General features: G+C 59.7%; 93 protein-coding genes and 5 tRNA genes (2 of these 98 cut by a window edge). 53 read left to right on the forward strand and 45 right to left on the reverse strand.

The window, feature by feature from the left end:
* The 5 genes from rng to KSP9073_RS15590 all read right to left on the reverse strand — a co-directional run.
* A protein-coding gene (gene rng, locus KSP9073_RS15570) for a ribonuclease G (protein WP_108843864.1) crosses the window boundary here: on the reverse strand, window positions 1-299 show its 5' portion. It extends 1,162 nt beyond the left edge of the window; only the first 299 of its 1,461 coding nucleotides appear in the window; its start codon is at window positions 297-299; its stop codon lies off the left edge, out of view.
* Window positions 289-909, reverse strand: coding sequence for a Maf family protein (locus KSP9073_RS15575; RefSeq protein ID WP_108843999.1), 621 nt, complete (start codon window positions 907-909; stop codon window positions 289-291). Before KSP9073_RS15575 ends, rng begins: the two co-directional genes overlap by 11 nt.
* Window positions 910-993: 84 nt before the next feature.
* Window positions 994-1,470, reverse strand: a complete 477-nt coding sequence (gene mreD / locus KSP9073_RS15580) for a rod shape-determining protein MreD (protein ID WP_108843865.1) — start codon at window positions 1,468-1,470, stop codon at window positions 994-996.
* Complete coding sequence (mreC, locus tag KSP9073_RS15585; RefSeq protein WP_341476572.1) at window positions 1,467-2,441, reverse strand: rod shape-determining protein MreC; 975 nt, start codon at window positions 2,439-2,441, stop codon at window positions 1,467-1,469. Before mreC ends, mreD begins: the two co-directional genes overlap by 4 nt.
* Window positions 2,438-3,475: a rod shape-determining protein gene (locus tag KSP9073_RS15590; RefSeq protein ID WP_086623148.1), complete on the reverse strand. Its 1,038-nt coding sequence runs from the start codon at window positions 3,473-3,475 to the stop codon at window positions 2,438-2,440. The genes mreC and KSP9073_RS15590 overlap by 4 nt, the downstream gene beginning before the upstream one ends.
* Window positions 3,476-3,698: 223 nt before the next feature.
* Here KSP9073_RS15590 and gatC point away from each other — a divergent pair, with 223 nt between their 5' ends.
* From gatC to gatB, 3 genes are all read left to right on the forward strand, one after another.
* Complete coding sequence (gene gatC, locus KSP9073_RS15595) at window positions 3,699-3,986, forward strand: Asp-tRNA(Asn)/Glu-tRNA(Gln) amidotransferase subunit GatC (protein ID WP_108843867.1); 288 nt, start codon at window positions 3,699-3,701, stop codon at window positions 3,984-3,986.
* A gap of 86 nt (window positions 3,987-4,072) precedes the next feature.
* Entirely contained in the window at window positions 4,073-5,524 is a 1,452-nt protein-coding gene (gatA, locus tag KSP9073_RS15600; RefSeq protein ID WP_108843868.1) for an Asp-tRNA(Asn)/Glu-tRNA(Gln) amidotransferase subunit GatA, read from the forward strand.
* 4 nt (window positions 5,525-5,528) lie between these two features.
* Window positions 5,529-6,983, forward strand: coding sequence for an Asp-tRNA(Asn)/Glu-tRNA(Gln) amidotransferase subunit GatB (gatB, locus tag KSP9073_RS15605; protein ID WP_108843869.1), 1,455 nt, complete (start codon window positions 5,529-5,531; stop codon window positions 6,981-6,983).
* 138 nt (window positions 6,984-7,121) lie between these two features.
* On the opposite strand, the gene KSP9073_RS15610 is transcribed toward gatB, so the two are convergent.
* Window positions 7,122-7,820 carry an SDR family oxidoreductase gene (locus KSP9073_RS15610; RefSeq protein ID WP_108843870.1) on the reverse strand — a complete coding sequence of 233 codons (699 nt, stop codon included), beginning with the start codon at window positions 7,818-7,820 and terminating at the stop codon, window positions 7,122-7,124.
* Between the two features lie 283 nt (window positions 7,821-8,103).
* Here KSP9073_RS15610 and KSP9073_RS15615 point away from each other — a divergent pair, with 283 nt between their 5' ends.
* The 5 genes from KSP9073_RS15615 (at window position 8,104) to KSP9073_RS15635 (ending at window position 14,039) form a co-directional block, all read left to right on the forward strand.
* Complete coding sequence (locus KSP9073_RS15615; RefSeq protein ID WP_165814278.1) at window positions 8,104-9,024, forward strand: polyprenyl synthetase family protein; 921 nt, start codon at window positions 8,104-8,106, stop codon at window positions 9,022-9,024.
* On the forward strand, window positions 9,021-10,490 hold the full coding sequence (gene crtI / locus KSP9073_RS15620) for a phytoene desaturase family protein (protein ID WP_108843872.1): 1,470 nt from the start codon (window positions 9,021-9,023) through the stop codon (window positions 10,488-10,490). Before KSP9073_RS15615 ends, crtI begins: the two co-directional genes overlap by 4 nt.
* A complete protein-coding gene (locus tag KSP9073_RS15625) occupies window positions 10,487-11,434 on the forward strand; it encodes a phytoene/squalene synthase family protein (protein ID WP_108843873.1) in 948 nt (315 codons plus the stop codon). The genes crtI and KSP9073_RS15625 overlap by 4 nt, the downstream gene beginning before the upstream one ends.
* The gene (locus KSP9073_RS15630; protein ID WP_165814279.1) at window positions 11,421-12,560 is read left to right on the forward strand and encodes a lycopene cyclase family protein; all 1,140 of its coding nucleotides are present in this window, start codon (window positions 11,421-11,423) and stop codon (window positions 12,558-12,560) included. Before KSP9073_RS15625 ends, KSP9073_RS15630 begins: the two co-directional genes overlap by 14 nt.
* A gap of 93 nt (window positions 12,561-12,653) precedes the next feature.
* Window positions 12,654-14,039: a glutamine synthetase family protein gene (locus KSP9073_RS15635; RefSeq protein WP_108843875.1), complete on the forward strand. Its 1,386-nt coding sequence runs from the start codon at window positions 12,654-12,656 to the stop codon at window positions 14,037-14,039.
* A 4-nt stretch (window positions 14,040-14,043) separates the two neighbouring features.
* Here KSP9073_RS15635 and KSP9073_RS15640 read toward each other — a convergent pair whose 3' ends face one another.
* The 16 genes from KSP9073_RS15640 to hemA all read right to left on the reverse strand — a co-directional run bounded on the left by KSP9073_RS15640 (window position 14,044) and on the right by hemA (window position 40,069).
* Window positions 14,044-14,886 carry an EamA family transporter gene (locus tag KSP9073_RS15640; RefSeq protein WP_108843876.1) on the reverse strand — a complete coding sequence of 281 codons (843 nt, stop codon included), beginning with the start codon at window positions 14,884-14,886 and terminating at the stop codon, window positions 14,044-14,046.
* Between the two features lie 34 nt (window positions 14,887-14,920).
* Complete coding sequence (locus KSP9073_RS15645; RefSeq protein WP_108843877.1) at window positions 14,921-16,228, reverse strand: NAD(P)/FAD-dependent oxidoreductase; 1,308 nt, start codon at window positions 16,226-16,228, stop codon at window positions 14,921-14,923.
* 43 nt (window positions 16,229-16,271) lie between these two features.
* A complete protein-coding gene (locus tag KSP9073_RS15650; protein WP_108843878.1) occupies window positions 16,272-17,348 on the reverse strand; it encodes a polyamine ABC transporter substrate-binding protein in 1,077 nt (358 codons plus the stop codon).
* A 63-nt stretch (window positions 17,349-17,411) separates the two neighbouring features.
* On the reverse strand, window positions 17,412-18,779 hold the full coding sequence (locus KSP9073_RS15655) for a glutamine synthetase family protein (protein ID WP_108843879.1): 1,368 nt from the start codon (window positions 18,777-18,779) through the stop codon (window positions 17,412-17,414).
* 76 nt (window positions 18,780-18,855) lie between these two features.
* The gene (locus KSP9073_RS15660; protein WP_108843880.1) at window positions 18,856-19,926 is read right to left on the reverse strand and encodes an ABC transporter substrate-binding protein; all 1,071 of its coding nucleotides are present in this window, start codon (window positions 19,924-19,926) and stop codon (window positions 18,856-18,858) included.
* A gap of 58 nt (window positions 19,927-19,984) precedes the next feature.
* Complete coding sequence (locus KSP9073_RS15665) at window positions 19,985-20,779, reverse strand: ABC transporter permease (protein ID WP_108843881.1); 795 nt, start codon at window positions 20,777-20,779, stop codon at window positions 19,985-19,987.
* A 9-nt stretch (window positions 20,780-20,788) separates the two neighbouring features.
* Entirely contained in the window at window positions 20,789-21,703 is a 915-nt protein-coding gene (locus KSP9073_RS15670; protein ID WP_108843882.1) for an ABC transporter permease, read from the reverse strand.
* Window positions 21,700-22,875: an ABC transporter ATP-binding protein gene (locus KSP9073_RS15675; RefSeq protein ID WP_108843883.1), complete on the reverse strand. Its 1,176-nt coding sequence runs from the start codon at window positions 22,873-22,875 to the stop codon at window positions 21,700-21,702. Before KSP9073_RS15675 ends, KSP9073_RS15670 begins: the two co-directional genes overlap by 4 nt.
* A gap of 79 nt (window positions 22,876-22,954) precedes the next feature.
* Window positions 22,955-24,226, reverse strand: a complete 1,272-nt coding sequence (locus KSP9073_RS15680; RefSeq protein ID WP_108843884.1) for an NAD(P)/FAD-dependent oxidoreductase — start codon at window positions 24,224-24,226, stop codon at window positions 22,955-22,957.
* A 352-nt stretch (window positions 24,227-24,578) separates the two neighbouring features.
* A complete protein-coding gene (locus tag KSP9073_RS15690; RefSeq protein WP_133241039.1) occupies window positions 24,579-25,235 on the reverse strand; it encodes a hypothetical protein in 657 nt (218 codons plus the stop codon).
* Window positions 25,201-34,050, reverse strand: coding sequence for a two-partner secretion domain-containing protein (locus KSP9073_RS15695; RefSeq protein WP_108843887.1), 8,850 nt, complete (start codon window positions 34,048-34,050; stop codon window positions 25,201-25,203). The genes KSP9073_RS15690 and KSP9073_RS15695 overlap by 35 nt, the downstream gene beginning before the upstream one ends.
* A gap of 93 nt (window positions 34,051-34,143) precedes the next feature.
* Complete coding sequence (locus KSP9073_RS15700; protein ID WP_108843888.1) at window positions 34,144-35,865, reverse strand: ShlB/FhaC/HecB family hemolysin secretion/activation protein; 1,722 nt, start codon at window positions 35,863-35,865, stop codon at window positions 34,144-34,146.
* A 189-nt stretch (window positions 35,866-36,054) separates the two neighbouring features.
* Window positions 36,055-36,804, reverse strand: coding sequence for a HesA/MoeB/ThiF family protein (locus KSP9073_RS15705; RefSeq protein ID WP_108843889.1), 750 nt, complete (start codon window positions 36,802-36,804; stop codon window positions 36,055-36,057).
* Window positions 36,801-37,685 (reverse strand): peptide chain release factor N(5)-glutamine methyltransferase, encoded by an 885-nt coding sequence (gene prmC, locus KSP9073_RS15710; protein ID WP_108843890.1) that lies wholly within the window; start codon window positions 37,683-37,685, stop codon window positions 36,801-36,803. Before prmC ends, KSP9073_RS15705 begins: the two co-directional genes overlap by 4 nt.
* A 24-nt stretch (window positions 37,686-37,709) precedes the next feature.
* On the reverse strand, window positions 37,710-38,801 hold the full coding sequence (gene prfA, locus KSP9073_RS15715; RefSeq protein ID WP_108843891.1) for a peptide chain release factor 1: 1,092 nt from the start codon (window positions 38,799-38,801) through the stop codon (window positions 37,710-37,712).
* Complete coding sequence (hemA, locus tag KSP9073_RS15720) at window positions 38,798-40,069, reverse strand: glutamyl-tRNA reductase (protein WP_108843892.1); 1,272 nt, start codon at window positions 40,067-40,069, stop codon at window positions 38,798-38,800. The genes prfA and hemA overlap by 4 nt, the downstream gene beginning before the upstream one ends.
* A 262-nt stretch (window positions 40,070-40,331) precedes the next feature.
* On the opposite strand from hemA, the gene KSP9073_RS15725 reads away from it, so the two are divergent.
* The 10 genes from KSP9073_RS15725 to KSP9073_RS15770 all read left to right on the forward strand — a co-directional run bounded on the left by KSP9073_RS15725 (window position 40,332) and on the right by KSP9073_RS15770 (window position 48,544).
* Window positions 40,332-42,158 carry a tetratricopeptide repeat protein gene (locus KSP9073_RS15725; protein WP_165814280.1) on the forward strand — a complete coding sequence of 609 codons (1,827 nt, stop codon included), beginning with the start codon at window positions 40,332-40,334 and terminating at the stop codon, window positions 42,156-42,158.
* A complete protein-coding gene (lolB, locus tag KSP9073_RS15730; protein ID WP_108843894.1) occupies window positions 42,155-42,787 on the forward strand; it encodes a lipoprotein insertase outer membrane protein LolB in 633 nt (210 codons plus the stop codon). The genes KSP9073_RS15725 and lolB overlap by 4 nt, the downstream gene beginning before the upstream one ends.
* Window positions 42,784-43,689, forward strand: coding sequence for a 4-(cytidine 5'-diphospho)-2-C-methyl-D-erythritol kinase (ispE, locus tag KSP9073_RS15735; protein ID WP_108843895.1), 906 nt, complete (start codon window positions 42,784-42,786; stop codon window positions 43,687-43,689). The genes lolB and ispE overlap by 4 nt, the downstream gene beginning before the upstream one ends.
* Window positions 43,690-43,723: 34 nt before the next feature.
* Window positions 43,724-43,798, forward strand: a tRNA-Gln gene (locus KSP9073_RS15740).
* 73 nt (window positions 43,799-43,871) lie between these two features.
* A complete protein-coding gene (locus KSP9073_RS15745) occupies window positions 43,872-44,813 on the forward strand; it encodes a ribose-phosphate pyrophosphokinase (RefSeq protein ID WP_207771499.1) in 942 nt (313 codons plus the stop codon).
* 106 nt (window positions 44,814-44,919) lie between these two features.
* Entirely contained in the window at window positions 44,920-45,591 is a 672-nt protein-coding gene (locus tag KSP9073_RS15750; RefSeq protein ID WP_108843897.1) for a 50S ribosomal protein L25/general stress protein Ctc, read from the forward strand.
* Window positions 45,592-45,721: 130 nt separating this feature from the next.
* Window positions 45,722-46,309: an aminoacyl-tRNA hydrolase gene (gene pth, locus KSP9073_RS15755; protein ID WP_108843898.1), complete on the forward strand. Its 588-nt coding sequence runs from the start codon at window positions 45,722-45,724 to the stop codon at window positions 46,307-46,309.
* A 32-nt stretch (window positions 46,310-46,341) separates the two neighbouring features.
* Complete coding sequence (locus tag KSP9073_RS15760; RefSeq protein ID WP_108843899.1) at window positions 46,342-47,220, forward strand: DMT family transporter; 879 nt, start codon at window positions 46,342-46,344, stop codon at window positions 47,218-47,220.
* A 94-nt stretch (window positions 47,221-47,314) separates the two neighbouring features.
* Entirely contained in the window at window positions 47,315-48,406 is a 1,092-nt protein-coding gene (gene ychF / locus KSP9073_RS15765; RefSeq protein ID WP_108843900.1) for a redox-regulated ATPase YchF, read from the forward strand.
* A gap of 61 nt (window positions 48,407-48,467) precedes the next feature.
* A tRNA-Met gene (locus KSP9073_RS15770) sits at window positions 48,468-48,544 on the forward strand.
* A 57-nt stretch (window positions 48,545-48,601) separates the two neighbouring features.
* Here the strand turns inward: KSP9073_RS15770 and KSP9073_RS15775 are convergent.
* On the reverse strand, window positions 48,602-49,909 hold the full coding sequence (locus tag KSP9073_RS15775) for a M18 family aminopeptidase (RefSeq protein WP_108843901.1): 1,308 nt from the start codon (window positions 49,907-49,909) through the stop codon (window positions 48,602-48,604).
* 140 nt (window positions 49,910-50,049) lie between these two features.
* On the opposite strand from KSP9073_RS15775, the gene KSP9073_RS15780 reads away from it, so the two are divergent.
* Window positions 50,050-52,248, forward strand: a complete 2,199-nt coding sequence (locus tag KSP9073_RS15780; protein WP_108843902.1) for a carboxy terminal-processing peptidase — start codon at window positions 50,050-50,052, stop codon at window positions 52,246-52,248.
* A 124-nt stretch (window positions 52,249-52,372) separates the two neighbouring features.
* On the opposite strand, the gene KSP9073_RS15785 is transcribed toward KSP9073_RS15780, so the two are convergent.
* From KSP9073_RS15785 to KSP9073_RS15800, 4 genes are all read right to left on the reverse strand, one after another.
* Entirely contained in the window at window positions 52,373-52,567 is a 195-nt protein-coding gene (locus KSP9073_RS15785; protein ID WP_108843903.1) for a hypothetical protein, read from the reverse strand.
* Between the two features lie 599 nt (window positions 52,568-53,166).
* Window positions 53,167-53,242: transfer RNA gene (locus tag KSP9073_RS15790), tRNA-Asn, on the reverse strand.
* A gap of 22 nt (window positions 53,243-53,264) precedes the next feature.
* Window positions 53,265-53,340: transfer RNA gene (locus KSP9073_RS15795), tRNA-Asn, on the reverse strand.
* Window positions 53,341-53,452: 112 nt separating this feature from the next.
* Window positions 53,453-53,529 (reverse strand) — tRNA-Met (locus tag KSP9073_RS15800).
* Window positions 53,530-53,813: 284 nt separating this feature from the next.
* On the opposite strand from KSP9073_RS15800, the gene betI reads away from it, so the two are divergent.
* From betI to betA, 3 genes are all read left to right on the forward strand, one after another.
* A complete protein-coding gene (betI, locus tag KSP9073_RS15805; RefSeq protein ID WP_207771500.1) occupies window positions 53,814-54,410 on the forward strand; it encodes a transcriptional regulator BetI in 597 nt (198 codons plus the stop codon).
* Window positions 54,411-54,460: 50 nt separating this feature from the next.
* Window positions 54,461-55,930 carry a betaine-aldehyde dehydrogenase gene (gene betB / locus KSP9073_RS15810; protein ID WP_108843905.1) on the forward strand — a complete coding sequence of 490 codons (1,470 nt, stop codon included), beginning with the start codon at window positions 54,461-54,463 and terminating at the stop codon, window positions 55,928-55,930.
* Between the two features lie 87 nt (window positions 55,931-56,017).
* Window positions 56,018-57,721, forward strand: coding sequence for a choline dehydrogenase (gene betA, locus KSP9073_RS15815; RefSeq protein ID WP_108844000.1), 1,704 nt, complete (start codon window positions 56,018-56,020; stop codon window positions 57,719-57,721).
* A 67-nt stretch (window positions 57,722-57,788) separates the two neighbouring features.
* Here betA and edd read toward each other — a convergent pair whose 3' ends face one another.
* Window positions 57,789-59,660: a phosphogluconate dehydratase gene (gene edd / locus KSP9073_RS15820; RefSeq protein WP_108843906.1), complete on the reverse strand. Its 1,872-nt coding sequence runs from the start codon at window positions 59,658-59,660 to the stop codon at window positions 57,789-57,791.
* A gap of 321 nt (window positions 59,661-59,981) precedes the next feature.
* On the opposite strand from edd, the gene KSP9073_RS15825 reads away from it, so the two are divergent.
* From KSP9073_RS15825 to KSP9073_RS15840, 4 genes are all read left to right on the forward strand, one after another.
* Complete coding sequence (locus KSP9073_RS15825; protein ID WP_108843907.1) at window positions 59,982-61,250, forward strand: efflux RND transporter periplasmic adaptor subunit; 1,269 nt, start codon at window positions 59,982-59,984, stop codon at window positions 61,248-61,250.
* Window positions 61,247-64,384, forward strand: a complete 3,138-nt coding sequence (locus KSP9073_RS15830) for a multidrug efflux RND transporter permease subunit (RefSeq protein ID WP_108843908.1) — start codon at window positions 61,247-61,249, stop codon at window positions 64,382-64,384. Before KSP9073_RS15825 ends, KSP9073_RS15830 begins: the two co-directional genes overlap by 4 nt.
* Complete coding sequence (locus tag KSP9073_RS15835; protein ID WP_108843909.1) at window positions 64,381-67,443, forward strand: efflux RND transporter permease subunit; 3,063 nt, start codon at window positions 64,381-64,383, stop codon at window positions 67,441-67,443. Before KSP9073_RS15830 ends, KSP9073_RS15835 begins: the two co-directional genes overlap by 4 nt.
* Window positions 67,444-67,675: 232 nt before the next feature.
* Entirely contained in the window at window positions 67,676-69,067 is a 1,392-nt protein-coding gene (locus KSP9073_RS15840) for a hypothetical protein (RefSeq protein WP_108843910.1), read from the forward strand.
* Between the two features lie 60 nt (window positions 69,068-69,127).
* Here the strand turns inward: KSP9073_RS15840 and KSP9073_RS15845 are convergent, their stop codons facing one another.
* Window positions 69,128-69,649, reverse strand: a complete 522-nt coding sequence (locus tag KSP9073_RS15845; RefSeq protein WP_133241040.1) for a hypothetical protein — start codon at window positions 69,647-69,649, stop codon at window positions 69,128-69,130.
* Window positions 69,650-69,903: 254 nt separating this feature from the next.
* On the opposite strand from KSP9073_RS15845, the gene ugpB reads away from it, so the two are divergent.
* From ugpB to KSP9073_RS15870, 5 genes are all read left to right on the forward strand, one after another.
* Window positions 69,904-71,235 carry a sn-glycerol-3-phosphate ABC transporter substrate-binding protein UgpB gene (gene ugpB / locus KSP9073_RS15850; RefSeq protein WP_108843912.1) on the forward strand — a complete coding sequence of 444 codons (1,332 nt, stop codon included), beginning with the start codon at window positions 69,904-69,906 and terminating at the stop codon, window positions 71,233-71,235.
* A 78-nt stretch (window positions 71,236-71,313) separates the two neighbouring features.
* Window positions 71,314-72,192, forward strand: a complete 879-nt coding sequence (ugpA, locus tag KSP9073_RS15855) for a sn-glycerol-3-phosphate ABC transporter permease UgpA (RefSeq protein WP_108843913.1) — start codon at window positions 71,314-71,316, stop codon at window positions 72,190-72,192.
* A 42-nt stretch (window positions 72,193-72,234) separates the two neighbouring features.
* Window positions 72,235-73,080 (forward strand): sn-glycerol-3-phosphate ABC transporter permease UgpE, encoded by an 846-nt coding sequence (gene ugpE / locus KSP9073_RS15860; RefSeq protein ID WP_108843914.1) that lies wholly within the window; start codon window positions 72,235-72,237, stop codon window positions 73,078-73,080.
* Between the two features lies 1 nt (window position 73,081).
* Entirely contained in the window at window positions 73,082-74,176 is a 1,095-nt protein-coding gene (locus KSP9073_RS15865; RefSeq protein ID WP_108843915.1) for an ABC transporter ATP-binding protein, read from the forward strand.
* A 3-nt stretch (window positions 74,177-74,179) separates the two neighbouring features.
* Entirely contained in the window at window positions 74,180-74,944 is a 765-nt protein-coding gene (locus KSP9073_RS15870; protein ID WP_108843916.1) for a glycerophosphodiester phosphodiesterase family protein, read from the forward strand.
* Window positions 74,945-75,010: 66 nt separating this feature from the next.
* Here the strand turns inward: KSP9073_RS15870 and trpC are convergent, their stop codons facing one another.
* From trpC to KSP9073_RS15895, 5 genes are all read right to left on the reverse strand, one after another.
* Window positions 75,011-75,811, reverse strand: coding sequence for an indole-3-glycerol phosphate synthase TrpC (trpC, locus tag KSP9073_RS15875; RefSeq protein WP_108843917.1), 801 nt, complete (start codon window positions 75,809-75,811; stop codon window positions 75,011-75,013).
* A gap of 64 nt (window positions 75,812-75,875) precedes the next feature.
* Window positions 75,876-76,904 (reverse strand): anthranilate phosphoribosyltransferase, encoded by a 1,029-nt coding sequence (gene trpD, locus KSP9073_RS15880; RefSeq protein ID WP_108843918.1) that lies wholly within the window; start codon window positions 76,902-76,904, stop codon window positions 75,876-75,878.
* A gap of 77 nt (window positions 76,905-76,981) precedes the next feature.
* Window positions 76,982-77,602 (reverse strand): anthranilate synthase component II, encoded by a 621-nt coding sequence (locus KSP9073_RS15885; protein WP_108843919.1) that lies wholly within the window; start codon window positions 77,600-77,602, stop codon window positions 76,982-76,984.
* 102 nt (window positions 77,603-77,704) lie between these two features.
* Window positions 77,705-79,192, reverse strand: coding sequence for an anthranilate synthase component I (gene trpE / locus KSP9073_RS15890; RefSeq protein WP_108844001.1), 1,488 nt, complete (start codon window positions 79,190-79,192; stop codon window positions 77,705-77,707).
* A 197-nt stretch (window positions 79,193-79,389) separates the two neighbouring features.
* Window positions 79,390-80,064, reverse strand: a complete 675-nt coding sequence (locus KSP9073_RS15895) for a phosphoglycolate phosphatase (protein WP_108843920.1) — start codon at window positions 80,062-80,064, stop codon at window positions 79,390-79,392.
* Window positions 80,065-80,286: 222 nt separating this feature from the next.
* Between KSP9073_RS15895 and KSP9073_RS15900 the strand changes: the two genes are divergently transcribed.
* The 4 genes from KSP9073_RS15900 (at window position 80,287) to KSP9073_RS15915 (ending at window position 84,874) form a co-directional block, all read left to right on the forward strand.
* Window positions 80,287-81,585: an NAD(P)/FAD-dependent oxidoreductase gene (locus KSP9073_RS15900; RefSeq protein WP_108844002.1), complete on the forward strand. Its 1,299-nt coding sequence runs from the start codon at window positions 80,287-80,289 to the stop codon at window positions 81,583-81,585.
* Between the two features lie 267 nt (window positions 81,586-81,852).
* The gene (locus KSP9073_RS15905; protein ID WP_108843921.1) at window positions 81,853-82,929 is read left to right on the forward strand and encodes a LacI family DNA-binding transcriptional regulator; all 1,077 of its coding nucleotides are present in this window, start codon (window positions 81,853-81,855) and stop codon (window positions 82,927-82,929) included.
* Between the two features lie 85 nt (window positions 82,930-83,014).
* Window positions 83,015-83,767: a sugar phosphate isomerase/epimerase family protein gene (locus KSP9073_RS15910; RefSeq protein WP_108843922.1), complete on the forward strand. Its 753-nt coding sequence runs from the start codon at window positions 83,015-83,017 to the stop codon at window positions 83,765-83,767.
* Window positions 83,768-83,884: 117 nt separating this feature from the next.
* The gene (locus tag KSP9073_RS15915) at window positions 83,885-84,874 is read left to right on the forward strand and encodes a 2-hydroxyacid dehydrogenase (RefSeq protein WP_108843923.1); all 990 of its coding nucleotides are present in this window, start codon (window positions 83,885-83,887) and stop codon (window positions 84,872-84,874) included.
* Window positions 84,875-84,990: 116 nt separating this feature from the next.
* Here KSP9073_RS15915 and KSP9073_RS15920 read toward each other — a convergent pair whose 3' ends face one another.
* From KSP9073_RS15920 to KSP9073_RS15945, 6 genes are all read right to left on the reverse strand, one after another.
* A complete protein-coding gene (locus KSP9073_RS15920; RefSeq protein WP_108843924.1) occupies window positions 84,991-86,757 on the reverse strand; it encodes a GMC family oxidoreductase in 1,767 nt (588 codons plus the stop codon).
* A 75-nt stretch (window positions 86,758-86,832) separates the two neighbouring features.
* Window positions 86,833-88,203: a cytochrome c gene (locus KSP9073_RS15925; protein ID WP_207771501.1), complete on the reverse strand. Its 1,371-nt coding sequence runs from the start codon at window positions 88,201-88,203 to the stop codon at window positions 86,833-86,835.
* A 52-nt stretch (window positions 88,204-88,255) separates the two neighbouring features.
* Window positions 88,256-88,990 carry a gluconate 2-dehydrogenase subunit 3 family protein gene (locus KSP9073_RS15930; protein ID WP_108843925.1) on the reverse strand — a complete coding sequence of 245 codons (735 nt, stop codon included), beginning with the start codon at window positions 88,988-88,990 and terminating at the stop codon, window positions 88,256-88,258.
* Window positions 88,991-89,232: 242 nt separating this feature from the next.
* Window positions 89,233-89,538: a GIY-YIG nuclease family protein gene (locus tag KSP9073_RS15935; RefSeq protein ID WP_108843926.1), complete on the reverse strand. Its 306-nt coding sequence runs from the start codon at window positions 89,536-89,538 to the stop codon at window positions 89,233-89,235.
* The gene (gene rpe, locus KSP9073_RS15940) at window positions 89,522-90,217 is read right to left on the reverse strand and encodes a ribulose-phosphate 3-epimerase (protein WP_108843927.1); all 696 of its coding nucleotides are present in this window, start codon (window positions 90,215-90,217) and stop codon (window positions 89,522-89,524) included. The genes KSP9073_RS15935 and rpe overlap by 17 nt, the downstream gene beginning before the upstream one ends.
* Before the next feature lie 144 nt (window positions 90,218-90,361).
* Window positions 90,362-90,538, reverse strand: coding sequence for a hypothetical protein (locus KSP9073_RS15945; RefSeq protein WP_108843928.1), 177 nt, complete (start codon window positions 90,536-90,538; stop codon window positions 90,362-90,364).
* Window positions 90,539-90,710: 172 nt separating this feature from the next.
* Here KSP9073_RS15945 and ggt point away from each other — a divergent pair, with 172 nt between their 5' ends.
* The 5 genes from ggt (at window position 90,711) to KSP9073_RS15970 (ending at window position 96,364) form a co-directional block, all read left to right on the forward strand.
* A complete protein-coding gene (gene ggt, locus KSP9073_RS15950; protein WP_108843929.1) occupies window positions 90,711-92,438 on the forward strand; it encodes a gamma-glutamyltransferase in 1,728 nt (575 codons plus the stop codon).
* Between the two features lie 186 nt (window positions 92,439-92,624).
* The gene (cysP, locus tag KSP9073_RS15955) at window positions 92,625-93,644 is read left to right on the forward strand and encodes a thiosulfate ABC transporter substrate-binding protein CysP (RefSeq protein ID WP_108843930.1); all 1,020 of its coding nucleotides are present in this window, start codon (window positions 92,625-92,627) and stop codon (window positions 93,642-93,644) included.
* Window positions 93,644-94,480, forward strand: coding sequence for a sulfate ABC transporter permease subunit CysT (gene cysT / locus KSP9073_RS15960; RefSeq protein ID WP_108843931.1), 837 nt, complete (start codon window positions 93,644-93,646; stop codon window positions 94,478-94,480). The genes cysP and cysT overlap by 1 nt, the downstream gene beginning before the upstream one ends.
* Window position 94,481: 1 nt before the next feature.
* Window positions 94,482-95,309: a sulfate ABC transporter permease subunit CysW gene (cysW, locus tag KSP9073_RS15965; protein WP_108843932.1), complete on the forward strand. Its 828-nt coding sequence runs from the start codon at window positions 94,482-94,484 to the stop codon at window positions 95,307-95,309.
* Window positions 95,306-96,364, forward strand: coding sequence for a sulfate/molybdate ABC transporter ATP-binding protein (locus tag KSP9073_RS15970; protein WP_108843933.1), 1,059 nt, complete (start codon window positions 95,306-95,308; stop codon window positions 96,362-96,364). The genes cysW and KSP9073_RS15970 overlap by 4 nt, the downstream gene beginning before the upstream one ends.
* Before the next feature lie 63 nt (window positions 96,365-96,427).
* On the opposite strand, the gene KSP9073_RS15975 is transcribed toward KSP9073_RS15970, so the two are convergent.
* From KSP9073_RS15975 to KSP9073_RS15985, 3 genes are all read right to left on the reverse strand, one after another.
* The gene (locus KSP9073_RS15975) at window positions 96,428-97,105 is read right to left on the reverse strand and encodes a class I SAM-dependent methyltransferase (protein ID WP_108843934.1); all 678 of its coding nucleotides are present in this window, start codon (window positions 97,103-97,105) and stop codon (window positions 96,428-96,430) included.
* Window positions 97,106-97,107: 2 nt separating this feature from the next.
* Complete coding sequence (locus tag KSP9073_RS15980) at window positions 97,108-97,719, reverse strand: TIGR04211 family SH3 domain-containing protein (protein ID WP_108843935.1); 612 nt, start codon at window positions 97,717-97,719, stop codon at window positions 97,108-97,110.
* 222 nt (window positions 97,720-97,941) lie between these two features.
* Window positions 97,942-98,268, reverse strand: coding sequence for a DUF1820 family protein (locus KSP9073_RS15985; protein ID WP_086620260.1), 327 nt, complete (start codon window positions 98,266-98,268; stop codon window positions 97,942-97,944).
* Between the two features lie 330 nt (window positions 98,269-98,598).
* Here KSP9073_RS15985 and miaB point away from each other — a divergent pair, with 330 nt between their 5' ends.
* From miaB to KSP9073_RS16020, 7 genes are all read left to right on the forward strand, one after another.
* Window positions 98,599-99,948 carry a tRNA (N6-isopentenyl adenosine(37)-C2)-methylthiotransferase MiaB gene (gene miaB / locus KSP9073_RS15990; RefSeq protein WP_108843936.1) on the forward strand — a complete coding sequence of 450 codons (1,350 nt, stop codon included), beginning with the start codon at window positions 98,599-98,601 and terminating at the stop codon, window positions 99,946-99,948.
* 170 nt (window positions 99,949-100,118) lie between these two features.
* The gene (locus KSP9073_RS15995; RefSeq protein ID WP_108843937.1) at window positions 100,119-101,120 is read left to right on the forward strand and encodes a PhoH family protein; all 1,002 of its coding nucleotides are present in this window, start codon (window positions 100,119-100,121) and stop codon (window positions 101,118-101,120) included.
* On the forward strand, window positions 101,117-101,644 hold the full coding sequence (gene ybeY, locus KSP9073_RS16000; protein WP_108843938.1) for an rRNA maturation RNase YbeY: 528 nt from the start codon (window positions 101,117-101,119) through the stop codon (window positions 101,642-101,644). Before KSP9073_RS15995 ends, ybeY begins: the two co-directional genes overlap by 4 nt.
* Window positions 101,641-102,534 (forward strand): CorC family transporter, encoded by an 894-nt coding sequence (locus tag KSP9073_RS16005; RefSeq protein ID WP_108843939.1) that lies wholly within the window; start codon window positions 101,641-101,643, stop codon window positions 102,532-102,534. Before ybeY ends, KSP9073_RS16005 begins: the two co-directional genes overlap by 4 nt.
* A 95-nt stretch (window positions 102,535-102,629) precedes the next feature.
* A complete protein-coding gene (lnt, locus tag KSP9073_RS16010) occupies window positions 102,630-104,117 on the forward strand; it encodes an apolipoprotein N-acyltransferase (protein ID WP_108843940.1) in 1,488 nt (495 codons plus the stop codon).
* 30 nt (window positions 104,118-104,147) lie between these two features.
* Window positions 104,148-104,891 (forward strand): YdcF family protein, encoded by a 744-nt coding sequence (locus KSP9073_RS16015; protein ID WP_108843941.1) that lies wholly within the window; start codon window positions 104,148-104,150, stop codon window positions 104,889-104,891.
* Window positions 104,892-105,022: 131 nt separating this feature from the next.
* Entirely contained in the window at window positions 105,023-106,432 is a 1,410-nt protein-coding gene (locus KSP9073_RS16020; protein ID WP_207771502.1) for an MFS transporter, read from the forward strand.
* Window positions 106,433-106,436: 4 nt separating this feature from the next.
* Here KSP9073_RS16020 and KSP9073_RS16025 read toward each other — a convergent pair whose 3' ends face one another.
* Window positions 106,437-107,018, reverse strand: a complete 582-nt coding sequence (locus KSP9073_RS16025) for a zinc ribbon-containing protein (protein WP_108843942.1) — start codon at window positions 107,016-107,018, stop codon at window positions 106,437-106,439.
* Window positions 107,019-107,280: 262 nt separating this feature from the next.
* Here KSP9073_RS16025 and leuS point away from each other — a divergent pair, with 262 nt between their 5' ends.
* From leuS to KSP9073_RS16055, 6 genes are all read left to right on the forward strand, one after another.
* Complete coding sequence (gene leuS / locus KSP9073_RS16030) at window positions 107,281-109,872, forward strand: leucine--tRNA ligase (protein WP_108843943.1); 2,592 nt, start codon at window positions 107,281-107,283, stop codon at window positions 109,870-109,872.
* Between the two features lie 91 nt (window positions 109,873-109,963).
* Window positions 109,964-110,506 (forward strand): LPS-assembly lipoprotein LptE, encoded by a 543-nt coding sequence (locus KSP9073_RS16035; RefSeq protein ID WP_165814281.1) that lies wholly within the window; start codon window positions 109,964-109,966, stop codon window positions 110,504-110,506.
* Window positions 110,507-110,519: 13 nt separating this feature from the next.
* On the forward strand, window positions 110,520-111,593 hold the full coding sequence (holA, locus tag KSP9073_RS16040) for a DNA polymerase III subunit delta (protein WP_108843945.1): 1,074 nt from the start codon (window positions 110,520-110,522) through the stop codon (window positions 111,591-111,593).
* A gap of 5 nt (window positions 111,594-111,598) precedes the next feature.
* Complete coding sequence (locus tag KSP9073_RS16045; RefSeq protein WP_108843946.1) at window positions 111,599-112,702, forward strand: DUF5924 family protein; 1,104 nt, start codon at window positions 111,599-111,601, stop codon at window positions 112,700-112,702.
* 87 nt (window positions 112,703-112,789) lie between these two features.
* Window positions 112,790-113,242, forward strand: coding sequence for a transcriptional regulator SlyA (slyA, locus tag KSP9073_RS16050; protein WP_108843947.1), 453 nt, complete (start codon window positions 112,790-112,792; stop codon window positions 113,240-113,242).
* Window positions 113,243-113,400: 158 nt separating this feature from the next.
* On the forward strand, window positions 113,401-113,859 hold the full coding sequence (locus KSP9073_RS16055) for a universal stress protein (protein WP_108843948.1): 459 nt from the start codon (window positions 113,401-113,403) through the stop codon (window positions 113,857-113,859).
* A gap of 146 nt (window positions 113,860-114,005) precedes the next feature.
* On the opposite strand, the gene KSP9073_RS16060 is transcribed toward KSP9073_RS16055, so the two are convergent.
* On the reverse strand, window positions 114,006-115,343 hold the 3' portion of the coding sequence (locus KSP9073_RS16060; protein WP_108843949.1) for an ATP-binding cassette domain-containing protein. The gene runs 570 nt beyond the window's last position; the window shows 1,338 of its 1,908 coding nt (coding positions 571-1,908); the start codon falls outside the window, past its right edge — the gene reads right to left on this strand; the stop codon is at window positions 114,006-114,008.

Below are 115,343 nucleotides of genomic sequence, written 5' to 3' on the forward strand. Positions count from 1 at the left end.
ACCTGAACCACCAGCGCTTGCCCCTCATGCACCAGCGTTCGGATCGGCGCAGCTTCCTGTCCGGAATGGCCGGCCGGCATCAGTTCGTGGGCATGAATAAAGGCGGTGCGACTCTGGCCGATATCGACAAAGGCCGCCTGCATGCCCGGCAGGACACGCACAACCTTGCCCATATAGATATTGCTGACGATGCCGCGGCACTGGTCGCGCTCGATCCAGGCCTCCTGCAGCACGCCATTTTCAACCACGGCCACACGGGTTTCCATGGGCGTCATGTTGATCAGGATTTCACCGCTCACAACGCCCCTCCTGTTTGCCTTCCTGACCGACAAGCCACGGCGTCACGCCCTGCAGGGAGAGCAGCTGCGCCGTTTCACACAGCGGCAGACCGACAATGCCCGACCAACTCCCCTCGATGCGCGAGACAAACATTGCCCCGGCGCCCTGCAGTGCATAACCACCCGCCTTGTCGCGCCCTTCTCCACTGCCAACATAAGCGTTGATCTCGCTTTCTGCCATCAAGCGAAAATGAACATCGCTGATGACGCAGGCTTCCAGAAGCCCGGCCGGGCCCGTCACGGCCACGGCACTGATGACCTGATGCGAGCGTCCGGCCAGTCGGCGAAACCATGCCCGGGCCTGATCATCATTTTCCGGCTTGCCCAGAATCTGTCCATCCAGCGACAGGGCCGTATCCCCGCCCAGTACGGGCAGTGACGTGGCAAGCACCTGCTGGCCGGCAAGTGCCTTTTCACGGGCCAGACGCACCACATAGTCCAGGGCCGGCTCATCAGAACGCGGCGTTTCATCCAGATCTACCGGACAGGCACGCGCTGACACGCCGATGGTCGACAGCAGTTCAAGGCGCCTGGGGGACGCCGAGGCAAGGATCAGATCAGGCGATGGCATGCGTATGGAGTATCCGAAAAAGGAGGCTGCAAGGGCGTCCTGATTCACCGAACCGCAACGATTCCGGTAACAGCGAACGGAGAATCAAAAGGAAGCAAAGCGTCGGCGTACGACCTGCATCAGGGTAAACAGCCAGGGCCATAGTATGCCACCCAGAAGCGCTGCGTAGACAAACTCGAGATGCAGGGGTGAGCTCAGAAGAATGGCCCGCAGCCACTGTTCGAACAGCTGCATCAGGGCCAGCACGATCGTAACCAGCATGGCCTGTCGCCAAAGGGCATAAATCCGCATGCGCTGATACAGCAGCAGCGTCAAAAAGGCGATGGTGGCATACAGCAGGGCATTTTCTCCCAGCGGCGTTCCCTGCAGCAAATCAATCAGCATACCGATCAAAAAGCCGTGGAAAACGCCCACGCGATACGGCGTGATGATGCACCAGTAGATTAACACCAGACCGACCCAGTTGGGTCGCCACAGCAGCCACTCTTCAGGCAGTGGCATGACCTGCAAAATAAGGGCGCACAGAAAGGACAGTGGAATGACTGCCGAATAGCCTCTCATTGGCGCGCCTCCTGACGACCCGGACGCACCACCTGAAGGGCCGCATCCACGGCTTCCTGACTCAACTGATGACTTTTGGGCTTGAGCCGGTCATGGGTAAACAGCAGTAGAAAATTGCGGCTGCGATCAAGCTGAGCGATGGGGCGCACTTCCACGCTGGCAAAGGGCGTGCCCGCGTTGCGCATGATACGACTGACGCGTGCCACCGGATAGCCCTCGGGAAAACGACCGGTCAGTCCCGAGGTGACCAGCAGGTCCCCTTCGCGGATGTCGGTATTGTTGGGCACATTGTCCAGCGTCAGGCGACCGGGCTGGCCGGCGCCGCGAGCAATGAAGCGCAGGCCGTTGCGATTGATCTGGACGGGCACCGAATGGCTGGCATCGGTAATCAGGAGCACGCGGCTCGAGTAGCGCGACACCGAAATGATCTGACCGACCAGGCCTGCCGAATCCACCACGGGCTGGCCGCTGTACACTCCGCTTTGCTGACCACGGTCGATGATCATCTGCTGCAGAAAGGGGTCATTGTCCAGCGTCAGAAGCCCGGCCGTAATCCAGGGAATCTCCTGGCGCGGCGTCGCCTTTAAAAGCTCACGCAGCCGAACGTTGTCCTCGGAAAGACTGGCCATGCGCTGGACGCGCTGTGACAGGGTCAAAAGCCGCTCGCGAAGGCGGCGATTTTCATTGACCAGCCGGGTCTGATCGCTCAATGCAAGCGAGGCCAGACTCAGGCCACGGGCAGGCAGACTGACGATCCATTGAACGGGCGCGACAACGGTTGAAATCTGGGCACGGACATCTTCCATCCAGCTCATGCGCTGATCGGCAAACATCAGAAAAGACGCCAGAATGACGCACAGGATCATTCGGTAGCCGGGAATGGGACCGTGCGAAAAAAGCGGTTTGATAGGCCTTCCTCCCGCGAACCATATGCAGCCGGCACAAGGTGCGCCGGCTGCCGCTGACTTCAGTCGGTAGACAGCAGTTCGAAGGTGTGCTGATCGATCATTTCAAGCGCCTTGCCACCGCCGCGCGCCACACAGGTCAGCGGGTCTTCGGCGATGATGACCGGCAGACCGGTCTCTTCGGCAATCAGCTTGTCGATATCACGCAGGAGACCGCCACCGCCGGTAATGACCAGGCCGCGATCGGCAATATCAGAGGCCAGCTCGGGCGGCGACTGCTCCAGCGCGCTCTTGACCACGGCCACGATCGAGGCAAGCGGCTCCTGCAGGGCGTCAAGAATCTCGTTGGAGTTCAGGGTAAAGCTGCGCGGAACGCCTTCAGCGAGGTTACGCCCCCGGACATCGATTTCACGCAATTCACCGCCGGGCCAGGCACAACCGATCTCTTCCTTGATGCGCTCGGCCGTGGCCTCGCCGATCAGGCTGCCGTAATGGCGACGCACATAGGCCGTGATGGCTTCGTCAAATCGGTCACCGCCCACACGCACGGATTCGGAATAGACCACGCCGGACAGCGAAATGATGGCGATCTCGGTCGTACCACCACCGATATCGACCACCATTGAACCGGTCGCCTCTTCGACCGGCAGGCCGGCACCAATGGCAGCCGCCATCGGCTCCTCGATCAGAAAGACTTCACGGGCGCCCGCCCCTTCGGCAGACTCCTTGATGGCACGGCGCTCGACCTGCGTTGACATGCAGGGAACACACACCAGCACGCGAGGGCTGGGCGTCAAGAAGGTGCTTTGATGCACCTTTCGAATAAAATATTGCAGCATCTGTTCGGTGACGGTGAAGTCGGCGATGACGCCGTCCTTCATCGGACGAATGGCCGTGATGTTGCCGGGCGTACGCCCCAGCATCCGTTTGGCATCAAGGCCAACAGCGGCCACGCTTCTCATGCTGCCGGACTGGCGAATGGCCACGACCGAGGGTTCATCAAGCACGATACCGCGACCACGTACATAAATCAGTGTGTTGGCCGTTCCCAGATCGATCGACAGATCACTGGAAAACAACCCCCGTAAACGTTTAAACATGAAAGTCTTTCACCTGGGCCAGACCGGAACTTGTGCGGATGCAAACGGTATCATCGCCGTCATGATGCGGCAAGCAGCCCGCCTGCCATGCTGTCGCTGCTTATGATACCTTCTTCCCACAATGTGGCCTCCCTTCTTTTTGTTGGTTTTATGCAGCCCGCTCGGAAGTCGGACGTCCACGCTTTTGCAATTTCACCCTGCATTGTTCAAAGGTAGAACCGCCATGGCTATTGAACACGCCAATGTTCTGCGCGCAGCGCATCTGGCCCGTCTGGGCGTGAGTGATGCCCAGGCGGAACGTTATGTCGATGATCTGTCTCGCATTCTCGAGATGGTAGACCGACTTTCCGAGATCGATACCGAGGGCGTGGCACCGCTGTCTCACCCGCTGGATGCCACCCAGCCCCTGCGCGCCGATGAAGCGATCGAAGTCGACCGCCGCGAGACCTTTCAGAGCATCGCCCCTGCCACGGCAGACGGCCTTTATCTGGTGCCGCGCGTGGTCGAGTGATCGGCCTCACATCGCCTGACCAGTTCGAGATGCGACAGAACAGAGACACTGCCCCGACATGGGCAGCCAAGGAGTAACAAGCCCCCATGCATGACAAGACACTTGCCGAACTGGCCCGCGGCCTGGCTGCCGGTGACTTTTCCAGTCGTGAACTGACGAGTTCGCTGCTCGAGCGCATCAAGCGCATTGATCCGGCGCTGAACAGCTTCATCACCGTCACCGACGAGCAGGCCCTCAAGGAGGCCGATGCCGCCGATGCCCTTCGCCACAAGGGCGAAGCCGGCATTCTCAGCGGCCTGCCGCTGGCCTACAAGGATATTTTCTGCACCGAAGGTGTGCGCACCAGCGCCGGCTCGAAGATGCTGGACAACTTCATTGCCCCCTATAATGCCACCGTGGTGGAAAAGCTTCGCCACGCCGGCACGGTCAGCCTTGGCAAGACCAACATGGACGAGTTCGCCATGGGCTCTTCCAACGAAAACAGCTACTACGGTCCGGTCAAAAACCCCTGGAACCCGAAGCTGGTGCCCGGCGGCTCCTCTGGTGGCAGTGCCGCCGCCGTCGCGGCAGGCCTCGTTCCGGCGGCGCTTGGCACCGATACCGGTGGCTCGATCCGCCAGCCGGCCGCGTTTTGCGGCATTACCGGCCTCAAACCGACCTATGGGCGCGTGTCGCGCTACGGCATGATTGCCTATGCCTCAAGCCTTGATCAGGCCGGCCCCATGGCCCGCACGGCCGAAGACTGCGCGATGCTGATGAACGCCATGGCGGGTCATGACGCGCGGGACTCCACCAGCGTGTCGCGCAACGTGCCCGATTACACCCAGGGGCTAAACAAGCCGCTCAACGGACTCAAGATCGGCCTGCCGGTCGAGTACTTTGGTGAGGGCCTGGCCCCCGAAGTCGAGACAGCGGTGCGCGAGGCGGTCCGGGTGTATGAATCCCTGGGCGCACAGGTCATCGAGGTCAGCCTGCCGCATACCAGCATGGCGATTCCGGCCTACTACGTCATCGCCCCGGCCGAGGCCTCCGCGAACCTGTCACGCTATGATGGCGTGCGCTTTGGGCACCGCTGCAAGGATCCAGTCGATCTTGAGGATCTTTACAAGCGTACCCGCGCCGAAGGCTTTGGTGATGAGGTCAAGCGCCGCATCCTGATCGGCACGCACACCCTTTCCGAAGGCTTTTTCGATGCCTACTACCGCAAAGCGCAGCAGATTCGTCGTCTGATCCGTCAGGACTTCCTCGACGCCTTTGCCCGCGTGGATGTGCTTATGGGCCCGGCCGCACCCACGACCGCCTTCGAGCTGGGGGCCAAAGCTGACCCGGTGCAGATGTATCTGCAGGACATCTACACCATCGCCATCAACCTGGCCGGCATCCCCGGTATCAGCGTGCCTGCCGGTCTGGCCGACAATCGCCCGGTCGGCCTTCAGATTCTGGGGCCGCATTTCGGTGAGGCTCACCTTCTTAACGTGGCGCATGTCTATCAGCAGGCCACGGACTGGCATCAGCGCCGGCCCGAGATCAAGGAGTAACAACATGCAGTGGGACGTCGTGATCGGGCTTGAAGTCCACGTGCAGCTTTCGACCTGCTCGAAAATCTTTTCCGGTGCCTCGACCGCTTTCGGCGCCGAGCCCAACACCCAGGCCTGCGGCATCGACCTGGGGCTGCCGGGCACGCTGCCGGTGCTCAATGAAAGCGCCGTTGCCATGGCGGTGCGCTTTGGTCTGGCCATCAATGCCGAGATCCCGGAGTACTCGGTATTCGAGCGCAAGAACTACTTCTATCCGGACCTGCCCAAGGGTTATCAGACCAGCCAGATGGCGCATCCGGTGGTCGGGCGCGGTGAGGTCGATATCACGCTGGGGGATGGCACGGTCAAGACCGTGCGCATTCACCATGCCCACATGGAAGAGGATGCCGGCAAGTCGCTGCACGAGGATTACAGCGGCATGACCGGCATTGACCTCAACCGGGCCGGCACGCCGCTTCTGGAGATTGTCTCCGAGCCGGACATGCACAGCGCCGAGGAAGCATCCGCCTATATCCGTGCCATTCACGCCATCGTGACCTATCTGGGCATTTCCGATGGCAACATGGCCGAAGGCTCGATGCGCTGCGACGTCAACGTGTCGCTACGCCCGAAGGGGCAGGAAAAGCTGGGCACCCGCGCCGAGATCAAAAACGTCAACTCCTTCCGCTTTGTGGAGCGAGCCATTGCGTTCGAGATCGAGCGTCAGCGCGAGATTCTCGAAGACGGTGGCGTCGTGATTCAGGAAACGCGTCTCTACAATCCGGATCTGGATGAAACCCGCTCGATGCGGACCAAGGAGGAAGCCAACGACTACCGTTACTTCCCCTGCCCTGACCTGCTGCCCCTGATGCTCGATGAGGCCTATATCGAACATCAGCGTTCGCTGCTGCCGGAACTGCCAAGCGAAAAGCGCCAGCGTTTTGTCGAATCGCTCGGGCTTTCGACCTACGATGCGGACGTCCTGACCGGCTCGCGCCCGCTTGCCGAATATTTCGAAGCCGTTCAACAACACTGCAGCGATGCCAAGCTGGCCGCCAACTGGGTTCAGGGCGACCTGTTGGGTCGACTCAATCGTGACGGTTTGGACATTACCGAGAGCCCGGTCAGCGCCGAGCAGCTCGGCGGCCTGCTGGTCCGTCTGGTGGATGACACCATCAACGGCAAGGCGGCCAAGCAGGTCTTTGCTGATCTGTGGGAGTGCAAGGGCGAAACGGCTGACGACATCATCGAGTCCCGCGGCCTCAAGCAGGTCACCGATACCGGTGCCATCGAATCCCTGTGTGATCAGGTGATTGCCGATAACCCGGTGCAGGTCACCCAGTACCGCGAAGCCACCGAGGACAAGCGCGGCAAGATGATCGGCTTTTTTGTCGGCCAGGTCATGAAGGCCTCCCGCGGCACGGCCAACCCGCCGCAGGTCAACGCCATGCTCACGGAAAAGCTCGACGCCCTGCTGTAACACCGGGATGTCAGCGACCAAAAGGGGCGCCTGCTGGCGCCCCTTTTTTTATGCGCATTCCTTGTATGCGCCCTGTCTCGTGTGCTCTGTTTCACGGGGATCTTGCCACCGCACCCTCAGTGCCATTCAAACAGGACATTATTCTTCGATCGGTGGGGTCGGCAGAATGCACAGATCATGCACTTCCACGCTTTTGGGTTGAGTCAGCGCAAAGATCACGGATCGGGCAATATCATCCGGGGTTAGTGCATTGTCCTGAGGCTCATCGAAAAAGGGCGTATCCACAACGCCCGGCTCGATCAGCGTGACACGTATGCCACTGCCCTTCACTTCCTCGCGCAGGTTATAGGCCATGCTTTGTACGGCGCTTTTGGTCGCGCCATAAAAGGAGCCCGGCATGACCCGACGCCCGGCCACGGAGCCCGTAATCAAAATATGTCCACGGCTTTTTTTGAGCTCGGCCATGGCCGCGCGGACTGTCAACGCAGGTCCCAGCACATTGGTCAAAAGCACTTCGCGCCACTCTTCCGGGTCGCTGCCGCTGTAGCCACGCCCTTCAAGACCACGGCCGGCATTGGCAAAGACGGCGTCCAGAGCCCCGAAATGCTCGACCACCGCAACCACCAGCTGCTCCTGCGCCTCCCAGGACTGTACATTGCAGGTGAAGGCCGCCGCCTGTACGCCGTATTCCTGATCAAGCGTTTCGGCCAGCGTTTCAAGACGTTTGGTACTGCGCGCGGCCAGTGCGATGTTATAGCCGGCCTGTGCCGCATGGCGGGCGCTGGCCTCACCGATCCCGGTCGATGCACCTGTAATCAAAAGCGTTGGGTTGGCCATTGCTGTCTCCTGTGCGCACGGATCCGCGTGACCCGGCCATCATTGATGTGCACTGAGCCTGGCAAGTCGACTGCGCCTGCGCCACCCAGACACGGTGCTGGCCATGCGCTGTACACTGAAAGCTGCCCGACGACCATGACAGCCACTGTGCTTTTCAGCTATCCTGGAGTCACCCTTTTTATTGCCTTGAATCAATTAATGACCTGACACTTGCCTTCTCAACCGTCAGGTGACCATAACAATGGATGTCGGCCGCAATCGCGCGTCAGACAAGGAGAAATTCATGACCGGCCTGACGTCTCCGATCGTCGAACGGCAGCCCGTAGAGGACTCCCCGTATGCCTCTCTCAATCACGACATTCACGCCACCCTGACACAGGCACTCAACAATGAGGGCCGGCAGGGCATGATTCGTGATGCCATCAACCACCACCTTGCCGCGGCGGGCGGCTATCTGCGCGCCCGGCTGGGCTATCACACCGGCCAAGCCCTGGGGCTGCCCCATGAGTCCGCGCTGATCTGTGCCTGCATCAGCGAGCTTTTGCATAACGCCTCGCTCATCCACGATGACGTGCTCGATCATGACAGCATGCGTCGCGGCCAGAAAAGCGTCTGGAATGTCTGGAACGAAGGGGTGGCCATCTGTCTGGGGGATCTGTTCATCTCGGCAGCCTATGGTCTGATGGCAGAGCTTTCTACTCACGCATCAAGGCTGCCGGCCCTGCTGTCCTGCGTGCACCATCATGTACAAACCACCATTTATGGTCAGGCCGAGTGCTTCAGCCTGGCGATGACACCCGAGCCCGACTTCGAGCAGTGCAGTCAGGCCGCCTGTGGCAAGTCCGGCCCGCTATTTGCCCTGGCGCTTGAGGCACCGCTGCTGCTGACCGGCCATGATGACGCGCTCGATAATGCGCGGCAGGCGGCCCTGACGTTTGCCACGATCTACCAGCTCATTGACGATATCGAGGATTTTGACAGCGACATGATCGATCAACAGCAAGGGGCCTGCAATATGCTTCACGCGCTGGGCAGCCGTGGCGATACCACGCCCATGGCCTCAGCGCTGGATTACGGCCGCCACCACCTGAGCCGGACCCGCCATCTGGCGGGCACCCTGCCCGAAGGCAGTGGCCAGGCGCTGATTGAAGAAGCCCATCGACTCGAGGAGAAGCTGATGAACGTGACAGGTGAGCGCTCATGAGCCGTGCTCTGGTCATCGGCGGCGGCTTTGGCGGTATGGCTGCCGCCCTGCGGGCACGCAAAAAAGGCTATGACGTCACGCTGATCGAGCGATGCGCGTCGCTGGGTGGACGGGCCCAGGTCTTTACCGACCAGGGCTTTCGCTTTGATGCCGGCCCCACGGTCATCACCGCGCCTTTCATGTTCGAGGAGCTTTTCGCGCTTTTCGGCAAGCGGCTGGAAGACTATGTCGAGATGGTCGCGCTCGACATCTGGTATCAGTTTTATTTCCAGGACGGGCGCACCTTTGATTACGGCACCGACATGTCGGCAACGCTTGCCAGCATTCGCCGCTTTAACGAGCGCGATGTTCAGGGCTATCAGAATCTGCTGAAGACCTCGAAGGAGATCTTCGAGATTGGCTTCGAGCAGCTCGCCGACCGCCCCTTTCACCAGTTCTCCACCATGGCCGCGCAGATTCCGGCCCTTTTGCGGCTGAAAAGCTATCGCTCGGTGTGGCAGATGGTCTGCGCTCATATCGAGGATGACAGCCTGCGACAGGCCTTCTCGATTCCGCCGCTGCTGGTGGGCGGCAACCCCTTTCGCACGACCAGCATCTACGGCCTGATTCCCTGGCTCGAGCGCAAGTGGGGGGTGCACTTTCCCATGGGCGGCACCGGGGCGCTGGTGGCGGCGCTGGAAAAGCTGATGCGCGATGTGGGCATCACCATCGAGACCGGCACCACCATCAAGCGCATCCTGAGCGAGCACGGGCGTGCCAACGGCGTGGAACTTGAAAGCGGCGAGAAGCTGCCGGCCAACGTGGTCATCAGCAACGCCGATGCGGCGCATCTGTATACCAACATGGTGGACCAGGTCTCGACCAGTGCGAAACTCAAACTGGCCGGCGCCAAATATTCGATGGGCCTGTTCGTGCTCTATGTCGGTACCAACCGGCAGTTTCCCCAGGCCGAGCACCACACCATCTGGATGGGACAGCGCTATCGCGAACTGCTGGAAGATATTTTCGAGCACCGTGTACTGGCCAACGACTTCTCGCTCTACGCCCATCGCCCGACCGCGACCGACCCTTCCTTTGCCCCACCCGGCTGTGATTCCTTCTACATCCTCGCGCCGGTCCCAAACCTGCAGGGCGACGTGGACTGGTCACGTGAAGGCGACAAGCTCGGCGATGCCATTATCGATGCGCTCGATCGCACCACGATGCCGGGCTTTCGTGAATCGATCGTCACTCGTTTTCACATGACCCCGAAGGATTTCAGCGAGCGCTATCTGTCGATGCACGGCACCGGCTTTTCGATTGCGCCCATTTTCCGCCAGTCGGCGTGGTTTCGGTTCCACAACAAAAGCGAAGTGCTGGAAAATCTTTATCTGACCGGCGCCGGCACGCATCCGGGGGCGGGCCTGCCGGGCGTGCTGTCCAGCGCCAAAGTGGTTGATCACCTGCTGCCGGACGCCGACGCATGACGCAGGCTGCCCAGCACACCAGTGCCGAAGCCATTCTGGCGCGACACGGCAAGTCGTTTCGCTTTGCCAGCTACTTCATGGAGCGTGACGACGCCCACGATGCGGCGCTTTTGTACATGGTCTGTCGCGAGCTGGATGATCTGGCCGATCAGGACATGCCCACCGAGGCCGAGAACGAAAGCGCCCATGAGCGGCTGATGACCGTTCGTCGCGAGCTTTTGGCCGGCAGTGGTCATGACCCGCTCACTCATGTGCTGGTCGATCTTCAAACGCGGCGCGGGCTCGATACCCGCGCGGCCGTGGCGCTGATTGATGCCCTGATCAGCGATGTCGAACGCCCGGCCCTGATTCAGGATGAGCGTGAGCTGATGCGCTACTGCTATGGCGTGGCCGGGGCCGTGGGCGTTTTGATGTGCCCGGTGGTGGGCGCCGATGACAGCGCCATCCCCCACGGCATTGATCTGGGCCTGGCCATGCAGATGACCAACATTGCCCGCGATGTGCGAGAAGATGCCGACATGGGGCGTCGCTACCTGCCGGCTGACTGGATCGATCAGTTAACGCCCGAGGAAATCGCCCGCGCCGACCGTGATCAGCGCGCAAGGGTCGCTCGCGCCATCGACCGGCTATTGACCCGGGCCGAGGCCTACTATGCCAGTGCCGCCGATGGCTTTAACCGCATCCCGGGCAAGAACCGGCGCGCCATTGCCGTCGCCGCCGATGTCTATCGCGCCATTGGCTTTCGCCTGCGTCGAGAAAGGCTGGCCTGGTGGCAGGGCCGTGTGCATGTGCCGCTGACCGGCAAGGTGTGGCTGGCCACGCGCCGGCTGAGCGGCCGTGGCGCCATTGTGGGCAGCAGGCTTGATACCCATGACGCCGAACTTCATCGCCATATTGCCGACCTGCCCGGCGCCCACGGCCCGGAAATACATGAACAAGTCTGAGCCGTTTGATCTCGTGATTCTCGGCGGCGGCTGCGCCGGGCTGAGCCTTGCCTATCGACTGGCTCAGCATGACGATGCGCCGCGCACACTGATCATCGACCCGCGCATTGAGTACACCAATGACCGCACCTGGTGTGGCTGGCCGGTCACCGCTCATCCCTTTCAGGGCGATGTGCGTGCGCGCTGGCATACCCTGACGCTGCACACCGATCAGGCCAGCACCACCGTTGAAAGTCGGCGCTACCCCTATGAAATGCTCGAAGCCGAGCGCTTCTACACGCGCACGCTGACCGCCATTGATGACCATCCATGCATCGCAAGGGTTCAGGCGCGCGCACTCAATGTCGAAGATCGTGAGGAGGGCGTGACCGTGACGCTGGACAACGGCGAGACGGTTCAGGCCCGCTTTGGCGTCGATACCCGCCCTCACCCGAAGCCACTGGCGCCCCCCTGGCTATGGCAGGATTTTGCCGGTATCAACGTGCAGGCAGACAACATGCCCCGGCACGCCGAGCTGATGGATTTTCGCATCGGTGAGAATCCGCAGGACGGCATCGATTTTCTCTATGTGCTGCCCTACAGCCCCGATCAGGCCCTGTTTGAATGGACGCGCTTTGGCCGCCCGCCGACCAGCCCGACCACGCTTGAGCAGAGGCTTGAAGCCCACCTCAACGAGCGTTTCGGCCAAGGGCACTGGCAGGCCCTGCGCCGTGAAACCGGTACGCTGCCCATGGCCCCACCGACGCGCACCGATGGCCGCTCGATGGCCGTGACGGGTGCCTACGGCGGCGCCATGCGCGCCGCCACCGGCTACGCCTTTCACGCCATCCAGCGCTGGGCCGATCAATGTGCCAAAGCGCTACTTGCCGGCCAGCCGCCGGTGGGCGCCTCTACCGGTCGGATACTGCTGCAGCTGGATCGCATCTTCATGAGCACGCTGGCGCAACATCCCGAACGCGCCCCCGAGTTCTACCGCCTGCTGTTTGAGAAAGCCCCTACCGACCGGCTGATCCGCTTTTTAAGCGGTGTCCCCAGCGTGCGTGACACTTTATCGGTGATGAATGCCCTGCCCTGGGCGCCACTGATCGGGAGTACGCTGCGCTGTGCCCTGCCTGAACGGGCATGATTTATCCTGAACCCGCTCATAGCGGCGCTGCAATTCCTGTCTCGCTTGCGTAGTATCACCTGATATTCCCAGTCCCTTCCGAGCCGCTTGATCATGACCGACCGCCCTGCCGCTGGCGCACTTGAAGCGTTCCAGTTTCTGGAAACCCATCCCGAAATCACCCAAATCGATGTATTGATCAGCGACCTCAATGGCGTCTTGCGCGGCAAGCGCATTCCACGCTCAAGCCTTGAAGAGGCCTACACCAGCGGCGTCAATCTGCCGGCCTCCATCTTTGCCCTCGACATCACCGGCAACACCGTTGAAGAAACAGGGCTGGGGCTCGATAGCGGTGATGGCGACCGTGCCTGCCTGCCGATTCCCGGCACGCTGGTGCCGGTCTCCTGGCATCAACGCGCGCCCACCGCGCAGCTTTTGATGACGATGGTGGAGCCCGACGGCAGCGGCTGGCATGCCGACCCGCGCCAGGTGCTGGCGCGGGTGCTTGAGGGCTTTACCCGCCAGGGGCTGACGCCGGTGATTGCCATTGAGCAGGAGTTCTATCTGCTGGATGCCGAGCGCAACGACCGCGGCCAGCCTCAGCCGCCACGCTCGCCGCTGACCGGTGAGCGCGCACGCTCAAGCCAGCTCTACTCGATCAGTGAACTCGATGAATACGCCGATTTTATTGATGCCATCCACGAGGCCTGCGCCCAGCAGGGTCTGCCGCTGGATACAGCGCTCAAGGAGTGCGCGCCAGGGCAGTTCGAGATCAACCTGCGCCACCGCAGTGACGCCCTGCGCGCCTGTGATGACGCCGTGATGCTCAAGCGTGCCATCAAGGGCGTGGCGCAGCAGCAGGGGTTCGAGGCGACCTTCATGGCCAAGCCGTGGGGCAATGAAGCCGGCAGCGGCACCCATGTGCATATCAGCCTGCTGGATGAGCAGGGCCGCAACGTGTTTGCCGCCGAGGATAAAAACCCAATGGGCAGCGCAGCACTGCATCAGGCGATTGCCGGGGTGCTGGCGCTGATGCCGGAATCGATGGCCGTCTGTGCGCCCAACCTCAACGCCTTTCGACGCTTCCAGCCCGGGCTTTACGTGCCCATGACGCCTTCCTGGGGGCTGGACAACCGCTCGGTGGCGGTACGCATCCCTTCCGGCCCGACTGCGGCCACGCGCCTGGAGCATCGCGTGGCCGGTGCAGACGTCAATGTCTATCTGCTGTGTGCGGTGCTGCTGGCCTCCATGGCCCACGGCCTTGATGAACAGCTGACACCGCCACCGCCGATCGAGGGCAACGCCTATACCCAGCTCGATGCCACCCTGCCCGATTCCTGGGGCGTGGCACTGGAGCTGTGGATGGAAAGTGATGTTCTTGGCGAGCGGCTCGGGCGTGGCTTTCAGCATATCTACTATGCCAATCGTCAGGCCGAGCGCGCCCTGGCGCAGCGCACCGTCAGCGCGCTGGAATATGACTGGTATCTGCGCCTGGTGTAGGTGTCTATCCAAGCCTTAGAAGCATCACCCCAGTCAGGATGATCAGCCCCGCCACCAGTCGCTGACGGCTCAGGCGCTCGCCCAGAAAGAGCGCCGAGATGGCCAGTGCAAACAGCACGCTGGATTCACGCAGGGCAGCAACCATCGCAATCGGCGCCTGACTCATGGCCCAGATGGTCGCCCCGTAGGCGGCCATCGACATGGCGCCCCCCAGTAGCCCGATGCGATAGTGGCCGGTGATGGCAGCCAGGGTCTGTCGCCCGCGCATGGCCCACAGCAAAAGCGCCATGCACAGCCCATTGAGCGCGAAAAGCCAGAGTACATAGCCGATGGCATCACGATTGGCCCGCGCCCCCAGCCCGTCACTGAGCGTGTAGGAGGCAATGAAAGCCGAAGTGATGAGGGCATTGATCAGCCCGATACGAGGCAGTCTTGTTGCACCGGCGCCGCGCACAGCCATCCACCAGATGCCACCACTGAGCAGTACCACACCAGCATGGCCGATCAGAGAGGTTTGATCGCCCAGCAACATGACGCCCACCAGCGCCACGATTAACGGCGCCGATCCCCGGGCAATGGGATAGACCTGACCAAAATCCCCGCTGGCATAGGCGCGCGCCAGAAACACGTTGTAGCCCACATGCAAGACGGCCGAGAGCAGAAGCCACGGCCAGGCCGCCGCATCGGGCACGCTGACGGCAGGCAACATGGCCAGTGCCAGTACGCCTGCGCCCACCTGTATGAGCGTGACCGCCAGCAGACGATCGAGACCCACGCGCACCAGGGCATTCCAGCCGGCGTGCAGCGCGGCAGCACACAGGACGATGGCGAAAACGTGTGCACTCATCGGAAGGAAACGCCGATGTCAAAGGGCGCGACCATCACATGCCCAGTCGGTCGCGCAGCGCGTAATACCAGGCGCCCATGGCTGAAAACGGCACGGCAAAGCGCCGTCCGCCAGGGAACGGCAGGTGACGGATATCGGCGAAGGCGTCAAAGCGTGTACTGTCTCCCCTGATGATCTCTCCCACCAGCCGTCCGGCCAGATGCGAGGCGGTTACCCCGTGGCCCGAGTAGCCCTGAGCGTAATAGACGTTATGATTGAGCCGTCCGAACTGCGGCAATCGATTGAGCGTCAGAAGGAAATTGCCACTCCAGGCGTAATCGATCCTGATATTTTCAAGCTCGGGAAAGGTTTTCAAAAGCTTGGGGCGGATGGCGCCCTCGATGCTGGCCGGATCACGTCCGCCGTAGGTCACGCCGCCGCCATAGATCAGGCGGCGCTCGCCCGACAGCCGGTAGTAGTCGAGCAGATAGTTGCTGTCCTCGACGGCGCGGTCGGTGGGCAAAATTCGTTTCGCGGTGGCCTCATCGAGGACTTCGGTGGCGATCACCTGTGTGCCACAGGGCATGGAGCGGTCGGCAAGCTCGGGGACGATATCGCCCAGATAGGCATTGCCGGCGATCACGGCGCGGTCGGCCTCGATCACCCCGCCGTCGGTATGAATTTTCACCCGTTCGCCGTGTTCAAGGCGCGTCATGGGCGAGTGTTCGAAAATCACGCCGCCCAGCGATTCAAACGCCGCCGCCTGCCCCATCACCAGATTGAGCGGATGCAGATGCCCGCCGGAGTGATCGAGCAGCGCACCACTGTAACGCTCGCTGCCGATCTCACGACGATAGGCATCATCTTCCAGCAGTTCCAGCGTCTTATGACCGTACTTCTCCCACAGTGTTTTGTGATGCTTGAGGGCGGCCAGCTGCTTGTCATTACAGGCGGCAAAGAGGTTGCCCTCCTTGAGATCGCATTGAATACCGTATTGCTCAATGCGCTCGCGGATGATGCGATTGCCTTCGAATGCCATATCACCGAGCGCCCGAGCCGATGTTTCACCAAAACGCGCCTCGATCATGTCCATGTCGCGGCTATAGCTGTTGACGATCTGGCCGCCATTGCGACCGCTGGCCCCAAAGCCCACACGCTGTGCCTCGAGTACCGCGACGCGAAAGCCCTGCTCAATCAGATGCAGGGCGCTGGAGATGCCGGTAAAGCCGGCCCCCACCACGCAGACATCCACGTGATGATGACCGACCAGTGCCGGTCGGTCCGGCGCGGCGTGCATGGTGGCAGCGTAGAGCGAGCGGACGTGGCCGTCGCGGCCGGTCGATGCAGAATCAGGCTGGGTCATGAAGTTTTACCCTACATAACGGCCCAGTCAGGGCCGTTGTGGTTTAGCGACTGCGCATTTCATTGTTGAGCTGTGACAGCGTGCCGAGCTGGGCCTTGTCGATCAGGGGGACAAATACCAGTCGGCGCTTCTCCTCGTCACTGAGTCTTGACGGCGGCTTTTTCAGCGCGTCATCAAGCTGATCGAGCGCGGCCTGATTGGGCGTGGCGTAGAAGGTGTAGTTGCTGATGCGCGCCGCCACATCAGGTCGCAGGGTATAGGCAATGAAGGCCAGCGCCAGTGCCGGATGCGGCGCTCGCTTCGGAATCACCAGGGTATCGATACCGCGCTGAGTGCCCTCCTCGGGCACGAAAAAGCGCAGATGGCCGTAGGTCTCCGGGTCTTCAGCCTGACGCCAGGCCAGATCGCCGTTATAGGTCATGCCGATGGCGCTGACACCGCGCACGATCTGGTCGATGGTGGCGGTACTGTCGGTAAAGCCAATGAAGTTCTGACGATGTTTGGTCGCCATCAAGCGCCGCGCGCTGGCGATCCATTGCTCCTTCTGCGTGCAGTCAAAGCCGTAGCCCAGCGAGGCGCAGGCGGCGCCAAACAGGACCTGTGGGTCACCGCCCAGCAGGGTAAAGGGCGCTTTTGAGTTGACATCGGGGTCAAACAGCGCCGACCAGCTGCGCGGCACGTCATCAAGTACCCGGCTGTCATAGACGATGCCGGTCACGCCCCACTGATAAGGCACGCTATAGCGATTGCCCGGATCATAGGCAGGGTCCTGAAATTCGGGCAGCAGGTTTTCAAGCCCCGGCAGCTGCGCATGATCCAGCGGCTGAATAAGGTCTGCCTTGATCAGACGCGGCACGAAGTAGTCGGTCGGCACCACCACATCGTACTGGGCATCGCCGCCGCTGCGCAGCTTGGTAAACATCTCGGCGTTGGAGGTAAAAAAGTTCTGCACGATATGAACATTGTGCTCGCGCTCGAAGTCCTCCAGTACGCCGGGCGGCATGTACTCTGTCCAGTTGAAAAGATAGAGCGTCTCCGCCGGCTTCTCTGCCGCCCCCGCCGTCAGGCTCGCCCCCGCCAGCAGCAGCACACCGGCGCGCCATCGCCATGCTCGTGTCATTGCACGTCCCCTTCATGATCCGTTTGTTGTTGTGTCCTGCCGATGGCATGCCCGGGCAGACTTTTATACCCGCAGCAGCAGATGCTCGCGCTCCCAGGAGCTGATCACCCGATAATAGGCCAGATGCTCGGCCCGCTTGACCGCCAGATAGCTTTTGACGAAGCGCTCACCGAGCACATCCGCCAGCGCGTCACAGCCGTCCAGCGCATCAAGGGCGGGGCCGACATCGTTGGGCAGCGCGACACCGCCGGTCCAGGCCGTGCCGGTCAGCGGCGGACGGGCCTGCAACCGGCTCATCATGCCCAGATGGCCGCAGGCCAGCGAAGCCGCCATTACCAGATACGGGTTGGCATCGGCACCCGGTACGCGGTTTTCAATTCGCGTGGCTTCGGCGTTGCCCACTGGCACCCGTAGCCCCACGGTGCGATTGTCATAACCCCACTCCACATTGGTCGGTGCCGAGCCGCCATGTTCGCTGGGCATCAGTCGCCGCCACGAGTTGATGTTGGGCGCAAACAGCGGCATGGCCGCAGGCATATAGGTCTGTAGTCCGCCGATGTAGTTCATGAACAGATCGCTGGGCTGGCCGTTGTCCCCGGCAAACAGGTTCTCCCCGCTTTCGGCATCCACCAGGCTCTGGTGCAGATGCATGGCGCTGCCCGGCTCGTTGGCCATCGGCTTGGCCATGAAGGTGGCGTACATGCCATGACGCAGCGCCGTTTCACGCAGGGTGCGCTTGAAGATCACCACCTGATCGGCCAGATAAAGCGGATCACCGTGCTGGAAGTTGACCTCCATCTGCCCGGCACCCTCTTCGTGAATGAGGGTGTCGATGTCAAGCTGCTGTGCCTCGCAGTAGTCGTACATCTCCTCGAACAGGGGGTCGAATTCGTTGACTGCATCGATGGAAAACGACTGACGCCCGCTTTCCTGACGCCCCGAGCGTCCGATCGGCGGCTCCAGCGGATAGTCGGGGTCGGTGTTGGTCTTGACCAGATAGAACTCGACTTCCGGCGCCATGACCGGTTTCCAGCCGCGCGCCTCATAAAGGGCCAGCACCCGCTTCAGGACATGGCGCGGCGCGATCTCGACCGGCTCACCATTCATGTAATAGCAGTCATGGATGATCTGGGCGGTCGGATCTTCCGCCCAGGGCACCAGATAGGCGGCGGCCGGGTCGGCAATCAGCTGCATGTCGAGTTCCGCCGAGTTCCAGAAGCGCAGGGCCTCGTCATCGGGATAGCCCCCGGTCACCGACTGGATAAAGATCGAATCCGGCAGACGCGGCCGGCCGCCGTTGAGGTACTTGCCGGCCGGCATGATCTTGCCCTTGAGAATGCCGGTCAGATCACTGACCAGACACTCCACCTCGGTGATGCGATGCTCTTCAAACCAGTCCGTCAGTACCACCGGACAATGCTTTAGCGTCATGTCGGCCTCCCCAGCCGAGCCTGATCAAACGCACGAAAAGGCTGACTACCCGATGGCAGACAGCCGGTCACGTGCCTTAGCGTGACTGCACTTCATTCCAGAGCTGCTGATAGCGCTGCAGATCCTTGCCGGACAGCGTCGGGGTAAACTTCAGCCGCGCCATGTCCTCATCATTGGGCAGCGACGGTGGCTGTTGAAGCACTTCATCAAGATGCTCGACTGCTGCCTGATTGGGCGTGGAATAAAACGTGTAGTTGGACAGCTGTGCCCCAACCTCGGCGTCCAGAATGAAATTGATGAACTTGTGGGCCAGTTCCGGATGCGGCGCGCGCGCTGGAATCGCCATGGAGTCTACCCATAGCTCGGAACCCTCTTTCGGAATCATGAACCTGGTATTGGCGTAGCCTTCCGGGTCGTCGTGTTTGTACTGCAGGTAATCGCCGTTGTAAGTGACGCCCAGCGCATTGACGCCGCGCGAGACCTGTCCCAGTACCGGCGTAGAGTCGGTAAAGCCGGTAAAGTTGGACCGATGCTTGGTCTTGAGCATCAGCTTTGCCGCATTGACCATGTCTTCCTGCGCGGTGCAGTTATAGGGCTTGCCAAGAAAGGCACACGCCGCGCCGAACATGACCTGACCGTCCTTGAGCATCGAAAACGGCTGATCGCTGTTGGTTGACGCATCAAAGAGCATCGACCAGCTCGATTTTGCGTCCGGAAAGGTTTTGGTATTGACGATCAGCCCGGTCGAACCCCACAGATAGGCCGCGGTGTACTGGTTATCCGGGTCATAGGGCGGGTTGACGAAACGCGCCATCAGATTGGACATGTTGGGCAGCTGAGACTTGTCCAGCGGCTGGAGCAGGCCGGCCTCGATCATGCGCGGTACGAAGTAGTTCGAGGGCACCACGATGTCATACTGCGATACCCCACCGGCCTGCAGCTTGGAAAACATCTCGCCCAGCGAGCCGTAGTAGTTCTGCACCACTTCAACATCGTACTTCTTCTCGAATGCCTCAATGATCTCCGGATCCATATAGTCGGTCCAGTTGAACACGTAGAGACGATCAGCCGCACTGGCCGTGCCGGAGAACATGACGGCGGCAATGGCACCGGCCAGCAGTGCCGGGCGGGGTGAGAAAAAAGTCATTGGCAGGTTCCCTTGAATGATCGTGATATGACGTTTTTTTATGAGACCGCCGCGGCGCTTACGCGCGGCGACGGTTGAACAGCAGGCTCAGTACGGCCACCAGCGCCACCGAAGCAATCATCAGCGTGGCAATGGCATTGATCTCCGGGGAGATGCCGCGACGAATGGCGCCCCAGATATAGATCGGCAGCGTCGCGCTTTCCGGCCCCGCCGTAAAGAAGCTGATGACGAAATCATCCACTGACAGCGTAAACGATAGGAAAAAGGCCGATAACAGTGCCGGTTTCAGCGTGGGCAAAATGAAATGCAGCATCCGCTGCCAGGGACTGGCATACAGATCCTTGGCGGCATCAAAAAGCGTGGCATCCAGTCCCACAAAGCGGGAATAGACGATCAACGCCACAAACGGAATCTGGAAGGTGACATGAGCAATGACCATGGTCCCGAGCCCGGGTGACAACAGCCCGGTGAGGCGATTGATCTGCACGAAAAAGGCCATGTCGGAAATACCGAACACGATGTCCGGCATGACAATCGGCAAATAGATCAACACGATCAAAAGCCCGAGTTTACGTGCGCGGTGTCGATAAAGACCGTAGCCGATCATCGCCCCCAGAATCACGGCGATGATCGAAGAGATCACCGCCAGCAGCAGCGTATGGCCGATGGCACCGATGACCACATCGTTGTGAAGCAGTCGCTCGTACCAGCGCAGCGAAAAGCCGCCCCAGCGCGCCGAGGTGTTGATGCTGTTAAAGGAAAACATCATCACCACCAGCAGCGGCGCATAGAGAAAGATCAGCGTCAGCCACCAGAAAACGGCGAGCCCTTTCTTGAATCTCCGGTTTTGCATGCCGCTCTCCTAAATCACCATCTCGGTGCCACCGCCCAGGCGGCGCCCCATGCGACGCAGTATCACCAGACCCAGCAGGGTGGCCAGAAGCATCAACAGCGCCCCGGCCGCCCCCAGCGGCCAGTTGGCCGCCTCACCAAACTGGCTCGCTACCAGGTTGCCCAGCATCTGCGAGCGCCCGCCGCCCAGAAGCTCCGGGATCACGTACATGCCAAAGGCCGGAATGGCGACCAGCACGGACCCTGCCAAAAGCCCCGGCAGGGTTTGCGGGAGTACAGCCACGAAAAAGGTTCGCAGGGGTGAGGCATACAGATCGCGCGCCGCCTCGATCTGGGCGTGATCGAGCTTCTCGAACGCGGCATACAGCGGCAGCACCATAAAGGGCAGGAAGTTGTAAACAAGCCCCAGCGTGACGGCAAAGTCGGACGGAAACAGGCCCATGTTGGGGGCGATCAGGCCCATCTTTTCAGCCAGCGTTGACAGGGGCGTGCCAGGGGAGAGCAGGTTCATCCAGCCAAAGGCGCGAATGACCTGGTTGGTCCAGGACGGCACCACCACCGCCAGCAGCATGATCGCGCGCAGCCGTGGCCGACACATGGAGATATACCAGGCCACCGGGTAGGCGACCAGTACCACCAGCCCCAGCGAGATGACGGACTGAAAGATCGAACGCCACAGCGTATAGAGATTGCCCGGGCTCCAGCCCAGAAAGCCAAAGCCTGCCAGGTTGCGAAAGGCATCCAGCGTCAATGGCATCTGCGGCTGGCCGAAACCGCCGTTGGTCATGAAGGCCACCGACATCAGATAGGCACTGGGCAGCACCAGGAAGATGAAAATCCACAACGCCCCCGGCAGCACACTGACCAGAAGATGACGGGTTTCGCGGCGTCGTCGGCGGCGCCAGACCACATCCACCTGGCTCATGCGCCCTCCTCGTCATCACTCAACATGATGACGTCTTCGGGATAGATCTCGACTTTCACCTCATCACCGACCCGAAAGAGACGATCCCCGGTATTGGAGATTTCCGCGATCAGTTCACTGTGCTGCTCGCCGTTTTGATGAGACAGGCGATATTCGACATTGCTGCCGCGATAAAAGCGTTCCACCACCCGGCACATGAGCGTATTGAGCCGCTTGCCCGGCTCCACGCTCGGTGCGCCGGGCGAGGTCAGCTCCAGGGTTTCCGGACGAATCAATGCCACCCTGCCATCATTTTTATCCTCGGTTTCCAGGGCACCAATCGGCGTTTGGACCGTCATGCCCTCGCGGGCCGAGATCGAAAAGAGATTGTCGTGTCCCATGAAGCGCGCCACGAACAGATTGGCCGGTCGCTCATAGACCTCCTGCGGCGTGCCGATCTGCTGGATGATGCCATCGCTCAAGACGGCGATACGGTCACTCATGACCATCGCCTCTTCCTGATCATGGGTCACGAACACAAACGTCATGCCCAGCCGTTTCTGGGTACGCAAAAGCTCGACCTGCAGTTGGCTGCGAAGCCCGGCATCCAGTGCCGACAGCGGCTCATCGAGCAGCAGCACGTCCGGCTCGCAGATCAGCGCACGGGCCAGCGCGATACGCTGGCGCTGGCCGCCGGAGAGCTGATCGACCCGACGGTCGACCAGTGATCCCAGCTTGATGAACTCGGCGATCTCGACCACCTTCTGCTCGCGCTCGGCACGCGCCATGCCACGCATTTTCAAGCCAAAGGCGATGTTGTCGCGTACCGACAGATGCGGAAACAACGCATAGGACTGGAAGACCGTATTGACGCTGCGCTTGTGGGGCGGCGTGTCGGTCACATCAACCCCGCCAATGGACAGCGAGCCACCGCTGGGCTCATCCAGGCCTGCCAGCATGCGCAACAGCGTGGTCTTGCCACAGCCGGACGGCCCCAGCAGGGTAAAGAATTCGCCCGCGCGAATATCAAGATCCACGCTTTCCAGCGCCACCACCCCACCCGGGTACTCCTTGCGAATGCCTTTCAGGGAAATGGAAGACGCCTCACGCGCCGCACTGGCCTCGCTACCCGTGGTGCTCTCGACTGCTGAAAATGGCCCGCCGGGTGCGGCGGTCGGTGAGCGTTCTGCCATCGAACAGGATCCCCTTGCGTATGAAGACACCGCCGGTGCGATGCCTGAACATGAAAATGGTGGAATAGCGCTCTGACCCTCAGAGGCGATCCCTTAATCGGTAGAAGGTGGTCGCCAGCACCAGCAGCGGCGTTCGAAGCCGGCGCCCCCCCGGGAAATCAAGATGTTTCATGGTGGCCAGCAGATCAAGACGCTCGCTCTGTCCGGCCACGGCTTCGGCCATGAGCTGCCCGGCAAGCCCTGCCAGCGCCATGCCATGGCCCGAATAGCCTTGCACAAAATGGATGTTGTGATCGAGCCGGCCAAAATGCGGCGCACGGTTGCGGGTAATCGCCACCCGGCCGCCCCAGCGATAATCAACGCTTACCCCTTCCAGTACCGGGAAGAGTTCACGCATCTTGCGCTGCATGGTCGCGACCAGCTGGCGCGGCTCGCGGCCACTGTAGCTGACCTGCCCACCATAGAGTAAACGGTGCCCCTGGGTGAGACGATAGTAGTCCAGCACAAAATTGGCATCCGAGACAGCGTCACGCTGTGGCAGAGTCTGCGCCACCTGAGCTTTCGAGAGAGGCTCGGTGGCAATGATGTAATTCACCACCGGCATGATCTTGCGCTCGAGCTCCGGTACCAACCCACCCAGATAGGCATTGCCGGCCACCAGCAGATGGTCACAGTTGATCCGGCCCTGCGCCGTGGTGACCCGCACGATTTTTCCACGCGCAATATCAGTCACTCGGCTGTGCTCAAAAATTACGGCCCCGACATTCTGAGCAGCGCGTGCCAGCCCCAGCGTGTAATTGAGCGGATGCAGGTGCCCGGCTTCTCGCTCATAAAGTCCGCCGAGGTAGGCATCGGTGACCATATGGCGCTTCAGGGCGTCACCTTCCAGCCACTCAAGGCCGTCATAGTCGTAGCGTGTGGCCATCTCGTCCCGCCATGCCTTCATGGCCCGCTCGTGACGGGGTTTGATCGCCGCATGCATGTAGCCACGGGAATACTCACAATCAATGTGATGACGCTCGATCAACGATTCGGTCAGGTGCACGGCCTCGCGACTCATCGCCCAGATCTCGCGCGCCGCCTGATGCCCAAGCGATTTTTCGATGACCGTAAGCTCAGTGCCCAGCCCCGGCAAAATCTGCCCACCGCTGCGCCCCGAGGCGCCCGCTCCGATCTCGCCGGCTTCCAGAAGCGCCACCCGATAGCCCCGCTCGGCCAGATGCAGTGCCGCGCTGCACCCGGTGACGCCACCGCCGATGATCGCCACATCAAAGCGCTGCGCACCGCTTAAAGGCGCAGTGTCGTCCAGCGTCAGATTACGGGAGTGGTCATACCAGGAGTGCTCGCTCATTGGGACAGCTCATCAAGGCATATGAAAAAAGTATTATGGTGGGAAAGCGTATCCGGGGGCCACGGGGCGACACGGTTTAATGGAATTTTTCAATATTTTTTCGACATTGACAGTCGCCGATGCCCCCAGCGCTTCCAGTAGCCGTCTGCAGTCTACTGCTGACAAGCGTGCCTATGACCCACAGGCCAATCAGGTTGTGCTGCTCAGCCGGCAGAGCAGCAAAGGGCTGGAGCTCGATATCGTTATTTCTGGCGGGATCGGACGAAGGTGTTGCCTAACGTGGCGCTGAGGTTGACTCGGCTTTTGATCAGGCTGACGCTCCTACTGGCAGCCGAGACGTTGATAGAGGCATCTATTCCGCATCGTCCCGCATACTCTTTAGCTTGTCGCACCGAGCCACGCATTCAAACCACGGCTGGCCGGACCAGTCCCCGGTGTCATCATGCCTAAACCATGTCTCGTTTTTCCCGAACCAGTGCGGCCACCGGGGAGTATTTTTCAGGTATCCATAAGCATAGGCCGAGCCATCCGGATGAATGTATATTCGCTCCAGATATTCGGCACCAATGCCCTCCGGCTCACAGTGTTCCGGATGGTCCCGACCATCCTTCGTCTGGCGACACCACGCCTGGTCGAACTTCTCGGAACCGATCAGATATTCTCCATGCACTTTATGGGTGACCTGCCAGCGATAGCTTTGCTTCAACGGAGGCATTTCCACCCCATTGTTACGGGGAAAGTTAACCGCAGCACGTGGGGCCTCACGGTCATCTATAATGGCAAAGACCGGATACTCCATAGAATCGACCTGAAACTGCTCATGAGGCGCGACGAAATCACGCCCATCACCACTGGTCGCAGCGCCATAATCGGCCATAGTCGGGCAACCGCTGAGAGTAGCCATTAAAGTAACGCCGAAACCCCCTGCTAGCCACTGCCATATTCCGGAACTTTCGGCAATTACGGTTCGGGAATCAGTAATCTTTTGGATAGAGTTGGGGATTGTCATCGACAAATGCCTTGTAGTTATTAAATGGATGTTGAGATGGTGTTAGCGGCGCCACAATCGCATCTGGATTGAAAAACTTGCCAAAGTAACCGCCATTGATCAAATCCCCGGAGCCAATGGTTAGATGCGCACCGGGCGCTGCAACATTGCCGAAGGGTAGAGAAAATAGTTCAGCGCGTTCCACCAATCCGTTACTAACCAGATAGTTAGAGGTCAGTGTTCCCAAACTATGTCCTGTTAGCTCACCCCCAAACCCTTGATCCATTAAATAAGCTCGAACGGAAGTATCAGGCAACCCTTGGTATCCAAGCGCACTATCAATCAAATTAAATGGTACTCCCGGTAGGCCACTATCCATAAATCCGCGTGCCCCCTTGAAATACGTCAGTGTGAATTCTTGGTCGTCCGACTTATAACGATTGCCGATCCCGGGCAGTTGATCGCCTGCTATCGAACCGGCCATCAATACCCAGTTCAGCTCCTCGGCATTCAGGCCCACACCTTTGGCCAGCTTCTCGGCGATGCGACTATAAGTCTTCTGCATGGCCACACCGCCAACCACCTTTCCGGCATCCAGCAAAGCACCTTGCGAGACCTGTTGCCCGAGGTCGGTTGCCTTGCTCAAGGGATTGCCGTAATAGGTACCCGCTGCCAGATAATTGGCAAGGCCACCCGTTATCGCGCCATGTAGCGCGGGATCTTGCCAATCCTGACCCTGACTCGCCGCTCCGGCAGCAGCACCGACTGCCCCGGCGATGGCCCCTGAAAGGGCCGCATTGGCCCAGCCGGAGACGGCGGCGGTAGTTCCAGCCGCCCATACCGAGGTCGCCGTAGTCGCGGTAGCCGCTGTCGTAGCTCCTGATAGCATTCCTATCGCCGAACTGGCGGCACCAGACGTCGCAGCAGCTGCGATAATGGCCACGGCCATACCCACAGCGGGACTCACGCCCGACTGCTTATAGTCCCAGCCGTCGTGGATCTCCTTCACTTGGCGCCAGTCGACATCACCCTGCGCCTCGGCCTGTTTGAGCCAGGCAAGCTCCGGCTCGGCGGCGACCATGGCATCAATGGTCTGACTGACGCTTTGCTGGTCAATGTCACGCACATCGATATTGACGCTGTTGGCGGCATTGATCGCCAGCTGCCCCTGAGCGACCAGTTCGCTCTGGCGCAGGGTCTCGTCAGTGTTGCCCTTGCCTTTCGCCGACTGCCACGCCCAGTTGCTCTTGCTCTTCTCGTGGGACTCGCTGTGGGTGTCCATGGCCCCGGCAAAGGTGATGTCACCGCCACTGCTCAGGGTCAGATTGTTGCCGGCGTCCAGCCGCGCCTTCTGATAGACCTGGTCGTTGCCGCTGACAATGGCGAGATCGCCGCCGCTTTCCACCGTGGTGCCGACCGCGCGGGTATCGGTGACCTCGTCGCGCTTCATCTTCTTGCTGCTGACCAGCCCACCGCTTTTTTTCTTCTTCTGATAGAAGTAGTAATCCTGATCGTTGGCGGCGATGAGCTGGACGTCGTTGCCGCCGATCAGATAGGCCTGATCCCCTGCCTTGATCTGACTGGCTTGGGCAGTCAGATCATTGTCAGCTACGAGAGTCAGATTGTTGCCGGCCGTTAACTGACTGCCCTGCTGGCGAGTGGTCGTGTTGATGACGTCCTTTTTGGTTCTTGAAGAGCGATAGTGCAGTTCATCGTTCTGTCGGTTCTCTGCAGAGAGAATCCGGATATCATTGCCAGCGGTGGCGGTGAGATCACTCTCTGAACGTGCTGTGCTGGCCACCAGGGCAAGGTCATTACCGGCCCGCAAATCCATGGCACCTTCTGCCGTAAGCTCACTGCCGACCTGCTTCGAGCGCTCGGCAACTTCACGACTTTTGCCTCTACGAGATTCGCTGTCAGCCGTATCGACACGAGAGACAACAGAAATATCTCGTCCTGCAGCAACCGTCAGACCAGCACCTGAATTTATATCGCTGGCTGAAACGACCACGTCACGTCCACTGACCAACTCAGCATCGCCATTGGATCGAATCGAAGCGCCCAGCTGTGAAGTACTATCCGTTACGGACTTCCGATATGAACCAAGCCCGGCTTCCTGGTGACTGATATCTTCTACACCTTGCACGACGACATCTCGCGCAGCACTTAGCGAGAGAGTTCCCTCACTACGGATATCACTTAGGTTGATGACATCTCGCCCTGCCGATACGGTAAGATTCTCGCCTGCACTAATGAGCCCGCCCTGATCGATATAGGAACTGTAGGACTTGTTGTAGCCAGCAGTCACCGCCAGACGGTCGTTGACGATATCGCCCTTGAGCGTGGTGAGATCAACCTGCCGTCCACGAATCTCACCGGCCAGGCTGTTACGGATATCATCCGTCGCCGTCAGCTCGAGATTATTACCAGCGGCCATCAAGCCACCTTGTAAGATGCTGCTGCCACTGTTGGCGGTCAGATTGTTCGAAGCACGAATGGTGCCGACGTTGGTAAGGTCACCACCAGCGATCAGGTCAATATCACGCCCCTGAATCAGGCTGCTGCCGCGAACATTGCGCGCGTCAACCTGCGCCAGATACAGCACCGGGGCGAGTACGGTTTCCCCGCCAACCTCCTGTTCTTCCATCCAGACGATGTCATGTGTCAGCGCTGCCGTCTGGGAAGGCGTGAGCGACACGCCGGCAGTTAGATGAAGCTCATCGCTCGCGGCGATGGCGTTGTTCATCAGGTAGAGATACTGGTCGTAGTCGTTTTGGATGTTGTCATCCAGAAAACGGCTGCCGGTCTGGGCCTGCACGGCATCGCGAATCAGACGGGACTCATAGCGCCCATCACCCAGCAGTTTGTAGGCGCCATCACTGGTGTAGTCGAGCTTACCGAGCAGGTAGTCGGAGCCCATCAGCCGGTCGGCGGAAGTGAACTCGGGATTGGTCTCGATCAGGTAGTGACTGTCGGGCGACTTGTTCCTGACAAAGAGGCCATACTGGCCTTTTGGAAGTCGGAAGCTGGAGAGAGTTGTGGGCGAGACGCGTTCAAAATTGAAGGCGCTGTAGTCGACTGGCACAAATGAGAGTGGAATTAACGTGCTGCGCGTTGCTATGGCCGGCGCGGCAATGTGCCCCCGCTCGTCAAAAGATTTATATCCGCTATTTAAAGCTTCTTCAGAAGTTTTACGACTATTAACTTTGGCATTACCCTCAGGCTGCACAGCAGAAACCGGAGTAGAACGGGCATTAATTGTAAAAACAACATCATTTAAAGGCACATTGCGGTCAGCCTGTATGTTTTTTTCCGCCACTTGAGCAAAAGCATTTTCATTTATTGCGCCATTTTGTATATAACTTGTAGCACTAACATGCAGTTTACCACCAACTTGGAGAATGGCTGGCGCTAAGCCACCTGACTCAGATGTTATCGTTTCGCCGCTTACAAAATTTTCCTTAACCACAAATGATGGCAAGTCAAGATCATTACCAGAAGTGTCTTTACCATTATTCTTGTTAAATTCTTCTATATTTTCGGCCATGGGATCTAAAGTAGTATCAGTTACTTCCCCTATAGAAACCCTTGTACTGCTTCCAGCGCCTCCTCCAAAATTGCCTGTGACAACATTTTTATTGGACACATAACGTTTTGTTTTCGTATAAGACTCAGCAGAACTCCCAGAATTTTCCAGCATATTAGAAACAATATCCATACTACCGCTAGCCGCAATAAGGCTATTCAAATTCTCAACTTTTTTACTTTTCAAAAAGACATTATTACCTGAAAAAATTTTGGCCGCTGGCGAATCATTAATTATTTTATTTTTATAAACATCAATAACATTGTAATCGTATTCATAAGAATAATCGTTACCTGTCCAGCACCCCAAGTTACACTCCTTGCCTGTCCAATAGTGCCGCCTTGTTATCCGATAAGCTGTATAATCTATATATCTACCAGCATGATAAACTTCTGTTTCAAACACATCCCGAGTGTTCAGAAGGCTATTAACCCGCAGGCGAATATCGCCTTCCGCCTCGATCGTTCCCGAGCGGTTCTCCAGTGAATCCGCGTATCCACCCTTGTCATCGCGTTCAAAGTCGAGATCACCGCGACTGTAGAGATCGCCGTAGCGGTTATAGAGTCGCGTGCCGCGCAGAGTCATGTCACCGCCGGCAAACAGCAACGTATCGGCCTGGTTGTTGATGGCGCCCTGACTGACCAGTCGAAGATTCTTTTGGCTACCCAGCGTGCCGCGGTTGTTGATCTCGCGAGCCTGCAGGTCGATATCCCCGTTGCCGGTCAGTCGTCCCAGATTGTCCAGCGTGCCGCTCAGGCGATAGATGGCGCCGGCGCCGCTGGCAATACGGCCATCGCTCTGGGTAAGGTTACGCCCGGTGACATTGAGCTGGCGCTGCGCGGAGATCAGGCCGCGGTTGGTGATGTCCCCGGTGCTCTTGAAGATGAGGTTGCCGTTGGCGAGCAGCTCGCCACGGTTATCCAGACTGGTGGCTTCCAGCGTGAGGGTGTCGGCACTATTGATGCTGTCACTGCCGGCCAGCGTCAGGGCATTGAGCGTGCTCAGGCTCAGCGGGCCATTGAACTGCCACTGCCCGGTGTTGTTGATTCGGTCAATATTGGCCTTTGCACTGCCGGTGCCCTGCAGTGACCCGCCGCTGTTATTGAGTGACTTGAGCAGCAGTGTGAACAGCCCGCTGCCGGCGTGAACGATCTGGCCACGGGTGTTATTGAGGCTTGAAGCCTCGATGCGAGCATCGCGACTGGCCAGCTCGATATTGCCCTGCGTGTTGTCGAGCGCGCCTGCCACCTGGAGATCGCTGGTATCACCCCCCAGCGCGCGCAGGCTGCCGCTGCGGTTGTTCAGGGTGTCAACGTTAAGCGCCAGCCCTTTCTGGGCTTCGATGATGCCGCCGCCGTTATCCAGCGTCCCCGCTTCCAGCCGGATGGTATCCCCGGCCATTTGACCATTGCGGTTGTCGACCCGGGGTGGGTCGATATCCAGCAGGCCGTTGGCGATCATGCGGCCATTTCGGTTGTCCAGCGTCTGAGTGAAGACAGCTTTCAGCGTACCGTTCAGACTGGCGATCAGGCCATTGTCGCCGTTGTTCAACTGACGACCGACGAGTGAGACATGATCCCCCTGCAGAACACCGGCGCGGTTATCCAGCTGCTCGGCCTCGACTGCCAGACCATCACTGCCGGCGAGTATCCGGCCACCGGCGTTATCCAGCGTTTTCAGACCGATAAAACGAATCTGCTGTCCGGCCAGCTGGCCATTGCCGCTGTTGTCCACCGAGCCGGTACTGATATCAAGCACGTTGCCACTGATGCTGCCGCCGTGGTTATCGAAGGCCTGCCCGACATTTTCGATGGTGACATTGCCGCCATCGCTGTCGATCATGCCCTGGCGGTTGCGGGCTTCCCCTGACAGGGTCAGTGCTATACCGCCGGCATTAGCCAGCATCGAGCCACTGTCGTTGATCAGGCGTGCGCTTTTGAGATCAAGCCGATCCGCCAGCAGCACACCGCGGGTGTTATCAAGCGTTGTCGCCGTGATATCAAGACGGCCATCGGATTGAATCTGGCCGCGATCATTGGCCAGTGATGCCAGCGTCAGAATAGCGCCCTGCTCGCCTGCCGCGATCAGCCCGCCGTCACCGTTGTCGACCGAGTCGGCCTGAAGGTTCAGGCGCTCGCCCACCAACTGGCCGCGGCGGTTATCGAAAGCGCCCATGTCGATATCGAGCTGATCGGCCAGTGCCATGCCCTGCTGGTTGGTAAGCTGGCCACCACCGGCAAGCGAGAACGTGCCCTTGTCGGCCTGCAGACGGCCATTGGTATTGTTCAGCAATCGTGCCAGCGTCAGCATGGCATTGCCCTGTTCGGCGCTGACAAGACCATCTTCGCTGTTATCCAGCGTCTCTCCGGCAAGTATCAGTGTGTGACCGATCAAATGGCCGGCACGATTGGTGATCGCCGGCGCATTGATGGCCAGCAGTCCGGCGGCCTGAATCTGGCCGCTATCATTGTTGAGCGTCTGGCGGGCGCGAACCTGGGCGTTATTGACAAGTGCTGCGATCAGACCGCCCTGGTTGGCTTTAATCGACTCGGCATCCAGCGTGAGTGCATTGCCGGCCAGGGTGCCGCTATTGTTGTTCAGGGCACCACTTGTGATGACCAGCAGATCGCCCTGCTGCGCGACGATACGCCCGGCGTTATTGCTCAGTGCCCCATCACTGGTCAGAGTGATATCCCGAGCCGTGATGGTGCCTTCACTATTGTCGAGCGTACCGACATGAATGGCTGCGGCATCCGTGGCTTGCAGGTAGCCACGGGTATTATCAAAACCATTTGTCGTCTTGAGGGTCAGTGCACCGTTTTCGGCACTGATGATTCCATCGCGGTTGGCAAGCGAAAGGCCGTTAATATCGATTCGATCGGCCACCAGAGTGCCGGCGTCATTATCGATATTGCCGCCGGTGATGGTGAGCGCATCAAGTGCCTGCAGCTTGCCGCGCCGATTGGTGAGGCGATCGCGGGCGGTGATATCGAGATCACCGCTGTCGGCGGAGACCAGGCCGTTATCGTTGTTGACGAAAGTGCCTGTCTCAAGCGAGACGCGACGGCCGCGCAGGGTGCCGCCGGTATTGTCCAGGGCCTCCTTGATGCCCGCCGTCAGCACGCCATCGCTGACAATGCGACCACTCTGGTTGTCCAGCGCGTGCTCGACGCCCAGCGTGATCAGTCGGGCCATGAGAGACCCCTGCCGGTTGGTCAGGTCACCGGCAGTGAGGCGAAGGGCCTGATGGACGGACTGGAGCCGGCCATGGTCGTTATCCAGCAGACCGGCTACGGTGACATCAAGATCGCCCTGCTGGGCACTGACCGTGCCGCCGCGGTTGCGCAGCGTGCCAGCAGTCACGGTGACGGTATCGGCGATTAGCGTGCCGCGATCGTTGTTGAGTTCTCCAGCCGTCAGCGCCAGCGTCTTTTGGGCCTGAACCTTCCCGCCGGCATTGTTGAGCTGCTGGCGTGCAACAACAGCGGCATTACCCGCTCCGGCCGAGATCAGCCCGTCGGCATTGTCCAGCGTATCGGTATCAAGTGTGAGCGACTCGCCAATCAGCTGACCCTGGTGGTTGATTAGCTCACTGCTCTGGACGTTGAGCGGCGCGGCGGCCTGCAACTGTCCAGCGCTATTGTCGATCTGATCAAATACCAGTGCCGCATCGCCACTTGCCGCACCGATGAGTCCACCCTCGCGGTTGGTCACATAACGGCCGGCCAGGCGCAGCGATTCGGCCTGCAGCGTCCCCCGGTCGTTGAACAGTGTGTCGGCGCGTAGCTCCAGCGCGCCTTCATTGAGGACAAACCGGCCATCACGGTTATCCAACCGGATCAGGTCCAGCGTGACGTCCTGACCTTTGCCGAACTGCAGGGTGCCACGGTTGGTGACAGCCGGCGCCTGAAGCTCCAGCGCCTGCTCGGCAGCGATCAGAGCATCATTCTGGCCGTTGGTCAGCGCAGCCGTTGCAAGCGTGATCCGGCGCCCCTGCAGGGTGCCGGTGTTGCCGACGGCCTCCTCGGCGTGGACATTGACCTCATCGGCCAGCAGCTGGCCGCGGTTGTCCAGCTGTCTGGCGTGCGCCTGCAGGGTCTGACTGGCCTCCAGACGACCACGGTTGTCGATCCGATCGGCGCTGATATCAAGCCGGCGGTCATCGATGTGCTGATCCCCTTCGATGCCGGCAATGACCTGCCCCTGCTGGGTTAGCGTTTTGCCTGCGGTCAGGGTGGTGTCGCCGCCGCTGGAGAGGTTGCCGTAAAGGCCCATGGCTTCCCGGGCCTTCAGGCGAACGTCCCTGCCGGCATGCTGGCTGCCCTGTGTCTCGATGGCCGTCGCCCGGGCGGCAATATCGCGCTGTGCGGCGGCATTGGTCAGCGCAAGATGGCCCTGGGTGTCGATGGTGATATCACCGGTAGTGGCAGCCATGTCACCGGCCAGACGCACCCCCACGCCGGCCTCCGTGCCCACCAGGTGAATACTGCCGGCATACATGGCGCCCAGTGCCGAGGCATCAATCGCCAGTGCCGGGGTGTCATCGTTACCCTTGCGGGCGGTCGCGGCCAGAGAGTCGGCATCCACATTGTTGCGGCCGGTGACGATATTAAGCTCGCGAGCATGCAACTCGCCGTTGAGTTTTGCCGCACGGGTGACGATATCAAACTGGTCGACTTCACTGGCATCAAGCCCCAGGCCTTCGATGGTGACCTGCCCCTGATCAACGGCAAAGTGATCGAGCTCACCACCTTCGATCATCGGCTTGCCGGTCGAGAGGGTGACGCGGGGACTATTGATAAAACCGCAGCCGTTACAGGTAATGCCGTAAGGGTTGGCGACCACCACATTGGCGGCCTGCCCGGCGACCTCGGTATACCCCTTGAGCTGACTGGCACGCCCGCCGTTGACCTCGTTGACAATCAGCTGCGCGGCCTGCCCTTTCAGATTAGGGTTGCCCACAATGATGCCACCGAGCTTCGTTGACTGAAGCTTGTCGGTGGCATTGTTGAGAATCACGCCTTCCTTGCCGACATTGTAATCACTGAAGGTATTGTGCGAGAGGCCGCGGCCGTTGGGTGTGGCAATATCCACCACCGGCACGCCGTTGCCGGCCTTGTCCATTGCCGTATTGCCACCGGCTCGGCCATCAATGGTAATACCATCGGCCATGACAATGACCGGCTGCCAGAACAGGGCATTAATCAGAACATGGGCCAAAAGACGACCCGCAAAACCTTGCACCTTCATGTGACTGTTCCCTGTTTTTTCTTCTGTTTAATACGTTGTGGCAGTTCACTCATGAGAGCTGTCGGCAATCGCGCCTCTTCGGGCGCTGATCACCTAGAAATAAAGATCGGCACTCAGGTAGACCGGCGTTTCCCGCTCCGGGAAGGCCCGCGGGCGCTCCAGCGAGTGGGCAAAACCGGCATGCACGGCCAGATGTCGACCGCTTAATCCAATCTCGGCGGCCCAGCCGGTCATGCACCCGCTGAGACCGTCGGTGTAACGCGAGCCTTGGATCACGCCCTGGTCATAGGCCAGAGTCAGATCCAGAGCATTGAATAACGGCTGAGCCAGCGGGCCTTCCAATGGCTGCAGCCAGCTGACCTGGTTGCGCCAGTAGGCGCCGCTGTCACCGGAAAGCGTCTGATTCTTGAAGCCGCGCACCGAGCTGGCACCGCCTAGGCTCAGACGTACCGGGCTGTAGAGCACGTCATCGCTGTGCTGGGCATTGGCAAGGCTGAGAAAACGAAAGTGCTGATCGTGAAGTTCGAAGGGCTGCAGGTAGCTCAGGGTCAGGGTGGTCTTGTCATACTGGGCGTGCGGTGCGCCGGACGTGGTGTCCTGGTCATGCTGGGCACCCATGAGGGTCACCCCCTTCTGCCAGCCGGCATCGATATTAATCAGCGCCGAGCCCAGCCGACGGCCGTGGTTGATGCCCAACGCCAGTTCACTGAGCTGCTGACTGCTGACATCAATGCGGGAGTGGTCGATATAGTTGCGGGTGGAGATGCGGCTCAACCCCATACTGGCAGATGTCTTGCTGACGCTGTCACGCCATAAAAGTCGTTCGGCCTGCAGCTGATGGCGCTCGCTGGCACCGTCTAGGCGAAAGAAGAAGCCATTGGCCTCGGCGCGGGAGCGGTAGTCACTCTTGCTGTAGCTGTAGCTGAAGGTCCACCAGCCGTAAGGCAGGCTGTAGGCAAGATATCGATTGCCGGAGCGGTGCTCGTGATTGCCGCTGGCATCCTCTCCGAATCGGGTCACAAGCTGATCGGCCAGCCCCAGCGGGCTATCGATATCCAGCCCAATGCCCCATTGCTGCTCGCCGGTGCTCTCATCGCCATCGTTGCTGCGGGACAGCGTCATGCGCCACGGTTTTTGTGCCTGAGTTTCCACCTGTACGCGGGAGCCGCCGATCTCGTCACCGGGCAACATCTGAAGGGTGGACTGGCGTGACGGCAACCGATTGAGCTGATCGATCATCTGCTCGAGCGCGCGCAGGTTGAGATGCTCTCCCGCTTCTGTCGGGGCGCTCATCTGCAGCTCTCGTGCTGAGGGACTTCCTTCCTGTCCCTCAATGGACTCAATGCGCCCTTCGGCGATCACCACGCGCAGCTGGCCGCCGCCTAAATCCTGGGGCGGCAGATAGGCACGTGAGGTGATGTAGCCGCGGTCAACGTAGGCCTGAGTGATATGACGCAGCAGCTCATTGAGATCATCAAGGGCGACACAGTGATCGATGATCGGTAACAGCAGCTGACGGCGCGTCTCGAGATCCAGCAGCGTCATGCCATCCAGATGGACGGCGTCGATCGGGAAACACTGATTGCTTTCAGGCACAGGAGAGGCGGTCACCGCATCGCTATCGCCGGGAAGCTGTTGCAGGGCTTCCAGCCGGCGGGCCTGCTCATCCAGCAGACGCGACTGCTGATCACGATTGAGGTTACGGCTGGCAGGATCGGCACCGGGTGTCACGGGCACATCGGCAGCCTGTACGGTCGGAAGCAGGAGTAATAACAGTACGCAGCCCAGGGCGTACTGTAGAAGACGTGAAAACATTGGCCGTCAGCATTTCATCAGTGGATGCTTTATTACGGCCAAAAAATTAAAAACTTAAGTTGTTATTAAATCAAACTCTCTTAATTAAAGTTTATAGCCCGGCCGCCTTACGAATTTACTTATCTCAAAAGGGGTGGCGACCACAAAAAAGCCGCGCTCAGGGCGCGGCTTTTACCATACGGTTTGTCTTTAAGCGCGCGATTGACACACCGGACAATGCAGATCACGCCCCAGCCCGAAGTGTCGCCACTGCCCGCTCAGACCATCAAAGGTGGAGAGCCCCTGGTGCGAGACACCGCAGCCGCTTAGAAGCTTTAACGCCTCAAGTGCCTGATAGCTGCCGATCATGCCAACCAGCGGGGCAATGACGCCGCTTTCGGCGCAGGTCAGTGCGTCGTCATCGGCACTGTCGCCGTAGAGACAGGCATAACACGGTGCAGTGGGGTCACGAACATCAAAAACGGCGAGCTGCCCCGAAAAACGAATGGCCGCGCCGGAGACCAGCGGCGTACCGGCCGCCACACAGGCGCGGTTAATGGCGTCCCGGGAATCAAACCGGTCCGTGCAGTCAAGCACGACATCGGCACGCGTTACGGCGTGCTGCAACGCCTCGCCCTGCAACCGCTCGGTAATGATCCGCGTCTGGCAGTGGCTGTTGATCGCGCTAATGCTTTCGGCGGCCGACTGCGCCTTGAAGCTGTCGATATCCGCCTCGCCATGGGCAATCTGACGCTGCAGGTTGGAAAGATCGACCCGGTCATCATCGGCCAGCGTGAGCGACCCCACGCCGGCGGCGGCCAGATACAGCGCGGCCGGTGACCCCAGCCCTCCCAGCCCGATAATCAACACATGACCTTCCATGATCCGGACCTGGCCCTCGTAATCAAGCTCACTCAGCATGATCTGGCGGCTATAGCGCAAAAGCTGGTCGTCGTTCATGAGCCCTCCTGCCTGAGAGAATCCGATAATGGCGATGGCCATTGCCCCAGACTGACGCGCTCGCGCCCGCCAAGGTCCTGACAGGTGCTGACGCCGCCATAGCCGGCATCAAGCAGTGCCGCTCTTACCTCGCCGCCCTGCTGATGGCCGTGTTCCAGCAGCAGCCAGCCATCAGGTGCCAGAAAGTGGCGCGCGGTATCGATCAGATGCAACAGGTCAGCCATGCCATTTTGCCCGGCCACCAGCGCCGAGCGAGGTTCAAAGCGCACGTCGCCCTGTCCCAGATGCACATCATGTTCGTCGATATAAGGGGGGTTGCTGACGATCAGCTCAAAGCGGGCTGCAGGTGGCAGCGCCGAAAAGAAGTTGCCCTCTTCAAAATGGGCATTGGTGATCCCCAGCGCATCGGCGTTGCGTCGTGCCAGAGCCACCGCGCCCGCCACGATATCGATGCCCGTGATCTGCCAGGCAGGGCGCTCAAAGGCCAGTGCCAGGGCAATGGCACCGCTGCCGGTCCCCAGGTCCAGCGCACGGGCGCCGTTGGCCGGCATGCGCCGCAGTGCCTGTTCAACCAGCGTTTCAGTATCCGGGCGTGGGATCAGGGTATGAGGCGAAACGGCCAGGCGCAGGCCAAAAAACTCACGATAGCCCAGCAACCAGGCCACCGGCTCGCCCTGCTGGCGGCGCTCGATCAGCGCATTAAAGCGCTCGAACTCGGCACCCTCCATCTCGCGATCTCCCCAGGTATACAACCAGGTGCGCGAACGTCCCAGCACGTGGGCCAGTAAAAGCTGAGCATCCAGGTGGGGCGTATTCGCGCCCTCGGTCGCGTGGCTGGCCAGACGGTTCACGGCGTCTGACAGGATCTGATCAATACGCATGACAGTTCTTGTCAACCATACTCGTCAGCCGTTCTCACCGGTCATGGCCGCCAGCTGATCAGCCTGATACTCATGGACCAGCGGGTCGATGATGTCATCAAGCGCCCCGGTCATGACTTCCCCGAGCTTGTAGAGCGTCAGGTTGATACGGTGGTCGGTTACCCGGCCCTGCGGGAAGTTATAGGTGCGAATGCGCTCACTGCGATCGCCCGAGCCTACCAGCGAGCGGCGCGTATCAGACTGCTGCTGATGTCGGGCGCTTTCGGCGCTCTGCTTGAGACGGGCGGCCAGCAGCGACATGGCGCGCGCACGGTTCTTGTGCTGGCTACGCTCGTCCTGACACTCGACCACGGTGCCGGTCGGCAGGTGGGTAATGCGGATCGCGGAATCGGTGGTGTTGACGTGCTGACCGCCGGCGCCGCTGGCGCGAAAGGTATCTACGCGCAGATCGTTTGGGTTGAGCTCAACCTCGGCGACCTCATCGGCCTCGGCCATGACCGCCACGGTACAGGCCGAAGTGTGAATGCGCCCCTGAGATTCGGTCGCCGGCACCCGCTGCACGCGATGGGCACCGGATTCAAACTTGAGACGGGCATAGATATCGCCACCGGCCACGCGGGCAATGACTTCCTTGAAGCCGCCCTGCTCACCATGGCTGGCACTGATGGTTTCCATCTTCCAGCCGCGGCTTTCGGCGTAGCGCGAATACATGCGAAAGAGATCGCCGGCAAAGAGTGCCGCTTCATCGCCGCCGGTGCCGGCACGCACCTCGAGATAGACACTGCGCTGATCGTCCGGGTCCTTCGGGATCAGAAGCTGCAGCAGCTGAGGTTCCAGGGCTTCAAGATGTTCATCGATCTCGACAATCTCGTCATGCGCCATGGCGCGCATGTCGGGGTCGCTGTCCTCGAGCATCTGATGGGCGCTGTCGCGATCGGCTTCCAGCGCGCGATAGCGGGCCCACTGACCGACCAGCGCTTCCAGATCGGAATACTCGCGCGAGTAGTTGCGAAATCGGGTTTGATCACCGATGACGCCCGGGTCGGAAAGCAGTCTGGAAAGTTCTTCGAAACGTTCGGCAAAGCCGTCAAGACGGTCTCTGAGCGAGGCCTTCATGGCGATTCCCGGTGCAGTGCGCTGTCGTCGATCAAGAGTTCCTCCGCCGCCTGAATCAGATCCACCCGCTCGGCACCGGAGGCCGCGCGAATGCGTGAAGTCGTGCCATGCAGCAGTCGATTGGTCAGCTGCTGCGTCAATTTCTGGATCACCCGCTCGGGGTCCTGTCCTCGTGACAGGGCGGCCAGCGCCTCACTCTCGGCCTCGGCCCGCAGGCGTTCGGCCTGATGACGATGGCGCCGAATCAGATCACCGGCGCTGCGTACACGCCGCTCATGCTGCCAGGCCGTCACATTGGCCAGAATCATCTCTTCGGCCTGATCGGCAGCGGCCTGCCGCGAGCGGCGATTTTCACTGATGACGTCATTGAGGTCATCAATGCTGTACAAAAAGATATCGTCAAGCTCGCCGACCTGCGGTTCGATGTCCCGCGGGATAGCGATATCCACCATGAAAATGGGGCGATGCTTGCGCGTTTTCAGCGCCGACTCCACGATCCCCTTGCCCAGAAGCGGTGTGGGGCTGCCGGTCGAGGAGATGACGATGTCGGCGCAGACCAGCGCATTTTCCAGCTCGTCCAGACCGATGGCCACGCCACCGACTTCATCGGCAAGCGTCTGCGCGCGCTCACGCGTGCGATTGGCAACGATAATGCCCTGAATACCGGCGTCGCGCAGATGACGGGCGACCAGCTCAATGGTTTCTCCGGCGCCGATCAAAAGCGCTCGGGACTGGCGAATATCATCGAAAATACGACCGGCAAGATTGACCGCAGCATAGGCCACCGACACCGGGTTTTCGCCAATACCGGTTTCAGTGCGCACCTGCTTGGCCACGGCAAAGGTATGCTGGAAAAGGCGTTCAAGATCGCTGCCCAGAGTGTGATGGGTTCTGGCGACTTGATAGGCACCTTTGATCTGGCCCAGAATCTGGGGCTCCCCGAGCACCATCGAGTCCAGACCGCAGGCGACCCGCATCAGATGACGCACGGCTTCGCCATCACGATGCCATCGGGCGCAGTGCTCGAGTGACTCGATAGGCAGGCGATGAAAGTGACCGAGCCACTCAAGTAACAGGCGCTCATCTCCTCCCTCGAGCCGACAATAGATCTCGGTTCGATTACAGGTCGATAGAATGGCGGCTTCCTGAACTTCCTCAAGGGAGGTCAGGTCTTCAAGCGCCAGTGCCATCTGACTGGAAGAGAAAGCGACCTGCTCACGGACTTCAAGGGTCGCACTTTTATGATTGATGCCTAGAGAAAGAAGCATCGTGATACCGTATTAGCTATAACGTTCGTGTAGAACGCTGAGACACGACTGGATAATGTGTCAGGTATCCAATCCTGCCAGGTCAGGTCCGTTATCGGTGATACAGTGCGTATTTCGTGCATGAGCGGCGCCAGAGAATTGCGTACCGCATGGTGCTCGCACTTCATGGTCGTGCATTCTAACATAGCCCCGGGCGCCATGGGATGGAACGCTTTCATCAGCCTCATAGCCCCTGCAGGTTTCGCCATCAATGAGGACACGGATGCGCCAACGCACACTATGGCTATCGATGGCCGCCCTGCTGCTGCCCACGACACTCTGGCCGATGCCGTCCATGGCGGCCGATGCCTCAGCAGCGTCGTCAACCTCGCAGAAGGTCGGCACACCCTCATCAAATGCCCCCGCCCGGAAGCAGAACGACGCTTCGCGGGAGAGACTTGATGGCGCCACGCTTGGCGCGCTTCTGGGCGCCGATATCGCCGCGCAGCGTGGGGACATGGGGCTGGCCGCCCGTACCTACCTTCAGCAGAGTCAGCGTCATCCGGATATCGCGCTGGCCCGGCGGGCCACACAGATAGCGCGCCTGAGCAACGACCCGAAACTGGTCGTCGCCGCCGCCAATCGCTGGGCAGCGCTGGACCGCAACAGTGCGACACCACGTCGCATCCTGGCGGCCGCCGCCGCCGAACAGGGCGAGTGGGCTACTGCCATGGCGCTGCTGCTGGAAGTGGATGCCAGCGGCCAGGATGCCGACCTTGAGTCCTTTCTGGAAGAGGCCATTACCAGCGGCGCCCAGCCTGAAGAGCTGCTGGCGCCGCTGGAAAGCTATCTCAAGCGCCATCCCGACCAGCCTCACCCGCTGATTACGCGCGCCCTGCTGCAGTCACTACAGGGCAATAACGACGCTGCCGATCAGGACCTTGAGCGCGCACAGACTCTGGATGCCAGGTTACCGGCACTCTGGCTGGCCCGCAGCCAGATCGCGCTGGATCGGGAAGACGCGGCCAGGGCACTTGAATACGCACGGCGTGGTCATGACCTGGCTCCGAGCGATAACCGTTTCATTCTGGCCATGGCGCAGGCCAATCTGGCCATGAACGATGTGGATGCCGCCGAAAAGCAGTTCGACATCCTGATCAAGGAAATGCCGGACAATCTTCAGCTGCGTCTGGCGCTGGCACAGCTGTACCTGCGCAACGATCATGCCGAAGCGGCCCAGCGTCTGCTGAAGCCGGCACTGGCAGAGGACAGCGCGTCCCCCTCGGGCGATCTTTATATGCTGGCAGGCCTTGCCAGCGAAAGACTCGATGACATCGACCAGGCACTGTCACTGTACGCGCGCGTTCCCGAAGGGGAGCACTTCATGACGGCACGTGTACGCGGCGTTCAATTGTTCTCTGAACAAAAGCGCATCGATGACGCATTGCGCTGGCTACAGGGTCAGGAAAATGATTATCCCGATCAGTACGCCGCGCTCATGGAACTCTCCCTGTCATTGCTGGATCAGAACGACCAGCAAGCGCGCGCCGACCAGATGCTCGACAGCGCCATCACGTCACGCGCGCCCGACAACGACAGCCTGCTCTATATACGCGCCGTTCGCGCCATCGAACATCAGGATCTCAAGGCCATGGAGCGCGACATGCGCACCCTGCTCAAACGCGACCCGGACAATGTCGACGCCCTCAATGCGTTTGGCTATACCCTGACCGAGCAGACCGACCGCCATGAAGAAGCCCTGGAACTTCTTGAGCGTGCCCACCGTCTGGCGCCTGAATCGGCCCCGGTCGTCGACAGCCTGGGCTGGGCACACTTTCATCTTGGCCAGCTTGACCAGGCCGTGGCCCTGCTCAAGCAGGCCTATGCCCTGATGCCGGATGAAGAGGTCGCCGCACATCTGGCAGAAGCGCTCTGGGCCGACGGTGACAGCGAGCAGGCACGACGCATCATTGCAGGGGCCATGGCGCGTTTTCGCAACCACCCCACCATTGATGGCCTGCTGAGTCGCTATCCGCTGCTGACCCCGCTCGGGCCGCCGCCACAGGCAACGAATTCATCCACTGTTACTTCCCAGGAGAACACCCCATGACATCAGGCACTGCGATCGGTCGCACGCTACAGTTTCTGACCCTCGCCCTGATCGTCCTTCTGGCCGGCTGTGCCACTCAGGCACCCTCCCAGAAGGAAGAACGACACCCCGGCGACTGGCGTACGCAGCAGCCAAGTCTTGAAGCTCTGGACACCTGGACGGCGGCCGGCAAGGTCGGCATTCGCACCCCCGATGACAGCCAGAGCGCCAACCTGGACTGGACCCAGCGCACCGATCAGTATCGCATTTCGGTCAGCGGCCCCTGGGGCACCGGTCGCAATACGCTAAGGGGCAATGGCCATCAGGTCACCCTGACCAACGGCGATGGTACCTTCCAGGCACCGACCCCGGAGGAACTGATGGCACAGCAGATGGGCTGGTCGCTGCCGCTCTCCTCTCTCGTCTACTGGGTACGTGGCCTGCCGGACCCTCGCAGTCCACATAGCACGAGCGAAGACGATGTCGGCTTCCCTGCCACCATGGATCAGGCCGGCTGGCATATCGATTATCGTGACTGGAGCCAGGCAGACGGATTGTGGCTGCCGCGACGCATTGTCATGACCTATGACGATCTGCGCACCACGCTGGTCATCAACCGCTGGCAGCCGGGACAGGCCGACCTGCCATGACAGGGCATGCTGCACTGACCCTGCCGGCACCGGCCAAGCTTAATCGCATGCTGCACATCGTGGGCAAACGCCCCGATGGCTATCATGAGCTGCAGACCCTGTTTCAGTTTCTGGATCACGGCGACACACTGCATTTTCGTCTGCGCGACGATGATGCCATCACCCTGTCGCCACAGATTGAAGGTGTCAGCCACGCCGACAATCTCATCGTTCGCGCCGCCCACCTTTTAAAGGGCGTCGTTGATCGGCCAGTGCCGGGGGTGGAGATCACCCTCGACAAGAAGCTGCCGATGGGCGGCGGCTTGGGCGGCGGCAGCTCCAATGCGGCCACGACGCTTCTGGCGCTGGATCATCTCTGGCAGCTCGGGCTGGGCACGGATCATATGGCAACGCTTGGGCTGACACTGGGGGCGGATGTCCCCGTGTTTGTCCGGGGGTTTTCCGCCTGGGGCGAAGGCGTGGGCGAGCGACTGATCCCGGCTCCGCTCAAGACCCCCTGGTTTGTCGTGGTTCACCCCGGTGCAAGTGTGTCGACGGCTGGTGTCTTCGGCCATCCACAATTGACACGCGACACCCCCTTGATTAGTATGTCGCGCGCCCTGCAGGGAGGTCACAACGACTGCGAGGCCGTGGTGCGAAGGCTTGAACCGGAGATCGGTGAGGTCATTGACCTGCTTCGCAAGTACGGACCTGCCATGCTGACTGGAACCGGCGCCTGCGTTTTCTGCCCTTTCGAGAGCGAGACGTCAGCGCTTGAACTGGAAAGAGAGATACTCTATGGTATCGCTCGACATGCGTACCCGGATCGCTGGAGCGTTTTCAGGGCACGCGGTTGTAACATCTCTCCTCTGCATCAGGCTCTGAACAAGCTTCGAGTATCCTCGGATACCGGAGTATCATGAAGCATCGAACGTCAGCGCTTGCATCAAAGGTTACTGGGGTATAGCCAAGTGGTAAGGCACCGGTTTCTGGTACCGGCATTCCCAGGTTCGAATCCTGGTACCCCAGCCATCTCTTTTCGATGTCACTCACGTTTGACTTCAAACCACCCCGATTTTCTACAAGCGTCCAAAGGTGGCTGCGCGTGTCTAAACTGATGGTCTTCGCGGGGAACGCCAACCCCGAGCTTGCCCGCAAGGTGGCCGAGAGTCTTGATAATCGTCTGGGCCATGCCACGGTCGGTCAGTTCAGCGATGGCGAGATCGCGGTCGAGATCAACGAGAACGTGCGCGGCAAGGACGTTTTTATTCTCCAGTCGACCTGTGCACCGACCAATGACAACCTGATGGAGCTCATCCTGATGGTGGATGCGCTGCGTCGGGCAAGTGCGACCCGTATTACGGCTGTTGTCCCCTACTTCGGTTACGCCCGACAGGACCGTCGTGTCCGCTCGGCCCGCGTACCGATTTCTGCCAAGGTCGTGGCCGACATGATGGTCAAGGCCGGCGTGGACCGCGTCATGACCATGGATCTGCATGCTGATCAGATTCAGGGCTTTTTCGACGTACCGGTCGATAACGTCTATGGCTCGCCCATTTTGCTTGATGACATCGAGCGTCAGAATTACGACGACATTGCCATCGTCTCGCCCGATGTCGGCGGCGTTGTTCGTGCCCGTGCCATTGCCAAGCAGCTCAACGCAGACCTTGCCATCATCGACAAGCGTCGCCCGTCGGCCAATCAGGCGCAGGTGATGCACATCATCGGTGACATCAAGGACCGCACCTGTGTACTGGTCGACGACATGGTCGATACGGCCGGCACCCTGTGCAAGGCGGCTGAAGCGCTCAAGGCGCATGGCGCCCGTCGCGTGCTGGCTTACGCCACACATGCCATCCTGTCGGGTCCGGCAGTCGACAACATTACGAAATCCCAGCTCGACGAACTGGTCGTGGCGGACACCATTCCGCTGGCCGAACATGCTCGTCGAAGCGGCAAGATTCGTCAGCTGTCGGTCGCCGGTCTGATCGCAGAAGCCATCCGCCGCGTCAGCAATGAAGAATCCGTCAGCGCGATGTTTCACTGACATTGCGCCGGTAACCGCTTTCGCATGATGCGAAAGCCCGATAAAACGGCACAGGTCTGGTCGCGGGCCGTGTCGTTTTCGACTTGAACCAATGAGGGTCCAACCCATGAAACATGATTATCAACTGACCGCTGTCGCTCGTACGGCGCTGGGGAAAGGTGCGAGCCGCCGCCTGCGTCGTGCGAACGAACGTGTCGCGGCCATCATCTATGGCGGCAGCGCCGAGCCGCAGCCGATCGCCATCGACAAGCCGGCCTTCTACAAGGCGCTTGAAGAAGAGTCCTTCTTCTCCTCCATCGTCAACATCGACATTGATGGCAAGAAGGAACAGGTCGTTATCCGTGATCTGCAGCGTCACCCCTACAAGGAGCTGATCACGCACGCCGACTTTATGCGCGTTGATGCCACTCACGAGCTGACCATCACCGTACCGCTTCACTTTGCCGGTGAAGACGAGTGCAAGGGTGTTCGTGAACAGGACGGCGTTCTGCACGTTCTGGCCAATGACGTTGAAGTCAGCTGCCTGCCGGGTGACCTGCCCGAGTATCTGGAAGTCAATGTTGCCAACATGGCGATGGGCGATACCCTTCACCTGAGCGACATCCCGCTGCCCAAGGGCATCACCATCGTTGCCCTGACGCACGGCGAAGATCATGACACCGGTATCGTCACGATCACGCATCCGGATCTTGGCACCGATGAAGAAGATGAAGGCGAGTCTTCCGATGATGCACCGCGCACCGAAGCCGATAACGGCGGCGAGGGCGAGCAGGCCTAAGGATGGCCTCTGCCATCTGATGCCTGACGGCCGGTCGGGCCGGGCCTAGTGCCCGGCTCGCCCGGCCGTTCTGATTTATGGCCTGCATGCACCCGCAGGGCGCTGTGATGACAACAAGCGAGAACGCCTCATGAGCGATATCAAAGCGATCATAGGGCTGGGCAACCCGGGCGCCCAGTACACGCAGACCCGCCATAATGCCGGCTTCTGGCTGATCGATGCGCTGGCCGGACGCTATCACGCCACGCTTCGCTCCGAACGCAAGCTGCTGGGCCACTACGCCCGCGCGACCATCGATGGGCACGACATTCATTTGCTGGCGCCTTCGACCTACATGAATCACAGCGGCCAGTCGATTGGCGCACTGGCGGCTTTTTACAAGCTGGCGCCGGAGTCGCTTCTGGTGGTACACGATGAGCTGGACCTGCTCCCCGGCCATGCGCGCTACAAGCAGGGCGGCGGTCACGGCGGCCACAATGGCTTGCGTGACACCATCAACGCGCTGAGCCAGAACAAGAATTTTCACCGCCTGAGACTTGGTATCGGCCACCCCGGCAGCGCCAGTCAGGTGGTCAACTACGTGCTTGGAGCGCCGGGCAAGAGCGAACGCCAGGCCATTGATGATGCCATTGAGGCATCGCTTGAAACCCTGCCATTGGCACTGGCCGGTGACTGGGCACGCGCCATGAATCAACTACACAGTTTCAGCGCCGCCTAGCCGCGCGACCATCGCTGCAGGAGCTGCCTGTCATGACGCTCGAACGCTTGATACCGCTGGCCTTTGTCGGCATCTGGTCCACCGGGTTTATCGCCGCACGGCTGGTGGCCCCATGGACCGACCCGCTGACCTTTCTGAGCTATCGCTTTTTACTCAGCGCGCTGGTGTTCATTTTGATCGCACAGGCCGTGGGGGCAAGCTGGCCACGCGGTCGAGCCGCATGGGCCCGCGCGCTGGTGGTCGGCATTTTGCTGCAGAGTCTCTATCTGGGCGGGGTTTTCTGGGCGGTCAATCGCGGCCTGCCCGCAGGCGTGGCGGCGCTGGTGGTCGGGCTTCAGCCGCTGGCCACCACCATTTTCGCCTCCTCGATGCTCGATGAGCGACCCGACACTCGCCAGTGGCTGGGCGTACTGATCGGCTTTATCGGCACCCTGCTGGTATTGTTGCCGGGCCTTGAGACCGATTTCGGCGAGATTGATCCCCTGCCACTGGTGGCGGTATTGATCGCCATGCTGAGCATTACCCTGGGCACCATCTGGCAAAAACGAACCGGCCCCGGCGCCGACCTTCGCACCAACGCCGCCATTCAGTTTATCGGTGCCTTTGTGGTCACCCTCCCCCTGGCGCTGGCCACCGAAAACATGCGCTTTGAGTCAAACTGGCAGGCATGGACAGGCCTTTTATGGTCGGTATTTGGCCTGTCGGTGGGGGCCATTTCACTGCTATTGGTCATGATCCGTCGCGGCTCGGTTTCAAGCGTGGCCTCGCTTTTTTATCTGGTGCCGCCCGTGGTCGCCCTTCTGAGCTGGCTCCTGTTCGATGAAACGCTCGGGCCTCTACAGGTCGGTGGCATGCTGCTGGCTGCCTGTGGCGTGGGCCTTGCCGGTCGCCAGACATCATCCAGACGGTAGCAAGGCAACCACGGCAACAGGTAAACTTCGCACCATCTCGTCCGTACTGCGGATCGAATCAATAACATCGCCCTACACTGCAGGATGCACATCCATGGGATTCAATTGCGGTATTGTCGGCCTGCCCAACGTGGGCAAATCGACCCTTTTCAATGCCCTGACCAAGTCAGGCATCGATGCAGAAAACTTCCCCTTCTGCACCATCGAACCCAATACCGGTATTGTGCCGATGCCGGATCCTCGCCTTGATCGGCTCGCCGACATCGTCAAGCCCCAGAAGACGATCCCGACCACCATGGAATTTGTGGATATTGCGGGGCTTGTCGCCGGTGCCTCAAAAGGTGAAGGACTGGGCAATCAGTTTCTGGCCAATATCCGTGAAACCGATGCGATCGCGCATGTGGTGCGCTGCTTCGATGACGACAACGTCATTCACGTCTCCAATCAGGTTGACCCACGCGCCGATATCGAAACCATCAATATCGAGCTGGCTCTGGCAGATCTGGATAGTGTTGAGCGCGGCATTCAACGCCTGGCGCGCGTGGCCAAGGGTGGCGACAAGGAAGCCCTGACCAGCAAGGCGCTGCTGGAGCGTATTCAGCCCCATGTTGCAGAAGGTCATCCTCTGCGCAGCTTCGGCCTTGATGATGAGGAAAAGAGGCTTTTGAAAGGGTTTGGATTTCTGACGCTCAAGCCCACCATGTACATCGCCAATGTTCATGAAGAAGGCTTTGAAAACAACCCGCACCTGGACGTGGTGCATGCCATTGCCGCCGAAGAAGGTGCCGTGGTGGTGCCGGTGTGCAACAAGATCGAGGCCGAAATTGCCGAGCTCGAAGAAGAAGAGCGCGCCATGTTCCTCGATGAAATGGGCATGGATGAGCCAGGGCTCGACCGCGTCATTCGCGCAGGCTACGGCCTTTTGGACCTTCAGACCTACTTCACCGCAGGCGTGAAGGAAGTTCGCGCCTGGACGGTACCGGTAGGCGCTACGGCCCCACAGGGTGCCGGCGTGATTCATACCGATTTCCAGAAGGGGTTCATCCGCGCCGAAGTCATCGCCTATGAAGACTTTGTAGGTCTTGGCGGCGAACAGGGGGCCAAGGAAGCCGGCAAATGGCGTCTGGAGGGCAAGGAATATGTGCTCAAGGACGGCGACGTCGTACATTTTCGTTTCAACGTCTGAAAGCGCCGGCGCAGGGCTTGACGCATTGATGTCCTTTGCGTAGTATGCGCTCGCGTTGAACGGCTACGTAGCTCAGCTGGTTAGAGCACATCACTCATAATGATGGGGTCCCCTGTTCGAATCAGGGCGTAGCCACCAGATACTAAAAAACGGCATCCTCGGATGCCGTTTTTTTATACCTGCCATTCGGATGCTTCAGCTCAGGTGCTCGCGATTGCAAAACGTCGTCAGCGCCCGGATCAGATAATCGGGATCATGTGCACCCGCCGTCTCGCGGATGGAATGCATCGCCCACTGCGCCAGCCCGATATCCAGCGTGGGCACCCCGGTGCGGGTCGCTGTAAGCGGCCCGATCGTGGTACCACACGGCATGTCGGCACGACTGACAAACGTCTGCACCGGCACGTCCGCCTCACGACAGATCTCGCGAAAAAGCGCGCCGGTCGCAGCGTTGGTGGCGTAGCGCTGACTGGCATTGACCTTGATGACGGGCCCTCGGTTGAGCGCCGGCTGATGACGTGCATCGTGCTTGTCGGGATAGCTCGGATGCACGGCGTGTGCGTTGTCACACGATATCAGACGCGATGACTGCAAAAGTCGGACACGCGCTCCGGCACCGCCATCCCCCTGCGCCTCGGCCAGACGTGCCACCACATCACCCAGCAGCGTGCCCTGCGCACCACCCGTGCTGCCACTGCCAATCTCTTCGTGATCATTGGCAATGAAAAGTGCGCCCTGGGTACCGTCACTTTCCATCAGTGCGCGCATGCCACAGTAGCAGGACAGCAGATTGTCCAGCCGCGCCCCGCTGATCATCTCTCCCTCAAGCCCTACCTGCGAGGCCGGCTGCGCATCATGAAAACTCAATTCATAGTCAACGATGCCGATATCCTCCAGACCATGCTGATCGGCAAGCCAGCGCTTGAGCAGCGAATCTATTGAAGGCGGCACCTGATCGGGGCCTGCCTGCCAGACCACCGGCGCCATCTGGGTCTGGGCATTGAGTGCCTTGCCCTGATTGACGTCGCGATCCAGGTGAATGGCGAGACTCGGAATAATGGCGACCGGCTGATCGATTTGAAAGAGCTGCTCCCGAAGTCTGCCCTGACCATCACGCAGATACACTCGACCGGCAACGGCCAGATCACGATCAAACCAGGGCGCCAAAAGTGCACCACCATAGACTTCGACCCCCAGCTGCATCCACTGGGCCGACATCTGTACAGGCTGAGGCTTTAAACGCAGTGCCGGGCTATCCGTGTGGGCGCCGATCATGCGAAGTGCCTCCAGCGGCCCCTCGGGCAGCTGAAAGGCGATCAGTGCACCTCCGGCGCGCGTGCAGTAATAACGCTTGCCGGGCACAAGCTGCCAATGCTCGGTCTCGTCCAGTGGCATGAAGCCTGCCTCCTCAAGACGCGACGCCATCTCCCTGACCACATGCCAGGGTGTAGGGGAATACTTGAGAAAATTGAACAAATCAGTAATTGTCGAGGAATGAAACACGTAATTCTCCCATACTACCTATCGGTGATAAGCACGTCGGGCTGCTACAATGACGGCCCTGCCTGCTGGCCTGCAACAGATCCTTTTAATCTCGTAATAACAGAACATAAAGTGTACATGAACCCGGGAGTGCTTCATTGATGAGCCTGTTTGCCCCAGCCCGCAATATTGCGGTGTTCGCTCTGTGCCTTTTGACTGCCCTGCCCGCAATGGGTGATGAGGCAATCAAGCCGACCGACGAGGGGCGACAGGCGTCTCGGGAAGTCATTCAATCACTGGAATATGGTCACTATGAACCTGTAACGCTCAACAATGGCTGGGCCGACAAGGTCTTCAGCCGCATGTTGAAACTTCTGGATTCACAGCACGCCTATCTCACCCGCGAAGATATTGCCCAGTTCAGCGATCTGCGTACAGGGCTTGATGAAATGCTGGTAGAAGGTGATCTGGATCGCGTCTATGCGTTTTATGATCTCTACCAGGCACGTCTGGAAAGTCGACTGGAATGGCTGATCGACCGGCTCGAAAACCAGCCCGACTTTGACTTCTCCGGCAATGAGCGTCTGCCGACCAATCTTGAAGACGCTGACTGGGCAGAAAGCCGCAATGAGCTGGATGATCTCTGGCGCCGGCGGCTTAAAAATGCGGCCCTGACCCTGTCACTGGCACCGGACACATCGCAGGATCGGCCGGTGGTGGATACCAGCGTTCTGTCCGAGATCGCCACTATCCCGGCGCCAGCGCCCAAAGCCGGAACAGGCGATAGCGGCAAGACGATGTCTCCCGAAAAGATTGCCAAACAGCTGGCCGATCGTTACAAGAGCCAGCTTGCCCGCGTCAAACAGACCAATTCCGAAGATGTGCTGAGTATTGTGCTCAATGCCGCCACGGGCTCCATTGATCCCCACTCGGAATACCTTTCTCCCAGCCGTGGCCAGTCCTTTGACATCCAGATGAAGCTGTCACTGGAAGGTATTGGCGCCCTGCTCCAGCAGGACAGCGAATACGTTCGCGTTTCAAGTCTGGTATCCGGTGGTCCCGCCGAGCGCAGCGGCCAGCTCAAGCCGGCCGACCGCATTGTCGCCGTCGGTGATGGCGATAGCGGCGAAATGATCAGCGTGATCGGCATGCGCCTGGATGAAGTCGTTGAACATATTCGCGGGCCGAAAGGTTCAAAGGTACGCCTGGAAATCATCCCGGCCAAAGCCGTTGATGTGACCCAGACCAGGACCATCGAGATCACGCGCGATACCGTCAGCCTGGAAGATCAGGCGGCCAGCAGCCGCATCGTCGAATCCCATCACAATGGAGAAACCCATCGCGTTGGCGTGATCAAGGTGCCGGCCTTTTATGTCGACTTTGACGCCTATCAGGCCGGTGACAAGAACTATCGCAGCTCGACACGCGACGTTGCGCAGCTGATTGAAAAGCTGAAGACACAAAACGTGGAAGGCATTGTGCTCGACATGCGCGGCAATGGTGGCGGTGCACTGCAGGAAGCCAACTCGATGGTGGGCCTCTTCATCGATCGCGGCCCTACCGTTCAGGTTCGCGATGCCCGCGGACGCATCAGTCTTTATGGTGATACGGATCGCGGCGCTGCCTATGACGGCCCGCTGGCCGTGCTGGTCGACAGGCTCTCTGCTTCCGCCTCGGAAATCTTTGCCGGCGCCATACAGGATTACGGCCGCGGCCTGATACTCGGCAACCAGACCTTTGGCAAGGGCACGGTTCAGACGCTCAGCGACCTGAGCCATGGCGAGCTGAAGCTCACACGCGCCAAGTTCTATCGAATCTCGGGAGAAAGCACTCAGCTGCGCGGTGTGGAGCCGGATATTGCCTTCCCCAGCCTGATCGACAAGGATGAAATCGGTGAAAGCGCGCTCGACCATGCACTGGCATGGGATACGGTACGTCCGGTCAGCTATCGCATGTACGGCGAACCCTGGCAGTTTGTGGCGCAACTCAGGCAAAAACATGAGCAGCGCGCGCAAAACAATCCCAACTTCCATTATCTGACGCGTGAGGCGCAGCTGGCCGAGCAATTCCAGGCTCAGAACAATACCGTCAGCCTCAACCGAAAACAGAGAAAGCGCGAAATGGAAGCACAGGAAGCCGAGCAGCTGGCGCTTGAAAATCAGCGCCGCCGCGCACTGGGACTGCCTGAAATCGATACCTGGACCGATGCACGCGATGAAGCGCTGCAGGCCGGAGAGGATGCGGAGTCCGAATCTCCCATTCAGCAGGCGGCCATGGATGAAAGTGCCGAGATTCTACTGGATTATGCCTTGCTGACCGACAAGGGACGCAAGCCGGAGACCCCAGCTCCCCGGCCCTGATCCCATCATGAAAAAGGGCTGCCTGTTACAACAGGCAGCCCTTTTTTATTGTCAAAAAAACCGGCTTTTATATAAACATTCAACGCTTTCAAATGAACACGCAATAAAAAAAGGACTAATCAGATTATGATTGCTGCATGAGTTTTAATATTTTAACGGTGTCCTGATGACTCATACCATAACTCTGCATCAATGCTTCAAGCTCTTCAAAAAAGGCGGGTCTAGCGGGCGCCTGCCTGTCGAGATTTCTCAACATCTCGCCAAGCTGATTATCAAGCGACCACTTGTCCTTGATGGACAGGTTTCTCTCGCGGGGCATTCTTTTACATTCCTGAAATTATTAATGTTGCGGATAGGCAAGATGTTGCAAGACACATGGACTATCAGGGATATGGCCAGATGGCGCTGCCAATAGACAGATGCCCACAGGTGAGCAACGCGACATATCGAAACAACATGACAACACTGGCTCAAGCCCGAACCATCACCGCTCGGATAACAGGCCGCCTACCGGGAATAAACCGAACGATCCGGAATGCCGTTTAATCGAACGACAACGCTGATCGAATAGTAATGTTAATCGAATAACATTGTTAACCGAAATAGCATCGATCCGAATACCGGTCGCCCGAACAACCATCATTCAAAATAAGATTCTGAAAGTAAAAACAGTAAACGTCGTTTTCAGGCACAGATGGATATTTCTTATAACAAACGTTATTTATGGAGTCAAACAAGGGCTGGTGGGGCACTTCGAAAAGACGTCGATACTTTTAAATTAAATAATGCGGATATAGCATCAGAAAGATAGCGACATTCGAGAACCAGGCAAGGTTAAACCTGAGCGTCGGATCAAAAATAAAAAGAAGGGATGATGCGGGTTATGGCGCTACATACCTGCCCAAGCGTGACAAGTATTGGCTCCCTGAGCAGGACTCGAACCTGCGACCCAATGATTAACAGTCATTTGCTCTACCAACTGAGCTATCAGGGAACAACGGTATATCAGACTTTATTGGCTCCCCGAACAGGACTCGAACCTGTGACCCAATGATTAACAGTCATTTGCTCTACCAACTGAGCTATCGGGGAATGTCTTCCGAATACGCGGCGTAGTATACGTATTTCAGAAAAAACGTCAAGGCCCTGATAAAGACCCCGGCGTTATTCGCGACAATCATACGACACGAACATTGCCTGTCGCTGGTGGCTACGCCCTGATTCGAACAGGGGACCCCATCATTATGAGTGATGTGCTCTAACCAGCTGAGCTACGTAGCCATGCGACCGTGCGCATTGTACAGAAGCACCACCGATATGCCAATCCCTCATGGATTTCCTTCACCCATACTGGGTTATCTGCCCCTGCCCTCGCTTCCCCCACCAAAAGCCTTATTAAATGAGAATACTCACGGTCAAGGTCATACAGGTTCATTGTTTATCGGTCATAAGGCCTGTATGACGCAAACACCAAATACCCCATCCATTTTTATTGATTGATCGTTCAATAAAAAATGGCTACCCTGAATATCAATCACCGTCGTTCACAAAGGGAGAGGCGATCAGTGCCCAAGATAGGTATGGAGCCCATTCGTCGACAGCAACTGATTGACGCCACCATGGCCACAATCGATGAAGCAGGTCTGGCCGACAGCACCATCATGCAGATCTCGCGACGTGCGGGCGTCTCTGCCGGCATTATCAGCCATTATTTTGGCGGCAAGGACGGGCTTCTCGAGGCCACCATGCGCCATATTCTTGCCGACCTTGGCGCATCGGTCGCTCGACGGCGCCAGGCATTAAGCAGCAGTGACGCCAAAGCACATCTTTATGCGATTGTGGAAGGCAACTTTGATCGCAGCCAGGTCAGCCAGGCGGTCATGAAGACATGGCTGGCCTTCTGGACCACCAGCATGCACAAACCGGATCTGCAGCGGCTGCAAAGGGTCAATGACCGCCGCCTTTATTCCAACATTACCTATCAGCTTCGAAAGCATCTACCCCCTGAACAGGCCCGCACGGCCGCGCGCGGGCTGGCAGCGCTGATTGATGGCCTGTGGCTGCGCGGTGCGCTGTCACCCGAGAAATTCGATATTTCAAACGCAGTGTGGCTGGCCTGTCGCTACATTGACGAACAGCTTCAGGGCGGTGATACCGCCTGACGTCATATGCACTTTTGACACTTCAAATTCATGTTTATCCAGGAGGCCCCATGGCCGTTTTCGACACCCAACAGCTCTATATTGACGGCAAACGCGTTGATGCGACCTCTGGCGAAACCTTTCAGTCCATTAACCCCTACAACGGCGACGTACTGGCCGAGGTTCAACAGGCTTCTCAAAACGACGTCGATCGAGCCGTTGAATCGGCACGCCGCGGCCAGAAGGTGTGGGCTGCGATGACAGGCGTTGAGCGCTCACGCATTCTCAATCGCGCCGTTGCCCTGCTGCGCGAAAGAAACGACGAGATCGCTCGCATTGAATCGATGGACACCGGCAAACCGCTGAGCGAGACCACCGCCGTGGATATCGTGACCGGTGCCGATCAGCTCGAGTATTACGCCGGTCTTGCCGCCGCCGTTGAGGGTGAGCAGATTCCCATTCGTGCTGACTCCTTTGCCTATACCCGGCGTGAACCGCTCGGAGTATGTGCCGGCATCGGCGCCTGGAACTATCCGATCCAGATCGCCTGCTGGAAATCGGCACCGGCACTGGCCACCGGCAACGCCATGATTTTAAAGCCCAGTGAAGTCACCCCGCTGACCACGCTGATGCTGGCTGAAATTTTCACCGAGGCCGGCCTGCCCGACGGTGTCTTCAACGTGGTGCAGGGCGATGGCCGTGTCGGGGCGATGCTGACCGAGCATGTCGGTATCGACAAGATCTCCTTTACCGGTGAGGTGAGTACCGGCAAAAAGGTCATGTCATCTTCGGCGTCCTCTTCACTAAAGGAAGTCACCATGGAGCTGGGCGGCAAGTCTCCCCTGCTCGTCTTTGCCGATGCCGATCTTGATCGCGCAGCCGACGGCGCCATGATGGCCAACTTCTATTCCACCGGTCAGGTGTGCACCAACGGTACGCGCGTGTTTGTCGAACGCTCGGTCAAGGAAGCCTTCGAAGCCAGGCTGCTTGAGCGTGTCGAGCGTGTGAAAGCCGGCGACCCCATGGACCCGACGACCAATTTCGGTCCGCTGGTCAGTTTCGAGCACATGGAAAAGGTCTGCGAATATCTGGACGCCGGCAAAAAGGATGGCGCCCGGTTACTGACAGGCGGCGACCGCATGCTGGAAAGCGAATTCGGCAAGGGTGCCTTTGTGGCCCCCACCATCTTTACCGACTGCCATGACGACATGCGCATCGTGAAAGAAGAGATTTTCGGACCGGTCATGTCGATTCTGGCCTTTGACGATGAAGAAGAGGCCATACGTCGCGCCAACGACACGCAGTACGGCCTGGCCGCCGGCGTGTTCACCGAAGGTCTCAACCGCGCGCATCGAGTGGTACATCAGCTCGAAGCCGGTATCTGCTGGGTCAACACCTGGGGCGATAGCCCGGCTCAAATGCCCGTCGGCGGCTACAAGCAATCCGGCGTTGGCCGTGAAAACGGTCTTTTGACGCTGGCGCACTACACGAAGGTCAAATCAATCCAGATCGAGATGGGACCCTTTGAATCCGCGTTCTGATGGCGGCGGCTTCCCGTTTTGACAGGGCAGGCCTCCATGAGGCCTGCCACTTTCGATCAACTGCCCATGGCACACCGGGAGGGCTTTATGGCTCACACTCGCGAATATGACTACATCATTATCGGGGCCGGTTCAGCCGGTAACGTCCTGGCGGCGCGCCTGACCGAAGATGACGACGTGACGGTCCTGCTGCTGGAAGCCGGCGGCCCGGACTATCGTCTGGACTTTCGGACCCAGATGCCAGCGGCACTGGCCTATCCGCTACAGGGCAAACAGTACAACTGGGCGTTTGAGACCGACCCCGAGCCCTTCATGAACAACCGTCGCATGGAGTGTGGGCGCGGCAAGGGTCTGGGCGGTTCATCGCTGATCAATGGCATGTGCTATATCCGCGGCAATGCCATGGACCTGGAAGGCTGGGCCGAGCAGCCCGGTCTTGATGACTGGACCTACGCCAACTGCCTGCCCTACTACAAAAAGGCCGAAACCCGGGATATCGGCGGCAATGACTATCACGGCGATCACGGGCCGGTTCATGTGGCCACCCCAAAACCGACCACCAATCCGGTCAATCGAGCCTTCATCGAAGCCGGCAAGCAGGCAGGCTACGGGGAAACCGACGATCTCAACGGCTACAAGCAGGAAGGCTTCGGCCCGATGGATCGCACCACCACGCCCAACGGTCGACGCTCCTCGACGGCCCGCGGCTATCTGGATATCGCTCGTCATCGCAGCAACCTGACCATCGAAACGCGCGCGATGACCGATCGCATTCTGTTCGAGGGCAAAAAGGCCACAGGCGTTGCCTACTCGCGAAAGGGGCAAGACGAGCAGGTGCATGCCCATCGTGAAGTGCTGTTGTGTGCAGGCGCCATCGCGTCACCGGCCATCCTGCAGCGCTCTGGGGTCGGTGACCCCGACTGGCTTGAAGAGATGAGCATCGATGTGGTGCATGCGCTGCCAGGGGTGGGTAAAAATCTGCAGGACCACCTGGAGATGTACATTCAGTACGAGTGCAAGCAGCCCATTACGCTTTATTCGGCGCTGAAGTGGTACAACCAGCCCAAAATCGGCGCGCAGTGGCTGTTCCAGGGCAAGGGCATCGGGGCCAGCAACCAGTTCGAAGCCGGTGGTTTCATTCGTACCGATGAAGGGGAATCCTGGCCTAACCTGCAGTATCACTTTTTGCCGTGTGCCATCAGCTACAACGGCAAGAGTGCCGTGCAGGCGCATGGCTTTCAGGCCCACGTGGGGTCCATGCGTTCAAAAAGCCGCGGCCGGATCAAAATCAAATCGCGCAACCCGATTGAGGCGCCCAGCATTCTCTTTAACTACATGAGTGATGAGCGTGACTGGGAAGAGTTTCGCGACGCTATTCGAGTTACTCGGCGCATCATCGAACAGCCGGCCATGGACCCGTATCGCGGCCGTGAAATTGCGCCCGGCGCGGATGCCCAAAGCGATGAGCAGCTCGATGCCTTCGTGCGCGACCATGCCGAAACGGCTTACCATCCCTGCGGCAGTTGCCGGATGGGCGAAGGCCCCGAAGCCGTGGTCGACGGTCAAGGCCGTGTCCATGGCATGGAAGGCCTGCGCGTGATTGATGCCTCCCTCATGCCTGTCATCGTGACCGGCAATCTGAATGCCACCACCATCATGATGGCGGAGAAACTCTCCGATGCTGTTCGTGGTCGCGAACCGCTGGCGCCCCTGAAGAACGTCACATTTCACACGGCGCAAAAAGCCAATCAGAACGCACGTGACGCCGAAACAATGAAGGCGCATCCGTAGTCTAGAGTTGGCCTGCCAATAAAAACACCGGGCATGAGCCCGGTGTTTTTCATCCCTGGCCACTGGCTCAGAGCGGAGAGTGTGCCCTTTCAGCAGGCGAGACCGCCGTTATTTCGGCCGCTTCGAAGCCGCCAAAGGTGCTGGCCCCCTCCTCGGCGCTGCCAACAAGCTGACGCATACCGGCAAACATCTCGCGTCCCATACCATGATGATACTGCTCGAGATCGGCCCGGGCACACGGCCTTGCGGCAAATTCCTCGGCATCGATGAGCACCTCAAGGTGTCCGTCAATCGAATCGAGTCGCACCATATCACCATCACGCAGGCGTGACAGCGGCCCGCCGTCGAGCGCCTCTGGCGTCATGTGAATCGCGGCAGGTACCTTACCGGACGCGCCTGACATGCGCCCATCGGTGACCAGCGCGACCCGAAAGCCTCGATCCAGCAGCGAGCCCAAATAGGGTGTGAGCTTGTGAAGCTCCGGCATGCCGTTGGCGCGCGGCCCCTGAAACCGCACCACGGCAATGAAGTCACGCTCGAGCTCGCCGTTGTTGAAGGCCGTCTTGAGCGCCTCCTGATCGGCAAATACCCGCACAGGCGCCTCGATGATGCGAAACTCCGGCTTGACCGCCGAGACCTTGATCACGCCACGCCCAAGGTTGCCATCCAGCACCGTAAGCCCACCCGTGGGCGAAAAGGGATGTGCGACATCAGTCAGCACTTCCGGATCAAGGCTTTCAGCCGGGCCCTCGCGCCAGACCAGCTCCTCCCCTTCCAGAAAGGGTTCCCGGGTGTAGCTTTGTGCCAGCGTTTTACCCGTGACGGTCCTGATATCACCGTGGAGCAGTTCGCCCTTGAGCAGCTCACGGATCAGTACGCTCATGCCGCCGGCGGCGTGGAAGTGATTCACATCCGCCTGACCGCTTGGATAGATATGCATCAGACTGGGCACTACCGCTGACAGTTCGGCAAAGTCGTCCCAGTTCAGCGTAATGCCGGCCGCGCCGGCCATGGCAATCAGGTGCAGGGTATGGTTGGTCGATCCCCCCGAGGCCAGAAGCCCTACCAGCGCATTGACGATGGCGCGCGCATCGATCTGCTGCCAGAAGGGAAGATAGCCACCGCCCGGCTCGGAATTCTTGATGGCACGCTCAGTGGCATGGGCAGTCAGGGCTTCACGCAGGGGCGTATTCGGGTTAACAAACGAGGACCCCGGCAGATGCAGCCCCATGATCTCCATCATCAGCTGATTGGAGTTGGCCGTGCCGTAAAAGGTACAGGTACCGGGCGCATGGTAGGAGGCCGACTCCGACTCCAGCAGCTCGGCGCGGCCAACCTTGCCTTCGGCAAACTTTTGACGAATGCGCGCCTTTTCCTTGTTGGGCAGGCCACTGGGCATCGGACCTGCGGGAACAAAGATTGCTGGCAGATGCCCAAAGCGTGCCGCCGCGATGAAAAGACCGGGGATGATCTTGTCGCACACCCCTAAAAAGAGGGCCGCATCGAACATGTTGTGGGAAAGCCCGATGGCGGCGCTCCGGGCGATGCTGTCGCGCGAAAAGAGCGACAGCTCCATGCCGGGCTGGCCCTGAGTGACCCCGTCACACATGGCCGGCACACCACCGGCCACCTGCGCCGTTGACCCCATGCGACGCGCCGCCTGGCGAATGACATCGGGGAATTGCTCAAAGGGCTGGTGGGCCGAAAGCATATCGTTATAGGACGTCACGATGCCCAGGTTGGCGCTGTTGGTCAGCTTGAGCTGCTGCTTGTCGGAGGCACTGCAGGCCGCAAAGCCATGGGCCAGATTGCCGCAGTCAAGCGCACCACGATGAACACCACGGCGATGCTGTGCCTGCATGCGGGCTTCATACAGGGCACGACGCGGGGCAGAACGCTCGATGATGCGCTGGGTTACGCGGGTCAGGGTGGTGTGCATGAAAACCTCGCCTGTCACGGTCTCAAGTGGGAATGGATTAGTTTATCCGAATTGTCTCGTCTTTGTAGTTAAACTACCTTTGTCGTCCGCTACAATACCCGGTCTGCATTACGCCTTTTCAGGCCAAAGGCCTCAACGATACGATAGAATGCCGTCTTCGGGCGCAAAGAATGTCATTCCACAGGGTGTTGGCAATTTCTCACATGACACCCGGTATCGCCCTGATCATTCATGACAACATTACCCTGACACTATCCGCCGACCGGCGCTCATTTGGCGCCTGCCGTGGGAAAACAACAGCCTGACAACGGAAGTGGACGCATGCCTCACCCTTCAACGCACCGTGTATCCGTCAAGCGCGTGCTTTTCTGGACCCTGCTGGTTCTGATCGGTCTGATCGCCCTGTGGTGGTTTTTCCTGCGCGACACACCGGACAGTGATGACAAGACCGAATCAGGTGCGTCCATGCCACGGGCTGCCGTGGCGGCGGTCGCCGCACAGCAGGGAGACTTTCCGGTCACTCTGAACGCGCTGGGCACCGTGCGCTCGCTTTCAAGCATTGAGGTTCGCCCGCGGGTTGAGGGCGAGCTGGTCTCGGTAGACTTCAGGGAAGGCCAAAGCGTTGAAAAGGATCAGGTGCTGGCGCATATCGATGATCGCACCTATCAGGCGCAGCTGGCCCAGGCCAATGCCGAACTGACCCAGAATCAGGCACAGCTGGCCACGGCGCGTGAGGACCTGAAACGCTACGAGAATCTCGCCCGCGCCAATAATGTCTCGCGCCAGGATGTCGAGACACAGCGCCAGCTGGTGCGTCAGTATCAGGGGGCCGTGGAGGCCTCGCGCGCCAGCGTGCAGGACGCGCGGGTTCAGCTGGACTACACCACGGTTCGTGCCCCGGCCGCCGGCATCATTGGCCTGCGCAACGTTGACCCGGGCAATATCGTCTCGACCGGGGATGATGACCCCATCGCCATGCTGACCTCGCTCAACCCCATTTCGGTGGTGTTTTCCCTGCCCGGCCAATACCTCTCCCGGGTTCGCAACAGCATGCAGCAGGGCCCCATGATGGTCAGTGTCATGAATGACAGTGCGACCGACACGATCACCAGAGGCGAGCTGACCAGCATCGATAGCGCCATCAATACCGATACCGGCACGGTACGGCTGCGCGCGCGGCTGAACAACGACGACGAGCAGCTTTTCCCCAACGCCTTTGTCAACGTGGAGCTCACCCTCGCCACGCTGGAAAACGTGGTGATTGTTCCCGAAACCGCCATTCAGAACAGTGAATCCGGTAACCATGTCTATGTGGTGGATGACAAAAATACCGTGCACCAGCGCAGCGTTACCGTGGGGGCCAGTGATGACCTGCATGCCGTGATCGACTCGGGACTCAAGGTCGGCGACCGCGTCGTGGTGGATGGCGTGGATCGACTGCGCGATGGCGCCATCGTCAATGTGGTCAGCAACCATCTGCCGGGCGAAAGCGATGCCGGCGACGAGACACCACCGGCAGGAGAATCCACCAACGAAGGTCAGTTAAAGGCCACTGACGCGCCCGAAGACAAGGGTGATCGATCGTCATGAACCCGTCGCGTCTTTTTATTGTTCGACCGGTTGCGACATCGCTGATCATGCTGGCCATTCTGCTGGCCGGCGTCATGGCCTACCGGCTGCTGCCGGTGGCCTCCCTGCCGGAGGTGGATTACCCCACCATCCAGGTCACGACGCTTTACCCCGGGGCCAGCCCCGAGATCATGCTCTCCAATGTCACCTCGCCGCTGGAGGATCAGCTCGGCCAGATCTCCGGTCTTGAGGACATGCGCTCTACCAGTACCGGTGGCGCCTCGCTGGTGACCCTGCGCTTTGGCCTCGACAGTGATCTGGGCGTGGCCGAGCAGGATGTTCAGGCCGCCCTCAATCAGGCCAGCAACCTGCTGCCCGATGATCTGCCCATGCCGCCCAGCTACAGCAAGGTCAACCCGGCGGATGCACCGGTCATGACTCTGGCGGTGCGCTCGAACAATCTGCCGCTGACGCGCGTTTATGACCTGGTGGATACCCGCCTGGTGCAGCGGCTTTCGCAGATCAGCGGGGTCGGGCTGGTCTCATTGTCGGGCGGCCATGAACCTGCCATTCGTATCGACGGCGATGCCCGTAAAATGGCGGCACATGGTCTGGATATGGAGGCCGTGCGCAACGCCATTGCTGCGGCCAACGTCAACCAGCCCAAGGGGACGTTGTACGGCCCCTATCGGGCGCTGACGATCGATGCCAACGATCAGCTGACCTCTGCCGATCAGTACCGTGACCTGATCGTCAAATATGACAACGACATGCCGCTGCGCCTTCGCGATATCGCCAATGTGCACGAGGGATCGGAAAATGCCTGGCTGACCGCCTGGGCCGACCATGAACCGGCGCTGATCATCAGCGTTCAGCGCCAGCCCGGCGCCAATGTCACCAGCGTGGTCGATGACATCCACCGCCAGCTGCCCGAGCTGCAGGCGAGCCTGCCTGACAGCGTGGATATTTCGGTGCTCAGCGACCGCACCCAGACCATTCGCGCCTCGGTCGAGGATACCCAGTTCGAGCTGGTGCTGGCCGTGGGGCTGGTCATCCTCATCACCTTTTTGTTTCTGCGCAATATTCCGGCCACCATCATTCCGAGTCTGGCCGTGCCCATGTCGCTGATCGGCACCTTTGGCGTCATGTATTTGGCAGGCTTCAGCCTTAATAACCTCACCCTGATGGCGCTGACGATTGCGACCGGCTTTGTCATCGACGATGCCATCGTGGTGCTGGAAAACATCATTCGCTATCTGGAAAAGGGCGAAACACCCATAAATGCGGCGCTCAAGGGCGCCAAACAGATCTTTTTCACCATTATTTCGCTGACCGTCTCGCTGGTGGCGGTGCTGATTCCGCTGCTGTTCATGCAGGATGTGGTGGGGCGTCTGTTCCGCGAGTTTGCCATCACACTGGCCGTCGCCATCGTGATTTCAGCGTTCATTTCCCTGACGCTGACCCCGATGCTGTGCGCCAAAATGCTCAAGACACGAGCGCCGAAAGACGGCGCCGACCAGGAAGATGAGGCCCGGACGCATGCCGAAAGCTACGCCGGTCTTTTTGGACGACTATTGCGCCTTTACGACCGTGGGCTTCAATGGGTGCTAAGCCATCAGCGTCTGACGCTTGCCGTGGCCGTGATCACCTTTGCCGTCACGGCACTGTTGTATCTGGCCATCCCCAAGGGGCTCTTTCCCCAGCAGGATACCGGTGCCATTCGCGGCATCAGCGAAGCCGATCAGTCCATTTCCTTTGACGCGATGGCCGAGCATCAAAAGGCCCTGGCGGACATCATCCTCAAGGACCCGGCAGTGGAAAGTCTCTCCTCGACCATCGGCGTCAACGAGGACAACAGCACGCTCAACACCGGTCGATTTCAGATCAATCTCAAACCGCTGGCCGACAGGGACGGCGCTCAGGAGGTCATCAAGCGACTTGGCGAGAAAAGTCGCGCCGTGGCCGGCATGCGGCTTTATCTGCAGCCGCTACAGGACCTGACGCTGGATGACAACGTCAGTCGCTATCAGTACCAGATGTCGGTGACCAACAACGATGCCGAGCGGTTGTCACATGATGTGGACGCCCTGATTCAGCGCGTTCGCCAGTCACCGGCCATTTCCGGAGTGGCCTCGGATCTGCAGGGCCGTGGTCTGCAGCTGTATCTCGACATTGATCGCGATCGCGCCAGCCGGCTGGGCATCAGCGTCAGTGATATCGATGCCACACTCTATAACGCCTTTGGTCAGCGGCTGATCTCGACCATCTTTACCCAGTCCAATCAGTATCGGGTGGTGATGAACGTCGATGATGAGCAGCAGCGTGGCCCCTCGGCGCTGGACCGCCTCTATCTCGAGGCCGACAGCGGTGACATGGTGCCGCTGACGTCACTGGTCAGTGTCGAACAGCGCTATACCAGCCTTTCGATGTCGCGACAAAACCGTATTGCCGCCGCCAACGTCTCCTTTGACGTGGCGCCTGGCTACTCACTGTCAGAGGCCTTTGATGCCATCGACGAGGCCAGCCATCAGGCAGATCTTGACCGGGATACGCAGCTGGCCTATCAGGGCGCCGCACTCGGATTTGCCGGCTCCACGGCCAATACGCTGCTGCTGATTCTGGCCGCTGTGGTGGTGATGTATATCGTGCTGGGCGTGCTCTATGAGAGCTATATCCATCCGCTGACGATTCTCTCCACCCTGCCATCCGCGGCCATCGGCGCGCTGCTGGCGCTGATGGTCACCGGCAACGATCTGGGCATGGTGGGCATCATCGGTATCATCCTGCTGATCGGTATCGTCAAGAAAAACGCCATCATGATGATCGACTTTGCCCTCGACGGTCAGCGCCGTCAGGGGCTTGATCCCCATGAGGCGATCTATCAGGCCGCCCTGTTGCGCTTTCGCCCCATCATGATGACCACCTTTGCCGCCCTGTTCGGTGCCATTCCCCTGATGCTCTCCAGCGGTTTCGGTTCGGAGCTGCGCCAACCCCTGGGGCTTGCCATGGTGGGTGGGCTGTTGGTCAGTCAGCTGCTGACGCTGTTTACCACGCCGGTCATCTATCTGTTCTTTGACCGTCTGGCCGGCAGGGTCACTGCCCGCGGCAACGACACGACTGCCAGCGATGACACCGCCGATGGACGCACCTCATGAGTCTGTCTTCGCCTTTCATCCAGCGACCCATCGCCACCTCGCTTCTGACACTGGCGATCATTCTGGGCGGACTGCTCTCCTACGTGCGCCTGCCGGTGGCACCTCTGCCGGCGGTGTCATTTCCAACGGTGCTGGTCACGGCCAGCCTCTCCGGGGCCAACCCCGAGACCATGGCCTCAACGGTGGCTACGCCGCTGGAGCGCTCGCTGGGCCAGATTGCCGGGATCACCCAGATGACCTCGTCAAGCTCGGAGGGCTCGACCAGCGTCATCATCCAGTTCGAGCTGGAAAAGGACATCAACGAGGCCGCCCGCGAGGTACAGGCCGCCATCAACCGGGCCGAGGCGCTGCTGCCCAGCGCCATGACCAGCTCGCCCAGGCTTCGAAAGCTCAACCCGGCCGACTCACCAATCATGCTGCTGTCGCTGACCAGCGCCGAGATCGACAAGGGCACGCTTTATAACCTGGCCAATCAGGACATTGCTCCGCGCATTGCCCAGGTCGACGGCGTCTCCCGCGTCAGCGTCGGCGGCAGCTCTTCTCCGGCCGTGAGGATCACGATCAATCCGCGCAAGCTCGAAAATGCCGGTATCGGCCTTGATCAGATTCGCGACGCCATCAATGCCGCCAACAGCAATCAGCCCACCGGATTTACCGAAGATGAGCGGTATCGCTGGAGTATTCATACCGACTCCCAGATGTTCGAGCCTCAGAACTATCGCGACCTGATCATTGCTCGGGATGGTGATCACGTCATGCGCCTTGGCGATGTCGCCAGGGTGGAAAAAAGCGTCGAGGACATCTACAACGTCGGGTTTTACAACCGCCAGCCCGCGGTGGTGATCGTGGTCAGCCCGGCCAGCGATGCCAATGTGATCGAGACCATCGATCGCATCAAGGCACGCCTGCCCGGCATCTACGACGCCCTGCCCGCCAGTGCCGACCTGCACACGGTAATGGACCGCTCTCCTGGCATCAGCGCTTCGCTGCAGGAAACCCAGATCACCCTGATTCTGGCCGTGTTTCTGGTGGTCATGGTGGTGTTTGTCTTTCTGCGCAATGCGCGCGCCACGCTGATCCCGAGCGCCGTGATTCCGGTGTCACTGCTGGGCACCTTCATGGTGATGTATCTGCTGGGCTATTCGCTCAATACGCTGTCGCTGATGGCGCTGATCATTGCCATCGGTTTTGTGGTCGATGACGCCATTGTGGTAGTGGAAAACATTGCCAGACACATCGAAGCCGGCATGGAGGTACGCCAGGCCGCGCTGCTGGGCGCTCGCGAGGTGGGCTTTACGGTGCTGTCGATGAGCGTCTCGCTAGTGGCCGTCTTCGTGCCATTGCTATTTCTGGGCGGGTTTATCGGTCGGCTCTTTCACGAGTTTGCCGTGACGCTTGCCACGGCCGTCATGGTCTCGCTGCTGGTATCGCTGACCCTGACCCCGATGCTGTGTTCACGCTGGCTGAAAGGCTCTATCCATGCACGCCCGCCCGGTCGACTTCAGCATCTTGTCGAGCGTAGCGGCCAGCGCATTCTGGCAGGCTATGAGCGCACGCTGGATGTGGCCCTGCGCCATCGACGCCTGACGCTGTTGTCACTGGTGGCCGTGATCGCACTCAACGGGTTTTTGTATGTGCACATCGACAAGGGGTTTGTGCCCGATCAGGACACGGGCCGATTGATTGGCGCGGTACGCGGTGATCAAAGCATCTCGTTTGATGCCATGTCGGCCAAGCTGGACACGGCCCGCGACCGCCTGCTGGCCGATGACTCGGTCGCCAGCGTGCTGGGCTTTCTGGGCGGCAGCGGTCCGGCCGGCGGCGGCGTGAATTCGGCCACGCTTTTTGTGACATTGAAACCGGAGCGCTCGGGCGATACCAATGCCAACGGCAACCGGCTTTCCGGGCTGATGAGCAATATTCCGGGGGTGCAGGTTTTCATGCGCGGCCTGCAGGATCTACGCATGGGCGGGCGCTCATCCAGCAACAGCCAGTACGAGCTGACGCTTAAAAGCGATGATCTCTCGCTGCTGCGGGAATGGTCACCACGCGTGGCACAGGCCATGCGTGGCATTTCGGAAATTACCGGCGTGGACAGCGACAGTCGCGATGGCGGCCAAGCCATCAAGCTGGTGGTGGATCGCGATCTGGCCGCACGGCTGGGGCTGAGCATGCGTGATATCGACACCCTTTTGGGCAATGCCTTTGCTCAGGGACAGATTGCCAGCGTCTATGAAGGCACTAACCAGTACTATGTGGTGCTGGAAGTTGCCCGGCAGTGGCAGCGCTCGGCCAGGGCACTGGAGATGATGCATATCATCAACGATGACGGCAGCCCCATCCCGCTGTCGGCCTTCAGCCACTATGAGCGCAGCACCAGCCCGGTCAGCGTCAGCCATCAGGGGCAGTTTGCCGCCACCACGGTGTCGTTCAATTTGAGTGACGGCGTGTCGCTGTCCAGCGCCACCGACATCATCAGTGACCGGCTCGATCGCCTGCATCTCCCCACGGATATTCAGGCCGACTTTGAAGGCAATGCCGCCAGTTTCCAGAGCGGTGTGGAGGCCATGCCCTGGCTGATACTGGCGGCGCTGGTGACGGTCTATCTGGTGCTGGGCATTCTTTATGAAAGCTACATTCATCCGCTGACAATCCTTTCCACCCTGCCCTCGGGCGGTATCGGCGCCCTTCTGGCACTGATGTGGCTGGGCAAGCCCTTCACCCTGATTGCGCTGATCGGCATTATCCTGTTGATTGGCGTGGTCAAGAAAAACGCCATCATGCTGGTCGACTTTGCCCTGAACGCCGAGCGTGAACGTGGTCTCTCTGCACAGGACGCCGTTCGAGAAGCGGCCCTGGTGCGCTTTCGACCCATCATGATGACCACACTGGCCGCCATTCTGGGCGCTTTGCCGCTGATGTTCGGTACCGATGAAAACGCCGCACTGCGCGCCCCGCTGGGCATCTCCATTGTGGGCGGCCTGATCGTCAGCCAGATCCTGACGCTTTATACCACCCCGGTGGTCTATCTCTATCTGGACCGACTGAGACGGCGCTGACCAACGCCTTGCCGCCAACACATCAAAGGGCACTTCCCACTACCGGAGAAGGGCCCTTTTTACATTCATGGCACCTGTTGACCTCCACGGCCCCAGTCAGCGGCCCGCGATCTTCTTGCCAAACAACATTTATCCCTCAGGCCGCCAGTGATACGTTACCAGTGACAGGGCGTATCACAACAACAACACGACGCCATGTCTGCCTACATAAAAATGATCAAAGGAACAGTTCATGACAAGCCAATCGGATTCACGACGCCTGAAAATACTGGTGCTCTCTCTGAGTATCTCCACAGCCATGGCGGCCACCGCCGCACAGGCCGCCCCACAGGATCAGCAGACCATCGAGGCACTGCGCGCGCAGCTTCAGCAAATGCAGCAACGCCTTGATCGACTGGAACAGCAGCAGGCTGCTGCCAGCCAGGAAAGCACGCAAGATACAGGCACCTCGCAGAGCAGCCAGAATACCAGCAACAGTACACAGCAGTCCGGCGGTGGCCAACAGGTGGCCAATAGCGAAGGCCGCACCCAGAGCGGCGTACCCTCGACCGCCGAAGAAAACCAGTCGGCCATTGAGCAGCTTCAGCAGACCAAAATCGGCGGCACGCTGGAGCTGAGTACCCATTTCGATGACTGGAACGAAGGCAGCCGAGATCGTGCCGGCGACATGGATTTCGGCAAGTTCATCCTGACGGTGGATGGCGAGGTCAACGATATTCCCTACTCGATGGAGTATCGCTTTTATGACGGCTATCAGTTCCTGCATCACGGCTGGGTCGGCTACAACGCCAGTGATGAGGACACCTTCCAGCTAGGCCTGGTGCAGTCTCCGTTTGGCAGCTCCGAGTTCGGCTACATGGGTTGGTACGGCAACCTTCCCTACTATATGGGCTTTGCCGACAACCAGAATGCCGGTCTCAAATGGGAGCACGATGCCGGAAAATGGACCTCATCACTGGCCTTTTTCAAGAACAGCCAGCTGGGCACCGGTAACGAGCATTACGGGACCAACCCCGTGCCAGAGGGAGATCAGGACAATCGCGCCGTTAATCAGCTCGCCGGGCGGTTCGGCTACACCTTCGGCTACGACACTGACTACAGCACCGAGCTGGCGATTTCCGGGCGTGGCGGTCAGTTCTACAACGACACCACCAACGATAGCGGTGACAACTGGGCAACGGCCCTGTCGCTCAACGGCAAGTACGGCAACTGGAGCACACTGCTGCAGGCAACTCACTATGAATATCACGCCAAAAACCCGACCGGTGTCTCCCGCGACACGGTTCAGGTCGGCTCCTTTGGCGGCAACTGGCTGATTCCTGCCACCGCACAGATCTATTCGGCGAGCCTTGGCTACGATATGGACGTCGACTGGGGCCCATTCAGCAGCGTGACGTTCTTCAACGACTACAGCTATGTCAGCCCCGACGGCGATTATGACTTCGCCGGCAATGGCGGCAGCATTCAGGACCCGCAGCTCAATGATGTGGGCATGCTGCTGTCAGCCGACCCGTTCTATGTCTGGTTTGACATCGTCACCGGCAAAAATGCCTTGGGCTTTATCGGGCCCGCTGATGATCAGTGGCACACCAGTATTCAGAGTAACTTCGGGGTCACGTTCTAACGATCATCTCATCCATAAAAAACCCCGGCCATGGCCGGGGTTTTTTAATGCATCGACAGGTCAGGTCAACGTATTGAAATGCTCAAGGCCTTCGGCAAAGCGTGTCTTGTAACGCTCAAAAACCGCGGGGTCGCGCTTGAAGGCGCGCAGCACGGCATCTGCCTGAAAGTCGACAACTTCCGGCGCCATTGACAGCGAGTCAACGCTGGAGCGCGCGTTAAAACCGGTGCGCAGCTCGCTGCCAGCGTGGCGATACCACCGCTCAAGACCAAATGTGGTGAAAAAGGCTTCAAGCCTTGGGTCCGACGTCGTGACCCGCACGGCAGTGGACTCTCCAAGCCTTGTGACCAGCCGCCGTCCATGGCCGCGACCCCGTTTTTTCTCGGGGGTGGCCAGAAGCCTGAGAGCCACCCCGCGCCCTTCCACTTCAAGGGTCAAAAGCGCCACCGAGCAAAGTTTTTTGCTGTCGTCAAAAAGCGCCACGATACGGGCCGATTCTTGCTCCAGCAGTCGACTCACGCCGGCAAATTCTACAAGGGGCGCAAGTCCCGCTTCCCGCCCGAATACGCTGGCACAGAGCATGGCCAGGCAGGCATCCCGAGACCGTGATTCGGTGATATATGAAATCTTCAAAGCTGCGTCTGCCCACCGTTCAAAAGTGCCATGATGCCATGCCCCTTTTACCTCTGGCTAACCTCTTGTCGATATTGATGCCCGCGCCCTCATACTGACGCTGTTGTCACATGTCTGACACATGTTCGCCACATGATGGCCATGCCGGCCCTTCAGCATATCGGCGCAGCAGGAACGTCCATAACGACAACGCGGAGCACAACATGGTCAAGGGTTTCAGGAGCATCGCCGGGGTGGCGGCACTGTCCACGCTGGCACTGGGCGCAACGCCGGCCATGGCGGCCACCGAAGTGGTCTGGTGGCATGCCATGGAAGGCAGTCTGGGCGACAAGGTCAACGAGATCGCCGATGGGTTTAATCAGTCGCAAAGCGACTATGTCGTCAAGCCGGTCTACAAGGGCACTTACAGCGAGAACCTGACTTCGACCATTGCGGCCTTTCGTGCCGGCAATGCACCGGCCATTACTCAGGTCTATGAAGTCGGCACGGCTACCATGATGAATGCCCGCGGCGCCATCTATCCGGTCTATCAGCTCATGGCCGACACCGACCAGCCCTTTGACCCTGCTGCCTATTTGCCGGCGGTGACCGGCTATTACAGCACCACCGATGGCAACATGCTGTCGCTGCCGTTTAACTCCTCAACACCGGTGGTCTACTACAACCGCGATCTTTTCGAAAAGGCAGGTCTGAATCCTGATACCCCGCCGACCACCTGGGAAGAAATGGCCGAAGCCGGCAAAAAAATCGTCGACAGTGGCGCCGCCAGCTGCGGTTTCACCACCACCTGGCCAAGCTGGATTCAGCTCGAAAACTTCGCGGCGCGCCAGAATATCCCGTTTGCCAGTGAACAAAACGGGTTTGGCGGGCCTTCGGCGCGGTTGACCTTCAATAAAAGTGAAGCCGTGATCAAGCACGTTCAGGATCTGATCGACTGGCAAAAAAGCGGCGTGTTTGCTTATGGCGGGCGCGAGGATCAGGCCTCTCCCCGCTTTTTCTCGGGCAACTGCGCCATGTTGATGGCGTCTTCTGCCAGCTACGCCAGCGTTCGTGACAATACCAAAAATTTTGAATTTGGCGTTGCCCCTCTGCCCTGGGATCCTGACGTCATCGATCAGCCAAAAAACTCGATCATTGGCGGTGCCTCGCTATGGGTGCTCAAGGGCCAGGAGGATGCGGTCTACCAGGGCGTGGCAAAGTTTTTCAATTATCTCTCCTCACCGAAGGTGCAGGCCGACTGGCATCAGTTCACGGGCTATCTCCCCATTACCGACAAGGCCTATGCACTGACCCGCGAACAGCACTTCTATGAAGAAAACCCCGGCACCGAAATTGCGCTCAAGCAGATGACCAGCGGTACGCCGAGCGACAACTCGCGCGGGCTGCGGCTGGGCAACATGCCCCAGATTCGCGACGTCATCGAAGAGGAGCTCGAGCGGGCGCTCAATGGTGACAAGAGCGCTCAGCAGGCCCTCGATGACGCCGCAACCCGCGGCAATGAGCTTCTGGAGCAGTTCGAGCGCAGCGTTAGCTGATCCCGACCTTCCCGGCGACAACCTCGCCGGGAAGGTGTTCGCCCTTTCACGCCACCTTTCAGATGCGCCTGTCCATCCATGTCCACGTTTCAACGTCATCGCCTCACGCCATGGATGCTCATGGCGCCCCAGCTCCTTATCGTGCTGGTGTTCTTTTTCTGGCCGGCCATCACGGCCCTGCGGCAATCCCTTTATGTGCAGGACGCCTTCGGGCTGGGGGAAACCTTTGCCGGCCTTGCCAACTTCACGCGCGTGCTGGCCTCCCAAAGCTATCATGAGGCCCTGTTCAACACGGCCATCTTCAGTGTCAGCGTAGCGCTGGGGGCCATGGGCATTGCGCTGTTGCTGGCCACCATGGCCGATCGCGTGCTGCGCGCCAGTCGCGTCTACCGGACACTGTTGATCTGGCCCTACGCCGTGGCACCGGCTGCGGCGGGTGTTCTATGGATGTTCATGTTCGATCCCACGCTGGGCGTACTGAGCCGGGCACTGGCTGCGCTGGGCGTTCACTGGGATTTCAGGCTCAACGGTCATCAGGCCATGGCGCTGGTGATCATCGCCGCCATCTGGCAACAGATGAGCTACAACTTCGTGTTCTTTCTGGCAGGGCTTCAGGGCATTCCGGCAAGTCTTCTGGAAGCGGCGGCCATTGATGGCGCAGGTCCCTGGCGGCGCTTCTGGACCATTACCTTTCCACTGATTTCGCCCACCAGCTTCTTTTTGCTGGTCATGAATACGATCTACGCCTTTTTCGACACTTTCGGCACCATCGATACCACTACCAGCGGTGGCCCCGGAGGGGCGACCCGCACGCTGGTCTACAAGCTCTATCAGGATGGCATCGTCGGCCTGGACCTGGGCGGCTCGGCGGCTCAGTCGGTATTGTTAATGCTGATGGTCGGCCTTTTGACGCTGGTGCAGTTTCGCTACGTCGAACGCCGCGTGCAGTACCACTGAGTCTCTTTTCAATCGTACCGAACCCTGTCAGGAAGCCTTGTCATGCGCTATCACCGACCAAACCTTGATGTGCTGGCCCACACCATTTTGATCATCGGGGCATTGATCTTCATGCTGCCCGTGGTTCTTGCCGTACTGGCCTCGACCCAGACACCCGGCGCCCTGTTTTCCGGAACCCTGCCGCTGTGGTTTGGCGGCAGCGGCCTTGAGCATTACCTGACGCTGTTAAGCGAGCCGGTGCGCGGCGTGGGCGTGCCGGCCTGGCAATTGATGCTCAATTCGCTATTGATGGCGCTCGGCATCGCCATCGGCAAACTGGTCTTTGCGATCCTTGCGGCCTATGCACTGGTCTTTTTTCGCTTTCCGTTTCGCCGCTGCTGTTTTTGGCTGATCTTTGTCACCCTGATGCTGCCCATTGAGGTGCGTATCGTACCGACCTACGGCGTGGTCGCCGATCTTGGCCTGCTCGACAGTTATCCGGGGCTGGTGCTGCCGCTCATTGCCAGCGCCACGGCAACCTTTCTCTTTCGCCAGTTTTTCATGACGCTGCCGCCCGAACTCATGGAAGCAGCCCGGGTGGATGGCGCTGGACCATGGCGCTTTTTCATCGATATTTTGCTGCCCTTGTCCCGAACCAATATCGCCGCCCTGTTTGTCATCATGTTCATTTATGGATGGAATCAATACCTGTGGCCGCTGGTCGCCATGAGCAGCGCCGATCACGCCACGGTGGTCATGAGTCTCAAACGACTGACGATTTCAATGGATGGCACGCCGCCCTGGCACTTGGCCACCGCCATGACGGTGCTGGCACTGCTGCCCCCGGTGGTGGTGATCGTTCTCATGCAGCGCTGGTTCATCAAGGGACTGGTGGATACGGAGAAATAACATGGCAAGACTGGAACTCAGGCGTCTTCGAAAGCGCTACTCGGGCAGCACTGACGTGCTTCACGACATCGATCTGAGCATCGATGATGGCGAGATGATTGTGGTGGTCGGGCCATCAGGCTGTGGCAAGTCGACGCTTTTGCGCATGGTGGCAGGTCTTGAAGCGATCAGCAGCGGTGAGCTTGTCATTGATGGTGAGTGCGTCAACGATCAGGAGCCGGCCGAGCGTGATATCGCCATGGTCTTTCAAAACTATGCGCTCTATCCCCACATGAGCGTTTTTGACAACCTGGCCTACAGCCTGAAAAATCGCGGCACGCCGAAGGCAGAGATTGCCCAGCGCGTTGAGGCCACCGCACAACTTCTCGACATCGGTGCATTGCTGGAGCGCAAGCCCCGCCAGCTCTCGGGCGGCCAGCGACAGCGCGTGGCGATGGGGCGTGCGGTGATTCGAAAGCCGCGTGTTTTTCTCTTCGACGAGCCGCTGTCCAACCTGGATGCCAGTCTGCGCGTTCAGATGCGCCAGGAAATTCGCGCCCTGCAACAACGCCTGAACATCACCTCGCTATACGTGACCCACGACCAGACCGAAGCCATGACCATGGCCGACCGGCTGGTGGTCATGAACGCTGGACGCGTCGAGCAGGTCGGCACCCCGATGGCGCTGTTTCGAAAGCCCGCTACCCGCTTTGTCGCCGGTTTTATCGGCTCCCCGGCCATGAACTTTCTGACGTTCTCCGTAAATACTCTGCCCGACTGGCTGCCAAGAGTGCCGGCAGAGACCAATGAGCCGCTCAAGGGGGAACTGAGCGTAGGCATCCGGCCCGAGCACATCGCGCTGACGACATTGGAGGACGGGCATATAGAGGGCTGTATCGAACTGGTGGAACCGCTGGGCTCCGAAAGTCTGGTTCATGTTCGCATTGGCGGACATGACGCACGGCTGGTAGTGCGCCATGGCGGCATGGAGCTGCCAGAAGTGGGCCAAGTGACCGGTCTGAACTTTCAGGGACCCTTTCATCTTTTTGATCGTCATGGACAACGCTTGTCGACCAGGCTCAGACTTGCCGATACCAACTGTTCCATGGAGTCCTGAGACATGCAGCTGCCTCGCTATATTGCCCACCGCGGGCTGTCCGCCCATGCACCCGAAAATACGCTGGCCGCCATTCAGGCCGCCGCGGACGCAGGCTGTGAGTGGGTCGAGCTCGACGTGCAGTGTCTGGGGGACGGCACCCCGGTAATCTGGCATGACGCCAGTGTTGATCGCTGCAGCGACAGCCAGGGCAAGCTTTTGAACATGACGCGCGATCAGATTGGCCAGCTGGATGTGGGGAGCTGGTTTTCCCCGGCCTTTCGCGGCGAGCGCATGGCGCTGCTCGATGAGGCGCTATCGCTGGTCAGCGCACTGGAGATGGGGCTCAACCTGGAGCTCAAGATCAATACAGGTCATGACCCGGCAGCCCTTGCCCGCACTGCAGTCCAACGCGCCCGCCAGGTCCTGCCCCTTGATCGTCTGCTGGTATCAAGCTTTGACATGACAGCGCTTGAAGCCGCCCGGTCACAGGATGAAGCACTGGCGCTGGGGCTTTTATATGAAGCAGTGCCGCGGCACTGGGCCAGTGATGCCGAACGGCTTCGCCCGACCAGCGTGCATGCCGACTGGACACAGCTTGACCAGGAACGGCTTATCGAGATCCAGAGCGCCGGGCTTGTCATGCTCTGCTACACGGCCAACGACCCTGAACGCTTTGCGTCCTGGTGGGATCATGGCGTCGACGGCGTGTTTACCGACGACCCGGGGCTGTTTGATGCGCGCTATCAGCGTCGAACGCGCGGCGACGGTAGCCGCAAACCTCGCTGAAAAGGGGTAAAAGGAGCACTGCCAGCGCAAGGCTGGCAGTGTGGGTCGTGGCTCAAACGGCTCGACTCAGGTAAAAAAGAGCTGGCGAAGGGCATCGCCCGGGTCCGATTCGCGCATGAAGCGCTCCCCCACCAGAAAGGCATTGACGTTGCCGCGGCGCATGCGTGCCACGTCTTCACGAGTCGCAATGCCTGATTCGGTGACCACGCGCACGCCTTCAGGCACCTTTTCCAGCAGCTCGAAGGTCGTGTCCAGCCGGGTCTCGAAAGTATGCAGATCGCGATTGTTGATACCCACCAGCGCAAGATCCAGCTTCAGCGCCCGCTCAAGCTCTTCAAGGCTGTGCACTTCAACCAGCACGTCCATGCCCAGCTCAATGGCCAGTGTGTTGAGCGCTTTCATCTGGCGGTCTTCAAGTGCTGCCACGATCAGCAAAATGGCATCGGCGCCCATGCTGCGCGCTTCATACACCTGATAGGGCGCCACGATAAAGTCCTTGCGCAGCACCGGCAGCTGGCAGGCCCCACGCGCAGCGATCAAAAAGCGTTCGCTGCCCTGAAAATAATCAGCATCGGTCAACACGGAAAGACAGGCCGCACCACCGGCCTCGTAACGCTGGGCAATGGCCACCGGATCAAAGTCGGCGCGAATAATGCCCTTGGAAGGCGAGGCCTTTTTGATCTCGGCGATAACGGCCGGGTCGCCATTGGTCAGACGTTGATTGAGCGCTGCGGCAAAGCCACGGGTGGGCGGCGCCTGCTCGGCGCGCGCGCGCAGCGTGTTCTCGCTGATGCTGGCCGAGCGCTCGGCAATTTCTTCATGCTTGCGCGCAATGATTTGCGTCAAAATGGTAGGCAGCGTGCTCATGCAGTGTTCCCTGAAAATCGACCGGCCGTGACAGGACGCAACGCCCGGTCGCTATTATGATAATTCAGTCGCCGGCCTCGGCCAGTCGGGCAGAAAACTCTGCCAGTGCGTCCAGTTTTGCAAGCCCCTGCCCTCCGGCCAGCGCCTCACGTACGGTCTGCACGCCTTCCTTGAGGGAGCTGGCCACATCGGCCACGTACAGGGCAGCGCCTGCGTTGAAAGCAACCATGTCAGCCGCCACGCCCTCTCCACGCAGGGCAGCCTTGACCAGCACCAGGCTGGCCTCGCTGCTGTCGGCGCGAATCGCCTCCAGCGGCTGGCGCTCCAGACCGACCTCCTCGGGCGTGACCACATACTCGCTGATCTCACCGTGATGCAGTTCGGCGACCCGGGTTTTTGAGGCAATCGAGAACTCATCGAGTCCGTCTTCGGCATGAACCACCAGCACATGCTGGCTACCCAGACGTCGCAGTACTGTCGCCATGGGCACCAGCAGATCGGCGCTATAGACTCCAATAACCTGACGCGTGGCGCCGGTGGGGTTGGTCAGAGGCCCCAGGATATTGAACATGGTACGCACCCCCAGCGCCTTGCGGACCGCCACGGCGTGACGCATGGCCGTATGGTGGTTGGGGGCGAACATGAAGCCGACCCCGATCTCCTCGATGCAGCGAGCGATCTGCTCGGACGACAGCTCAAGCGACACGCCGGCACGCGCAAGCAGATCGGCACTGCCGGAGCTGCTGGATACTCCACGGCCACCGTGCTTGGCAACGCGGGCCCCGCAGGCCGCTGCGGCGAAGCTGGAGGCCGTCGAAACATTAAAAAGCCCGGCACCATCGCCGCCGGTACCCACGATATCGACCACGTGATCGGCATCGACATGAACCGGATGCATCAGCTCGCGCATGACCATCACGGCGGCCGTAATCTCATCGACGGACTCTCCCTTCATGGCAAGACCGACCAGAAAGCCGCCCATCTGCACCGGATCAGCTTCCCCGCGCATGATGGTCGACATGACCGTTCGCATCTCGTCCAGCTCGAGATCCTCACGGCGCGTTACGCGTGAAATGGCTTCCTTGAGCTCCACGAGTTTCTCTCCATGCCACGGGCAGCAGGCGCCGCCCGAAAAGGGTTATCGCACCAGACAAGCGACACGTCCGGACCTCAGGCTTCGGCCGTCGCTCCCCGAGACAGGTCGTGCGGCTGACGCTTGAGGAAGTTGGCCAGAAGCTCGTGGCCCTGACGTGACAGAATCGACTCCGGGTGAAAGAGCACGCCTTCCATGTCCAGCGTTTTGTGACGAATTCCCATCACGATGCCGGGCGTCACGTCGTCACTGACAGTCGTCGCCGTAATCTCGAAACACTCCGGCAGCGTCTCGCGCGCCAGAATCAGCGAATGATAACGCGTCACTTCCAGCGGGTTTTCAAGATCTGCAAAGGCGCCCTGACCATCATGATCCACCATCGACGTCTTGCCGTGCATCACCATCGGTGCCCGGATCACCTCACCGCCATAGGCCTGGCCAATGGCCTGAAACCCCAGGCAGATCCCGAAGATCGGAACCCGACCGGCAAAATGGCGGATCAGCTCCAGCGAAATACCGGCTTCACTGGGGCTGCAGGGACCCGGTGAAATCATTAAGTGGGTAAAGTCACGCTGCTCGATCTCCTCGATCGTGAGCGTATCGTTGCGGATTGTCTCGACCTCGGCCCCCAGCTCGCCCAGATACTGGACGATATTGAAGGTAAAGCTGTCGTAGTTGTCGATCATCAATACTTTCATGGCTTTCCATCCTCACGGTGACCGGGCGGTCGGTACATCGACACGAAAATGACCCGGCCTGTCTTCGGTGTTGGCGCGCTGATCCCGCAACGGAATCCGGCTCTATTCGAGGTTATCCAGCCCGCGCTCGGCCATGGCCACGGCGCGGAACATGGCGCGACGCTTGTTGAGCGTCTCCTGCCATTCATTGTCAGGATCGGAGTCGGACACGATACCACCACCGGCCTGCACGTGAAGCTCACCGTTTTTGATCACGGCCGTTCGAATGGCAATGGCCATGTCCATGTTGCCCTGCCAGGAGAGGTAGCCCACGGCGCCGGAATAGATGCCGCGCTTGACCGGCTCGAGCTCATCAATGACTTCCAGTGCGCGAACCTTGGGCGCACCGGACAGGGTGCCGGCCGGAAAGGTGGCCCGCAGGACGTCCATCGGCCCAAGCGATGGCTTGATGCGCCCGGTCACGTTGGAGACGATATGCATGACGTGCGAATAGCGTTCGATGGTCATCTTGTCGGTAAGTTCAACCGAGCCGGGTTCACTGATACGCCCCACATCGTTGCGCCCCAGATCGATCAGCATGACATGCTCGGCGATCTCCTTGGGGTCGGACAAAAGCTCCTGCTCAAGCGCATGGTCTTCCTCTTCGCTGGCACCGCGATGGCGCGTGCCGGCGATCGGACGCAGCGTGATCTCGTCGCGATCAAGTCGGGCCAGAATCTCGGGCGAAGCCCCCACGACATGATGATCATCGAGATTGAAAAAGAACATGTAGGGCGACGGATTGAGACTTCTAAGCGCGCGGTACAGATCCAGCGGCGGCGCCTGATAGGCGATGGTCATGCGCTGGGAAGGCACGCACTGCATCAGATCACCGGCCGCGACATATTCGCGGATGCGCGCCACGGCGTCCTTGTAGCCCTGCTCGGAGAAACTGGCAAAAAAGTCGTCCTCGACCACCGCGTCTCGGCCTGTGCCGGGGCTTGAGGTGGAAATCGGAGTATGACGAAGCTGATGTTCAAGCGTGGCCAGACGCTCCCGAGCCTGTTCAAGTGCGTTGTCATTGGCCGGGTCAGCATGAACCAGCAGGGTCAGGCGCCCCGAGAGGTTGTCAAAGACCACCAGCTCGTCGGCCACCATCAGCAGGATATCCGGCACATCGATCGGGTCGGGCTTTTCAACCCCACGCAGACGCGGCTCGATCAAACGAATGGTGTCATAGCCGAAATAGCCGACCAGCCCACCGTCAAAGCGCATCGCCTCGGAAGACTCGGGCGCCCGGAAACGCCGGCGAAACTGCTCGATCCACTCAAGCGGATCGTCGACTTCGGTAGCGCCCTGCAGATAGTCATCCACGTAATGACGAACGGTAAACCCGCTGACCTCGATGCGCTCACGACACGGCAGGCCAATAATGGAGTAACGGCCCCACTTCTCACCACCCGTGACCGACTCGAGCAGAAAGCTCCAGGGCGCATCGGCCAGCTTTAAATAAGTGGACAGCGGAGTTTCGAGATCGGCCAGCACCTCACGGGTGACCGGGATACGGTTGTAGCCTTCGGCGGCGAGTTCGGCAAAGCGCTCGGATGTCATCATGTCGCAGATTCCTGTAGAGAGAGAAACGGTAATACGGTGCAGGGGGCTGGTATCACCAGCGCCAGCGCTTGACGTTTCTCATCAGTCCGCAGGCCTTTGCATTGAGTGACATGATTGTATCTCGCAAGCTGAAAATTCCTTCACACGAAGGGGAAAAAAAGGGCGAGCAGCGCGACCATGGCGCGTTTTCAACCCTAAACGAGTTCTTCAAGTGAATCAAGAAGATGGTCGGGGTTCAGTGCAGCAATGGGCTCACCATGATTGTACCCGTAGGTGACCGCCAGACAGCGACAGCCAAAGGCTCTGGCCGCCTGCACATCACTGCGTGAATCACCGATCATCAAAACGCGCTGGGGCGCAATGTCCAGGGCCCGGGCGACATGTGCAAGCGGCGCCGGGTCCGGCTTTTTTTGGGGCAGTGAATCTCCGCCCAGTGTATGGGAAAAAAACCCCTCAAGCCCCATGGCGTCCAGAATGGGCTCGATAAAGCGTGATGGCTTGTTGGTGACCAGCGCCTGAGAAATACCGCGCGCCTGCTGGGCCTTGAGACACTCGATAACGCCCGGATAGCAATACGTCCGTGATACCGGGTGGCGCGCATAGGCATCCATGAAAAGCGCCAGCGCCTCGTCGACCTGTTCGCTGCCAGCCCCGTCGGCGTTGAAAGCGCCGGAATGTTCCAGTGCCCGCTCGACCAGCCGCCGTGAGCCGTTGCCGACCCAGTCACGCACCCGGTCAACGCCAGCCGGTGCAAGATTCATGGTCTGCAGCATGTCATCCACGGCCAGTGCCAGATCCGGCGCCGAGTCGATCAGGGTGCCGTCGAGGTCGTAGATAATCAGATCAATATCGTTAAGCGCATCGTGCATTTTCAGGCCATCGCTGCGGGTGAATTCAGGTCATGATGACCCCATATAAAGGTGAGCAGGCCGGACATTGCCGGGATCAAACGCACCGTCGTAGTGTCAGAAGTATCGATGCCGAAGACCGGCCTGTCACGGTCATTTGTGACCGAAAGCCTTCAGGCCGTGGTCCGCTGTGTGGGCCACTGCCTGAATGTTTTTCCTTTCACTTTTCATATGGAGCAGTCAATGGCGATCCCTCGCATTGTGGTGGTCGGTGGCGGCGCCGGCGGTCTTGAGCTGGTCACCCGTCTAGGACGCAAGCTGGGCAAGTCCAACAAGGCCGAAATTGTTCTGGTCGATCGCAACCCCACCCATATCTGGAAACCGCTGCTGCACGAGGTGGCCGTCGGAGTGATGGACTCAAGCCTTGATGAAGTGTCCTATCAGGGGCATTCATCCAACGCAGGCTATCGCTATCAGATCGGCACGCTGTGCGGTCTGGACCGGGAACATCGCCAGATCCGTCTGGACGCGATTCACGATGACAAAAATCGTGTCGTTTTACCCGAGCGACGCCTGGATTATGACTACCTGGTGCTCTCGGTGGGCAGCGTCTCCAACGACTTCGGGACGCCGGGGGTGGCAGATCACTGCTATTTCCTGGACAGCGTCAAACAGGCAGAAGCCTTTCGCAAGCAGATGCTCAACACCTTCCTGCGCTGCAGCAACCGTGAAGAAGCCGGCAAATCCGGCATGTCGGTAGCCATCGTGGGCGGTGGCGCCACGGGTGTGGAGCTCTCTGCAGAGCTTCTCAATGCCACACAGATGCTCCACGGCTATGGTTTTAGCCGTATCAGCCGTCAGCAGCTCAAGATCCATCTGCTGGAAGCCGCTCCACGGGTACTGCCCGCCCTGCCCGAGCGCATCAGTCAGTCGGTGCACCGTGAGCTTGAACGACTCGGCGTCGAGATTCATACCGATACCCGGGTGACCCAGGCAGACGAGAGCGGGTTCGAGATTGCCGATGGGTCACGCATTGATGCCGACCTGACCGTCTGGGCGGCCGGTGTCCGCGGACCCTCGATACTGTCCGAACTGGGGCTTTCCACCCAGCGCAATCACCAAATCATCGTTCAGCAGACCATGCAGAGCGTGGACGACGAGCGCATCTTCGCGCTCGGCGACTGCGCGGCCTGCCCGCAGCCGGGTGACAAGATGGTGCCGCCGCGGGCGCAGGCTGCTCACCAGCAGGCCAACACGCTTTACAAAAATCTGAAAGCGGCCATGGCCGGACGCGAGATGAAAGACTTTCACTACAAGGACATGGGCTCGCTGATTTCGCTGGCGCATTTTGATGCCGTGGGCAATCTCATGCGCGGAGCGTCTGCAAAGGGCGTGCTGGTCGAGGGCTGGATGGCCAAGATCTTTTACGCCTCGCTGTATCGCATGCATCAGGCCGCCATCCACGGCTATACGCGTACCGGCGTTCGCATGCTGGTCGACCGCATCAACACCATCATTCGACCGCGCCTCAAGCTGCACTGAGCGCCGTTCACACACCGCGTTTTCACACCATCCACTGCACCTCCAGGGCCGCCAACAGCGGCCCCCTTTTTTTGCAGGCGCGCCCTGATTGTTGCCTGCCCTTACTTGTTGACGGCTTGCCGCGCTTATTGCCTTCACTCTCCAGACGCCCGGTTAAAGGCCCTGCGACCAAGGTCTGGTTTTCTACAGGGCTTTCGTATCGCAACCTGAACCGATATTGGGAACGTTCCCAATACAAGTGCACCAGGTTGGCAAACAGGCAACGACATGACAGCGTCCACACCCGGCCATCGATCAGAGCCCACTCATCGATTAGAACCCGGCCACGCGCGTCGCCCGACCATTCACGACGTGGCGCGCGATGCCGGCATCTCCAAGACCAGCGTCTCACGCTATTTTGGCCACGAGCGTGCCCTGCTGTCAGAGAGCATGGTCCAGCGCATCGAGGCCGCCATCGAGCGCCTCGGCTTTGCACCGGACCGCCTTGCCAGCGGCCTGCGCGGCCGCCGCACCGGACTGATTGGCATGGTCGTCGCCGATATCCGCAATCCCTACACCGTCGACATGCTTCACGGCGCCGAGCTTGCCTGTCGTGAGCACGGCTATTCGCTGCTGGTCTGCAATACCGACAACAGCGACCAGCTCGAACGGCGCCACCTGGAAGTACTGCACGGCTATAGCATAGAAGGGCTGGTGGTCAATACCCGGGGGCGCAACGTGGCATCGCTGGCCGCCCGTCGTGAGGCGGGCCTGCCCATGGTACTGGTGGATCGCCATATCGACGGGCTCGACTGTGACATGGTGGGCCTTGATAACGAACAGGCCGTGACGCTGGGCGTATCGCACCTGCGGGATCAGGGGTATCAGCGTCTTTTAATGGTCACCGAGCCAACCGATGGGATCAGCTCTCGAAAGGCCCGCGTTGAAGTATTTCGCCATCAGGCACACGCCGCAGGACTAAGCGCGGAAGTTCAGCAAAGCCCTCAGGAGAGGATCGATCCGGACTGGCTGGCCGCCACCCTAATGCAATGGCTCCGGGCCGGTGGTCGCCCGGGCGCCATTGTCTGTGCCAACGGCGTGATCACGCTGGCCGTCTGTCATGCCCTGTGGGCACTGCTGAAAACGCCATTTGAGCAGGTTGGTGTGCTGGGGATCGATGAGCTGTCGTGGTGCGCTCTGGTGGGTCCGGGCATTACCACCGTGGCTCAGCCGGTCGACGATATCGGCTATGGCGCCATCACGACCCTGTTGAATCGTATCAGGGGTGCACCGGGCAAAGCAGAGATCACGACCTACACCGCGCGTCTGCATGCGCGCGGCTCCACTACACTGAAAACGACATGAGCATTTTCCATACTGCAAGACATCACGCCACGGCGGCCACCCTTTCCGGAGCCGCTTCCAGACCAGGTGACGCAAGGAGTTTTCCATGGGACCGGTAATGATCTGTACTTCTGCCTTTGGCGCCGATCTGGTCAGGCAACTGGGTCAGGCAGGCGTTCTTGAACACATCAGGGATGCCGGCGCACAGGGGGTCGAAATTCGCGAAGAGCTTTTAAGTGATCGCGACATGCCGCTGAGCCAGCTGCGCGAGGCCATCGAACAGGTGTCACTGACCTGCATCTACTCCGCGGCCACGGCGCTGTTTGATGAGCGAAGCCGTCTCAATACTGCCGAAATGCATCAGGCACTGGCGCGGGCCGATGAGCTGGGCGCGCAGTGGGTCAAGGTTGGTCTGGGCCAGCTGTGCGCCGAGTGTATCGACGACGGCGCTGCCGCCCTCAAGGCGGCACTGGCCGATCAGACAATGCCGATACTGATCGAAAACGACCAGACCTCCTGCGGCGGCGATCCGTTGATTCATGCCGCCCTGCATCGAGCGCTCGGATCCTCGTTGATTGGTACGACCCTGGACCTGGGCAATGGCTACTGGACGGATCACGACCTCTCACAGGCCGCCAGCCGACTGGGAGCACAGGTGCGCTATGTGCACTGCAAGGGCGTTACCCACGTGGAGGGCCATCCCGGAGCCTGTCCGCCAAATGACGCGGCGCGCGCGCACTGGTCCGCACTCTGGCACCACTTCCCGACCGAGGTGCCCCGTGCCATCGAGTTCCCGCTGGATCATGACGATGTCAGTGCCACTGCGCGTCATGTTGAACAGCTGACGTCGCTGGCCTGATCCACGCGTGGCCAAAACGCCACGCACACGCAGTGGTATGACACATCCATAAAGACGGCCGACCCTGACCGTCCCCGCATTTCTACATCCACATCCGCATCTACATCAGGAGAAATCATGTCCTCGAAGAAAACGGTCATTGTGTATCAACGCGCCCTGAAGCCTGACCTGCGCGAAAAGCTGGAACGTGAATACAACGTGCTGGATTTTTCACAAACTCCAAACCTGACGCAGGACGCCGAGTTCAAAAAGGCACTGTCTCAGGCGCACGCCCTGATCGGCTCAAGCGTGACCCTCCCCGCCGAGCTGCTGGATCAGGCGCCCCACCTTGAGGTGGTGTCGAGCATTTCGGTGGGCGTGGACAACTATGACATCGATTATCTCAGCAAGCGGGGCATCGTGCTTTGCCACACGCCGGATGTGTTGACCGAGACCACCGCCGACACGGCCTTTTTACTGATTCTGGCCAGCGCCCGCCGCGCGGTTGAAATGGCCGAAATGGTGAGAAAGGGAGACTGGACCGGCGGGATCGCCGAGCCTCATTTCGGCGTGGATGTTCAGGGCAAGACACTCGGCATTATCGGCATGGGTCGTATCGGGGCCGCCATCGCCCGTCGCGGCAAGTTCGGCTTCAACATGTCAGTGAGCTATCACAATCGCTCGCGCCACGAGGATTTTGAACGCGAGCTGGGCGCTGACTGGAAGGCGCTCGACGACCTGCTGCGCGATTCGGACTTTGTCTGTGTGACCGTGCCGCTTTCCGAGGCCACGCGCCACATGTTTGGCAAGCGCGAGTTCGAACTGATGGGCGAAAACACCATCTTCGTCAACATTGCACGCGGCGGCGTGGTGGACGAGCCGGCAATGATCGATGCACTTCAAAACGGCACCATTCGCGCCGCGGGGCTGGATGTGTTTGACATCGAACCCCTGCCCGGCGATTCACCGCTGGCACACATGGACAATGTCGTGGCACTGCCCCATATCGGCTCGGCCACGCACGAGACCCGCTACGCCATGGCAGAGCTTGCCGTGGACAATGCTCTGGCGGTGCTCAGGGGAGAAAAGCCGCGGGCGCCGTATAACTGGGACGCACTCGACCGCTGAACGTCACCGGGGCTGCTGCCTGAAGACATGGCGGCATCGGGCACAAAAAAATCGCCGGCCATCAGGTCGGCGATTTTGTGGAACGCTTCCACGAGGAGAAGGCTCCTCAGCCGTGATCACGCCGACATCAGCGGTCCCGGGTTTTTCAGATACTCTTCACGGATCTTTTTGGCGGACCAGTAGGTCAGTGCGCCGATCAGATCAGTGGGGTTGGCCTGAAAGTTCTGCGGAAAGGCATTGCCGCCGGGAACGAAGACGTTATGGACGTCCCAGCTCTGCAGGTAGCGGTTGATCGCCGAGGTGCTCGGGTCTGTCCCCATCACTGCACCGCCCACGTTGTGGGTCGAGACGTAGCTGGTCACCTTGAAGTGCGAACCTTCGAGATTGAAGCTTTCGTCGCGGTAGTCCGGCTTGAGCACATCGGCGATTTCGCGCAGTCGGTCACGCATGAAAGCCGACAGGCGATGTTCGTTCTGCTTCCAGTCAAACGTCATGCGCAGAAGCGGCATGCCGTAGGGGTCCTTCCAGGTGGGATCAAGATCCAGCATGTTGGAACGATACGACATGACGCTGCCGGTCATCGACAGTTTCATGTGATGACCATAACGCTGCTGCAGTGCGTCCTTGTAGCCCTGCCCCCACTTCGGTGCGCTCTTGGGCAGCGGCGTCTTGATCGGCGTGCCGCTGGCCTGTGAAGAGTGCATCTTGGCCCCGCCAATGAAGCCATACGGGGCGCTGTCGAAGTTGCCGGGCGAGAAGTCATTGAACATGCGCCCGGTCGCACCCGCGGTGGCAAACGGGTTGAATTCGATGTCATCGAAATACATGTGAATGCCGCCGCCGATCTGGTAGGCATAGTTACGCCCGACGGTGCCGGTGCGAGCAACCGGGTCATACGGCTTGCCAATGCCGGAGTTGAGCATCAGGCGTACGTTATTGAGCGAGTAGGAGGCCAGAATGACCATGTCTGCCGGCTGGAAGACTTCCTCGCCGTGCTCGTCGATGTAGGTCACGCCGGTGGCGGTCTTGCCATCCTGAGCCAGTTCGACGCGCGTCACATTGGCGTTGGTGCGGTAGGCAAAATTGCTGCGCTGCTTCAGGGCATTGAGAATGCAGGTCTGCGGCGAAGCCTTGGAGTAGTTCAGACAGCCGTAGCGTGAGCAGAAACCGCAGTAGTTGCACGGCCCGAGCTGCATGCCATACGGGTTGGTCCAGGCCTCGGAGACGTTGGCCGATGGGTTGGGGAACGGATGATACCCCAGCTGGCGTGCGGCCTTGTCAAACATCTCGGTGTTCTGAGTGTCCTGCAGCGCCGGCAGCGGATAGGGCTCGCTGCGCGGGCCTTCAAAGGGGTCGCCGCCTTCCTGAATTTCGCCGTTGAGGTTGCCGGTGGTGCCAGACTGACCGCAGACCTTCTCAAAGAAGGTAAAATGCGGCTCCAGCTCATCCCACGTCACCCCGAAATCCTGAATCTGCATGTCGTCCTGCAGCACGCCCTTGCCAAAGGCCTGGTCGGCAAAACTTTTCAGCTGCAGGTCGGTCGGGGTCGGGCGAATCAGGACGCCGGTCCAGTGCGCACCGGCGCCGCCGACGCCATCACCGGGCAAGAAGGCGCCCAGCTTGCGCTGCGGCAGCGCGCGCTCTTCGAGATCACGACGGATCGTGACGGCCGCCTGCTTCGGCTTTTGCATCATGGTATGGCGAATACCGTATTCGAGCTCATCCGCCGGCTTCGGGTAAGCGAAGTCCTCGTTGGTACGATCAGCGCCGCGCTCCAGCGCCAGCACGTTGAGGCCCGCCTCGGTCAGTTCCATCCCCATGATGGAACCGGTCCAGCCGAGACCGACGATGACCGCATCGACACGCGGTTGTTGCTTAGCCATGTACTGTTAGCTCCTGAAATCCTGTCACGCGCCTCAGGGCACGTCATCAGGCCGCCGCGCGGGCGACCTGTCATGTCATTGGGTATCACGGTCTTCGTGATTGAGGCTGCCATTGGCATCGGGCGCACGGTTGAGTGCCGATGGCTTGAGCGTCTTTCGAACCTTGTCGACCTGATCGGCCGTGACCGCATCACCGTCGTTGCCCCACGCACCGCGTACAAAGGTGGCAAGGGTGGCCACTTCGTCATCCGACAGGCGCCAGCCAAAGCCCGGCATGGGCAGCTGCGCCGGAATGGCCGGCGTTGCAGGGGGCGTCGCGCCGGCAAGAATCGTGTGAATCAGACCGGTCGGGTTGTCGGCGTTGACCAGCGAATTACCATCAATGGCCGGGAAAACGCGCTCGGCGCCCTTGCCATCGTTAAGGTGGCAGGCAGAGCAGTTATCAAGATAGAGCCGCTCGCCCTCGCTCAGATCTTTGGCCGCGGTCAGATGAGCGTCAGTTTTCTCGCTCGCCTCGCGGCGCTGATCGGAGGTGGTCGCCTTCTCGCCCGCCGGATTGGCGGGCAGGGACTTGAGGTACAGGGCAATGCCGGTCAGGTCTTCGTCGGTCAGATGCGAGGTACTGTGCGCCACGACCGAGGTCATTTCGCCGCCAACGGTGGCATGAACGTTGCGACCGGTTTTCAAATACTCGGCAATCTCGGGAGCGCTCCAGCCCTCGATGCCACGACCATCGCCGCCGTCACCGCCGCGAAGCGACGGCGCCCACCAGTCGTTGAGGTCAGCACCGGATAGATAGCTGTCACTGCCGTCATCCAGCCCCTTTTCCTGCTGAGCTAAGCCACGCGGCGTATGGCAGCTGCCACAGTGGCCGAGGCCTTCAACCAGATAGCGGCCGCGCTCGATTTTGGCATCGGCACTGGTGTCGGGTGTGAACGTATCAGCATCGGCGAACAGCCAGTTCCAGGCCGTGATGCCCCAGCGCTGATTGAACGGGAAACTCAGATCGGTTTCCGGCGCGTTATCGGCCACCGGCGCTACCCCTTCCATGAAGTAGGTGTAGAGCGCATGGACGTCGTCATCGGTCAATCTGGCGTAGGACGGATACGGCATCGCCGGATACAGGTTGGCCCCGTCGGCACGTTTGCCCTCGCGCAGTGCCGCAGCGAACTCGGCTTCGGTGTAGTTGCCGATGCCATGTTCCTTGTCGGGCGTGATGTTGGTCGAGTAGATCGTGCCAAACGGGCTTTCGATCGCCAGCCCACCGGCGAAGGACTTGCCGTCTTCGGTAGAGTGGCAGGCCACGCAATCGCCGGCGCGGGCCAGATAGGCGCCGCGCTCGACGGTGTCGTCATCGGCGCTGAAGGCCTGAGAGGCCTGAGAGGCCTGAGAGGCCATCAGCAGGGTGCCTCCCGCGATCAGCGGAAGCAGATATCTTGCAGTCACGTTAGTGTTCCTTGTTCTGACGGGATTGGAGGCGAGCGCAGGGCGCTCAGGCTCAGCCCCGTTCTCCGGTCAGACTGACAGGCCCCAGCGGGTAGTCGACGTTGTGCTGATCGACCCAGTCGCGATAGCTGGCGCGCGCGCCCGGGAATCCAACCATTTTCCACGCAGCCATGTTCTTGTTGCCGCCATGGATGGGGTCAGCCAGATAGCCTTCCTTGGTATTTTCCAGAAGACTTGCGAAAAACTCGGAGGCTTCAAGCTTTTGACTTTCGCCAAGTGAAGCGAAGTCGATATCGTTGGCTTCCAGCGCCTTGAGCACCGTATCCCGGGTATCGTTGTCGAGCGTTTCAAATCGCTTGCCGTACTGCTGCTGGCAGTACGCTTGAGTCATCGCGATGCCCTTTTGATAGACATCACGCGGGGTGTAGGGATACTGAAAACCGAGATCCGGAGACCCGTCGAGCACAAACGGCCCCTGCATGTACCAGCGTTCGGCGTGCCCATAGGGAGAGTCCATCTGGCGGTCGATGAACACCGGCACATTGGTATCAAGCGCGCCCGGGCCCTTGCCTTCGGATTCGCCGGGGATCAGCCGATCGCAGGCGGCGAGCAGGAAGGACCACTCTTCGTCGCTGAAGAAAGCGGGCTGATAGTCGCTCAGGTTGGGGGCCGGCTCGGCGGCCTGGGCGGTCAGCGTTACGCCGCTGCCAAGGGTAATGGCAGGGATCATCGTCAGCGAGCCACGAAGAAAATCGCGGCGCTGCCTGTTCTTTATCCGGGAAGACATGTCAGGTTCCTACAGGAATTTTTGTCACAATGACGATCTTTAGCGTCAGGCCCTTTTTTTAAGCGCTTTTACAGGCCATGTCCGGCCTGAGGCCGAATGCGGTGTTCTGCCGCAGCGCGCGGCACAGTATCATTAATACGACAATAGTTTAAGTTTCGTTTCAACGATGGGGTCGAGCACAGGCGTAATGGATCTGCTGACAGGCAAGAAAATGGATTCAAAAACAGAAGGTTGCTGATCTGTTATTCGGTGGGAAGCCGGCCGGTGTCGATAATGGTCAGACGCTGGCGGCGGGAGAGTTTCTTGACGCGACGTTCAAGACTGAGCGCCCTGCCCTGATCCCCCACCGGGCAGGAGAAACGCAGACGCAGGGGTCCCTTGCCACGAAGGGACCTGGCGCAGCGGGCACCACTGGATTGATGCTCGTTGAAACGGCGCGCCACGTCCGTGGTCACGCCGGTATAAAGATGCCCCAGCCGATTTTCAATGATGTAAAGCGACCAGACCACAGAGGCTGTCTCGCCTTCCCCCTCAGCCTGACAGACCATCCAGCGGTTCCCTGAAGGCGCGCAGGATCGAGTCATAGCGATTGGGATCGCTCTCATTGCGCCTGGAAAAGATGGAAGAACCGGAAACGAAGGTATCCGCGCCGGCCGCGGCGATCTCGCCAATGTTGTCGGCATTGATGCCGCCATCGACTTCAAGGCGAATCGGCTTGCCGGTAGCATCGATCATGGCACGCGCCAGTCGCAGCTTGTCCATCATCGCCGGGATAAAGGACTGTCCGCCAAAGCCCGGGTTGACCGTCATCACCAGCAGCATCGAGATCTTGTCCAGCACATGATCCAGTGTGGAAAGCGGTGTCGCCGGATTCAGCGCAAGCCCGGCGGTGGCGCCGCCATCAATGATCAGCTGCAGGGAGCGGTCGACATGGAGGCTGGCTTCGGGATGAAAGGTGATGTGATTGGCGCCGGCATCGAGAAAGGCACGAATCAGGTCATCCACCGGCGACACCATCAGGTGCACATCGATCTCTGCCGTGACGCCATAATTGCGCAGCGCATGGCAGATGGCCGGGCCAAAGCTCAGGTTGGGCACATAGTGGTTGTCCATGACATCGAAGTGAATCGTGTCGGCGCCGCTGGCCAGTACGTCGTCCACTTCCTGCCCCAGACGAGCGAAATCTGCCGACAGAATGGAGGGCGCAATCCTGAAGGGTTGTTGCACTATAAATACCTCATCAAACAAATTCGATATGGATCAGCGTACACCGCGATCGCGAATGGTAACAGGGTCACTCCGGGGGAGTGTAAAAGGCGTGGCATAAAAAAGGGCCGCGTCATCGCGGCCCCTGATCAAGGCGCTGAAAAATCAGTTTTCACACTCGTAGCGTTTGACCGCATCAAGCGCCTCTTCCTCGGTCTCGTACTCGCTGAGCAGGGTATCCGTATCAGGATTGACGCCGCGAACTTCATAGACGGTCTTGCCGCCACCCTTGTCGACCTTCTTGACACAGGCAGTGCGGGGAGTAGGCGTTTGATCAGGCATGGCAGTAACCTCTGAATGAACGTGCAGCCATCACTATAGTGCATGTATGCCGGGAAGCGAGTGTCGGTCACAACGGCGCGCCTTCCGGCAACCGTGCCTATGTTTTATGCTGGCCATACTGCATGAAACCTCACTAATTCAACAACACCAACAATTCGAAAAGGGACCTCAAATGCCTGTACGAACGTCCTCCACGCTGGCCGGTCTGCTGTGCCTGCTGGTGATGCTGTCGCCACTGGCCGCCAGCGCACAGCCCCCCATCATCGAAGGTGAGCGCTTTCATGGCGAGCCCGGCGAACATGCCATGGTCGTGACCAGCCATACGCTGGCCAGTCAGGCCGGACGCGATATTTTGCGCCAGGGTGGCAACGCCGTGGACGCCGCCGTGGCCATCGGCTTCGCACTGGCCGTGGTCCAGCCTCGCTCGGGCAATATCGGTGGCGGCGGTTTCATGGTGATCTCCGATGAGAAAAGCGGCGAGGTGACCTCGATCGACTATCGGGAAACCGCACCGGCCGGGGCCTTTAAAACCATGTTTCAGGATGACCAGGGCAACGTCATCGAAGAGGCGTCGCGCCATTCGGCCAATGCCTCGGGCGTGCCCGGCACGGTTGCCGGCATGGCGATGGCACTCAAGCGTTACGGCTCCATGTCGCTTGACCAGGTCATGGCCCCTGCCATTCGACTGGCGCGCGATGGCTTTGCCATCCCTCAGCGCTTTGCCGATGGCCTCAACGGCAGCCGTGAGCAGCTGCAAAAGGATAACGGCACGCGCCGCTTGTTCTACAAGGCCGATGGCAGCGACTGGCGCGCCGGCGAGGTGTTCCGACAGCCCGAGCTGGCCGCCACGCTGATGCGTATTGCTCAAAACGGGCCACGCGAGTTTTATGAAGGGGAAACGGCCGACCACCTGGTCAATACCATCAAGGCCCACGACGGCATCATGACCCTGGAAGACCTCAAGGGGTATCGGGCTGTCGAGCGGGCGCCGGTTCATGGCTCCTATAGAGGGTACGACATCTATGCGATGGCACCGCCCTCCTCCGGCGGCGTCCACATCGTGCAGATTCTCAACATGCTGGAACACGATGACCTGACGGCCATGGGCTTTGGTTCAGCCGCCACCATGCATCTCATGAGCGAGGCAATGCGCCGCGCCTATGCCGATCGATCAAAATACCTGGGCGACCCGGATTTCTTTGACGTTCCGGTCAAGGCGCTGACCTCCACGGACTACGCCCGCGAGCTTCGCGCGCAGATCGCTCCGGACCGGGCAACCCCTTCTGATGCCATCGGCCCGGGCAACCTCACCCCTTATGAATCCAACGAGACCACGCACTATTCGGTGGCCGATGACTCGGGGCTTGCCGTATCCAATACCTACACGCTCAACTTCAGCTACGGCTCCGGCATTGCCGTGCCCGAGGCGGGCTTTTTGCTCAACAACGAAATGGATGACTTCTCGGCCAAGCCGGGCGTACCCAACGCCTATGGACTGGTCGGTGGCGAGGCCAACGCCGTGGCGCCCGGCAAGCGGATGCTTTCTTCCATGACGCCAACCATCGTCAAGCACGAGGGCAAAAACTTTCTGATCACCGGCAGCCCCGGCGGGTCACGCATCATTACCACCACGCTTGAGGTAATCAGCAACGTGATCGATCACGGCATGAACATTCAGTCGGCCGTCAGCGCCCCGCGCTTTCATGATCAGTGGCTGCCCGATGAGATCCGCGTTGAAGACGGTTTCAGCCCGGACACCCTTCGTCTTCTGGAAGGCATGGGTCACCACGTGGTCCAGAAATCTGCCATGGGTGCCAGCCAGTCGATTCTGATCAACAAGGATGGCTTTCATGGGGGCGCCGATCCGCGTCGGGAAACGTCCTCGGCCATCGGGCTCTAGGATAACGCGAGAGAAAGCACCTGGCGCTTTCTCTCGTTTAATCCATAGCTCAGGCTTAAAGAACGAAATGGCATAACCAGCCTGATTGTCATTCCCACGAGTTTTGTTTAGCCTTCCTTCAAGGATTCGCCGCCAAGGGCATCCTGTCGATAAAAAACCTGCCGATCAGATGCCGGGGAACACGATATGTCCGTACGCTCGACCCTTTTACGTCGCGTTGTAGCGACCGCTGCGCTGAGCATGGCACTTGGCAGCACGCCGGCCTTCAGTGCCGACCGCGAACTGCTCAACGCCTCCTACGATATTGCGCGCGAACTGTTTGCTGAACTCAACCCGCAGTTCATTGAGCAGTGGCAGAAAGAACACAATGAGTCGGTCGAGATCAAGCAGACCCATGCGGGCTCCTCGACCCAGGCCCGGGCCATCCTGCAGGGGCTGCGGGCTGATGTCGTGACCTTTAACCAGGTCACCGATGTGGATGTTCTGGCCCAGAAGGGTCAACTGATTCCTGCTGACTGGCAGTCGCGACTGCCCAACTACAGCTCGCCCTACTACTCGACCATGGCCTTTCTGGTCAGAAAGGGTAATCCGAAAAACATCCATGGCTGGTCAGATCTGGCCGGCGATGACGTCGCGCTGGTCTTCCCCAATCCCAAGACCTCAGGCAACGGGCGCTATACCTATCTGGCGGCCTGGGCGGCGAGCAATCACGACAACGGCGATGATGAGGCCGCCACCCGTGACTACATGAAGAAGATGCTGGGCAATGTCGAGGTCTTTGACACCGGCGGCCGTGGCGCCACGACCACCTTTGCCGAGCGTGGCATCGGCGATGTGCTGATCACGTTCGAGTCGGAAGCCAACAATATTCGCAATCAGTACGGTCCGGACGACTACGAGGTCGTGGTGCCGCCGGTGGACATCATGGCCGAATTCCCGGTGACCTGGGTGGACAAGAACGTCGAACGCAACGGCACCGAGGATCTGGCCAAAGGCTATCTGGAGTATCTGTACTCACCCGAAGCACAGCGCACGCTGGCGCAGTACTACTACCGCGTCAACGATGACGAGATCAGCGACGAGTTTGCCGAGCGCTTCCCGCAGACCACGCTGCTGCGTATCGAGGACGCCTTCGGAAGCTGGGGAAATGTGATGCAGACACATTTTGCCAGTGGCGGTGAACTCGACCAGCTGCAGCGGCGTTAATGAGCGCCCGCGCTGCCCGGGTCCTGCCGGGCTTTTCGCTCTCGCTGGGCGTGACCCTGCTGTTTGTGTCGCTGATTCTTTTGCTGCCGATGACCAGCCTCATCGGCCAGCTCTCGACGCTGTCATGGTCACAGTACTGGGCAGCCATTACCGACCCGCGACTGATCGCAAGCTATCGGGTCACGATCGGGGCCGCACTGGCCGCATCGCTTTTTAATGCACTGTTCGGGCTTTTGATGGCCTGGGTGCTGGCACGCTATACGTTTCCCGGCAAGCGACTTCTGGATGCGCTGATGGACCTGCCCTTTGCCCTGCCCACAGCGGTGGCCGGCATTACGCTGGCCACACTTTATTCCCGCAATGGCGCCGTAGGCAGTCTACTCGCGCCGCTAGGCATCGAAGTGGCCTATACCTGGCTTGGCATTGCGCTGGCCATGGCGTTTACCAGCGTACCCTTTGTCGTACGTACCGTGCAGCCGGTGCTCGAGGATCTGCCCGGACAGGCTGATGAAGCGGCCCTGACCCTGGGCGCCAGCAACCTTTACGCGTTTCGGCGGGTCATCCTGCCGCATATCTGGCCTGCCGTGGTCACCGGTACCGGACTCTCCTTTGCCAGATCACTGGGCGAGTTCGGCGCGGTCATTTTTATTGCCGGCAACATGCCCTATCGCACCGAAGTGGTCTCTCTGATGATGGCCACGCGCCTCGAGGAGTATGACTACGCCGGCGCCGCCGCCATCGCCTCACTGGTGATGCTGGTATCACTGCTGCTGCTGTTGGCCATCAATCTCTGGCAGGGACGTTTCTATCGCCACCTGCATGGCGGGAGACACTGACATGAAGCGTATTGGCGATGGTGCTGCCACACGTATCGGTCTGATTGCGCTTGCCGTCATCATGACCACCCTGTTTCTGGTCATCCCGCTGGCCGGCATTTTCTATCAGGCCCTTGCCGAAGGCATGGCGCCGTTCTGGCAGAATCTGACCAGCACCTTTACCCGGGAGGCGATCGGCCTGACGCTTCTGATCGCACTTCTGACTGTGCCGATCAATCTGGTCTTTGGCATTTTTCTGGCCTGGCTGGTAACCCGGTTCACCTTTCCGGGTCGACGCCTGTTGCAGACGCTGATCGACATTCCCTTCGCTGTCTCCCCGGTCGTGGCCGGCCTGCTCTATTTGCTGCTATACGGCCGCACCGGCTGGCTGGGCAGCATTCTTTCCGAGCAGGACGTGCAGCTGATGTTTGCCTGGCCCGGCATGGTGCTGGTAACCGTGTTTGTCACCTGTCCATTTGTGGCACGGGAGCTGATTCCGCTGATGCAGGCCCAGGGCAGCGCAGAGGAAGAAGCCGGCGTGACGCTGGGCGCCGGGGGCTGGACGCTGTTTCGCCGTATCACCCTGCCCAACATTCGCTGGGCACTGGTCTATGGCGTCATCCTGACCAATGCCCGCGCCATTGGCGAATTCGGCGCCGTCTCCGTGGTTTCCGGCAGCATTCGCGGCGAAACCATCAACCTGCCGCTGCAGGTCGAGCTTTTGTATCAGGATTACAACACGGTGGGTGCCTTCACCAGTGCCGCACTTCTGGCGGCCCTTGCCGTCGTGACGCTGATGATCAAGGCCATGCTTGAGTGGCATACCCATCGTCGGGAGAAAACAGCATGAGCATTACCGTAAGCGATGTCTCCAGACGCTTTGGCAGCACAACGGCGCTGCATCCGTTGTCGCTGGAGATCAAACAGGGGGAGATGGTCGGACTGCTTGGGCCGTCAGGCTCGGGCAAGACCACGCTTTTGCGCATCATTGCAGGTCTTGAAGCCCCCGACAGCGGCTCGATCCACTTTGGTGATCGCGATGTGACCCGGGTCCATGTCCGAAAGCGCCGAGTGGGGTTTGTCTTTCAGCACTACGCGCTTTTTCGCCACATGAGCGTGTTTGAAAACGTGGCCTTTGGCCTGCGGGCGCGACCGGCCGGCGAGCGCCCTTCCAACGCCGAGATTCGCGACCGCGTACAGCATCTGCTTGAGCGCGTGCGCCTCGACACACTGGCCAAACGTCTGCCGGCTCAACTTTCCGGCGGTCAGCAGCAGCGGGTCGCCCTCGCTCGGGCGCTGGCCGTCGAACCCGAAGTCCTGTTGCTGGATGAACCCTTCGGCGCACTGGATGCCAAGGTGCGACTGGAGCTGCGTCGCTGGCTCAGGCACCTGCACGAAGAGTTCGGCTTTACCAGCGTGTTTGTGACCCACGATCAGGAGGAGGCGCTGGAGCTGTCCGATCGGGTAGTGGTCATGAGCAACGGGCGCATCGAGCAGATCGACACGCCGCAGGCGCTCTATCGAGCCCCGGCCAATCGCTTCGTCTTTTCGTTTCTGGGGGAGACCAACCGCTTTGGCGGCAAGCACCAGAACGGGCGGCTGCAGCAGGGAGAGGCATGGATTGCCATGGAGCGCTCCAACATCGCACCCGAGGAGGTGCTGCTGCGACCTCACGAGTTGATGCTGACCACGGCACCGGACGGGCGCGCGCATCTGCCGGTCAGGGTCGATGCGGTTTCACCGGTGGGCAGCGACGTTCGTGTCGAACTGACCGCCGACTGGATGGACACCCCCTGGCTTGCCAGCATCACGCATCACGACTTCGATCGTCTGCAGCCGGAACGCGGCAGCGAGCTTTATGTCATTCCTTCGCGCTGGCACCAGTTCGCACCGGAATCGCCCTGAAAGCACGAGCGCATGTCAGTCATGCCGTGAAGGCCGGCGACCATGCGCTTGAGTGACAGGACCTCAACAGGACAGCGGCGCTCTGCGGCGCAATCGCCAGACGATATCGGTCATGCCCCGCTCGTCGCGCTGCTCTTCCAGTTTTTCCAGCACAAAGTTGGGAGCAAAAAGCCGATGCACTTCGTCATCGGTGACCACATGGGGTGGCCCCTGATCACGCCGCTCATCGCGCTCCAGCGAGATCAAAAGTCCTTCCACATCAGGCCTGCACAGTTCCGCCAGCTTAAGTGCGTAGCGCTGACGGGCGGCCGGTGGCAGTGCAATCAAGGCAGCCCGATCGTAAAAGGCATCGATCTTGTCACTCAGGGCGGCTTCCAGATGGAAGAAATTGCCCACATCGAAGGTGACAGCGGCGCGACCGATTTGTGCAGGACTGACAAAACGATCGAAATTCGTGCGTGACGCGGCCGATGGCAGCGCCTCCTCCTGAGCCTCAAACCAGCCTCTGACGGCCTCCCCCACCAGCTCGACGCCGAGTACGCAATGCCCCTGACGTGCCAGCCAGCCAATATCGCCGCTCTTGCCGCACAGCGGCAGCAGCACGCGCGCGCCGGGTGACACGGCCAGATGCGGCCAGTGGCGCGCCAGCAAGGGCTGGACGCTGTCGCTGTGAAAGCCGATACGCCCTTCCCGCCAGCGCTCGAACCACTGCTGGTTGCCCTGTTCAGAAGAGGACGACACGATCAGAACCAGCGATCGCGCTTTTTACGGCGTCTTGGCAGATGCGGCACGAGCAGACCCAGAATCAGGCCGCCACCGGCCACGCTGCCACCATAAACGAAGTAGCGCATCAACAGATCCTCGCGCTCGGTATCCAGCTTTGCCTGATACTCACGCATTTTGGACTGCGCCTGGGTGAGCTGGGTATTGAGATCGTCATTGCTGGTCTGCAGCTCGTTGACGCGCGCCTGACTGCTTTGCAGTGAGGTCTTCATGTCAGCGACGCGCTGGTTCCACTCATCGTCAATACCTTCAAGGCGCTGCGTCAGGGTCTGAACGCGCTCCTGCATTTCCGGCACTTTTTCCTGCACGCTCTGCTGTGCCTGCAGGTCATCGTTGGGAATCCAGACGCTATCACCGCTTTCGGTGCGGATGCGGCTGTAGTCTCCCTGGGATTCGAGCAGCGTGACCCGCTGGCCGGCATCCACGGCCCCCACAATGCGATAACTGTCGGTGGGACCACTTCGAACATAGGTCGATAGCGAATCACTGACCCAGCGGGCTTCTTCGGCGTGGGCGGTGCTGATACCGACACCCATTAAAATACCGACGCAGAGTTTTCCAATTGTTTTCATGGTGGAGTCATTGGTTCGTCAAACATTGTCGTTACATCATGCTGCCTGAGCCGGGCGTCACCATTACCCGAACCCTGAAAAGGTCGTCCCTGATACCCGAGATGGTCAATCATCCACAGTTTCTGTGGATAACCTGCGGGACAACCTGATCACATGACGCACAAAGCGCCCGGCAGACAGGCCATGACACCATTTTGCTTAAAAAGTGTTCAGCTTTTACCTTTACTCTTCACGAGGCGGCCAGTGCATGGCCCCCGGAAAAGCGGTGACGTTGCCTTCAGCCTTGACGGCTCTTGGCGTGCCTTCACGCTCGACTTCATCGATTCGAACAATGGCATTCATCGGCAGATAACTGCGCGAAACGCCTTCAAAAGTGCGGCGCAGCTTTTCAGCACCCGGGTCGACCACCACTTTCGTGTCATCGCCAAACACCACACCCTCGACTTCGATAAAGCCCCAGAGCTCGCTTTGAAAGATATCGCGTGCGTAGAGCTCCCAGAGCTCGCCCTGCTGCAGGAAACTGATTCTATAAAGGGGCCTTGCCGCCATGTACGCTCAATCCTCACTGTATTGCGCCAGACCGATGGTCATTGCAGCCCCGTGCGGGCCCACATACAAGCGCGGAAGTCTATCATAGGCTTTTGCGCCAATGGCGCCTGTCGTGAGCCTGCTCACGTGTTGATACACAAAGACCATTTTTCACTACACAAGCGCGTGCTGGCCTGTGCCGGTGCGCTTGCGTATAATTTCGCCATCCCATGTCGCTGTGCGACGATTCATGACACTTCTCTCGATGGTAGGGCGAATGCACGGCAGGTTTTATGCCGTCATCGCTGCATCATCGTCTGACACCCATCTTTTTATGTGTACCCAAGGCCCATGACGAAGAAACTCTTCATCAAGACCCACGGCTGCCAGATGAACGAGTACGACTCGGCTCGCATGGCCGACCTGCTGGGCGAATCCCATCAGCTTGAGCTGACAGATAACGAACACGAAGCGGATGTCATCCTGCTCAACACCTGCTCGATCCGCGAGAAGGCGCAGGAAAAGGTATTTCATCAGCTCGGTCGCTGGAAAAAGCTCAAGGCGGCCAACCCCAATCTGGTGATTGGCGTTGGCGGCTGCGTGGCCAGCCAGGAAGGCGACAACATTCAAAAACGAGCACCCCATGTCGACATGGTGTTCGGTCCGCAGACCCTGCATCGCCTGCCGGACATGATGGACAACCGCAACGAAAGCGGAAATCTGATTTCGGTGGTGGATGTCACCTTCCCGGAAATCGAGAAGTTCGACCGTCTGCCGGCCCCCACTTCCGATGGCGCGTCGTCGTTTGTGTCGATCATGGAAGGCTGCTCGAAGTACTGCAGCTTCTGTGTGGTGCCCTACACCCGTGGCGAGGAGATTTCACGGCCGTTCGAGGACGTGCTCGATGAAGTCGTCCATCTGGCCGAACAGGGGGTGCGCGAGATCAATCTGCTGGGTCAGAACGTCAATGCCTATCGCGGCATCGATGACAACGGTGAAGAGATCGACCTGGCCGAAATGATCGCCGCCGTGGCGGCCGTGGACGGCATTGATCGCATCCGCTTTACGACCTCGCATCCGGTAGAGTTTACCGACAGCCTGATCGAAGCCTTCGGCGACATTCCGGAGCTGGTGAGCCATCTGCACCTGCCGGTACAGTCGGGCTCGGATACCATCCTCAAGGCGATGAAGCGTGGTCACGGCCGCGAGGAATACATCGCCAAGATGGAGCGCATTCGTGCAAAGCGCCCGGACATCAGCTTCTCGTCGGATTTCATCATTGGCTTCCCCGGGGAAACCGAGCAGGACTTTCTGGACACGATGGACCTGATCGAGCGCATCGGCTTTGATCACTCCTTTTCGTTTGTCTACTCCAAACGCCCCGGCACGCCGGCGTCCGACCTGCCTGATGACACCCCGGAGCTGGTCAAAAAACAGCGCCTGAAGATCCTGCAGGATCGCATCACCCAGAATGCGATCGGCATTTCCCGGCGCATGGTGGGTACGACACAGCGCATTCTGGTCTCGGGCTTTTCACCCAAGGATCCCGGTGAGCTTTCAGGGCGCACCGAAAACAATCGCGTGGTCAACTTTCGCGCGGCCAATCCGATCGAGCTGATTGGATACTTCGTCGATGTTGAAATCGTGGAAGCCTTCCCCAACTCTCTCAGGGGTGAGCTGGTCTCTGACCGGAAATACTGATTCGACAGGCACGATTTTAAGGCCATGTCGCCTGTCCCGGACCGGCACGCCATCGCAGACACGTTATTGCGATGGTGTCTCTTTCTTTTCGATCGAGCAATTGGTGCTATTGTTCTCGTAAAGAATCAGATTCAGGCTGCCTTTCAACGACGCAACGACCGGACCCAACATTGACCCAGAAAACTGCCAACGCGCACCGTATTCTCCAGCTGTCGCTGGAACCCAATGATCCCATGCGGCTGGCCAATCTCAGCGGTCAGCAGGATGAACATCTTCACCTGATCGAACAGCGTCTCGAGGTCACGGTACGCAACCGCGGCAACGAGTTTCAGCTGGCCGGCAATGCCGCACGCGTCAAGGCGACCGCCAACGTGCTGGAACATCTGTATCGCGAGACCCAGACACAGACCCTGTCGCCGGAAACCGTGCATCTTTATCTGCAGGAATCGGGGCTTGAATCGATTGCCGAGGATGAAGACGACGACATGCCACGCGAGGGCGTCATCCTGCGTACCCCGCGCGCCGTCATCAAGCCGCGCGGGCAGAACCAGCAGCAGTATGTCGAGCACATTCGCAATTACGATATCAACTTCGGCATCGGCCCTGCGGGCACCGGCAAGACCTACCTGGCCGTTGCCGCTGCCGTGGAGGCGCTCAACCAGCAGGAGGTGCGCCGCATTCTTCTGGTGCGTCCGGCCGTTGAAGCCGGCGAGAAGCTGGGCTTTCTGCCAGGGGATCTGGCCCAGAAGATCGACCCCTACCTGCGCCCGCTTTATGACGCACTCTATGAAATGCTGGGCTTTGAGCAGGTCAACAAGCTGATCGAAAAACAGGTCATCGAGATCGCGCCGCTGGCCTACATGCGTGGACGCACGCTCAACAATGCCTTTGTCATTCTTGACGAAAGCCAGAACACCACGCGCGAACAGATGAAGATGTTTTTGACGCGTATCGGCTTTGGCTCCACCGCCGTGATTACCGGTGATGTCACCCAGGTGGATCTGCCGCGCGGCACGCATTCGGGGCTGATTCACGTGCTCAATGTCCTCAAGGATGTCGACGGCATCAGCATGACCCGCTTTGCATCCAAGGATGTGGTTCGCCACCCGCTGGTCGCGCGCATCATCGATGCCTATGAGGCGCACGAATCCGAAGAGGATCGCCACTCATGAGCGATGCTGTCTACGTCGACCGCCAGGTGGCGGTCGACTTTGACGCCCTTCCCGAAGAGACGGCACTCGAGCACTGGTTTGCCACGGTGCTTGAGCATTTTCCGGGCGAGATCCGTCGCGAGATGACGGTCCGCTTTGCCAGTGAAGAAGAGAGCCAGAGCCTTAATCACGACTATCGCGGTCGCGACAAATCGACCAATGTGCTCTCTTTCCCCTTTGAGGCACCGCCGGAGATTCCTCTTCCGCTGCTGGGGGATCTGGTGGTCAGCCCTCATGTGGTACACCGTGAAGCCCTTGAACAGCAAAAGCGCATCGAGGACCACTTCGCCCACATGATCGTGCATGGTACGCTGCATCTATTGGGTCTTGATCACATCGACGATGATGAGGCCGAGACCATGGAACAGCTCGAGCGGGACATCCTGTCCGCGCTGGGCATTTCTGATCCCTATGCTGTTGCCCCTGAAGATTTCGGGGTGCGTGACGGCCATCAGGTATCCGAGGAGAAGAGAACCGACGCATGAGCGATGACCGACCGGCAAGTCAGCCATCCCGATCCTGGCTTGACAGAATAATCGGCGCTTTTTCCGGCGATAACGAAGAACCCAGCAGTCGTGACGAGCTGATCAGCTTTCTCAAGGAAGCGTCCACGCGACTGAGCCTCGACCAGGATGGTCTGACCATCATCGAGGGGGCCTTTGATATCAGCACCATGCAGGCACGTGAAGCCATGGTGCCCCGCTCCCAGATCGTGGCCATTCAGGCCGATCACTCTCCCGATCAATGCCTGCCCATCATTCGTGAGACAGCGCATTCCCGCTATCCCGTCATTGATGACAATCTTGATGAAGTCGTGGGCGTGTTGCTGGTCAAGGATATGCTGCCGCTGATCCTTCAGGACAGCGAGGAGCGCGAGCGCTTCAAGCTGCGTGAAGTGTTAAGGCCTGCCCTTTTTATTCCGGAATCCAAGCGGCTCAACAATCTGCTGCGCGAATTTCGCGACACGCGGAACCACATGGCCATCGTGGTTGATGAATATGGCGGCACGGCCGGCATCATCACCATCGAGGATATCCTTGAGCAGATCGTCGGTGACATCGAGGATGAGCACGATATCGATGAGGAAGACGATATTCGTGACCTGGGTAACGGCACTTACGCTGTCAAGGCACTCACGCCCATCGACGACTTCAACGAGCGCTTTGAAACCACCTTTTCCGATGAAGAGTTCGACACCGTCGGGGGGCTGGTCATGCAGCGCTTTGGTCATCTGCCGGCGCGCAATGAGTCCACCGAACTCGAGCAATGGCGGTTCACGGTCATGAACGCTGACAGCCGTCGAATTCGCTGGCTTCAGGCGGCCCGCACCAATACCGGCACGCTCGCCGACGATGTCGCCCGATCCGATCATTGATGCAGAAGAGCGGCAGGGCTGAACATACCCCTGCCTTGTGATCCCCGCAGCGGGCAGGCATGATCGCCTGCCCGTTTTCTGTTACAGGATTGAGCATGGCCTCACTTCTACAGCGTCGCGGTGTCAGTTCGCTTCTGGCCCTGCTGGCCGGTGCACTGACGACACTGACCTTCGCCCCCTTTGACCTCTGGGGGCTTGGCCCCGTGGCACTGGCCGTGTTTTATATTGTGCTTCAGCACATCAACATGCGACAGACACTATGGCGTGGATGGCTGTTTGGCGTGGGCATGTTTGGCAGCGGCGCGTCATGGGTGTATGTCTCGATCCATGACTATGGCAATACCGGTGGGCCGCTGGCCATTGTGCTGACGGGGCTCTTTATCGTCACGATGGCGCTGTTTGTGATGCTTCCGGCGCTGTTGCACCGCCTCTGCGCCGCGTCGAAGCTGGACATTGTGGCCTTTGCCGGGGCCTGGGCACTGGGTGAGGCCTTTCGAAGCTGGGCCTTTACCGGCTTCCCCTGGCTCTTTCTGGGCAGTGCCCACGTCAGCTCGCCACTTGCCAGTCTGGCACCGCTTGGCGGCGTCTATCTTGTCTCGCTGGTCGTGTCACTGAGTGGTGCGCTGCTGGCCAGAACCCTGATATCCCGACACTGGTGGCTGCTGGCACCGCTGGCAGTCCTGTGGCTGATACCACTGGCCCTGCCCACACAATGGGCCCGACCCGTCGGCGATGACGTGACCGTGTCTCTGGTACAGGGCGATCTGGCACAGCTGAGCAAGTGGACACCCGACGGGCAGCGTGATGCGGTCAACACTTATTTCAGCCTGACCCGCCAGCAGGCGCTGGACAGTGATCTTGTCATCTGGCCGGAAACGGCGCTGCCCATGCTGGAACAGCAGGCCATGCCGTTTTTGCAGCGCGTGCAGTCGACCCTGCCTGCAGACAGCACGCTGATGACCGGCATCATGCAGCGCGATCAAAACGGCATGTTTTACAACAGCATGATTGCTCTGGGGGACACGCCCGGGCAGTACCGAAAGGCGCACCTGGTGCCCTTTGGCGAATATCTGCCGCTGGAGCCACTGCTGGGCGGGCTGTTGAAGATATTCAATATCCCGATGGGCAACATCGGCGCCGGCAGCCATGATCAGCCGCCGCTGCAGGCGCATGGGCTGCGTCTGGGCGTGGCCATCTGCTATGAAATCGTCTATCCCGATCTGGTACGACAGCGCGCCAAAAACGCCAACGCACTGGTGACCATTTCCAATGACACCTGGTTTGGCCACTCCATCGGGCCACTGCAGCACATGCAGATGGCCCAGCTCAGGGCGCTGGAAAACAATCGCTATCTGCTCAGGGCCACCAACAATGGCATGACGGCCATCGTGGCCCCGGATGGCCGGCTCCAGGCGCAGGCGCCACGTTTTGAGCCGGCAGTGCTCAATGGCACTATCCGCCCCATGGAAGGGCTGACACCCTTTACGAAGACGGGCAGCTGGCCTGCGCTACTCCTGGCACTGTTAATGTTGCTGTGCGGTGGTATCTTGCGCACTCACCGGCGTGATCAAACCGCCCACTGATTTCCTGATGCCCTGGCAGAGACTTTGACCATGCTGACGCTTTTAAAGATGTATCTCCTGCCGCCGGGCATCATTATCGTGGCGCTGTTGTTCGCCCTGGTTGTCGTGTGGCACTGGCGCCGGCGCTGGGGACGACGGCTGGGCATCGCGATTGTGCTGGTCTTCTGGGCGCTGTCCACCTCACGAGTGGCCACCCTGCTGATGGACCCGCTTGAAACCTCCGTGCCCATCGCCACACAGACGCAATGGAAGCAGGCGCAGGCCATCGTGATTCTCAGCGGTGGGCGCCTGTTCGGACAATATCAGCTCAATGACTTTGACGATGTCACCCCGATGGCCATGCAGCGCCTGGCCGATGGGGCACGCATCAAGCGTGAGACGGACCTGCCGGTACTGATCGCCGGCGGCGGCGGGCGGCGCGGCACACGTCATCCGCCGGAAGCGGATCTCATGGCGTTTCGCTTTGAAAGCAGCTTTGGTTTGCCGACCCGCTGGCGCGAAGTGCAAAGCCATAATACGGAGCAGAACGCCCTGTATAGCGCCCGTATACTGCGCGAGCAAAACATCGACACCGTGATTCTGGTAACCAGCGCCTGGCACATGCCGCGCGCCAAACGTGCCTTTGAAAATGAAGGCCTGACCGTTTTGGCTGCCCCTACCGGATTTACGGCGCGCGCAGGCTTTGGCCCGCGCAGTTTCTCACCGGACATGACCGCCCTGAGCAACAGCTACTGGGCCCTGCATGAATATATCGGCCTGCTGGTCGGAAGGTAGAAGGCGAGGTGTCCTGGGGTCGTCCCTGACAACGTGGGTGGCGCTTTAACGGGAGCGGGCGGGTACGGCTGATGTCAAACTGATCGAGCAGGCATCCTTTGTATGCTGATTACTCGTTCAGGAAAGCGACCATGTCCAATAACAATGACGCCAGCCTATCGAGCAGCGGGCCCTCCCGCTCTCCCCTGTCTGAACCCCTGTCGCCGGAAAGACGCAAGGCGATGCATCAGGTGATCGTCGCCTCGGCGATCGGTAACTTCGTTGAATGGTTTGATTTTGCCACCTACGGCTTTCTCGCCATCATCATTGCCCAGCACTTTTTCCCGCCGGGCGAGCCGGCACTCGCTCTGCTGCAGACCTTTGCCGTATTTGCCGTCTCCTTTGCCCTGCGCCCGATCGGTGGACTCTTTTTTGGCAAGCTCGGTGATCGCATCGGGCGCAAGCGTGTACTGGCCATTACCATACTGATGATGGCCGGGGCGACCGCGCTGATCGGGGTACTGCCCACCTATGGCGCCATCGGTATCGCCGCGCCAATGCTGCTGGCGCTGGCACGCTGCATTCAGGGGTTTTCGGCCGGCGGCGAATATGCCGGGGCCTGTACCTATGTGCTGGAGCATGCACCTACGCACCAGAAGGCGCGCTATGGCAGCCTGATTCCCGTCTCCACTTTCATGGCCTTTGGCTGTGCCGCCGGGCTGACCCTGCTGTTAAGCACGGTCATGTCGGACGGGACCATGCAGGCCTGGGGGTGGCGCATCCCGTTTTTGATCGCCGCACCACTGGGCCTGATCGGTTTGTACATGCGACTTCATCTGGAAGAGTCGCCCGCCTTCAAGGCCCTGCAGAAAGCCCCTGAAACGCCCCATGCCACGCTCAACGAAACTGTCAAAACACATGGCGCGACCATTGTGTGTCTGAGTGCGTTCATTTCCGCCACGGCACTGTCGTTTTACATGTTCACGACCTATCTGGTGACCTACATGCAGGTCACGGGTAACGCCACCCGTACCACGGCACTGCTGGCCAGTCTCGGGGCGCTGGTATTCTCGGGGCTGCTGTGTCCGGTGATAGGACGACTGTCGGATCGCATCGGGCGTCGGAGCACCATACGCGGTGCCTGCCTGTGTCTGATGGTGGCAGTCTTTCCGGCCTACTATCTGGCCGGCAGTGGCGAGCTGCTGCCCGCCATGCTGGGCGCGTCGCTGCTGGCCATTGGCGCTGTCATGTGTGGCGTGGTGACCGCCGTGCTGCTCGCCGAGCAGTTTCCGACACGCGTGCGCTATACCGCCTCGGCCCTTTGTTACAACGTGGCCTACACCATCTTTGGGGGGACGGCGCCACTAATCGCCACGTGGCTGATCACGCTGACCGGCCACTCTCTGGCACCTGCTTTTTACCTGATCGCCATTGCCTTGCTGGCCTTCATTGGCGGGTCACGTCTGCCGGAATCCTCGCAGCGCGCGCTGGATGATAATGAGGCGAGCTGGCATGACCAGCCCGTCGGCTCGCATCACAAGACAGCAACCACCTCCTCCTGATCGATCAGGACCCCGCGCGCTGAAAATAGCGATGGCCACACTGGTGGCAGGGCTCAAGCAGCTGTCGATAGTGCAGGATGACAGGATGCTCGCAGTGAACGCAGGACATGCGGCCCGGTGCCACCACTTCACCTTCGGTATAATCAGCGCGCGCCACTTCGAGCTCTTCCTCAAAGCGCCTCTGATCCAGCGCGGTGCGATCGGCCACCGACAAAAGCCCCTGGCGCAAGCGATCGGACAGCAGGCTCAGGTCGATCCCCAGAAAGCCTGCCAGGCTCTCCCCGCCACTGACCAGATAGCGTCGAAACTCGCTGACGTCACGCTCCACCCAGGCCCGCAGGATGGCCAGCTCATCAAGGGTAAACTCCTCGACTTCCGCCTCAAAGCTCAACGCTTCATCAAGCTCCTCCTGCATCCCTTCACGGGACAGTGAGTCGCTGCGGCTGTTAAAGCGCGCCACAATACGTTCATAGGCCTCCGAGAGGCGCCCGGAACCGTGATCGCCAGAGATCTCGCCCGAGGCATCATTTTGCGGGGTTGCAGGCGCGATATCGTTGTCTCTTGCGGGTTTGTCATGCTCAGCCATGGCCCTGCTCCTTGCGTGTGTGTTTGACGATGGAAACGTCGCGGCTCGGGCCTACCTGTCACTGGCCGAGTCGGGTATCCTTGATCACCACCAGCGGCCGAATCGATGTCGTCCTTTCAAGCATTGACGGCTCAGGGCGCGCTGTCCAGAACGATGTTGATCACATCATGACGTCGTTTCGCTGCCTCGACTATCGGTCATTCGGCCCGCATACATTTTCAGGGCGTCGCTGCCCAACGCCTAAGGCTTCAAGACGAACACGATGGACGCACAATACAATCCCTTCGAAATCGAACGCACCGCCCAGCAATTCTGGGAGAAAAACCGCTGTTTCAAGGCGGTTGAAGATGCCACTCGCGAAAAGTATTACAGCCTGTGCATGTTTCCCTACCCCAGCGGCAAACTGCACATGGGGCATGTGCGTAATTACACCATCGGCGATGTCGTCTCCCGCTTTCAGCGCATGCAGGGTAAAAACGTCCTGCAACCGATGGGCTGGGACGCCTTTGGCATGCCGGCCGAAAACGCCGCGATCAAAAATCGCGTCGCGCCCGGTGAATGGACCCATCAAAACATCGATTACATGCGCGACCAGCTCAAGGCACTGGGATTTGCCTATGACTGGGACCGCGAATTCGCGACCTGCGACAGCGACTACTACCGCTGGGAACAGTGGTTTTTCGCGCGGCTGGTCGAAAAGGGCCTGGTCTACAAAAAGAACTCCACGGTCAACTGGGACCCTGTAGATCAGACGGTGCTGGCCAATGAGCAGGTGATCGATGGCCGTGGCTGGCGCTCGGGTGCGCAGGTCGAGCGTCGTGACATCCCGCTGTGGTTTTTAAAGATTACCGATTACGCCGAAGAGCTTCTGGCTGATCTTGAACACGTTGACTGGCCGGAACAGGTCAAGACCATGCAGCGTAACTGGATCGGCAAGTCACGCGGTCTGGAATTGAGCTTTGATGTGGCCAGCGACGGCCCCGAGCTGCCGGAAGGTAGCGAGGCGCTGACGGTATTTACGACCCGCCCGGATACCCTGATGGGCGTGACCTATCTGGCCGTGGCCGCCGATCACCCGCTGGCAGATGCCGCCAGCGCTCACGTCGAGGGCATGACGGCCTTTCGTCAGGAGTGTCGCCAGGGCGGCACCTCGGAAGCCGACATGGCCACCATGGAGAAAAAGGGGCTGGCCACCGGCTTTGAAGCCATTCACCCCATCAGCGGCGATCGACTTCCGGTTTTCGTGGCCAACTTCGTTCTCATGGAGTACGGCACCGGCGCTGTCATGGCCGTGCCCGGGCATGACCAGCGTGACTGGGAGTTTGCCACCAAATACGACCTGCCGATCGTACCGGTCATTGCCAATGGCGAAGGCGAAGCCCCCGATCTTACCGAGGGCGCCTTTACTGAACATGGCACACTGATCAACTCCGGCGACTATAACGGCCTTGATTTTGACGCTGCCTTTTCGAACATCTCTGCTCGCCTGGAGCAGGAAGGCTGTGGCGTGGTTAAAACCAATTTCCGCTTGCGTGACTGGGGCGTGGCCCGCCAGCGCTACTGGGGTGCGCCGATTCCGGTCAAGTATGGCCCCGAGGGCCAGACCGTCCCACTGACCGATGATGAGCTGCCGGTCGAACTGCCTCGTGAAGTCGAATTCGATGCCACGGGCTCGCCGCTTAAGAAAATGCCGTCCTTTTATGATCTGGGTGATGGCTGGGTTCGCGAGACCGATACCTTTGACACTTTCATGGAGTCGTCCTGGTATTACGCCCGTTTTTGCTGTGCCGACAACGATCAGGCCATGCTGGATGAGCGCGCCAACTACTGGCTGCCGGTGGACATCTACATCGGCGGGATTGAACACGCCATCCTCCACCTGCTCTATGCCCGCTTCTTCCACAAGCTGATGCGTGATTTCGGTCTGGTCGAAAGCGACGAACCCTTCAAGCGCCTGCTCACGCAGGGCATGGTGGTGGCTGAAACCTACTACCGTGACCTGCCCAATGGCGGCCGTGACTGGTTCAACCCGCTTGAAGTCACGGTAGAGCGCGACGAGCGCGGACGGCCACTGACCGCTCGCCTGATCAGCGACGGCGAACCGGTCACGCCCGGCGGCATCGAGAAGATGTCGAAGTCGAAAAACAACGGCGTCGACCCACAGTCCATGATTGATCGCTTCGGTGCCGACACCGTACGCCTTTTCATGATGTTTGCCGCACCGCCCGAGCAGTCGCTTGAGTGGTCCGATTCCGGCGTTGAAGGCGCCCATCGCTTTCTCAAGCGTCTCTGGCGTCAGGTCACCGACCATGTCGAGACCGGCGTGCCGGCCGCGCTGGAGACCGAAAACCTTGATGATGATCAGCGCACGCTGCGACGCAAGACGCATGAAACCATCGCCAAGGCCAGCGATGACATTGGCCGACGCATCACGTTCAACACCGCCATTGCCGCCGTCATGGAGCTTTCCAACGCGATCTCGCGCTTTGAAGATACCAGCCCACAGGGACTGGCAGTCGTCCGCGAAGCGCTGGAAGCCTGTGTGCTGCTGCTCGCCCCCATTACACCGCACGCCATGCACGCGCTCTGGCAGCATCTGGGTCATGACACGACCGTCATCGATGCCCAATGGCCGCAGACCGACGAGCAGGCCCTGACGCGTGACAGCGTTGAGCTGGCCGTTCAGGTCAATGGCAAGCTGCGGGCACGTATCAGCATGCCGGCCAGCGCCGAACGTGATGATATCGAGCAGGCCGCCATGCAGGATGCCAATGTTGGCCGCCATATCGAGGGCAAGACGGTGCGCAAGGTGATCGTGGTGCCCGGCAAGCTGATCAATATTGTGGTCGGCTGAACCGACGTTTCCGGAACGCTTCCCGTCGTCCGCCGGCGGGAAACAGGACAATACCCTCTGCGCTGCTGTCATGGCGTACAAGGAGTTCAAGGTGAAAAGACGCTCGTTTCTTGCAGGCCTGGCAGGCGCAGGCCTTGTGCTGGCTCTGGCCGGCTGTGGTTTTCAGCTTCGTGGCACGGGGCCCGGCAGCACGCTGACGCTCGGTGAGATGGCGCTGGAAAGTGCCGGCGGCCCGACCAGTGCACTGACCCGCCAGGTCACCCAGGAGCTCAACAGCGCCGGCGTTACCCTTAACGACCAGGCCCCCCTGCGTCTTAACCTAAGCTCGGAAGAGTTTCAGGAGCGCGAGTTGACATTTGGTGAGGCCGGAACGCAGGAGCGTCAGCTGACGCTGACCGTGCCCTGGTCGCTGCAACGGGTCGCCGACGGCGCCTATCTGGCCAGCCAGGAAAGTGTGGTCGTGTCGGGGACCTTCTATACCAGCAGTGATCAGCTGTTGACGCGCGACGACGCCCGTGAGGCATTGAAGGACGAGCTTCATCAGGAAGCGGCTCGCCGTCTGATTGACCGGCTACAGACCTTTCAGCCTGACAGCAGCGGGACCGTTCAACGTTCGACGGCACCCTCCTCCTGAAGGACCGGACTGAATGAGGGTCTACCCTGACAAGCTGTCCGAGCAGCTTGCACGCAAGCTTTCGCCCATCTATATCGTGGCCGGTGAAGAGCCGCTGCTGCACATGGAAGCCTGTGATGCCATTCGACATCGCGCCCGCGAAGCCGGTGTCGAGGAGCGTGAAATTCTGCAGGTGGAACAGGGATTCGGCTGGCATCAACTGATGGAAAGTGCCAATAATCTGTCGCTGTTTGCCACTTCCCGACTGATCGAGCTGCGACTGGGATCGCAGTCGCCCGGTCAGGAAGGCGCGCGCGCGCTGGAAGCCTACGCGCAGCAAGCCGACAGCAGCAGCGATATCCTGTTGATCAGCGCCGGACGCATGGAACGGCGCCTTTTGCAGAGCAAATGGTTCAAAACGCTTGAGGGCAAGGGCGTTCATGTGCCGGTGTGGCCTATCGATCATCAGCGACTGCACTTCTGGGTGCGTGACCGCGCCGGTCGCCACGGTCTGGATCTGGATCAGGAGGCGGCGCGACTGCTGGCCGAGCGTACCGAAGGCAATCTGTTGGCCGCTGATCAGGCACTGATTCGACTGGCACTGGTGCACCCGGCCGGTGCGCGACTGAATGCGCAGGCCGTTGCTGCCGATACAGAAGACAGTGCCCGCTTTGATGTCTTTAACCTGACCGATGCCTGCCTGCGTGGTGAACGTGACCGGGCGGTGCGCATCGTGTCGGGATTAAGAGAAGAAGGCATTGAGGCGCCCGTGGTGTTGTGGGCACTGACTCGTGAGCTGCGTACGCTGCTCTCTGTTCGGCAACACATGGATCAGGGCCAGAGCCTTGAACATGCCTGCAAGGCGCAACGCCCCATGATTCCGGAAAAGCGACGTCCCCAGTATCAGCAGGCTCTGAAGCGGCTGCCCCTGAAGCGACTTCACAAACTGTTGCTGCTGTCACAGCGCATCGATCAGGCCATCAAGGGGGCCGCGCCCCTGCCGACCTGGGCAAGCCTTGCCGATCTTGCCCTGACGCTGGCCGGCGGCCGCGGCATGCTGGCCGAGATGGCGGACAGCTATCGTATTACCCTGCCCGGACGCGGATAAGCCCCATGACCAATGTGTCCAATCTTGTGCCTGCACGGCTGGAGCGACTGTATCACTGGCTGCGCCGCTATTATTGGCTATGGCCGCTGATCAGTTTTGGCAGTGGCATCTTCAGCTTCTTTTTGATCAGTCGCCAGCAGAGTCTGGGCGCATGGCTGGCGCTGGCGCTGATGCTGACCTGGCTTCTACTGTCGCTTGAAAGCCTCTGGAGCTGGTGGCATCGCCACCGTGAACACTCCTCGCTACCCAGGCTGCTGGCCACTTTCTGTGCCCAGCTGACCCATCAGGAAACCCTGTTTTTCTGTCTGCCCTTTTTCTTGATCACAACGGTCTGGGACAGCGGTCAGGCCATCTTTACCGGTTTGCTGGTTGTCTGCGCCATCGTCTCCATCGTTGATCCACTTTATTTCAGTATTGCTGAAAAGCGCCGCTGGCTCTATTTCAGCTACCACGCCCTGTGCGTATTTGCGGTACTGCTGGTGGTCGGCCCGCTACTGCTGCGACTGTCTACCGGGACCAGTCTCCTGCTGGCCGCCATCGTTTTTCCGCTGGTAGCGCTGCCCAGTCTGATCAGCATCCTGCGCCCTGACAACGCCTTGCGGTGGCTGGCACTGGTGGTTCTGGCCATCAGTATCAGCGGGGGCGCCTGGGCGCTTCGGACCTTTATCCCGCCGGCCACGCTCTGGATCGATGCCAGCGCCCTGTCGCCTTCCTTTGATACCGCCGAGCGCGAGCCGCAAGGCAGCATAGTGCTGACACCCGACAACCTTCGCGCCAGGGGGCTTTATGCCTTTACGGCCGTTCATGCCCCTCTGGGACTCAACGAGCACATCCGCCATGTCTGGCGCCACGAAGGCAAGGTGGTAGACGAGATTGACCTGACCATTCAGGGCGGTCGGGATCAGGGCTATCGTGCCTGGTCACGCAAGCAGCACTTTGGAACCGATATTGCAGGAGACTGGCAGGTTGATGTGGTAACGGATGCCGGACAGCGGCTGGGCGTGATACGCTTTGAGGTGATCGACGATGTCGATCAGGCCCGCAAGGTCGATGGTCGTCTCGAAAGAACGCCTGGCATCGGCTGGCTGCGCAGGCATCAAAAGGATTGATCCCTGCCGTCCCGGACAAAAGTTAACCCGCATCGCGGCGCCGTCATTCGAACACCGGCGCCCGATCCATCATGACCAACGGACAACATGCACGAATCTCTCTGCCTCAAGGTTTCGCGTGTACCGCGGCTGTGGCGCGCCGTGATCGACAAGCGGCTCGCCCCCCTTGGCATGACACATACGCGCTGGGTCACGCTTTATCATCTATGGCGCTATGGAGATGGTCAGGCACAGTGTGATCTGGCGCGCACGATTGGTGTTGAAGCACCGTCACTGGTGCGCACGCTGGATCAACTGGGTCAGCAGGGGCTGATCGAACGTCGGCCGAGCGAGGAAGATCGTCGTACCAAGCTGGTGTATCTCACGACGCGAGCCACCCCCCTGCTTGAAGAGATCGAAAAGGCGGTCAACGACGCCCGCAGCGATATGCTCAAGGACATCAGCGAAGAGGACCTTGAGCAGTTTGAGCGTGTCCTGACCCTGATCGAAAGCAACGGCAGCCACGAGCTGGCACTGCAGGACAGCGAACCGTCGACCTGAGTCGATTTTTTCTGCTGATACTTTTTTCTTCTGGCACTTCCGGCCTCTTCCCTCCCTGTTCGTCAGCGGATAAATTAGGATCACGACGCTGACGAGGCATTGTCGACGGATCAAGCCATGAAGCCCTTCGCTTCGGAAAATGATGGGAGAACAGGAACATGAGCGAATTTTATCAGCACGTACTGGTCGCCGTTGACCTGACACGCGATTCCGGGCTGGTTCTGGCACGTGCCATACGTATTGCACGACGAAACCAGAATGCCAGGGTTTCCATCATGCACACGCTCGAACCGCTGGGCTTTGCCTACGGCGGCGATATTCCCATGGACCTCACGAGCATTCAGGATCAGCTGGATGGTCATGCCCGTGACCGGCTGGCCGAAATTGCCGATGCTCATGGCATTCCGCGCGAAGATCAGCATGTGGTAGTGGGCATGCCGGACGCCGAGATCCACCGCTTTGCCGGCGAGCGCGATGTCGACCTGATCGTGGTGGGCTCTCACGGCAGAACCGGGTTTGCGTTGCTGCTGGGGTCAACGTCTACCGGGGTCCTGCATGGTGCCAAATGTGATGTTCTGGCCGTGCGCGTTGGCGCAGACGGTGAAGCCACCGAATGATGCCCGCGTCATCCGTTGCGTAAAATCCGTTGAATAAAAAAGAGGCACCGTGAATAACGGTGCCCCTTTTTATGATGGCCGACTATCCTGTGGCTCAAAGCGCATCGCTTACAAAAGATGGCTTCTCATGGCTTCATGCCGGCTGCTCAGGCGCTTTCCAGTTCAAGCCAGCGTTCCATCGCCTGCTCAAGCGCCTGCTGAGCATTGCCATGATCGGCAAGCGTTGCGTCAATGGTGTCACTGTCCTGCTGATAGAAATTGGCCGACCCGATGGTCGCCTCCAGCTCGGCAATACGGGTTTCAAGCGCCTCGATCTGCCCGGGGAGCTGCTCAAGCTCACGCTGCAGCTTATAGCTGAGTTTCTTTTTGGCAGGTGCAGCAACGCTGCTCTTTTCCGGAGGCGGCGTCCTTGCGGTCGCGCCGTCACCGGTATTGGAGGCCCGCTCACGCATTTCTCCGGGCGCCGGCGGCAGCTTGCCCCCCTGTCGTACCCAGTCGGTATAGCCGCCAACATAGTCCCGGATGACACCGTCGCCTTCAAAGGCCAGAACGCTGGTCACGACGTTGTCCATGAAGGCGCGGTCGTGACTGACCAGCAGCAGCGTGCCGTCAAAGTTGATCAACAACTCTTCCAGCAGCTCCAGGGTTTCCACGTCCAGGTCATTGGTCGGCTCATCAAGGACCAGAACATTGGCCGGCTGGGTAAACAGCTTGGCCAGCAGCAGGCGATTGGACTCTCCGCCTGACAGGGCACGAACGGGCTGGCGTGCACGATCGGGCGAGAACAGAAAGTCCTGCAGATAGCTCATGACGTGGCGGTCACGCCCGTTGATGGTGACCTGATCCCGCCCGCCGGCCACGTTATCCAGCACGGTGGCTTCCATATCCAGCCCTGCTCGAAGCTGGTCAAAATAGGCCACCTTGAGATTGGTGCCTTCCCGAACACTGCCTTCCTGAGGTTCGAGCTGGCCCAGCAAAATCTTCAAAAGTGTTGTCTTGCCGGCCCCGTTACGACCAATAAAGCCGATTCGGTCACCGCGCTGGATTTCGATGGACAGGTTGCGTACGACCCAGTCCTGTCCGAACCGGTGGCTGACGTTTTCAAGCTCCACCACGCGTTTGCCGCTGCGCTCGCCGCTATCGACGTTGATATTGGCATTGCCCTGGCGCTCACGACGCTCGGCCCGTTCACTGCGAAGCTTCTCGAGCGCGCGCACCCGGCCTTCGTTACGGGTTCGACGCGCCTTGACGCCCTGGCGAATCCAGCGCTCTTCGGCCGCCAGTTTCTTGTCAAACTCGTCGCGCTCGCGTGACTCGATCTCGAGCTCATGCTGTTTCTGGGCCTGATACGTTTCATGATCGCCCGAATAGCGCCCAAGACGGCCACGATCAAGCTCCAGAATGCCGGTGGCCAGCCGCTTGAGGAAGGCGCGGTCGTGGGTGATGAACAGTACTGAGCCGTTGAACTGTAAAAGCTGCTCTTC

It is taken from the genome of Kushneria phyllosphaerae (genome assembly GCF_900312995.1).
In the GTDB taxonomy this organism is placed as follows: Bacteria; Pseudomonadota; Gammaproteobacteria; order Pseudomonadales; family Halomonadaceae; genus Kushneria; species Kushneria phyllosphaerae.

Excerpts from the sequence above, each read along its gene's own strand:
- slyA (WP_108843947.1), top strand. The coding sequence starts at position 112,790 with ATGCACGAATCTCTCTGCCTCAAGGTTTCGCGTGTACCGCGGCTGTGG.
- ispE (WP_108843895.1), top strand. The coding sequence starts at position 42,784 with ATGACAGGGCATGCTGCACTGACCCTGCCGGCACCGGCCAAGCTTAAT.
- KSP9073_RS15825 (WP_108843907.1), top strand. The coding sequence starts at position 59,982 with ATGCCTCACCCTTCAACGCACCGTGTATCCGTCAAGCGCGTGCTTTTC.
- KSP9073_RS15690 (WP_133241039.1), bottom strand. The coding sequence starts at position 25,235 with ATGACAATCCCCAACTCTATCCAAAAGATTACTGATTCCCGAACCGTA.
- trpC (WP_108843917.1), bottom strand. The coding sequence starts at position 75,811 with ATGAGCACGCTGCCTACCATTTTGACGCAAATCATTGCGCGCAAGCAT.
- KSP9073_RS16055 (WP_108843948.1), top strand. The coding sequence starts at position 113,401 with ATGAGCGAATTTTATCAGCACGTACTGGTCGCCGTTGACCTGACACGC.
- KSP9073_RS15630 (WP_165814279.1), top strand. The coding sequence starts at position 11,421 with ATGAACAAGTCTGAGCCGTTTGATCTCGTGATTCTCGGCGGCGGCTGC.
- cysT (WP_108843931.1), top strand. The coding sequence starts at position 93,644 with ATGAGCGCCCGCGCTGCCCGGGTCCTGCCGGGCTTTTCGCTCTCGCTG.
- lolB (WP_108843894.1), top strand. The coding sequence starts at position 42,155 with ATGACATCAGGCACTGCGATCGGTCGCACGCTACAGTTTCTGACCCTC.
- KSP9073_RS15895 (WP_108843920.1), bottom strand. The coding sequence starts at position 80,064 with ATGCACGATGCGCTTAACGATATTGATCTGATTATCTACGACCTCGAC.
- KSP9073_RS15575 (WP_108843999.1), bottom strand. The coding sequence starts at position 909 with ATGCCATCGCCTGATCTGATCCTTGCCTCGGCGTCCCCCAGGCGCCTT.
- gatB (WP_108843869.1), top strand. The coding sequence starts at position 5,529 with ATGCAGTGGGACGTCGTGATCGGGCTTGAAGTCCACGTGCAGCTTTCG.
- prfA (WP_108843891.1), bottom strand. The coding sequence starts at position 38,801 with ATGAAGGCCTCGCTCAGAGACCGTCTTGACGGCTTTGCCGAACGTTTC.
- ugpA (WP_108843913.1), top strand. The coding sequence starts at position 71,314 with ATGTCCACGTTTCAACGTCATCGCCTCACGCCATGGATGCTCATGGCG.
- KSP9073_RS15915 (WP_108843923.1), top strand. The coding sequence starts at position 83,885 with ATGTCCTCGAAGAAAACGGTCATTGTGTATCAACGCGCCCTGAAGCCT.
- KSP9073_RS15650 (WP_108843878.1), bottom strand. The coding sequence starts at position 17,348 with ATGACACGAGCATGGCGATGGCGCGCCGGTGTGCTGCTGCTGGCGGGG.
- cysP (WP_108843930.1), top strand. The coding sequence starts at position 92,625 with ATGTCCGTACGCTCGACCCTTTTACGTCGCGTTGTAGCGACCGCTGCG.
- betB (WP_108843905.1), top strand. The coding sequence starts at position 54,461 with ATGGCCGTTTTCGACACCCAACAGCTCTATATTGACGGCAAACGCGTT.
- ugpE (WP_108843914.1), top strand. The coding sequence starts at position 72,235 with ATGCGCTATCACCGACCAAACCTTGATGTGCTGGCCCACACCATTTTG.
- KSP9073_RS15670 (WP_108843882.1), bottom strand. The coding sequence starts at position 21,703 with ATGAGCCAGGTGGATGTGGTCTGGCGCCGCCGACGACGCCGCGAAACC.
- KSP9073_RS16045 (WP_108843946.1), top strand. The coding sequence starts at position 111,599 with ATGACCAATGTGTCCAATCTTGTGCCTGCACGGCTGGAGCGACTGTAT.
- KSP9073_RS15900 (WP_108844002.1), top strand. The coding sequence starts at position 80,287 with ATGGCGATCCCTCGCATTGTGGTGGTCGGTGGCGGCGCCGGCGGTCTT.
- holA (WP_108843945.1), top strand. The coding sequence starts at position 110,520 with ATGAGGGTCTACCCTGACAAGCTGTCCGAGCAGCTTGCACGCAAGCTT.
- mreD (WP_108843865.1), bottom strand. The coding sequence starts at position 1,470 with ATGAGAGGCTATTCGGCAGTCATTCCACTGTCCTTTCTGTGCGCCCTT.
- KSP9073_RS15665 (WP_108843881.1), bottom strand. The coding sequence starts at position 20,779 with ATGCAAAACCGGAGATTCAAGAAAGGGCTCGCCGTTTTCTGGTGGCTG.
- KSP9073_RS15920 (WP_108843924.1), bottom strand. The coding sequence starts at position 86,757 with ATGGCTAAGCAACAACCGCGTGTCGATGCGGTCATCGTCGGTCTCGGC.
- KSP9073_RS15680 (WP_108843884.1), bottom strand. The coding sequence starts at position 24,226 with ATGAGCGAGCACTCCTGGTATGACCACTCCCGTAATCTGACGCTGGAC.
- KSP9073_RS15615 (WP_165814278.1), top strand. The coding sequence starts at position 8,104 with ATGACCGGCCTGACGTCTCCGATCGTCGAACGGCAGCCCGTAGAGGAC.
- KSP9073_RS15930 (WP_108843925.1), bottom strand. The coding sequence starts at position 88,990 with ATGTCTTCCCGGATAAAGAACAGGCAGCGCCGCGATTTTCTTCGTGGC.
- leuS (WP_108843943.1), top strand. The coding sequence starts at position 107,281 with ATGGACGCACAATACAATCCCTTCGAAATCGAACGCACCGCCCAGCAA.
- KSP9073_RS15610 (WP_108843870.1), bottom strand. The coding sequence starts at position 7,820 with ATGGCCAACCCAACGCTTTTGATTACAGGTGCATCGACCGGGATCGGT.
- KSP9073_RS15675 (WP_108843883.1), bottom strand. The coding sequence starts at position 22,875 with ATGGCAGAACGCTCACCGACCGCCGCACCCGGCGGGCCATTTTCAGCA.
- pth (WP_108843898.1), top strand. The coding sequence starts at position 45,722 with ATGAGCGATATCAAAGCGATCATAGGGCTGGGCAACCCGGGCGCCCAG.
- KSP9073_RS16015 (WP_108843941.1), top strand. The coding sequence starts at position 104,148 with ATGCTGACGCTTTTAAAGATGTATCTCCTGCCGCCGGGCATCATTATC.
- crtI (WP_108843872.1), top strand. The coding sequence starts at position 9,021 with ATGAGCCGTGCTCTGGTCATCGGCGGCGGCTTTGGCGGTATGGCTGCC.
- KSP9073_RS15830 (WP_108843908.1), top strand. The coding sequence starts at position 61,247 with ATGAACCCGTCGCGTCTTTTTATTGTTCGACCGGTTGCGACATCGCTG.
- cysW (WP_108843932.1), top strand. The coding sequence starts at position 94,482 with ATGAAGCGTATTGGCGATGGTGCTGCCACACGTATCGGTCTGATTGCG.
- KSP9073_RS15885 (WP_108843919.1), bottom strand. The coding sequence starts at position 77,602 with ATGAAAGTATTGATGATCGACAACTACGACAGCTTTACCTTCAATATC.
- edd (WP_108843906.1), bottom strand. The coding sequence starts at position 59,660 with ATGCACACCACCCTGACCCGCGTAACCCAGCGCATCATCGAGCGTTCT.
- gatC (WP_108843867.1), top strand. The coding sequence starts at position 3,699 with ATGGCTATTGAACACGCCAATGTTCTGCGCGCAGCGCATCTGGCCCGT.
- KSP9073_RS15750 (WP_108843897.1), top strand. The coding sequence starts at position 44,920 with ATGAAACATGATTATCAACTGACCGCTGTCGCTCGTACGGCGCTGGGG.
- prmC (WP_108843890.1), bottom strand. The coding sequence starts at position 37,685 with ATGCGTATTGATCAGATCCTGTCAGACGCCGTGAACCGTCTGGCCAGC.
- KSP9073_RS15725 (WP_165814280.1), top strand. The coding sequence starts at position 40,332 with ATGCGCCAACGCACACTATGGCTATCGATGGCCGCCCTGCTGCTGCCC.
- KSP9073_RS15645 (WP_108843877.1), bottom strand. The coding sequence starts at position 16,228 with ATGACCCAGCCTGATTCTGCATCGACCGGCCGCGACGGCCACGTCCGC.
- KSP9073_RS15655 (WP_108843879.1), bottom strand. The coding sequence starts at position 18,779 with ATGACGCTAAAGCATTGTCCGGTGGTACTGACGGACTGGTTTGAAGAG.
- KSP9073_RS15970 (WP_108843933.1), top strand. The coding sequence starts at position 95,306 with ATGAGCATTACCGTAAGCGATGTCTCCAGACGCTTTGGCAGCACAACG.
- KSP9073_RS15945 (WP_108843928.1), bottom strand. The coding sequence starts at position 90,538 with ATGCCTGATCAAACGCCTACTCCCCGCACTGCCTGTGTCAAGAAGGTC.
- KSP9073_RS15760 (WP_108843899.1), top strand. The coding sequence starts at position 46,342 with ATGACGCTCGAACGCTTGATACCGCTGGCCTTTGTCGGCATCTGGTCC.
- trpE (WP_108844001.1), bottom strand. The coding sequence starts at position 79,192 with ATGACATCCGAGCGCTTTGCCGAACTCGCCGCCGAAGGCTACAACCGT.
- KSP9073_RS15635 (WP_108843875.1), top strand. The coding sequence starts at position 12,654 with ATGACCGACCGCCCTGCCGCTGGCGCACTTGAAGCGTTCCAGTTTCTG.
- KSP9073_RS15935 (WP_108843926.1), bottom strand. The coding sequence starts at position 89,538 with ATGGTCTGTCAGGCTGAGGGGGAAGGCGAGACAGCCTCTGTGGTCTGG.
- ugpB (WP_108843912.1), top strand. The coding sequence starts at position 69,904 with ATGGTCAAGGGTTTCAGGAGCATCGCCGGGGTGGCGGCACTGTCCACG.
- KSP9073_RS15985 (WP_086620260.1), bottom strand. The coding sequence starts at position 98,268 with ATGGCGGCAAGGCCCCTTTATAGAATCAGTTTCCTGCAGCAGGGCGAG.
- lnt (WP_108843940.1), top strand. The coding sequence starts at position 102,630 with ATGGCCTCACTTCTACAGCGTCGCGGTGTCAGTTCGCTTCTGGCCCTG.
- betA (WP_108844000.1), top strand. The coding sequence starts at position 56,018 with ATGGCTCACACTCGCGAATATGACTACATCATTATCGGGGCCGGTTCA.
- KSP9073_RS15845 (WP_133241040.1), bottom strand. The coding sequence starts at position 69,649 with ATGCTCTGTGCCAGCGTATTCGGGCGGGAAGCGGGACTTGCGCCCCTT.
- gatA (WP_108843868.1), top strand. The coding sequence starts at position 4,073 with ATGCATGACAAGACACTTGCCGAACTGGCCCGCGGCCTGGCTGCCGGT.
- ychF (WP_108843900.1), top strand. The coding sequence starts at position 47,315 with ATGGGATTCAATTGCGGTATTGTCGGCCTGCCCAACGTGGGCAAATCG.
- ggt (WP_108843929.1), top strand. The coding sequence starts at position 90,711 with ATGCCTGTACGAACGTCCTCCACGCTGGCCGGTCTGCTGTGCCTGCTG.
- hemA (WP_108843892.1), bottom strand. The coding sequence starts at position 40,069 with ATGCTTCTTTCTCTAGGCATCAATCATAAAAGTGCGACCCTTGAAGTC.
- ybeY (WP_108843938.1), top strand. The coding sequence starts at position 101,117 with ATGAGCGATGCTGTCTACGTCGACCGCCAGGTGGCGGTCGACTTTGAC.
- KSP9073_RS15625 (WP_108843873.1), top strand. The coding sequence starts at position 10,487 with ATGACGCAGGCTGCCCAGCACACCAGTGCCGAAGCCATTCTGGCGCGA.
- KSP9073_RS15780 (WP_108843902.1), top strand. The coding sequence starts at position 50,050 with ATGAGCCTGTTTGCCCCAGCCCGCAATATTGCGGTGTTCGCTCTGTGC.
- KSP9073_RS15840 (WP_108843910.1), top strand. The coding sequence starts at position 67,676 with ATGACAAGCCAATCGGATTCACGACGCCTGAAAATACTGGTGCTCTCT.
- KSP9073_RS15835 (WP_108843909.1), top strand. The coding sequence starts at position 64,381 with ATGAGTCTGTCTTCGCCTTTCATCCAGCGACCCATCGCCACCTCGCTT.
- KSP9073_RS16020 (WP_207771502.1), top strand. The coding sequence starts at position 105,023 with ATGTCCAATAACAATGACGCCAGCCTATCGAGCAGCGGGCCCTCCCGC.
- KSP9073_RS15910 (WP_108843922.1), top strand. The coding sequence starts at position 83,015 with ATGGGACCGGTAATGATCTGTACTTCTGCCTTTGGCGCCGATCTGGTC.
- KSP9073_RS15700 (WP_108843888.1), bottom strand. The coding sequence starts at position 35,865 with ATGTTTTCACGTCTTCTACAGTACGCCCTGGGCTGCGTACTGTTATTA.
- KSP9073_RS15590 (WP_086623148.1), bottom strand. The coding sequence starts at position 3,475 with ATGTTTAAACGTTTACGGGGGTTGTTTTCCAGTGATCTGTCGATCGAT.
- KSP9073_RS15905 (WP_108843921.1), top strand. The coding sequence starts at position 81,853 with ATGACAGCGTCCACACCCGGCCATCGATCAGAGCCCACTCATCGATTA.
- KSP9073_RS15660 (WP_108843880.1), bottom strand. The coding sequence starts at position 19,926 with ATGACTTTTTTCTCACCCCGCCCGGCACTGCTGGCCGGTGCCATTGCC.
- KSP9073_RS15705 (WP_108843889.1), bottom strand. The coding sequence starts at position 36,804 with ATGAACGACGACCAGCTTTTGCGCTATAGCCGCCAGATCATGCTGAGT.
- KSP9073_RS16005 (WP_108843939.1), top strand. The coding sequence starts at position 101,641 with ATGAGCGATGACCGACCGGCAAGTCAGCCATCCCGATCCTGGCTTGAC.
- KSP9073_RS15865 (WP_108843915.1), top strand. The coding sequence starts at position 73,082 with ATGGCAAGACTGGAACTCAGGCGTCTTCGAAAGCGCTACTCGGGCAGC.
- KSP9073_RS16025 (WP_108843942.1), bottom strand. The coding sequence starts at position 107,018 with ATGGCTGAGCATGACAAACCCGCAAGAGACAACGATATCGCGCCTGCA.
- KSP9073_RS15980 (WP_108843935.1), bottom strand. The coding sequence starts at position 97,719 with ATGAAAACAATTGGAAAACTCTGCGTCGGTATTTTAATGGGTGTCGGT.
- KSP9073_RS15785 (WP_108843903.1), bottom strand. The coding sequence starts at position 52,567 with ATGCCCCGCGAGAGAAACCTGTCCATCAAGGACAAGTGGTCGCTTGAT.
- KSP9073_RS15695 (WP_108843887.1), bottom strand. The coding sequence starts at position 34,050 with ATGAAGGTGCAAGGTTTTGCGGGTCGTCTTTTGGCCCATGTTCTGATT.
- KSP9073_RS15640 (WP_108843876.1), bottom strand. The coding sequence starts at position 14,886 with ATGAGTGCACACGTTTTCGCCATCGTCCTGTGTGCTGCCGCGCTGCAC.
- KSP9073_RS15870 (WP_108843916.1), top strand. The coding sequence starts at position 74,180 with ATGCAGCTGCCTCGCTATATTGCCCACCGCGGGCTGTCCGCCCATGCA.
- miaB (WP_108843936.1), top strand. The coding sequence starts at position 98,599 with ATGACGAAGAAACTCTTCATCAAGACCCACGGCTGCCAGATGAACGAG.